71 protein-coding genes (1 of these 71 only partly in view) are annotated in these 84,884 nt (G+C 50.1%); 36 read left to right on the forward strand and 35 right to left on the reverse strand.

Going from position 1 to position 84,884, the window contains the following annotated elements; all coding sequences use genetic code 11:
* The 7 genes in view from RBT11_11375 to RBT11_11405 are tightly spaced (at most 40 nt apart) and all read right to left on the reverse strand, a layout consistent with a single transcriptional unit that may run on beyond the window.
* Window positions 1-272, reverse strand: the 5' end (the start) of a protein-coding gene (locus RBT11_11375) for an ABC transporter permease (GenBank protein ID MDX9787372.1). Its footprint begins 466 nt before the window's first position; only the first 272 of its 738 coding nucleotides appear in the window; the start codon lies at window positions 270-272; the stop codon falls past the left edge of the window.
* The gene (locus RBT11_11380; GenBank protein ID MDX9787373.1) at window positions 269-1,243 is read right to left on the reverse strand and encodes an ABC transporter ATP-binding protein; all 975 of its coding nucleotides are present in this window, start codon (window positions 1,241-1,243) and stop codon (window positions 269-271) included. Before RBT11_11380 ends, RBT11_11375 begins: the two co-directional genes overlap by 4 nt.
* A gap of 10 nt (window positions 1,244-1,253) precedes the next feature.
* The gene (locus tag RBT11_11385) at window positions 1,254-2,552 is read right to left on the reverse strand and encodes a hypothetical protein (protein MDX9787374.1); all 1,299 of its coding nucleotides are present in this window, start codon (window positions 2,550-2,552) and stop codon (window positions 1,254-1,256) included.
* Between the two features lie 3 nt (window positions 2,553-2,555).
* Window positions 2,556-3,305, reverse strand: a complete 750-nt coding sequence (locus tag RBT11_11390; GenBank protein ID MDX9787375.1) for an outer membrane lipoprotein-sorting protein — start codon at window positions 3,303-3,305, stop codon at window positions 2,556-2,558.
* 11 nt (window positions 3,306-3,316) lie between these two features.
* On the reverse strand, window positions 3,317-3,709 hold the full coding sequence (locus RBT11_11395; protein ID MDX9787376.1) for a NifB/NifX family molybdenum-iron cluster-binding protein: 393 nt from the start codon (window positions 3,707-3,709) through the stop codon (window positions 3,317-3,319).
* Between the two features lie 40 nt (window positions 3,710-3,749).
* The gene (locus tag RBT11_11400) at window positions 3,750-5,000 is read right to left on the reverse strand and encodes an ABC transporter permease (protein ID MDX9787377.1); all 1,251 of its coding nucleotides are present in this window, start codon (window positions 4,998-5,000) and stop codon (window positions 3,750-3,752) included.
* The gene (locus RBT11_11405) at window positions 4,993-5,700 is read right to left on the reverse strand and encodes an ABC transporter ATP-binding protein (protein ID MDX9787378.1); all 708 of its coding nucleotides are present in this window, start codon (window positions 5,698-5,700) and stop codon (window positions 4,993-4,995) included. Before RBT11_11405 ends, RBT11_11400 begins: the two co-directional genes overlap by 8 nt.
* Window positions 5,701-6,088: 388 nt before the next feature.
* Between RBT11_11405 and uvrA the strand changes: the two genes are divergently transcribed.
* Window positions 6,089-11,371 carry an excinuclease ABC subunit UvrA gene (gene uvrA / locus RBT11_11410; protein ID MDX9787379.1) on the forward strand — a complete coding sequence of 1,761 codons (5,283 nt, stop codon included), beginning with the start codon at window positions 6,089-6,091 and terminating at the stop codon, window positions 11,369-11,371.
* A gap of 136 nt (window positions 11,372-11,507) precedes the next feature.
* Here uvrA and RBT11_11415 read toward each other — a convergent pair whose 3' ends face one another.
* The 3 genes from RBT11_11415 to RBT11_11425 all read right to left on the reverse strand — a co-directional run bounded on the left by RBT11_11415 (window position 11,508) and on the right by RBT11_11425 (window position 17,852).
* Window positions 11,508-12,968, reverse strand: coding sequence for a LuxR C-terminal-related transcriptional regulator (locus tag RBT11_11415; GenBank protein MDX9787380.1), 1,461 nt, complete (start codon window positions 12,966-12,968; stop codon window positions 11,508-11,510).
* Between the two features lie 296 nt (window positions 12,969-13,264).
* Window positions 13,265-14,614, reverse strand: coding sequence for an NADP-specific glutamate dehydrogenase (gene gdhA / locus RBT11_11420; protein ID MDX9787381.1), 1,350 nt, complete (start codon window positions 14,612-14,614; stop codon window positions 13,265-13,267).
* A 175-nt stretch (window positions 14,615-14,789) separates the two neighbouring features.
* Window positions 14,790-17,852, reverse strand: a complete 3,063-nt coding sequence (locus RBT11_11425) for a PEP/pyruvate-binding domain-containing protein (GenBank protein ID MDX9787382.1) — start codon at window positions 17,850-17,852, stop codon at window positions 14,790-14,792.
* A gap of 640 nt (window positions 17,853-18,492) precedes the next feature.
* On the opposite strand from RBT11_11425, the gene RBT11_11430 reads away from it, so the two are divergent.
* The 5 genes from RBT11_11430 to RBT11_11450 all read left to right on the forward strand — a co-directional run bounded on the left by RBT11_11430 (window position 18,493) and on the right by RBT11_11450 (window position 22,550).
* Entirely contained in the window at window positions 18,493-20,388 is a 1,896-nt protein-coding gene (locus tag RBT11_11430) for a SurA N-terminal domain-containing protein (protein ID MDX9787383.1), read from the forward strand.
* A gap of 54 nt (window positions 20,389-20,442) precedes the next feature.
* Complete coding sequence (locus tag RBT11_11435; protein MDX9787384.1) at window positions 20,443-20,670, forward strand: hypothetical protein; 228 nt, start codon at window positions 20,443-20,445, stop codon at window positions 20,668-20,670.
* Window positions 20,671-20,702: 32 nt separating this feature from the next.
* Window positions 20,703-21,269, forward strand: a complete 567-nt coding sequence (amrA, locus tag RBT11_11440; protein MDX9787385.1) for an AmmeMemoRadiSam system protein A — start codon at window positions 20,703-20,705, stop codon at window positions 21,267-21,269.
* A 228-nt stretch (window positions 21,270-21,497) separates the two neighbouring features.
* Window positions 21,498-21,785, forward strand: coding sequence for a transcriptional regulator (locus RBT11_11445; protein ID MDX9787386.1), 288 nt, complete (start codon window positions 21,498-21,500; stop codon window positions 21,783-21,785).
* A gap of 540 nt (window positions 21,786-22,325) precedes the next feature.
* The gene (locus RBT11_11450) at window positions 22,326-22,550 is read left to right on the forward strand and encodes a hypothetical protein (protein ID MDX9787387.1); all 225 of its coding nucleotides are present in this window, start codon (window positions 22,326-22,328) and stop codon (window positions 22,548-22,550) included.
* A 215-nt stretch (window positions 22,551-22,765) separates the two neighbouring features.
* On the opposite strand, the gene RBT11_11455 is transcribed toward RBT11_11450, so the two are convergent.
* Window positions 22,766-23,368, reverse strand: a complete 603-nt coding sequence (locus RBT11_11455; GenBank protein MDX9787388.1) for an alpha/beta fold hydrolase — start codon at window positions 23,366-23,368, stop codon at window positions 22,766-22,768.
* Window positions 23,369-23,694: 326 nt separating this feature from the next.
* On the opposite strand from RBT11_11455, the gene RBT11_11460 reads away from it, so the two are divergent.
* The 4 genes from RBT11_11460 to RBT11_11475 all read left to right on the forward strand — a co-directional run bounded on the left by RBT11_11460 (window position 23,695) and on the right by RBT11_11475 (window position 26,975).
* Entirely contained in the window at window positions 23,695-24,117 is a 423-nt protein-coding gene (locus tag RBT11_11460) for a hypothetical protein (GenBank protein MDX9787389.1), read from the forward strand.
* 364 nt (window positions 24,118-24,481) lie between these two features.
* Window positions 24,482-24,964 (forward strand): large conductance mechanosensitive channel protein MscL, encoded by a 483-nt coding sequence (mscL, locus tag RBT11_11465; protein MDX9787390.1) that lies wholly within the window; start codon window positions 24,482-24,484, stop codon window positions 24,962-24,964.
* 96 nt (window positions 24,965-25,060) lie between these two features.
* Window positions 25,061-25,750 carry an aquaporin Z gene (gene aqpZ / locus RBT11_11470; protein ID MDX9787391.1) on the forward strand — a complete coding sequence of 230 codons (690 nt, stop codon included), beginning with the start codon at window positions 25,061-25,063 and terminating at the stop codon, window positions 25,748-25,750.
* A 190-nt stretch (window positions 25,751-25,940) separates the two neighbouring features.
* Window positions 25,941-26,975, forward strand: coding sequence for a DUF481 domain-containing protein (locus RBT11_11475; protein MDX9787392.1), 1,035 nt, complete (start codon window positions 25,941-25,943; stop codon window positions 26,973-26,975).
* Window positions 26,976-27,084: 109 nt separating this feature from the next.
* Here RBT11_11475 and RBT11_11480 read toward each other — a convergent pair whose 3' ends face one another.
* Entirely contained in the window at window positions 27,085-28,575 is a 1,491-nt protein-coding gene (locus RBT11_11480; protein MDX9787393.1) for a DUF853 family protein, read from the reverse strand.
* A gap of 66 nt (window positions 28,576-28,641) precedes the next feature.
* The gene (locus tag RBT11_11485; protein MDX9787394.1) at window positions 28,642-29,859 is read right to left on the reverse strand and encodes an HRDC domain-containing protein; all 1,218 of its coding nucleotides are present in this window, start codon (window positions 29,857-29,859) and stop codon (window positions 28,642-28,644) included.
* 118 nt (window positions 29,860-29,977) lie between these two features.
* Here RBT11_11485 and thrS point away from each other — a divergent pair, with 118 nt between their 5' ends.
* Window positions 29,978-31,921 (forward strand): threonine--tRNA ligase, encoded by a 1,944-nt coding sequence (gene thrS / locus RBT11_11490; protein MDX9787395.1) that lies wholly within the window; start codon window positions 29,978-29,980, stop codon window positions 31,919-31,921.
* 115 nt (window positions 31,922-32,036) lie between these two features.
* Here the strand turns inward: thrS and RBT11_11495 are convergent, their stop codons facing one another.
* On the reverse strand, window positions 32,037-32,240 hold the full coding sequence (locus RBT11_11495; GenBank protein ID MDX9787396.1) for a hypothetical protein: 204 nt from the start codon (window positions 32,238-32,240) through the stop codon (window positions 32,037-32,039).
* Between the two features lie 16 nt (window positions 32,241-32,256).
* Between RBT11_11495 and RBT11_11500 the strand changes: the two genes are divergently transcribed.
* The gene (locus tag RBT11_11500) at window positions 32,257-35,211 is read left to right on the forward strand and encodes a DEAD/DEAH box helicase (GenBank protein MDX9787397.1); all 2,955 of its coding nucleotides are present in this window, start codon (window positions 32,257-32,259) and stop codon (window positions 35,209-35,211) included.
* 131 nt (window positions 35,212-35,342) lie between these two features.
* Here the strand turns inward: RBT11_11500 and RBT11_11505 are convergent, their stop codons facing one another.
* The 3 genes from RBT11_11505 to RBT11_11515 form a co-directional block, all read right to left on the reverse strand.
* Window positions 35,343-36,332 carry a peptidylprolyl isomerase gene (locus RBT11_11505; GenBank protein MDX9787398.1) on the reverse strand — a complete coding sequence of 330 codons (990 nt, stop codon included), beginning with the start codon at window positions 36,330-36,332 and terminating at the stop codon, window positions 35,343-35,345.
* A 170-nt stretch (window positions 36,333-36,502) separates the two neighbouring features.
* Window positions 36,503-37,213 carry a DNA alkylation repair protein gene (locus RBT11_11510; GenBank protein MDX9787399.1) on the reverse strand — a complete coding sequence of 237 codons (711 nt, stop codon included), beginning with the start codon at window positions 37,211-37,213 and terminating at the stop codon, window positions 36,503-36,505.
* A gap of 384 nt (window positions 37,214-37,597) precedes the next feature.
* Window positions 37,598-37,951 carry a PilZ domain-containing protein gene (locus RBT11_11515; GenBank protein ID MDX9787400.1) on the reverse strand — a complete coding sequence of 118 codons (354 nt, stop codon included), beginning with the start codon at window positions 37,949-37,951 and terminating at the stop codon, window positions 37,598-37,600.
* A 360-nt stretch (window positions 37,952-38,311) separates the two neighbouring features.
* Between RBT11_11515 and RBT11_11520 the strand changes: the two genes are divergently transcribed.
* Entirely contained in the window at window positions 38,312-39,223 is a 912-nt protein-coding gene (locus RBT11_11520; protein ID MDX9787401.1) for an Mrp/NBP35 family ATP-binding protein, read from the forward strand.
* 113 nt (window positions 39,224-39,336) lie between these two features.
* Here RBT11_11520 and RBT11_11525 read toward each other — a convergent pair whose 3' ends face one another.
* The 15 genes from RBT11_11525 to RBT11_11595 form a co-directional block, all read right to left on the reverse strand.
* Window positions 39,337-39,537, reverse strand: a complete 201-nt coding sequence (locus RBT11_11525; GenBank protein ID MDX9787402.1) for a cold-shock protein — start codon at window positions 39,535-39,537, stop codon at window positions 39,337-39,339.
* 551 nt (window positions 39,538-40,088) lie between these two features.
* Window positions 40,089-40,772, reverse strand: a complete 684-nt coding sequence (locus RBT11_11530; GenBank protein MDX9787403.1) for a methylenetetrahydrofolate reductase C-terminal domain-containing protein — start codon at window positions 40,770-40,772, stop codon at window positions 40,089-40,091.
* Between the two features lie 81 nt (window positions 40,773-40,853).
* A complete protein-coding gene (locus RBT11_11535) occupies window positions 40,854-41,264 on the reverse strand; it encodes a cytochrome c3 family protein (protein ID MDX9787404.1) in 411 nt (136 codons plus the stop codon).
* Between the two features lie 62 nt (window positions 41,265-41,326).
* Window positions 41,327-41,725 (reverse strand): (Fe-S)-binding protein, encoded by a 399-nt coding sequence (locus RBT11_11540; GenBank protein MDX9787405.1) that lies wholly within the window; start codon window positions 41,723-41,725, stop codon window positions 41,327-41,329.
* Between the two features lie 33 nt (window positions 41,726-41,758).
* A complete protein-coding gene (locus RBT11_11545) occupies window positions 41,759-42,334 on the reverse strand; it encodes a hypothetical protein (GenBank protein MDX9787406.1) in 576 nt (191 codons plus the stop codon).
* 140 nt (window positions 42,335-42,474) lie between these two features.
* Window positions 42,475-43,398 carry a methylenetetrahydrofolate reductase gene (locus RBT11_11550; GenBank protein ID MDX9787407.1) on the reverse strand — a complete coding sequence of 308 codons (924 nt, stop codon included), beginning with the start codon at window positions 43,396-43,398 and terminating at the stop codon, window positions 42,475-42,477.
* Window positions 43,399-43,724: 326 nt separating this feature from the next.
* Entirely contained in the window at window positions 43,725-44,009 is a 285-nt protein-coding gene (locus RBT11_11555) for a YjbQ family protein (GenBank protein MDX9787408.1), read from the reverse strand.
* 88 nt (window positions 44,010-44,097) lie between these two features.
* Window positions 44,098-45,438, reverse strand: coding sequence for an FAD-dependent oxidoreductase (locus RBT11_11560; GenBank protein ID MDX9787409.1), 1,341 nt, complete (start codon window positions 45,436-45,438; stop codon window positions 44,098-44,100).
* A gap of 147 nt (window positions 45,439-45,585) precedes the next feature.
* Window positions 45,586-46,506, reverse strand: coding sequence for an EF-P lysine aminoacylase EpmA (epmA, locus tag RBT11_11565; GenBank protein MDX9787410.1), 921 nt, complete (start codon window positions 46,504-46,506; stop codon window positions 45,586-45,588).
* Between the two features lie 121 nt (window positions 46,507-46,627).
* Window positions 46,628-47,950 (reverse strand): histone deacetylase, encoded by a 1,323-nt coding sequence (locus tag RBT11_11570; protein MDX9787411.1) that lies wholly within the window; start codon window positions 47,948-47,950, stop codon window positions 46,628-46,630.
* 102 nt (window positions 47,951-48,052) lie between these two features.
* Window positions 48,053-49,747, reverse strand: coding sequence for a hydantoinase/oxoprolinase family protein (locus RBT11_11575; protein MDX9787412.1), 1,695 nt, complete (start codon window positions 49,745-49,747; stop codon window positions 48,053-48,055).
* Window positions 49,748-50,557: 810 nt separating this feature from the next.
* Window positions 50,558-50,707, reverse strand: coding sequence for a hypothetical protein (locus tag RBT11_11580; protein ID MDX9787413.1), 150 nt, complete (start codon window positions 50,705-50,707; stop codon window positions 50,558-50,560).
* Complete coding sequence (locus tag RBT11_11585; GenBank protein MDX9787414.1) at window positions 50,700-51,650, reverse strand: DUF523 and DUF1722 domain-containing protein; 951 nt, start codon at window positions 51,648-51,650, stop codon at window positions 50,700-50,702. The genes RBT11_11580 and RBT11_11585 overlap by 8 nt, the downstream gene beginning before the upstream one ends.
* Before the next feature lie 18 nt (window positions 51,651-51,668).
* Window positions 51,669-52,145, reverse strand: coding sequence for a pyrimidine dimer DNA glycosylase/endonuclease V (locus RBT11_11590; protein MDX9787415.1), 477 nt, complete (start codon window positions 52,143-52,145; stop codon window positions 51,669-51,671).
* 12 nt (window positions 52,146-52,157) lie between these two features.
* A complete protein-coding gene (locus RBT11_11595) occupies window positions 52,158-53,933 on the reverse strand; it encodes an SLC13 family permease (GenBank protein MDX9787416.1) in 1,776 nt (591 codons plus the stop codon).
* A gap of 239 nt (window positions 53,934-54,172) precedes the next feature.
* Between RBT11_11595 and RBT11_11600 the strand changes: the two genes are divergently transcribed.
* The 4 genes from RBT11_11600 to RBT11_11615 all read left to right on the forward strand — a co-directional run bounded on the left by RBT11_11600 (window position 54,173) and on the right by RBT11_11615 (window position 57,753).
* The gene (locus tag RBT11_11600) at window positions 54,173-55,735 is read left to right on the forward strand and encodes an SDR family oxidoreductase (protein MDX9787417.1); all 1,563 of its coding nucleotides are present in this window, start codon (window positions 54,173-54,175) and stop codon (window positions 55,733-55,735) included.
* A gap of 87 nt (window positions 55,736-55,822) precedes the next feature.
* Window positions 55,823-56,197 (forward strand): pyridoxamine 5'-phosphate oxidase family protein, encoded by a 375-nt coding sequence (locus RBT11_11605; protein MDX9787418.1) that lies wholly within the window; start codon window positions 55,823-55,825, stop codon window positions 56,195-56,197.
* 185 nt (window positions 56,198-56,382) lie between these two features.
* Window positions 56,383-56,835 (forward strand): pyridoxamine 5'-phosphate oxidase family protein, encoded by a 453-nt coding sequence (locus tag RBT11_11610; GenBank protein ID MDX9787419.1) that lies wholly within the window; start codon window positions 56,383-56,385, stop codon window positions 56,833-56,835.
* 39 nt (window positions 56,836-56,874) lie between these two features.
* Entirely contained in the window at window positions 56,875-57,753 is an 879-nt protein-coding gene (locus RBT11_11615) for a LuxR C-terminal-related transcriptional regulator (GenBank protein ID MDX9787420.1), read from the forward strand.
* Between the two features lie 205 nt (window positions 57,754-57,958).
* Here RBT11_11615 and RBT11_11620 read toward each other — a convergent pair whose 3' ends face one another.
* Entirely contained in the window at window positions 57,959-58,600 is a 642-nt protein-coding gene (locus RBT11_11620; GenBank protein MDX9787421.1) for an NlpC/P60 family protein, read from the reverse strand.
* A gap of 332 nt (window positions 58,601-58,932) precedes the next feature.
* The gene (locus RBT11_11625) at window positions 58,933-60,087 is read right to left on the reverse strand and encodes a TetR/AcrR family transcriptional regulator (protein MDX9787422.1); all 1,155 of its coding nucleotides are present in this window, start codon (window positions 60,085-60,087) and stop codon (window positions 58,933-58,935) included.
* A gap of 911 nt (window positions 60,088-60,998) precedes the next feature.
* Here RBT11_11625 and RBT11_11630 point away from each other — a divergent pair.
* From RBT11_11630 to RBT11_11705, 16 genes are all read left to right on the forward strand, one after another.
* Complete coding sequence (locus RBT11_11630; protein MDX9787423.1) at window positions 60,999-61,448, forward strand: SCP2 sterol-binding domain-containing protein; 450 nt, start codon at window positions 60,999-61,001, stop codon at window positions 61,446-61,448.
* Between the two features lie 111 nt (window positions 61,449-61,559).
* The gene (locus tag RBT11_11635; protein MDX9787424.1) at window positions 61,560-63,164 is read left to right on the forward strand and encodes an NAD(P)/FAD-dependent oxidoreductase; all 1,605 of its coding nucleotides are present in this window, start codon (window positions 61,560-61,562) and stop codon (window positions 63,162-63,164) included.
* 72 nt (window positions 63,165-63,236) lie between these two features.
* A complete protein-coding gene (locus RBT11_11640; GenBank protein ID MDX9787425.1) occupies window positions 63,237-64,868 on the forward strand; it encodes an NAD(P)/FAD-dependent oxidoreductase in 1,632 nt (543 codons plus the stop codon).
* 89 nt (window positions 64,869-64,957) lie between these two features.
* Window positions 64,958-66,127, forward strand: coding sequence for a 2-hydroxyacyl-CoA dehydratase family protein (locus RBT11_11645; GenBank protein ID MDX9787426.1), 1,170 nt, complete (start codon window positions 64,958-64,960; stop codon window positions 66,125-66,127).
* 70 nt (window positions 66,128-66,197) lie between these two features.
* Window positions 66,198-67,607, forward strand: a complete 1,410-nt coding sequence (locus tag RBT11_11650) for a 2-hydroxyacyl-CoA dehydratase family protein (GenBank protein ID MDX9787427.1) — start codon at window positions 66,198-66,200, stop codon at window positions 67,605-67,607.
* 87 nt (window positions 67,608-67,694) lie between these two features.
* Window positions 67,695-68,747 (forward strand): 4Fe-4S binding protein, encoded by a 1,053-nt coding sequence (locus RBT11_11655; GenBank protein MDX9787428.1) that lies wholly within the window; start codon window positions 67,695-67,697, stop codon window positions 68,745-68,747.
* Between the two features lie 229 nt (window positions 68,748-68,976).
* Complete coding sequence (locus RBT11_11660) at window positions 68,977-69,417, forward strand: SCP2 sterol-binding domain-containing protein (GenBank protein MDX9787429.1); 441 nt, start codon at window positions 68,977-68,979, stop codon at window positions 69,415-69,417.
* Window positions 69,418-69,518: 101 nt separating this feature from the next.
* Complete coding sequence (locus RBT11_11665; protein MDX9787430.1) at window positions 69,519-69,713, forward strand: hypothetical protein; 195 nt, start codon at window positions 69,519-69,521, stop codon at window positions 69,711-69,713.
* 258 nt (window positions 69,714-69,971) lie between these two features.
* Entirely contained in the window at window positions 69,972-71,381 is a 1,410-nt protein-coding gene (locus RBT11_11670) for a 2-hydroxyacyl-CoA dehydratase family protein (protein ID MDX9787431.1), read from the forward strand.
* A gap of 304 nt (window positions 71,382-71,685) precedes the next feature.
* Window positions 71,686-72,834: an acyl-CoA dehydrogenase family protein gene (locus RBT11_11675; protein MDX9787432.1), complete on the forward strand. Its 1,149-nt coding sequence runs from the start codon at window positions 71,686-71,688 to the stop codon at window positions 72,832-72,834.
* 31 nt (window positions 72,835-72,865) lie between these two features.
* Entirely contained in the window at window positions 72,866-74,008 is a 1,143-nt protein-coding gene (locus tag RBT11_11680; protein ID MDX9787433.1) for an acyl-CoA dehydrogenase family protein, read from the forward strand.
* Between the two features lie 54 nt (window positions 74,009-74,062).
* Window positions 74,063-74,833 carry a 3-hydroxyacyl-CoA dehydrogenase gene (locus tag RBT11_11685; protein MDX9787434.1) on the forward strand — a complete coding sequence of 257 codons (771 nt, stop codon included), beginning with the start codon at window positions 74,063-74,065 and terminating at the stop codon, window positions 74,831-74,833.
* A gap of 25 nt (window positions 74,834-74,858) precedes the next feature.
* Window positions 74,859-75,710, forward strand: a complete 852-nt coding sequence (locus RBT11_11690; protein MDX9787435.1) for an enoyl-CoA hydratase-related protein — start codon at window positions 74,859-74,861, stop codon at window positions 75,708-75,710.
* Between the two features lie 122 nt (window positions 75,711-75,832).
* Window positions 75,833-76,606: an acyl-CoA dehydratase activase gene (locus RBT11_11695; GenBank protein ID MDX9787436.1), complete on the forward strand. Its 774-nt coding sequence runs from the start codon at window positions 75,833-75,835 to the stop codon at window positions 76,604-76,606.
* Window positions 76,603-77,412, forward strand: a complete 810-nt coding sequence (locus RBT11_11700) for an acyl-CoA dehydratase activase (protein MDX9787437.1) — start codon at window positions 76,603-76,605, stop codon at window positions 77,410-77,412. The genes RBT11_11695 and RBT11_11700 overlap by 4 nt, the downstream gene beginning before the upstream one ends.
* Window positions 77,413-77,420: 8 nt before the next feature.
* The gene (locus tag RBT11_11705; protein MDX9787438.1) at window positions 77,421-78,206 is read left to right on the forward strand and encodes an AAA family ATPase; all 786 of its coding nucleotides are present in this window, start codon (window positions 77,421-77,423) and stop codon (window positions 78,204-78,206) included.
* 251 nt (window positions 78,207-78,457) lie between these two features.
* On the opposite strand, the gene RBT11_11710 is transcribed toward RBT11_11705, so the two are convergent.
* On the reverse strand, window positions 78,458-81,289 hold the full coding sequence (locus RBT11_11710; GenBank protein ID MDX9787439.1) for a sigma 54-interacting transcriptional regulator: 2,832 nt from the start codon (window positions 81,287-81,289) through the stop codon (window positions 78,458-78,460).
* A gap of 417 nt (window positions 81,290-81,706) precedes the next feature.
* Between RBT11_11710 and RBT11_11715 the strand changes: the two genes are divergently transcribed.
* From RBT11_11715 to RBT11_11725, 3 genes are all read left to right on the forward strand, one after another.
* Complete coding sequence (locus RBT11_11715) at window positions 81,707-82,933, forward strand: thiolase family protein (protein ID MDX9787440.1); 1,227 nt, start codon at window positions 81,707-81,709, stop codon at window positions 82,931-82,933.
* A 53-nt stretch (window positions 82,934-82,986) separates the two neighbouring features.
* A complete protein-coding gene (locus tag RBT11_11720) occupies window positions 82,987-84,369 on the forward strand; it encodes a phenylacetate--CoA ligase family protein (GenBank protein ID MDX9787441.1) in 1,383 nt (460 codons plus the stop codon).
* A 73-nt stretch (window positions 84,370-84,442) separates the two neighbouring features.
* Window positions 84,443-84,884 (forward strand): DUF1302 family protein (locus RBT11_11725; GenBank protein MDX9787442.1); only part of this gene is annotated, 442 nt, incomplete at its 3' end.

An 84,884-nucleotide genomic window follows, 5' to 3' on the forward strand; every position in this document is an offset into this window, starting at 1 on the left:
ATGGGCGCAAGTAACAGGCGTTCGAAGGAGCGGTTCTTTTTTTCGAAGGTTACCGTCACCGCCAGCATGGATGTGGTCCCGAACAGAATGGAAATGGCTACTACGCCGGGCAGCAATGCCATGATGCTGTCCAGCCCGCTGCCGGACTTGATGAAGAACATGCCCGTCCACGCCAAGGGAAAAACCAGCCCCCAACTAACGTTTGGCGGTTTCAGGTAATAGGTCCGCATGTCCTTGACCAGAATGTTCCAGAAGGCGATCCAGAGTTTCATTGGCCGCCCCCCTTTTTTTCCTTTTCTTTGCGCATGGCGTCCGCCTCGATACCGGTGATGGTTACGAAGATGTCTTCAAGGGACGGTCGCACGCGTCGCGCTTCGGTGACCTCGGCCCTATTGTCTTCAAGGAAGCGGACCAAGGGGCCGACGTGGACGGGCTCTCCGGATTCCACCCGAATGAAGCTGCCGGCCGATACTGTAAAGGTAAGTACCGGAAACGCTTCGGCGAGTTTGTTGTAAATGCCGTCAGGCATTTTGGCGCAGGCAATCTGCATCACATGTTTTTCCCTGATCGGTTGGACCAGTTGCGCCACTGTGTCGATGCGCACGATGCGCCCGGATACAATGAATGCGATGCGGTCGCAGAGTCGCTCGGCTTCTTCGATGTAATGGGTAGTCAGAAAGATGGTGGTCCCTTCCCGGTGCAGGTTTGCGATCAGCTGCCGCAATTGCCGGGCGCTGCCCACATCGATGCCCGTGGTGGGTTCGTCCAGAAACAGAATGGACGGCCTGTGGATGATGCCAGCGGCAATGGTGAGTTTGCGCTTCATCCCTTTTGAATAGCCGGCGAATTTGCGATCTGCCGCCGGCGTCAAATCGAAAGTATCCAGAAGCTCACGGGCCCTGGACTGTCTTTCGACCTTAGCCATCCCGTATAGTGATGCACAGAAACACAGGTTGTCGAAACCGGTGAGTTCCGGATACAGGTTGCTTTCGTCCGGGACTACGCCGACCAGATGCTGGGCCGCCCTTGGGTTGGCCGTACAGTTGATTCCGCCGATTCTGATCGTCCCCGAATCCGGGCGTGCCAAACCCGTCAGCATATTGATGGTGGTCGTTTTACCCGCGCCGTTGGGGCCTAAAAATCCGAACAGCTCGCCTTGACGGATGCTGAAGGAAATGTCGGCAACTGCTTCGACCTTTTCGAAATGCTTGGCTAAATTTTCGACATAAATGGACTCGGTCATGGCTATTCCGTTAAAAGTAATATCGCATCCAGATTTCGGGCCGCAGTGCGTCCGGCTTTTCACCGAACTCGGTTTTGGACGCGCCCAAGGGAATGCTTACCCGCAAATTGAGTTCCAGATTGGTCACGGCCGTCCAGGTCATGCCGGGTTGCAGGCTGAAGCTGAAATCCTGTAGGTTGACGACTGCCGCGGCCCAAGGATTGAAATACAGGATGTCGAAAGGCTCCTTCTGCGAGATCTTGAGATAAAAATAATCTTCACCGAAATTGCGCTGCTGATAATAAGGTCGCGTGATTTGCCCGGCACGCTGCATCCGCGAGGCATTGCCGGTGGTTTGCCATTGATTGAAGGCCGCTTTCTGATAGCTGAAAAAGTCTTCCTGCTCGTCTCGGTCATAGCCCCCGCCGTTGTGGTAATATTCGGCGATAAAGGTGGTGTCGAACTGATTCAAGCACCGCACGCCCAGAAGGTAGCTGAGCTGATCCTCCCGCGTTTGCCGGGTATTGCCGGACGCATCGATGACGAGGTGCGGCACATCTTCCCTGAAAGCCGACTCCCCGTGCACTTCGAAATTCTCAGCCAAGTTTTTGGCAAAATCGAACCCAAAGCTGCGAGGCTGCCGCGGGCCGTTGAAATAGATGAAATCGAGGTCCGTATCATGCCAGAGCAGATAAAGCTTAAGTGCGGCGTTTAAATCACCTTCCTCGCCCAGCTCTTTGTTGGCCCAGTCGTCGATGACCGGCAGCAGCAGGGCTGTTAAACCGATATTGCCCAGATGCCCTTCGGCAAAACTTTTGATCAAATCCAGCCCCAGCAAAGTTCGCCCTTCCAGGTTCAGGGCAGGATCATCCGGATCCTTGGGCCGGTTAAGAAATCCGGCAGGATTCCAGGCATACCCCTTGCCCCACAGAACACGCTTTTTGCCGGCATCAAAAGTCAGGTGGGTTGTAGGTGTCAAAGAGACATATCCCTCGTAAACATCATTGGCCCACTCATCATCTTCATAGGTGGTGGCACCCTTATGATGGGTGAGCAAATCGGCCTGCAGGAATCCGATTCGGTAACTGCCGGAAAGTTCTATCAGCCCCTGCCATTCATGCGTATCAGCGCCGGGATTGTTCTGATAATAATTGAGGCTGTAAAGGGTCGAATCTTCATCAAGCCGGTGATAGATATACCGGGTTTCGAGTCTGCCGCCGAACTCGTATGGCTTCTTTTCCGCCTCCGGGATGGTGAAACCATATTCTTTCGCATTAACCGTTGCGGCGAATAAAATCATCACCATCAAAAGACAGCGGTTAAGCCTCATGGCTCAACGTAAGTCCTTAACCCTGGATAGATAATTCAACGTGAAGACCTCGCCGGACAAACTACGTTTTTTAAGGTTCGCTGAAATCATGATGGATCGATAGTCCTTGTAAAGGGGGCTTTCGGTTTCCATCACCGCCGGGCGCACGATGCCATCGCCGATATCCTTGATCTCTTTGAAATGCAGTGTCTTGATGAGCATGCCCGTTGCAGCGTAACAATCGATCCGGGAGGGTACCAGTTCTTTTTTGAGCACCCACATCTTGAGCCGGTCATAGGCCACAGCACCGTTTTTGGCCTTGAGCTCCAGAAGATATCGGCCCTGATCTTCCAAAAGCCCGGCCACATCGTATTCAACACCGTAATCCAGGCGCATGATATCGGCGTTGTTAAAAACACCCCCTACCACCGACTGCATGCTGGTAATACGGATCGGCTTGCCCACGTTGGGTATGTAGAGCCACATGTTATCACCCAGGCGCAATGTGGCGCGACCCGATTCACTTTCCGGCGAGACAAACAACGTGACTACCTTGTCCCGATCCTTTTTCAAGAACCAGAGCACAAACTCCTTCTTTTTCCCATCTGGCTCAATGTTGATGATCTTGCGGTACATTTCCAAATCGCCCGGCTGTAGATTCCGATCCACCGCTTCCAGAATTTGAACACCGCTTAGGGGCTCTGAGAGAATTTGGAGCGGTGCAAAGGTTATTCCTATCAAAGACAACAGTATGAGTGAAGCAATACGTGGCATGGGGTTTTGTCCTATGGGGTTTGAAGACGCGCGACGGCATCCGCAGCCGAACCGGTTTCCGTATAAAAAACCATGTCTTTTTGTTTCATGGCGGTTATCATCCTGGCACCGAATTCTCCGGCAACTACGGTGTGAACACCTTTGCCTGAAAGGAATTCGACGACCTGTGGCCCGGCCCCCCGAGCTTCCCTGCTGAGGGGGTTGGCCACTGCTTCCACCAACTGCCCCTGATTATTGAAAAGCAAAAAGTAGGGGCAGCGGGCCGCCTGAATGCTTATCGGGGCATCCGCCGTGGTACCTTCGGAAGCCACTGCAATGCGCGCGTCGTTTGCTTTTATCGCGAGCGGATATATACTCATCAGGGCAAACAACATAATCGTAAAAACAAGAAATTTACGGGTCATAGTCAATCCCTCCCTATTGTTGTTTCGTTGTATATGGTCGTTATATATGGCGCAAGGCCTCAACCGGCTCCAGCCTGGCTGCTTTGGCCGCCGGCTGCAGACTGGCCAGGACTGAGACGCCCAGTACGATGAGCATGGCTGAAAGCACCTGGTGGGGTTCAATGCTCGGGGCCAAGGTGAAAATCTGATTGGCGTGCCCAAAGGCGACATCCACGCCGGTCAAGTTTAAAACCCAGAGCACGCCAAGGCCCATGACAGCGCCGGCCAGGGCGCTGACCAGTCCCAGGCAGAAGCCTTCGGCCATAAACAATGCCATAATCCGGCCCGGCCGGGTGCCCATGGCGGCCAGGGTGCCGATCTCGCGCACCCTTTCATAAACGCTCATCATCATGACATTGAGGACGCTGATCAAAACCACGGCAATCAGGATTACCTTGATGCCCAACGTCATGACATCGATCATGCGAACGACATTGTAAAACGGGGTGAGCTGATCCCAGGTGTGTAGCTCGAACATAGGCTTGTTCTGTTTGTTGGTGATAGGTCTCAGGATGCCCCGCAACCGCTCGGAAACAGCTGCCAGCTGGTCAAAGTTCTCCGTTCGCACCGCTACTTCACTGACTTCCAGGGTTTCCATACGCAGCAGAGCGGCGGCGTCCTCGATGTGAAGATAACCATCCCGGCCGCCTGGCCCCATCAGGCTTTCCACCAACCCGGCCACTGTGAACGTCATCCCGTTGACCGAGCCATCCTTGTTGTTGGCTACCAGGACAACGGTGTCGCCGGTTTTGACCGCCATGCCCCTGGCCAACACTTCCGGCAGCAGCACTTCCCGCTTTTTAAGAAGCGTGTTTTCATGGGCGGCGTCTCTGATCCGTGCCGCCAGCAACGGCACGACCGCCCGCTCCTTTTCCGGGTCGACGCCGTTCAGGCGGACATTGGTGGTCTGGGCGTAATTGCTCAGCATGGCCCCGAACTTGATGCGGGGGGAAAAGGCCGACACCCCGTCGGCCCGGGTCAGAATGCCGGAAAGCTTTTCAAACGCATTATGGGGCAGCATGCGGTCCAGGGGCAGGTTGTCGATGCTGGCCGTGTAGCCCTTGCAGTGCACCTGTAGGTGGCTGATCACCGAATCGGTGATCTGTCCCACAATGGCACGTTTGAAAGAGTCGCTCAAACCGACAAAAACGATCACCGCCACCACGCCCACGGCGATCAGCATGCCTGTCAGGAGGGTTCGACGCTTGTATCGCAGCAAATTTTTAAGTGCCAGCCGCATCACCTTAAACATGACGTTCCTCTTTTCCCATGGCTGATCCGTCGATCAATCGTCCGTCTTCAAGGTAAAAGGTCACTTCGGCCTGGTCCATGATGCGGGCGTCATGCGTCGAAAACACAAATGTGGTGCCGAATTCATCGCGCATGCGCTTCATCAACTCCACCACCCTCTGGGCGGTCGCGCCGTCCAGATTGGCTGTGGGCTCATCGGCCAACACCAGGGTCGGGCTGCCCACCAAGGCTCGCGCAATGGCGGCACGCTGTTTCTGCCCCCCGGACAACTGGGCCGGATATTTGCCGGCCTGATCCCCCATGCCCACGGCCGCCAGGACCCGTTCCACCGCCGGTCGACACCGGCCCTTGGCCATATTGCGGATCATTAAAAGGGGATACTCTACATTTTCATATACTGTCAGCACGGGCAGCAGGTTGAAATCCTGGAACACAAAGCCCAGATTCTCGCCCCTGAAATCTGCCCCCCGGCGGCGGTTAAAAAGGCTCACGGCCTGGTCGGCCACTGTCACCGTGCCTGAACTGGGGCTATCCAGGCAACCCATCAGGTTGAGAACGGTGGTTTTTCCGCTGCCGGAAGGTCCTACCAAGGCGGTAAATGCCCCCCGGGGAATGCTCAGGCTGACATGGTCAAGTGCGGCAACATCCATTTCGCCTATTCGGTAGGCTTTGGAAACACTTTCAAATGTCACAATGTTCATCGGGACAACAAATCCTTTCATCACTTGAATAAAAAATCTACAATCATAAAATAACGCCTAAACACGACTTACCCATGTCGCATGTGATGGTGGTAATTACAGCATAAACTTCTTCTACGATAGGTGAATTTGAAGGGAAATTCAAAACCTCTAAATAGAAAAATGGGTTATCGAAGTCAAACAAAAACCCAGGATGTTTAAAGAGGGCTGGTGCTCGGGGTTAATGATGTCGTCCGATCTCTCCTGCGATTTCAGAAATCATCCAAATAGAATTCATGCGTTGATACCGACGGAATACCGTTGCGAGCGGTGTAATGGTGACTATGTTATCCGTTACCGTGATCATCGGCGGATTATCAGGGAAAGCTTAAACTTTGGAATTTGGATCATGCCTCAATCCTATATAAACATAATCGGCGCCCGGCAGCATAATTTGAAGGGCTTTAATCTTGAAATCCCCCTCAACAAAATCACGGCCGTTACCGGTGTGAGCGGCTCCGGCAAGTCCTCCCTGGCCTTTGATACCCTGTATGCGGAAGGTCAGCGCCGGTATGTCGAAACCTTTTCTCCCTATGCTCGGCAATTCATGGAACGAATGGACGGCCCGCGAGTCGATAAAATTGAAGGCATTCCGCCGGCCATCGCCATTGACCGCAAAGATCCGGTGCGGACCTCCCGGTCCACCGTGGGCACCATGACGGAGGTGACCGATTATACGAAACTGCTCTTTGCCAGGCTGGGCCAACTGCATTGCGAAAAATGCGGACGGCCGATTATATCCGACACGCCGGCCACGGTCTGGCGGTTTTTAGCAGCCCGGAAAAAGGATACGGCCGTGCATATTTCATTTCCGGTGACGGCGGTGCCGGGGGGTGAAAAGGACGTGCGAAGGGAGCTTTCGCGACTCGGCTATGACCGCCTCCTGATTGACGGACGGGTGACCTATCTCGATGAGTGGAGGCCCGCCGTGGATCATGAGATCCTTCAGGTGCTTGTGGATCGATTTCGGCTGAATTCAGCGGAACGGGACCGTGTCATCGATTCCATTGAGCAGGCTTTCCGGTTGGGGCACGGAACCCTTTATCTTCTTGTAGACGGCGTCGCCTATCCGTTCAGTCAGGCCCTGGCATGCGCGGATTGTGGCATCACTTATTCTCCTCCCTTGTCAAATCTGTTTTCCTTTAACAGCCCGATCGGGGCCTGCGAAACCTGCCGGGGCTTTGGTCGGGTAATCGACATGGACCTGAATTTGATTATTCCGGATACGTCGCTTTCCCTTGCGAATGGCGCCATCAAGCCCTGGGGCGGAAAGGAGGGGCAGCGGTTCGAATACCGGGATTTGTCGGAATTTTGTCAAAACGCCCTAATTCCGCTGGATATTCCCTTTGCGCACCTCGACCCTTCTCAGCAACGGGCTATCATTCAGGGCACTCCCGAATATTACGGCATTAAAGGCTATTTTGATTGGCTGGAAAGCAGAACTTATAAAATGCACGTGCGGGTCTTTTTATCCCGGTATCGCAGCTATGAGCCCTGCAAGGCGTGCAACGGCACGCGGTTTAAGGATGAAACCTTGCGCTATACGCTTTCCGGAAAGACCATTGCCGACGTTTATGCACTAAATATTGATGCGGCCATGGCATTTTTTAACGGTCTTGCCGTGCCGGAAACCGACGGGGCGGCCCGGCTGGTATTGGGTGAAATCACCAATCGGTTAAAATATCTTCAGGATGTGGGCGTGGGATATCTCACCCTGGACCGCCAGTCCCGGACCCTTTCAGGCGGAGAGGTACAGCGCGTGGCGTTGGCGTCCTCCATCGGCGCATCGCTGGTCAATACCCTCTATATTCTGGATGAACCGAGTATCGGGCTTCATCCCAGGGATGCCAACCGGCTCATGCAAATTCTGAAGGGACTGCGGGATCAATCCAATACGGTCGTGGTGGTGGAACACGACCCGGAGATCATTCGCGGCAGTGATTACATGCTCGATATGGGGCCGGCCGCCGGCGAAAACGGCGGACAAATCATGTACTTTGGTCCTACGGCCCAGGCCGGCGGCTCGTTGACCGGTCAATACGTAAGTGGCGAACGCCGTATCGCGCTGCCTGAAAAAAGACGAAAACCAGACAAGCGGGCATGGATGATAATTCGCGGTGCAAGGGAAAATAATTTAAAAAATATCACCGTTCGCATTCCGCTCGGGCTCTTTGTCTGCCTGACCGGTGTGTCCGGTTCGGGCAAATCGACCTTTGCGGAAGACATTTTGTATAAGGCCGTCAAACTGGAAAAAAATGCGCCGGACGGGCACCCCGGGCAATATGCGGACGCCTCCGGAATGGAGTATATCGACGATGTGATTCTGGTGGACCAGCGGGCCATCGGCAGGACGCCGCGCGCCAATTTGCTGACCTACACCAAGGCCATTGATCCGGTGAGAAAACTGCTGGCGGGAACCGAGGTGGCAAAAGCAAAATCCCTGCCGCCCGGCTATTTTTCCTTCAATGTAACGGGGGGCCGGTGTGAAACCTGCCGGGGCGAGGGATACGAGAAGGTGGAGATGCAATTTTTGTCCGATGTCTTTATCCCCTGCCCGGACTGCGACGGCAACCGCTTCAAGGGAGACGTGCTTGAGGTTCGGTATGCGGAAAAAAACATTATGGATATGTTGGACATGACGGTGGATCAGGCCCTGTTGTTTTTTAAGCGATCAACGGCCGTCACCAAAGCCCTTCAGCCCGTGGCCGATGTGGGGTTGGGGTACATGCGGCTCGGTCAACCCCTAAATACCCTTTCCGGCGGCGAGGCCCAACGGCTGAAACTCTCCCGCTTTATCCGGACGGACGGAAAAACAAAACGGCTCTTTATTTTTGACGAACCGACGACCGGGCTGCATTTCGAGGATATCGATACCCTGCTGGCCGCTATTCAACGATTGGTGAATGCAGGCAACACCGTGCTCGTGGTTGAGCATCATATGGATGTGATTAAAACCGCTGACTGGGTGATCGATCTTGGACCCGAGGGCGGCGATCTTGGCGGGGAAGTGGTGGTGGCTGGTCCTCCCGAAACGGTTGCAGCGCATGAGGGCTCCCACACGGGCCGGTTTTTGAAACCCTGTTTAAAAAAGACACGGTCCTGGAAGATTCAACCCGAAAACTTGCCGGCTCTCGCCGAACCGCATCAGGAGATGCCGACGGCCATTTGCGTTCAAGGCGCAAGAGAACATAACCTGAAAAATATTCACCTGTCCATTCCGCATAACCAGTTGGTGGCGGTGACGGGCGTGTCGGGCTCCGGAAAATCGACCCTGGCCTTTGATATTCTGTTTGCGGAGGGTCAGCGGCGCTATTTGGAAAGTCTTGCGCCGTATGTGCGTCAATACATGAAAATTCTGGAGCGGCCTGAAGTGGATGTGGTCTCGGGTATTCCTCCCTCCGTGGCCATCGAGCAGCGTATCAGCCACACCAGTCGCCGCTCGACCGTGGCCACCTTAACGGAGGTATATCATTTTCTGCGCCTCTTGTTCGCCAAGGTCGGCACACCGCATTGCACGGGCTGCGGCCGGGCCTTGTCTTCGCAAACTCCAGCCGCCATATTGAAGGCTATTCGAAAGCGGTATTTCCGGAAAAAGGCTGTTTTATTGGCACCAAAGCTGTATGGACGAAAAGGCTTTCACAAAGACCTGCTGGCGCGATTGATAAAGGACGGTTTCTTGGAAGCCAGAATCGACGGCGCCATTGTCCCCCTCGTCGAAAAAATGTCACTGGACCGATACCGTGAGCACACCATTGAGGTCGTGGTGGACCGGTTGCCGATCAAGGATTTGGAAAAAGCCGTGAACCGGGCGTTGGATGAGGGCAACGGCAGCCTCGTTCTTGCCGATTTGCGCGGACGCGACGAGGTCTTTAACACCCGCGGCGTATGCCCGGCCTGCGGTATCGGCGTGGAGCCGCCGGACCCCAAGCTCTTTTCCTTTAACAGCCCCAGGGGCGCCTGCCCTCAATGTGATGGATTGGGCGTGATTGCCATATCAGAAGGGGCGCCTGCGGAAACATGCCCCTCCTGCAACGGCAGCCGACTGAAAAAAGAGGCGTTGGCCATCCGGATCGATGACCGAACCATTTGGGATCTGGTTCATCTGCCCGCAACCGATCTGCTTGAAACGCTCAAGCAGCTTTCCGTTCCCGAAGAGGCCCGGCCCATTGCCGATCCCATCCTATCGGAGATATTGACCCGAATATCCTTTTTAAACCGGTTGGGTCTCGGGTACTTGTCCCTCGATCGCTCCGGCGACACGCTCTCCGGCGGCGAGGCCCAGCGGGTTCGGCTGGCGGCTCAGCTTGGTTCGAACCTGACCGGCGTGCTCTATGTGCTGGATGAGCCCACCATCGGGTTGCATCCCCGGGACACCCATGTGTTGTTGACCGCATTGACGGAGTTGCGCGACAGGGGAAACACCATTCTCGTGGTGGAACACGATGAGGAAACCATTCGGTCCGCGGATACGGTGATCGATCTGGGACCCGGCGGCGGCAAAAACGGGGGCGAGGTGGTGGCCATGGGCAGCCCGGCGATCGTAAAATCCGCAACCCGGTCCGCCACCGGTGCGTCCATGCGAAAGCGGGCCCACACAAAGACGTCTCATTCCAGAGACTATCGAATTCAACCGGCGATTACGATTCAGGGGGCAACGGCCAATAACCTGAAACACATCGACGCGGCATTTCCCCTTCACACCTTGACGGTCGTCACGGGCGTATCCGGTTCGGGCAAATCGACACTGGTGAAGCACACGCTGTATCAAGGGCTTTATGATCGCTTGTCTAAAAAGGAAACGCCCTCCGCTGTCTGCAACCATATCTCCGGGTGGGAAAAGGTCACCCGGGTTCTGGAAGTCGATCACAGCCCCATCGGCCGAACCCCCAGATCCGTGCCAGCCTCCTATGTCGGGTTTCTGACGGATATTCGCAACCTGTTTTCCCAAACCCCGGATGCCCGGGCCAGGGGATTCGGATCGGGCCGCTTTTCCTTCAATGTGGCCGGCGGTCGCTGCGAAGACTGCAAAGGGCAGGGCACTCCCAGGGTGCAGATGAGTTTTCTGCCGGATGTCTATGTTCCCTGTGAGCGCTGCAACGGCAAGCGGTTTAACCGGGAAACCCTGGCCATTCGTTATAAGGAGCACAGTATCGCCGATGTGCTGGAGATGACCTTTGATGAAGCGGCCCAGTTTTTCAGCGCGGTTCCCGCGATTCGCCGCGCCGTGCAACTGGTCTGTGATGTCGGCTTGGGCTATCTTTGCCTGGGCCAACCCAGCCCGACCCTTTCCGGAGGCGAGGCCCAGCGCATCAAATTGGCCGAACAACTTGCGAAAGCCGGCAACGGCCATACCGTATACGTGCTGGATGAACCGACCACCGGGCTTCATTTCTCCGATGTGAAGCGGCTGCTCCATGTTCTGCAGGCCCTGGTGGACAAGGGAAACACCGTCATTGCCATTGAACATAACCTCGAATTCATTCACGCCGCTGATTATGTCATTGACCTGGGGCCGGAAGGCGGGGCAGGGGGCGGAAGGGTGGTGGCGACCGGATCACCCGAAGAATTGATCGTCAAGAAAAACGGTTCGCATACGGCGGAGTATCTGCGGCGGTACGTTTCTGAAAATTAAACCGAATTGACTTCGGTTCCGCTTCAACTTAACTTCAACCATCCTTAACTATTTTGAATATCATATCTTTTTCGGTTTAAGAAAAGCGGATGCGCGGGTGTTAGCGATATTATTGCGGGCGTAGCCCAATGGTTCCTTATTGGTCCGCGGTTGTTGTGCTTTCTTCCAATTGGGCCAAAAAGGAGGGCAGGTTTACTTTGGTGTGGGTAATGCCAAGTTTTTTTCGTATAAAATTCCGATAGGTTTCGACGCTGCGGTGTGAAATGTTCAGCAATAAGGCAATTTCCTTGGACGTCATGCCGCTACGGATCATGTTGCAGATTTCGTTTTCTCTGGGCGTTAGTCTCGGTACGATTCGAGAGATTTTGCTGCCGAATTGAGAGGTCAGCGTCGCCAGATTTTCTTCCAATAAATGGATGTATTGCTTTTCGATTCGCGTGTCCTTGTTTTTCAGTTTATTCAGCAGGGGCAGGATGAGCCTGTCGACGTTGGCCAGAACCCGTTTTTCCAAGTTCTTTTTTTCCGTCAGCACCTGCTCCATGATTTCCCTTAAGGCAATATTTTTTTCCTGAAGCAACAGATTTTGGTTTTCCAGCTGCATTCGGCTTTCATAAAGCGCTTTTTCCGCTTGCTTTTGCTCGGTAATCCGCCCCAATCTCTCGGCGACCGCATAAAGCAATGCGCATTCTTCCTTTAAAAACGGCCCTTCATGGCATGGCGGTTTTGCTTCATGGTAGCAGACCATCAGTACGCCGACTTTCCGGCCGTATACACTGAGCGGTGCGGATAGTTTCCATTGCGTCTCCTTGTGGTTTGCCGTTTCATATTTCCTGCCGTTGACAGTGAGCTGAGCACTGGTGATTTTTGGGTACTGCCATGAAAAAGGGATCAGCTCGACGACCCCCTGGCAGATTTCTTCCAGCGTGCTGTCCGGCTTTTCCACAAGTTTGGAAATGCCGTAAAGGCAATTGATTTCCTTAATTCTTTCTCGTAGGTCATGCGCCTGTTCGCGAAGGGTTTCTTCAATCTGCTTTTGTTCGGTAATTCGCCCAAGTCTCTCACCGACGGCATTGAGCAGGGATCGCTCCTCTTGCAGAAAGGGGCCTTCATGGCAAGCGGGTTTTTCCTCCCGGTAACAGACGGTTAATTTGCCGGATGGCTTGCCGTAAATGATAATGTCCACCGACTGCTGCCATGGGCTGACCGAATAATTATCGGTTTTGTATTCATGCCCGTTAATGGTGAGCTGCGCACTTGCGATTTCGGGATACTGCCATGAGTCCGGAATTAAATTGACGATTCCCTGATAGATTTCATTGAGGGACGTTTGGGATTTTTCGACAAGTCTGGAGATGCTGTAGAGGCAGTTTATCTCCTTTATTCTTTCCTGAAGCTTATGTGTTTGATCTCTAAGTTCCGCCTCCATAGCGCGGTGCTTGACTTCAAATGCTTCCAATTGCGCGTTCCTTTGGCGCAACGCCATAAGCTCTTGATGCAGTGTTTCGGTGGGGGCATCGTCCGCCTGAATTGCCGGTCGGCCCGCTACCTGTTGATGTGGGCGGGAGCTTGTCTTTTTTGGGGGGTCTGTTCGAATCATTCATTATCCCTAACGCCGTTTTTTCGGTAAAAACCTGTAACCGCCTTCAGCGGCCAATGTGTCGAAAAATGCATCTTGTAAATGCCCGTTAGTTACAATTTTCCGGAAATAATATCAAGTGAATGAAAGGGTGCTTCCCCTGATGGCGCCGGCCAGCCGAATGGTATCGGCGCAAAGAGGGAAGAATCGGCGCCCCCGAATGGAACCGCCGATTTTAGATTCAATATTTCGTTCTTTGAATCTTTACCGACAGGCGGATAAGATTCAAAGAACGGTGCCTTTATGCGGGGCTGCGGTTACACGACGCCCTGATCAATCATGGCATTGACGACCTTGACAAAACCGGCGATATTGGCGCCGGCGACATAGTTGCCGGGTGTGCCATAGGCCGCAGCGGCATCGGTACAGGACTTGTGGATGCTTTTCATTATTATTTTCAAACGATTATCCACCTCTTCTCTCGGCCAGTTCAAGCGCATGCCGTTCTGACTCATTTCCAGCCCGGAAACGGCTACCCCGCCCGCATTGGACGCTTTCCCCGGAGCAAACAGAATCTTGTGATCCTGAAAAATATCCACTGCATCCGGCATGGAAGGCATGTTGGCGCCCTCGGCGACCAGTTGAATCCCGTTGCTCATCAAATGCGAGGCATCTTTTGCATTGATTTCGTTTTGCGTCGCACTTGGAAAAGCACAATCCGCCCGATGATTCCACAAGGGGTTAAAATCCATGCCCGGGGATAGCTCCGTGTAAACGGCACTGGTATATTTTTCCGCGTATTCCTTGATTCTGCCGCGTCTAATATTTTTTAGCCGCTTAACAAACTCAAGTTTTTCTTGCGTGATCCCCTCCTCGTCGTAGATATATCCGGATGAATCGGAAAGGGTGACGGTCTTGGCGTCCAATTCGATAAGCTTTTCGACCGTGTATTGGGCAACGTTTCCCGAACCTGATACCAGGCAGACTTTCCCTGCCAATGTGTCCTGGCGGGTGGCCAGCATTTCCGAGGCAAAATAGACACAACCGTATCCGGTAGCTTCCGGGCGAATCAGACTTCCCCCCCAGGATATCCCCTTGCCGGTCAATACGCCCGTGAATTCATTTCGAAGTTTTTTATACATACCAAAAAGAAAACCAATTTCACGCGCCCCAACACCAATGTCACCGGCGGGCACATCCGTATTGGGTCCGATATGCCGGAAAAGCTCCGCCATGAAGCTCTGGCAGAATCGCATCACTTCATTATCGGACTTGCCTTTGGGATCGAAGTCGGCGCCGCCTTTTCCTCCCCCCATGGGAAGCGTGGTGAGGGAGTTTTTAAAAACCTGCTCAAAGGCGAGAAACTTCAATATGCTCAGATTCACGGACGGGTGGAATCGAAGACCGCCTTTGTACGGTCCGATCGCACTATTCATTTCAATGCGAAAGCCTCTGTTTACTTGAACCCCGCCTGCATCATCAACCCAAGGAACGCGAAACATAATGACACGTTCAGGCTCCGTAATTCTTTCCAGAATGCGTGCCTGGCGGTATTCCGGATTTTGATCCAAAACCGGCTTTACTGTTTCCACGATCTCTTGAACGGCCTGATGGAACTCTTTTTCACCAGGATCTTTTTCCTTAATCGCTGCCAAAATATCCGACATGCAACCCCCTTTTGATGCTATCATTCAGTTGATAAGGTTTTGGTATTAATTCGCCCCGAGCATGGCGTGCGTGACTATCGAAGGGGCTTATCCATCGGTAGACCCGCCGTAGCTGAAAAGAAAGGAGAATGTAACCCCTTAGTATTTTAAGTAATTGAATATAATATTTGCGTGATCAGCCTCTATTGATGACACATTGAGAATTTTTCCCGTCGATTTTCAGCTTCAGGGCTTGTTCAAAACGAACGTGACGAACATAGGCCGTCTCTGAAATTGTAGGCAGTTGATGAATCTGTGTCCAGTCAAAATAATCATCACGACCGTTTGGTGGCTTTTCAGAGACCTGATCAATGGTAATATAAGGTATGCCTTTGGAGGTGATATGATTGAAAAAATGAGATCCCCTGGAAGGATCGACCTTCAGTTGTTCGTTCCGAAGTTCGATAATCGCGCCGGCGCCTGATATATCTCGCCAAGAGACCGGTATGCCCAACCACCTATCCGAGGTTCCCCATCTTCCGGGGCCCATGAGCAGATAGGCGCAATGTGACTTAACAAGCCCGTCATTCAGCTTTTTTAAATCTTCCGCAATTGCGGGTGTTTGGTCCGGGCGAAAAGTTTCGGGCTTCACATAAACGACATCCTTTAATTGATGATGAACGCCGTTGCCGAGCGCTTGGTTGGAAAAGCACAGGGCTTCTTGGCGTTCCGACTCATTGATTCGGCAATTTCGCTGAACGGCATTCGACGACATGGGACGAATCTGAACGATGGAAAAATCGCAACAGCCCGGCTTTTGCGGATCTAATTGCAGGGAAAAATCAATTTCAACCGGACATCCCAATCCTTTTTGGCCGATTTCCAGAAGGTCGCACAAAAAACCGGATAGACCCATTCCGTCATATTTTAGAAGCGGAGCCAACGTCATGATACTTGTTCCGTTTGATTGAAACGTATCTCGAATACGGTTTTCTTCGATAAGGTACGTGCTGGCCAATGCCTGAACTGGAAACTCGTTTACGGATTCATCGACCTCGCGCTTCACCAGCTCATAAAAAGCACCTGAACAATCCGAATCATTGAGCCCATTTATTTTTAATGCATAAAAATAACGCTGCGAATGGTTGAGCGTTTCTTGAACGGATGAAAACTGGGGGAAAATGGTCGGATATTTGGGTGAAAACCGCAATGTCCTGCTATCGTTCAATACGGCACCGCCAAAGCCCAATGCCATTCGCACAATGCCGTCTTCGGGTTTCATGTGCGAAAAAGGATAGTAATTATAAGAGGCTGCTGAACCGGATACGGCCGGATAAAAGTAATCCCCGTAATGTCCGCCGGCCAATTGTTGAATCATGATGGCCATGGATTCATTGAAAGGCTGATTTCCCGAGTTCTTGCGCAATGTGCTGAATGTCGCGAAATAAGTGGTGGCGCATACCCGTTTTATCGCGCGCGCCAACGCAGCCAGTCTGGCCGATAACACGCTTTGATTATTGGGAATCATACATGTATGACCACACTGTCGGTCGGTATCGAAAAACGTGTCTTCCTGCTGTCTGGATGCGCGAATCGCCAGGGGGAAGGTGACCTGGCTCAGATAAACTTTTAGTTTTTTTAGCAATTCATCCGGCAAATCGGCCTTTTCGAACGCCGCCGCGATTTGGGCATCCGAAGCGCTAGAGTCTGCTATGTCCGCCAGATTGTTTTCGCGAACAAAAGCGTCTACCACATCGGTGCAGATAACAAGGGTTTTAAGCATGTTAATGTTAATTTTGGGATACTTTGAGGCAATCGCTGCATGTTGCCGCAACAACGCGCCCATAAACGCTATCCCTCGGGCTTTGCCGCCCAATGATCCGTGGCCGATCTTAGAAAATTCACTGATTGTGGCATCGAAATGGGTGTGATTGAATTTGGAAATAATACCTTGTTGGCAGCTGGTCCGAAAATGGTTAATACTCGAAATAAGGTATTGTCTGATTTCATCCGCGTTCTTGAAATCGGCAAGCTTAACGGATCGAAACTTAAGGGCCAGGTCACTTTCCGCGCGGGCCATCAGCCAAGCGGAAAAATGGTTGCCTGCGGCGTGATACAAAATCGATTCATCCGGTACGTTGGCAAGCATGGCTTCAAGTTTGCATAGATTCTCCGCTCGGCAGATCTCCCGGCCGTCAGGTGTTCGGAAAACAAAATCGCCGAATCCGAGGTATGGCAGGAAAAAATTATGAATCTCCCGGCTGAGATTGGAGGCGTTTTTATCCATAAAAACGGCGGGAATGTCCACAGCCGCCTTCTGATTGTCGGATTCGGCGCTCATGAGCAGCAGGGGTAATTCGGGGATATCTTTTCTAATTCGGGAAAGCAATGTGACGCCGGCCGCCGGGTCTGTTTTCCCTTCACGCGGCAGCCGCGTATCGGAGATAACCCCGAGCAAAAACGATCGGTACCGATGGTAAAAATGCACGGCCTCTTCAAAGTTTCTTGCAAGAAGTATTTTGGGCCGGGTTCTCATGGTAAGCAGTTTTATTTTTTCGTTCAGCCCGACATTCAGTAACGCCTGTGTCTGACTTACAATTTCTTTATAGATAACGGGCAGGAAATACGAATAATATTCCGGAGAATCCTCAACCAGAAGCAATACGCGAACGCCGGCTTTTTGGGTATCGTTGTCCACATTCAAGTGATCTTCCGTTATTTTTATCATCGACAACAGCAAATCCGGACTGCCCGACCAGATGAATTCATTGTCAAAAGCCGTAGTTTCGCTGCTTTCAGAATAGGTTAACAACCCCTTCGTACCGTGAGCCAACAGAATCACGGGAATGTCATGCCGGAATTTTTTGATCTCACGCCCCAAGGCGGCGGCGCCTGAATCATTGGCATGCGGCGCGAGAATCACCATATCGAACGACTTGTTTTTTAACAGCCAGAAAGCCTCTTCCGCCGAGGCGGCACCCGTGATTCTGGGTGGGTAACCGAGGTGCAATCCATTATATTCATTTATTAATTTATCCTCGAGATTGCCGTCCTCTTCAAAGTTGAAAATGCTGTAAGGGCTTGAAATCAGCAAAATATCACGAATTTGCCGGGTCATCAACTCGTGGACGATATGAGAAAAGCCGATAGAGGGTTTGGATGTGGCTGGACTTGAACTTAGACTTAAGCTGAGTGACGGGGAGGGAACGAAAATCGAATCTGAAAGGGGGGTCTCTTTTTCTCTATACGCAACACTCATTTTCAGGATCTCTTTCTGTATTGGCCCCGTACTATCGATCGAGTGCGATCCGCCATTAAAGGGTGAATGCCGTTACCGCTTTTCGCTATCATGGTACTACTACCCGGCAATACGCATTGGGCAACCAGGGTTATATTCGCCTTATTTTTCAGTAACTAGCTGTTTTTCAGCGCATTAGAACTAATTAATAAGATAAATGTCTCCATAATACAACGCGATAAAAACATAATAATACTACGTTAAAAATCTACGTAGTTCGTTCTGTGGTAATCATCGGGCTTTTCACGCTGTGAATTTCATCGACTTCGTAAAACAGGGTGGCATTTTTCAAGCGGGCAAAACTCATCGAATACAGGCGATGCGGGTGGGGCAACTGTTAACTGCCTGGCACAGTATTCAAAACGTTTTGCAATGATAATCAAGTAGATGGGGGGCAAGGGGGGATCTCATGCATCAGCGCGGATCGGACGTGGCATCTGTTGACAAAAGAGTCGATATAAAATAATAGCGCTATAAAAACCTAAGCGGTTAAACCCCGCTGATTTTCCTAAGTTTTTATTGATAGTCAACGCTAAAGGAAACGCGATGTTCAAATGCGGCGACAAACCGTTCCTAACCAATTAACGCAGAGGGGAATTAAATGCTTGGATTTATGCGGAAAAAGGCTGGTTCATGGCTGATTAAAGTCATTTTTATTGCCATTGTCATCGTGTTTGTTTTCTGGGGTGTCGGGAGCTTTCAGGAAGATAAAGCCAACCGGGTGGCTTCCGTTAATGGGGAGTCTATTGGCCGGGATGCCTATCGGCGGGCTTACAATAATCACCTCGATAATTTAAAACGGCGGTTTGGTGATCAATTGACCCCTGAAATGATCGAAAAGCTTCAGATCGGACAACAGGTCCTCCAGATGTTGATAAATCAGAAACTGATGTTACAAGAAGCCAAAAAATTAAACCTTCGGGTGTCCGATCAGGAGTTGGTGGAGACGATTCAAAGCATCGAGGCTTTTCGCTCGGCCGGCATTTTTGACAATAGGCGGTACTCGGCGATGATGCAGCAGATCAGAATGACTCCCGAGGCCTTTGAGGAAGAGCAACGAAAAGATATTTTGGTTGATAAACTAAGAGCGATGGTGCTGGGTGGAATTCAGGTTTCCGAGGGAGAGGCTAGAGCGTGGTATGATTTTAAAAACGTGATGGTTAACATGGATGTTGCGCCGTTCATTCCGGAAAATTACAAGGGGATAGAGCCGACGGAGGCGCAATTAAAAGCCTTTTATGATGAAAATAAGGCGGCCTATAAAACCGAAGCCGAAGTGAAAGTACGTTATTTCCATTTTAAGCCGGAGGAATACGAAACAAAAGGGTTGGTTCAGGACTCCGATATTTTGGCCTATTATGAGGAGTTTCAACATGAGTTCGCATCCGAAAAAACCGTCGAAGCCCGCCATATTTTAGTTAAGGTTGCAGAAGATGCTCCGGAGGAGAGGGTCGCCGAAGCTTTGAATAAAATATCGAATATTTTGGTGGAGGCCAGAAAAGGGGTCGACTTTGCCGAGCTGGCGAAAAAATATTCCGAGGGGCCCAGCAAGGAGCAAGGGGGATTTTTAGGTGCTTTTAAAAAAGATGCCATGGTTAAGCCATTTGCAGACAAGGCATTTTCAATGGCTGCAAATGAGATCAGCGACCCGGTGCGGACCCAATTCGGTTGGCATATTATTAAAGTGGAAAAAGTGAATGAAGCCTCTGTCCGCTCTTTAGCGGATGCAACTGCGGAGATCCGTGAGAAACTGACCCGAAAAGCCGCGCGGGAAATGGCTCTGGAGCAGGCCGAGTCGGCATACGATGCGGCATTTGTGGAGGGCGATCTGGGAAAAACAGCTGTTGCCTTAAAACTAACGGTCAAAGAAACGGATTTTTTTAACCGGAAAGGTGACGCGCTCTCTCTGGCTGAGGCCGGAAAATTTGCCGGCGCCGCTTTTGAATTGGAAGATGGTGATATCAGTAACGTTCTCGATTTCGATGCCGGCTTTTTTATTCTTCAGCGGCTGGAGACCAAACCCGAAGTGATTCAGGAACTTAATACGATAAAGGCCGATGTAAGGCTTGATGTGATTAAACAGCTTCAGGGAGAAAAGGCCAAAGCCGATGCCGAGGCGATGCTCACAGCGCTTAAGTCGGGGGCGGATATGGCCACGGAAGCTGAAAAGTACGGGATTAAAATGTTTGCAACCGGATTTTTCAAGCGAGACGAGATGATACCCCAGATCGGCTTCGAACGTGAAATCGCTAATGCGGCGTTTAAGCTTTCGGCAGAAAATAAGCTGGCCCAGTCTGTGCTGCAGGGAAACAAGGGGATGTATCTCATTCAATTAAAAGAGCGCAAGCATTCGGGTGCAGACGGCTTTGCCGTGGAAATGGAAAAAATTAAAGCGGCCTTGCAGGAACAAAAGGAACGAGAGTTTTTTAGCCGATGGATGGATCAAGTAAGAGCAAAAAGTGAAATCAGTATTGATGAAGCATTCCGAAATATTTAGGCACGGGGTCTTCCCACCGGTGATGATGCTTTGACGAAAAGGGGAATTAGCGCAATGCCTCTAAGAACTACCAACAAATTCGGGTTTAGCACTAAACGATGCCCCTTTTGTTCCGCAGATCTGCCGCTGAATGCCTACCGTTGTGGCGTTTGCGGCAAACGTGTGGGGGCTATTGACCGTCAGGGGAGGGCCAAAAGGCCGATTGACTGGTACGGCTATACAGCCTGTATTTTCTCCTTCTTGCTGTTGGGATGGTTCGTGTGGTGGGCGTTTTTTAAATAATATTAAAAAGAACGGCAAACAAGATGGTGGCTATGGACAAGTATTCGCACGAGGAAAAAACCTTCCTTTTACGGACCGCGCGCGCCATGATTGCCTCCTCGCTTTTAACGGATGTTTCATTGCCGGAAACTTCGGGGAAGGCCTTTCCTTTGCTGTTGGAAAAACGAGGTTGTTTTGTGACCCTTCATAAAAAGGGGGTGTTGCGAGGGTGCATCGGTACAATAGAAGCGGTAAAACCCCTTCTGAGCTGTGTTAAGGATAACGCATTGAATGCCGCATTTGGCGATCCGCGATTTCCTGCCTTGACTGCGGCTGAATTACCGGAAATAGAAGTTGAAATCAGTGTATTAACACCCCCTGAACCGCTACCTTTCTCCGATGAACAGGATCTTAAGAAAAAATTGATTCCCGGCGTTCATGGAGTGATTCTTACGCATGGCCGGCGCTCAGCCACATTCTTGCCCCAGGTATGGGAGCAACTCCCCGAAGTGGAGTCATTTTTAACGCATCTTTGTCTGAAAGCGGGCCTGCCCGGCAAGGCTTGGTTAGACAAGGAAACCCAAATAAAAATCTATCAAGTTGAATACTTTTCCGAATAACGCGCTTTAGACACATTGATGAACACATACCGCTTGCAGTTCCGTTTTTAGCCCGAATCTAAGTGGCGGCGTGGAAAAAAGGCAGAAAAGATTCCGCCCAACTTATTTGAATCGGACAAGAAAACAGCGGGTGACACAAGCGGTCAGCAGAAAACCGATTCATTGAAAGATACTTTAAAAAGCGTATTTAAAGGAATGTCCGGCGAGGGGAAATAGACGAGCCAAACCATGCTGACCATTCGACAGCAAATTATCGCGCAGTTGGAAGAAGGCGAGATGGATGTCAGGGCCGTATCCAAGTCCTTGGGCATACGGGAAAAAGATGTTTATGATCATTTGCTTCATATCTCCCGAAGCCTTGCCAATCAGGAAAGGAAAATTCGAATAACCCCGCACCGGTGCCTTTCCTGCGGATTTGAATTTAAGGAGCGAAAGCGTTTTCAGCGGCCCGGACGTTGTCCGAAGTGTAAAAAAGGGCATCTGGAACCGGCCTTGTATCGAATTGAAACACCCTGACAACTGCCGCATTTTGTCGATAACGCTGACAATTTTTGGTTGCACTTTAGCGGCGCCCGAGCCGGTTGTGTGCCAACCTCTTGAATATTTAATTATAGATGCAGGTTCTGGTGTTGGCATGCATTTTGTTATGGATATGATTACAGCAAAATAAGAGCAAATTCCGGAATCCCGCAGGGCAATTGTATGTAGAAATGAACAGCTGGGAGCGAAAGCCTTGAGGGGGGATCGGATGGAAGCTGCGGCACTGTTTGAACGCGTTCCGCGTGAGTTTGCCGCAGCTGGAATCCGATTGTCCTCAAGGCTGAAGCGGGCTATGGGTTTCATGCGATTGCTCTGCGGAACCCCGGCTTCGTCATTGATATTTATCAGCGGAAACGGTAACATTCGCCATAGGTCCAACACAAAAAAAGTATGAAAAAAATGGCTTCTCGGGTGTGCGTGCATCTTTTCGGCGGCCTCTATTATCCCAAACAATTTGAGTTCGTTGAAAATAACGGCACTTAGGGAAGCCAAATCAGAATATAGGGGAAACACAGCATGGTCGGGTCAATCAGCGCAAACGCGGTCGCCCTCGCAACGTACGGGAAGGAAATGGCAACGGTATCGGATCAGATTTCCAAGGCATTTCGAGAGAATTCCGATGTCAATGGGGGGTCGGCATTCGCCAAGACCAGCTTGATCGAAAACGGGCATCGCGCCAATCTCAAAACCATTCAAGCACAGGGAGAGATGTTGGCTTGCCTATTGAATATCATTGCCTAATCCGGCAAAGCCGGATGCTGGGATGCTGGGATGCTGGGATGCTGGGATGCTGGGATGCATAGAAGCTATCTTTCACCTTCGGCGAATATACACGCAAAGGTGTGCATCTTTCTGGTAAAGGGCCTCACCCGGCAAAGCCGGAAGTCGGCCTGCTTGGCGGCCAACAACCTCCTCCAATGATACACGCTTTTTTGTACGCGTCTCTGACAAAGGGTCTAAATGTTCATCAGAAGTGCTTTTCGAAGCGCATCCGTTGCATATCCATAAAAATGATCCGTGCTGTTTAAGATTTCCAGACGGGCGTCGGGGTGCCAATGGGGTAATCGTTGTTTGATCAGATTCGGAGGCGCGATATCATCTCTATTCCCGGTGACGACAAGGTGAAGGTTGGGAATCTTAAGGGAAACGGGCATGTCCATGAAGGCTACCGGCGGGGAGATGAATATCACCCGCCCTGTTCGAGAGGCATCGGGCGGCACTTTGGTAATCACCCAGGCGCCGAAGGAGTAACCGACCAGATCGACGTGCGATACCCCTTTTGAGCGGATAAAGGCGGCTGCGGATTCAATGTCGATTGCTTCTCCGACGCCGTCATCATAACAACCTTGGCTAGCGCCGACGCCCCTGAAATTGAATCGCAGGGTGCTGAACCCTTTCTCCTCATAAGCTTCTGAAATCGTCTGCACCACGGGGTTAAACATGTCGCCGCCATAGAGCGGGTGAGGATGGGCAATGACCGCGCCCTTAGCCGTTCGGTTGAGCGTTAAAAGCCCTTCCATCTCAAGTTCGCCGGAAAAAAACGAAACCTTTGTCGCCATGCATGCAAGTTCCCATAATATCTGTTTAATAATAACAATTACCTGATTATAACGCAAGCGGCAACCTAACAAAATTTGATCGTAACATAAATACAAAAATCCACGAACCGGTGATTTCCCGCCCGCCCTCAAGGTGCAGATAAATCCCGACAAATGATGTGCTACAAGTCTGGATAATTCATTTGGTTACAGCAACCTTAAAAAATTTTTCTTGTCTTAGCAGTCTTTTTAGCGATAGACTTTCAACAAGCGATTAAGCGAAATCCTGCAAGGGTTTTCTGTGCGGGGTTTAATTTTGAATGTTTAATTTCAAAGGAGGACTGCTGATGAAACGTGGTTTGATGATGTTGGGGGCGATTTGTTTTTTGTTATTTTCTATAACAGGTTGTGACAGCGGTAGTAAAGCACCTGATAACAAAGCCGCTGAAGATGCCGCAAAAACTTTGGATTCAGCGATCGAAAAAACCAAGGAAGCCGCAGAGGCAACGAAAGAAGCGGCTGTCGACGCCGTTGATGCGAGTAAGGAAATGACGTCGGAAGCTGCTCAAGCAGTTGAAGAAAAAACAGCGGACATGGTGGAGGCAACGAAAGAAGCGGCTGCCGACGCCGTTGATGCGAGTAAGGAAATGGCATCGGAAGCCGCTCAAGCAGTTGAGGAAAAAACAGCGGACGTCGTAGAGGCAACGAAAGAAGGGGCTTCTGATGCGATTGATGCGGCCAAAGAGGCGGGGCTTCCGAAAAATCCATAGAAAATTTGGCGTTCATTGAATCAGATTTATCCGGTTTATTGCGGCGGGTAATATTATAATCAAGAAGAGAAAGAGCCGTGAATTCGGAATTAACTACGATTTCTTGCTGTGGTGAAGTCCGAACTGATGAGGTTCTGAGAAGCCTGCGGCAAGATCCCCGGTAGTTATCGGTTTCGAGGTTTGTGGAAAACGGCCAGAGCACCCGGACAGGACTCCGCATGGGTTGTGCGGAGTCCTGTGTGTTTTCAAAAATGGGTCAGAGCCGCGGGGACTATTCGGCAGGAAGGGAATAATGGCGACAGTGAGCTTTTCGGCTCAACTTTTGGGTTCTTATGACTATATTGATTGATTCCAGCCTTCCGGGATGAATTTAAAACAAAGAAAGGAGAGTTGCGCAATGTTAAAAGAATTCAAAGAATTTGCAATGCGGGGAAATGTTGTGGACATGGCCGTGGGTATTATTATCGGCGCGGCTTTCGGAACCATTGTCAAATCCCTTGTGGATGAAGTGATCATGCCGCCTATCGGTCTGCTCCTGGGTAGTGTCGATTTCTCGGACCTTTTTATCACCCTCAAGGAAGGCGCGGCAGTCGCCGGTCCTTACCTCACCCTCGCAGCCGCCAAAGAGGCGGGTGCCGTCACATTGGGCTACGGCGCTTTTTTCAACACCATCATCAGCTTCTTGATTGTCGCCTTTTCCGTGTTTCTGCTGATCAAAGGCATGAACAAGCTGCAACGCCAGCAGGCGGAGGCGGTTCCGGAACCGACGACCAAAGAGTGTCCCCACTGCCTTTCCACCATCCCGATCAAGGCGACAAAATGTGCGCACTGCACTTCCAGCTTGTAAGTCCAATCTAAACAACGATTTGAATTAACGGCTTTTTCAGCTGGCGGTGATCATTATCGGCTTTGTTAATTACTATCTCTATAGAAGGAGAAAATAATGAAAAAGTATTGCGCAGAATTTATCGGGACGTTTTGGCTGGTGTTGGGTGGGTGTGGCAGCGCTGTATTGGCCGCTGCATTTCCCAACGTCGGCATCGGTCTTCTGGGTGTTTCACTCGCCTTTGGATTAACTGTTTTGACCATGGCCTTCGCTATCGGGCACATATCCGGTTGTCACCTGAATCCGGCAGTTTCAGTCGGCCTTTGGGTTGGCGGACGTTTCCCGGCCAAAGACTTGGTGCCCTATATCATTGCACAGGTTTTCGGCGCCGTTGTCGCGGGGGGTGTCTTGTATCTTATCGCCAGCGGCAAAGCGGGCTTTGATGTATCCGCAGGGTTTGCTTCAAACGGCTATGGCAGCCATTCCCCTGGCGAGTATAGTTTTTCGGCAGCCTTAATAACTGAAATCGTGATGACCATGATATTTATCATTGTCATTCTCGGAGCGACGGACAAGCGCGCACCACAAGGCTTCGCGCCGATTGCAATCGGTTTGTGCCTGACGCTCATCCATTTGATCAGCATTCCGGTCACAAACACCTCCGTGAATCCGGCACGCAGTACGGGGGTTGCCGTGTTTGTGGGGGGCTGGGCCGTTGCACAGCTTTGGCTTTTCTGGGTGGCCCCTATCATCGGCGGAACCTTGGGCGCTGCGATTTATCGCTTCATCGGTAGCGAAGAAAACTAGCTGAAAATCCCAAATCCCAGCGTTAGGTGACAATTTAAAAAGATCGAATAAACTTAACAGCTTACGCTTTTTTAATTCCGGGTGACGCGTGAGAACGGGGAAATCGATCGACGGTGAGGTTTGCCGTCAAAACTAGGAAGGTCGCGCCCAAAAAATAAAGCGGCCAAAACATTTTACAGGAGGGGAAGGTATGAGGGAATATATAAAAGGAAAAAGCGTCTCAGTTCTTTTATTGGCAGTGATTTTTGTTTTGTTGATCTGCGGAACGGTTTCTGCTGACGAGGTGTGGCTCAAAAACGGAGATCGTCTCACAGGCAAAGTGCTATCACTGGAGGCGGGAATTATTGTTATCAGCACGGCCTACGCCGGTGATGTTTCCATTAATTGGGCCGAGGTCTTGAATCTTAAGACGGAAGAACCTATCCGGGTTGTTTTAAGCGATGAAACAAATGTGCAGGGCCGCGTTCAGCCCGGTGAAGGGGGGAAGATCAGTGTAACGGCGGACAAGCTCGACGCGCCAGTATCCATGGATCTTGCAAATGTGACCGTCATTAACCCGAAACCGCTTTTAAGAACGACGTTGAGAAGTAATTTAGGCGCCAGCATTACGTCCGGAAACACGGACAGAGAAGACTTTTATGCCGATGTCGAGTTTGTTTCCCGCACAACCCAAAACCGTTATACGATCGGAGGGTTGTACCGGCGGGCTGAGAGCGAGAATGTTAAAACAGAGGACAAGACCATGGGGTATATGCAATATGATCACTTTTTCTGGGAAAAGTGGTATGCTTATGCCAATACGTCCGCTGAACAGGATGATTTCAAGGATCTTGACCTTAGATATAACTTGGGCGCCGGCCTCGGCTATCAGTTCATTGAGTCCGAACGCACCAATCTTTCTTTGGAAGGCGGCGTGAGCTACGTGAACGAAAATTATAATATCGGTGAGGATGATAGTTTCACGGCAGGAAGGTGGGGACTGCGGTTCGACCATTTCCTCTTGGCCGATTCTCTTCAATTTTTTCTGTACCACACGGGTCTTCAGAGCCTTGAAAGTGCGGACGACCTTGTTCTTTTAAATCAAACCGGCTTTCGTGTTCCATTTTATAAAAACCTGAACCTTACCGCCCAAATGAACTGGGACTATGACAAGAGCCCCTCTCCCGATAAAAAGGAGAGTGATTACGCCTATATTTTCTCTGTTGGTTATCTGTGGGGAAACTGATTTTGGATGCGTTCAGTGTCATGTTGTTTGTTTGGCACGAAACCCTGTGCTGAGGGGTGGCAAGCTGAGGGTGAAAACCCCTCAGCTTGCACCGGCTAATGCTCGCGGACTAACGACGGCGAGATCCGCCTAATATGCCGCCTAAAACGCCGCGTAGAATCTGCCGGCCGATTTGACTTCCCACAGTGCGGGCAGCCTGCTTGGCCAAGGTTTCCACCATGCCCTGCCGGCGGTTGGTGCCCCATAGCCAATCACCAAACTTCCCCTTGCCGTCATGCGGTTTTTCGGCTTCAACCTGATTGCCGCCCGATACGGCCAGTTCTTTTTCCAAAGTACGCCGACTCAGAATTTCATGGGCCGACTCGCGATTTACCGGCGAGTCGTACTTGCCGCTGACAGGGCTGCGCAACCGGACCACCGTGCGTTCTTCCGGCGTGATGGACCCTATTCGGCAGCGTGGCGGACAAATAAGCGTTCGCTCCACCGGCATCGGTACGCCCTTTTCTTGAAGCGTGGAGACCAGGGCTTCACCAACCCCGAGCTGTGATATGACTTCGGCGACATTTAGTTTTGGATTCTCAACAAAGGTTTCCGCAGCGGTTTTCACAGCCTTTTGGTCTCGCGGCGTATAAGCCCGCAGTGCATGCTGAATACGGTTTCCGAGTTGACCCAGAATCTCGTTCGGCACATCATCTGGAAATTGCGAGCAGAAATACACCCCAACGCCCTTGGAGCGGATGATTCGCACAACCTGATCCACCCGCTGGCGCAGTATTGGGGGGGCGTCGTTAAATAGCAGATGGGCCTCATCGAAAAAGAAAACCAGTTTAGGCTTTTCGAGGTCGCCCACTTCGGGCAGGTTCTCAAACAACTCCGAGAGCAACCATAGAAGAAAACTTGAGTACAGCCGTGGTTTCAAGACGAGTTGATCCGAGACAAGGATGTTAATAATGCCGCGACCGCTGAGGTCGGTGCGAAGCAAATCGTTAAGTTCCAACGCGGGCTCGCCGAATAAGGCGTCCCCGCCTTCCATTTGCAGCGACAAGAGAGCCCGTTGTATGGCCGCCACGGATTGAGTGCTTACCATACCATATTGTTTGGAAATCTCCTTTCGATTGTCCGCCACCAACCCGAGCAGCGCGCGCAGGTCGTCAAGGTCCAGCAATAGCAGCCCCTGGTCATCCGCCAATTTGAAGACGATATCGAGCACGCCGAGCTGGGTATCGTTTATCTCCAAAATCCGTCCCAGTAGCCTCGGGCCTATTTCGCTGATAGTGGTGCGCACTTGATGACCGTTCGTGCCGAACACATCCCAGAATATCACCGGATTTGCCTCATTGGCGTAGCCTGCCATACCGATTTGGGTCACCCGCTGCTGAATTTTCTCGTTGGGGATACCTGCCATCGCCAAACCGGCGACATCGCCTTTTACGTCCGCCATGAATACCGGCACGCCCATTCGTGAAAAGCCTTCCGCCAATACCATGAGAGAAATCGTTTTGCCGGTACCGGTGGCACCCGCGATCAGGCCATGGCGGTTTCCGTACTTGACGAGCAATTGAACCGGCTGTTCGCCCTTACCGATCAGGATCTGGTTCATGCACAACCTCCTCTTTGACGATACCATTACGGGTGTTCTGTTATCACAATGCGGAGTCAACGGGCCCTATGGTGCTTTCGGTAAAAGGCCCGGTTGCACCGAATTTTCATGACCGGTCGGCTGTTTTTTCTTTTTCCCCCGGAGTGTCTTCAAGCATTGGATTATATCCTTGCCGAATGCCTCTTTCTGCCATTCTTTGATTCCTTCAACGGTTGCCAAGGCGGACTCATCAATGGGATTTATGGTGGTGATGGCGTACATCAGCGCCTTGTTGCAAATAATCGACGGGTCAATGTTTAAGGCTTCCGCCTTTTTATCCCGCCATTCTTTCAGGGCTTTCAATCGGCGGGGAAGCGCCGCCGGCAAGCTCTCAATAGGTTGGCGGGGATAATGTGGCAAGTCGGTTTCCGGGAGTGCCAGTGCTTCGTGAATCAGTTCGATAATGGTCTTGCCGTACATCCCCAGTTGCGTGCCGCTTAGTCCATCCACTTTTTCTAATTGTTTTGGTGTGTTTGGTTTTGAAACGGCAATGGCTTGAAGTGTTTTGTTGCCGAGGACTTTGAACACGGGCCGGTCCTTTTTCTCGGCGATTTGTTTTCGAAATTGCAGAAGGTTCTCCAGGACTGCAAGGCTTCTTGAATCCATGCGGCCAGCACCCTTGAATTTCATAAACAGCGGCGCGCCGTCATTATTTGCGGGGCGCACACGGCTTAACAACTCGCACTCCTCCGCCACCCAGGACAGTCTGTTTTTTTGCGCCAACTCCTGCTCAAGCCGGTGCGCTAAGGGTACCAGGTACAGAACATCATGGGCTGCGTATTCGAGCATTTCGAGCGGCAAAGGCCTTTGGGACCAATCTTTTTTCTGATATTTTTTATCCAACCGAACGTGAAAGCGATTCATCAGTACGGCTTCGAGGCCCGTTTCCGTAATCCCCAGAAACCGGGACGCCAACTCCGTATCCAGCAGATTGTGAATCTCCATGCCGAAGTCTCTGTAAAGGCTTCGAATATCGTAATCCGCACCGTGAAAAACCTTTTGAATGTCCGGCCGGGCCAATAGCGGTTTGAGAGGGGAAAAGTCAGTGATTCTGAGCGGATCGATAACAAAACTTTCGGATGCGGAGGCCATCTGTATCAGGCATACCTTTTCCCTGAAATGATACATGGAGTCGGCTTCCAGGTCCACGGCAACGGTGGGTTCCGCGGTAAGGCGGTCCGCCATTGTTTCAAGTCCTTCATTCGAATCGATATATTGATAAGCTAGTGATAGGGTTGCTTCCATTTTTTTCCTTGACCGGCAAGGGGATTTCCCATAAGTTTCTGTTTCTTGGTTAAATGCTGAAACCTCGGCAAGCCTGCGCATGAGCGCATAATTTATAAAATAAGCGAGCGAGTATTAAATGATTTCTATAACACTTCCCGACGGCAACATAAAGGAGTTTGATCAGGCACCCAGCGGCATGGATGTCGCCATGTCCATTTCAGAAGGCTTGGCGCGTAATTGTGTGGCAATGCAGATAAATGGCGAGCTTGTTGATTTGAATTCAAAAATACCCGGCGATGCCTCGGTGCGCCTCATCACCACCAAGGACCCGGAAGCGCTCGCTATTCTCAGGCACAGTGCGGCTCATGTCATGGCGCAAGCCATTCTTCGGTTGTATAAGGATGCCAAGCTGACCATCGGCCCGGTCGTGGAAGACGGCTTTTATTATGACATTGATATGGCAACGGTTTCGGAGGAGGATTTCCCGAAGATCGAGGCCGAGATGAAAAAGATCATTCAGGCCAAGCTTCCAGTCACGCGGCGCGTGGTGCCAAAGGCCGAAGCGATCCAATTTTATCAGAATGAGCCCTACAAGCTTGAACTGATAAATGACCTAATAGACGGAAATATTTCATTCTATGAGCAGGGGGAATTTACGGATCTGTGCCGCGGGCCGCATGTACCGCACACCGGGTTTATCAAGGCCGTAAAGCTGATGAAGGTGTCCGGTGCCTATTGGCGGGCCGATGCATCCAAGGCCCAATTACAGCGAATTTACGGAACCGCCTTTTTTGATAAAAAGGAGCTTGCCGTCTATGTTCATCTGATTGAGGAAGCCAAAAAGCGCAACCACCGCAAGCTCGGACAAGCGCTGGACCTTTTCAGTTTTCATGACGAAGCGCCGGGCATGCCCTTTTTTCATCCCAAGGGAATGATCATATGGAATGCGCTGCTTGACTACTGGCGTGAAGAGCACCGCAAGGCCGGGTATGTGGAGACCAAAACCCCCATTATGCTTAACCGCGCCCTGTGGGAGCAAAGCGGGCATTGGGATAATTACCGGGAAAATATGTACCTGTCTCAAATCGATGAGGTGGACTACGCGATCAAGCCGATGAATTGTCCCGGCGGCATGCTGCTATACAGCACCAAACCCCATTCTTATAAAGACCTGCCGATTCGGGCTGCCGAGGTAGGGCTTGTGCATCGGCACGAACTCAGCGGTGTGCTCAGCGGGCTTTTCCGGGTTCGGGCCTTTCACCAGGATGATGCCCATATTTTTATGACACCGGAGCAGATCGAGGAAGAGATTCTCGGTGTGTTGCGTCTCGTGGACCGGGTGTACAGCACCTTCGGGCTCGGGTTTCATCTGGAATTATCCACGCGGCCCGAAAAATCCATCGGAACGGACGAAGCGTGGCAGATGGCGACTGAAGGGCTTAAATCCGCTTTGAACCGATATGGCAAAGAGTATAAGATCAATCCGGGAGACGGTGCTTTCTATGGCCCCAAAATCGATATTCATATCAAAGATGCGCTGGGGCGAACCTGGCAATGCGGAACGGTGCAATTGGATATGTCGCTTCCCGAGCGCTTCGATCTTTACTATATCGGGAAAGATAATGAAAAACACCGGCCCATCATGATTCATCGTGTGATTTACGGCTCCATCGAACGGTTTTTCGGCATTCTCGTGGAGCATTTTGCCGGCCAGTTTCCCTTGTGGATGGCGCCGGTGCAGGTCATTGTCCTGCCCATTAACGATGATCTGGCGCCCTATGCCAAAAGCATTTGCGAGGCGATGGAAACCGAAGGCCTTCGAGTGACGGTGGATGATCGGACCGAAAGCCTGAATAAAAAGATTCGGGAAGCTCAACTTGAAAAGATTCCACTGATTTTAACCATCGGTGGAAAGGAGAAAGATACCGGCACGTTGGCCGTTCGGACCTTGGACGGCAAGGTGCGCTACGGCATGGATAGGGAAACATTTATAACAAATGTTTTGGCGCATATTCGACAACGCAGCTTCGGCGATGACATATTCCCTGAAGAATCCGCAACGGCATCGGCAGTGTCATAGATGAGAATTTTGATCGGACAACACAGGGGAACGGGATGACTTCCGGCACCAAACAGAGAATGAATGCCTGGATACCGGTCATTGTTTACTGTGCCTTGTCATTTATTCAGTCATCCTACCCGTCCCCGTCCGGGATTTCGCTGTACCCGGAGCGGATAGGCTCTTGAACTTCGGCGTCTGCCTGTATTTTTCGTTTTACCGTGAGCGTGTTGCCGGCATCGGCAAGCCCCGGTAAAGGAGAAAAACGATCTTTGGAGCCGGCTGTTAACCCCTCATAAATGTTGATAATGAAAAAAGAGTCCTTGACCAGTAACCACAACAGGAAACCGGATCGATTGCCTGAAAGCGTTCGGGATCGGATCGAATTTCATCGGCATGGCGTCGCCTTGCTTCCCGCAGCTGATGACACGGACCCGGGGGTAGCGTTTTTGATTGCGCCGCAGGGGACGGCGCATTCGGTTCGACACTGCACCTGCGCGCTGTCAAGGAAGAAAACGTGCTCGCATATGCTGGTGCTCTCCAAGCAGGAAAAGGTGTTATGCGGCGGTGATACCTCGATAGTTGAGGACTTTCAGGCTGGTTTGTGGCACGGGCTTGCCGCACTGCTTTTGGAGGGCGATCGTGCCACGCTGGAAGGCGTTATGCTAAAACGGGTGACGCAGCAAACGGATGAGCGCATTGTGGTGCGAAATTCCTCCGGTGATCCGCTTTTTTCCTATAGCGCACAGGGCGCTGTTCTTGAACGGTTTTTATCTCGTTTCGGTAAGCAGGCCGGTGTGGGGCCGGACCGGCAGCGTGCCGCCGTACTTAAACGGTTGGCCCGCTATACCCTATCGGATAATGAGCGCATCATGCTGGAACGGGGTTTTCGCACGCGGCGGCAGAGCCTTGAGGAAAGCGCCTGGTTCAGGATGGCCTATCATGCTTATCTCGAATACGGAAATAATGGTTGCCGATTCAAAAGCCTTGTAAAACCAAGTTCCGGAGAGTTTGTGCTATCGGTTGCGGATGCCGGCGGCAACCGATTGATCGAATTCAACATACCGCGCAACAGAGTACGGGCGCTGCTGGAGTGGCTTCCCAAGCACCTGCCGGGTCAATCCGCGGTAGCCCTTCATTCGACACCATTGGAAATCATTTATCGTATTCGGCTCAATGAGGAAAAGGATTTGGAGTTGACCACCCATTACCGTTTTTCGCCGGAAAAAGGAAAGCCGATTTACTACCGAAAGGATCATTTGGAAGCGTTTCGGTATGGCGACCTGATTTATCTGAAAGATCAACGCCTTTTTGTCATGGTGGCTTCGCCGGATTCGCGTGCGCCGAGAATTACCGGCGAGGATAAACTGGTGGTGAAACGCGCCAGGGTGCCGGCGTTTTTAGATCAATTTAGACCCATGTTGACCCAGGCGCCTTATGAGTTGGATCATAAAGTCCAGCGTCTTCGAATATTTAAATCCTTTGAAAGCGTTACGATTAATCCCGAGGTTCTGCGGCGGGACTGGTGCTGGCTGTCCGTCACCTACCGGTTTGGAAAATCGAGTCTCGGGTTGCGCGATATTTTACGCGCCAAACAGGAAGGGAAACGGTTTCTGGAAACCCCTGAGGGGTGGGTGGATACGAAGGCCAAATCCCTGGAAGGCCTTGAGGGGGTTAGGGAACTGCCGTTGGATGAGCGCCTGTCGGATTCGGAGGCCATTCGCTTGCGGCGCATGGACCTTTTCCGTGTGCAAGCGGCCACCGAAGCACCGTTACAAATAACCGGCCATAAAGATCGGGCGACCCTGTTAAAACAGATATTCAGCATGAAACCCGCCGGCAAAATGCCCCCCATGCGGGGATTGAAATCCAAGTTGCGAAAATACCAGAAAATCGGCGTCAAATGGCTATGGTATTTATACGATAATGGGTTTGGCGGATTGCTGTGCGACGATATGGGGCTTGGGAAAACCCATCAGGCCATGGCCCTGATGACTTGTTTGAAAGCAGGCCTTTCCGGCAAGAGCCGGTTCCTAGTGGTTTGCCCCACGACGGTACTGAGCCACTGGGAGCAGAAAATCGGTTTGCATGCCCCCTGCTTATCCGCTGGCATTTACCATGGCGGGAAAAGGAATTTGACGGCTGCTTTAGAAGAAAATGACGTTCTTTTAACATCCTACGGCATATTGCGTCGTGATATTGACGCCCTTTCAAATACGGTCTTTACGTTGGTCGTTTTTGATGAAATTCAAAATGTCAAAAATTCAGCGACACTTTCCTATGCGGCTGCCGAAAAGATTCAGGCGCAGATGCGGCTCGGTATGACCGGAACCCCCATTGAAAACACCTTGATTGATCTGAAGGCCGTGATGGATTTGACGTTGCCGGGGTATTTGGCCCGGGACCAGGCCTTCCGGGAGCGCTATATCAACGCGCTCAAGGATGAGGAGCTGGAGAAGCGCCGAAAGAAGGAACTCAGCCGTCTGATTTCGCCGTTTACGCTGCGGCGGAAAAAGGAGACCGTGCTGGACGATCTACCTGAGAAAATAGAGGATGTTCGAACCTGCCGACTGAGCGAGATTCAGGCCAGGCTCTATCAGGAGGCCATCGAGTTGCGTGCCGAAGGAATCATATCTGCACTTAAGGATCCCGGCGCCGCTGTTCCGTATATTCACATATTCGCCCTGCTGACCTTGCTAAAACAGATCTGTGATCATCCCGCGCTGGTTCAGGGGGTGGAGAATGATTTTCACACACAATCCTCCGGCAAGTGGGAGCTGTTTAAAGAGCTTCTTTCGGAGAGTCTGGACAGCGGCCAGAAGGTGGTTGTTTACACCCAGTTTCTGGGCATGGTTCGAATCATGGAAAAATATCTGGCCGCGCAGAAGGTGGGGTTTGTCACCCTGACCGGCGCCAGTAGAAAACGCGGTGAGATTATTCGGCGGTTTAACGAGGATTCGGCATGCCGAGTTTATGTGGGTAGCCTGAAAGCGGGCGGCACCGGGGTCGACTTGATCGGCGGCTCCGTGGTGATTCATTATGATCGGTGGTGGAATGCCGCCAAGGAGGATCAGGCTACGGACCGGGTGCATCGTATCGGTCAAACCCGGGGGGTTCAGGTGTTTAAACTGGTCACCGAAGGAACCCTGGAAGAAAAAATCTCCGCTATCATCATGGCCAAACGCAATCTGATGGACAGCATTGTCAAGGAAGATGATCCGGGCCTTTTAAAAAGCTTTTCCCGGGAGGATTTGATGGAAATGCTCGCTTTGCCGAAAGGCGAGTTGATGATGGCTGAAAATGGGGAATAGCCCGCGCAAGGCTTCGATGGTATTCAGCCGGGCGGCTTTTCCGGAGCGCCCAAGACAAATTGGTCTTGGGCGCCATGGTTGTTCTTTTCGCATCAAATGGGCAAAAACCGGATTGCCGTGTTGTGAGTCGGTTACATGAATTTTTCTATCTTGGCTTTCCCCATCAGCATATTGATGTGTTGGTCCACTTTTTCACGGGTCTTGTTCGTTGTCAAATGTTCTTTAATTCGCTCCTTGGCTGTTTCAAAAGGTACTTTCTCGGCCTTCTTTTTTTCCGTTACCTTAATCAGATGATATCCGAATTGGGTTTCGACGATATCACTGACCTGACCCGGCGCCAATGCAAAGGCTGTATCTTCAAAGGGTTTCACCATCTGCCCTTTGCCGAAAAAATCAAGATTGCCGCCGTTTTGGGCGCTGGGGCATTCTGAATTTTTCTTGGCAAGTTCGGCAAAATCTTCGCCCTTTTTAACTTTTTTCTGAATTTCTTTAATTTTTTTCAGCGCTGCGTCCTTTTCGGGCTGAGCTGCATCCGGTGCCGACTTGATTAGAATGTGGCTTGCTTTAACGGTTTCCGGCGATTGGAACAACTCGGCTCGCTCATTATAAAACTTCTTGGCCTCATCGTCGGTTGTGACCAAGTCCTTTGAGATATATTGCGTGATAAGTTCTTGCAGCGCCATTGATTTTTTAATTTTGACCTTCATTTCAGTCTCGGTCATTCCCATATCGGCGATACCTTTATTAAATTCCGCCTCCGAAGGAAATTTCTTTTTTATGTCGGCCAGATGCTGGGTTAATTTTTCTTCGGAGATGTTGATTCCCTTTTCTTTGCTCTCCTGGTACAGTAATTCGGTACCGATAATCTGGTCCAAAACCTTGCCTTTGAACGATTCAAGCTGGTTGTCCTCGATCTTTTGCCCACGTTGCGTCATTTGTGTCATGATCATCTGGCACTCCTGATCATAAGCTTTTTTGGTAATGGGTGCTCCGTTTACCATTGCAACATTTTCCGGGGCCTTGGCTGACGGCGGTTGTTGCCCTATGGCCGGCATGGTGAAAAAGACAATGAACATAAAGGCGAATAAAACGATTAGGGTACGACTGATGGTTTTTGACATCCCGGATCTCCTGATTTTAAGTTGGCCGTTTTGTTGATGGTCGAGTGTTTTCATATTTAATTCCTTATTCAGTGCGCTGGCTGACAGGGTGGAACTGAGGAGCCCTATCATAATACTTTTTGTTCGTCAAAGGTTAGCTAAAACCTTATCGTTAAGCTATCAGCCAATAGCTAACGGCTAATAGCTCCTTTAAGATAGGCTTGCCGCAACGGTTCCGGGAACTTTTCAATCGCGTATCTGAGCATGGTGCGCGGCATGTCGGCATAATGAGCCGCTAAAAATGCCTCTTCAGCCCCCTGATTCCGTTTGCCGATTTCTCGAAGCATCCAGCCCACGGCTTTGTGAATCAATTCATGGGGATCATGAAGCAAGCGCTTTGATATGCGAAGGGTATCATCAAACAGGTTTTGTTTGATAAGACAAAAGGTCGAGATGATCGAGATGCGCCTTTCCCACAGGTTTTCGGAGGCGCAGAGCTGATAGAGGGGGCCCTTGTCCTTGTCCAGAAGATAGTGGCCCACAATGTGTTCTGCTGTCACGTCTACCAAATCCCAGCTGTTAATGAACTCGGTACGATTCAGGTATAAGTTGTAAATTCGTTTCTTAATGACGTCATCGCCTGTTTTATATTGTTGAATCAGGATCAGAAGCGCCAGCAATCGCTCCTCGTGAATCGGTGAGGCTAACAGGATATCGATTTCATTATGATACAAGTTGACGTATTGCTTAGATAGAATGCGAAGAAGGGACACCCTGACGCCGATGAATTGATCGCCTTCCCCGTATTCACCCGGTCCGGTTTTAAAAAAGCGTTTGGAGATGCCGGCCCGTTCCGGGTTCGAAATGGATGTTAACCGATTTCTAATTTTTATTAAGTTCAATAGCGGTGTCCTCGATAAACGGAATTGGGCGCAATATCCCTCTTTAACTGTCAAAAATCAAGGTTGATTATTAAAAACAAAGGTAACTACTTAGGAACACAGAATCTAGAAGCCAGAATTCAGAATGAAGCACTACGCACCGATATCTTCATGCAATGGGATTAATCCGGCTGCCTTCAGTTGTTTTTATTCTGAATTCTGAATGCTGTCTCCTGGATACTGAGCAGTTACATGAACTCTATGAATCCTTGAGCCGCGGGGAAGACCGGGAATCTCTGGGATCGATTTTGGAGGAATTGATCAATTATACGAAATGCATTTTCTTGAAACAGATAAAAAATACGGGCCCTTTCTGAACAGGAAAGGCGTCCAATAGATAGGCCACTATGCCAACCTTGATAAAATCTCTTTTACTAACGCCGCTTTTTTTGGAAAACCGATGGCTTCCATTTCCTCGAGAATGATGGCGTGAATTTCGATCCCAATCTCATAATAAGGCTTACCCCTTCGTGTTTTTTCTATGGCCCAAAGCACGTTTCCCGAAAGCAGCGTTTCCTCATTGAGCGCAAGCGCAACCGCAACGACCGTTTCAGGGAGAATGGGATCGGAAGATTCCACACGAAGCCCATTGACGCTGATATCAACGGCATAAACCGGAATGGTGGCATCGGTTGTGATAATGGTGGCATGAACGCCTATTTTATGGCGGTCTTGACGCCGGTTTTCTTTAATTCCCATAGGTTGCTTTTAGTCTGTAGCGGAAGGTTATTTGTTCTTCGCCTTGTCTGCTATCAAAGTTATCCTGATAATTCAAGGGGGATTCTCGTCCGAGCGGTTGAATTCAACAGTCATGCTGCAATCAGTGGGGATTATGATCTTCATGGACTGGAAATAAGTTAACGTCACGGCTGATGTAACGATCGACAAATAGCTTGAAATATTCTATTGAGCGCTTATATTTGGCGCTGATAATAAAAAAAGGCCGCTTAACGGGCGGGTTTGTATTGTAAGTAATTCAGCACCGCGGCAAGGAAAAAGGTGATGTCATAAAAAACGGGACGGGTCTTATGTGCCCATTATCAAGAAAAGGGTCTTATTATGGAAAAATGTTCATCGGATTGCAATTGTTCCTCGGATAGCAAATCGGCCTGTGATTGTGGCGGCGATGCTCATTCAGCCTCGGCTTGTAATTGTGGAAGTGAAAAGAAAGTATCACCGGAGGATGAATTAAAGTCCGCCATTGCGAACTCGCTAAATAACATAAAAAATAAAATTATTATCATGAGCGGTAAGGGGGGGGTCGGTAAAACCAGTGTTTCAGTCAACCTGGCCTTAGCGCTTGCCAAAAAGGGGTATCAGGTTGGCATCATGGATGTGGACCTGCATGGCCCCGATGTGCCTAGAATGCTGGGCCTTACGGGAATGCTCGAACTTGATAGCAATCGTAAACTTGAACCCATGAAATATTCCGATAATTTGAAAGTTGTTTCCATTGAATCCCTGATGCAGGGAAGAGATGACGCGGTGATCTGGCGGGGTCCGATGAAATATTCCGCGATTCAGCAGTTTATCGGCGAGGTCGCTTGGGGGCCGCTTGACTTTTTGGTGATTGATTGCCCCCCCGGCACTGGCGATGAGCCATTGACCATCGCGCAGACCGTTTCGGATGCCAAGGCGGTTATCGTAACCACGCCGCAGGAGGTTTCCCTGGCGGATGTGCGCAAATCCATAAATTTTTGCAAAACCGTCAACATGAAAATATTCGGACTTATCGAAAATATGAGCGGATTTGCGTGTCCCCATTGCAGCGAGGTGATCGATATGTTCGGCTCCGGTGGCGGAGAGCGCACCGCAGCAGCCATGGGAATCCCTTTTCTGGGCAAAATCCCGTTTGACAACAACATGGTTCGTTGCGGCGATGCGGGTTGCGCATTTCATGAACAATTCGAAAACGCACCGGCAACGCGGGTCTTTGCCGACATCGCCGACAAGCTGGGGGCCGCTTTATAGCCACGTATCCCTGGGTGAAATTTTTTTCCGCTCTTGAGAATCGCTCGCTTTCCGTCGTCACTGGTGGACGGAATGTCATTCATATTTCGTATTTGCGGAAAGCGAGCATGACATTATAGCTTCAATACATTTTTGGCTGCCGGGCCCTTGCCTCCGTCTTCAATTTCGAAACTTACGCGGTCCCCTTCGGCCAAGGATTTATATCCTTTGCCTTGGATTCCAGAATAATGGACAAACACATCATTGCCGTCTTCTTTTTTGATAAACCCGAAGCCTTTTTGATCATTGAACCATTTTACGGTACCGCTTTCCATTGTCACTTCTCTCCTCTTTGTTGCGGTTAATAAAAGCGACTGATGCCCCGGGCGGGCAAACCGAAAACTCTTATGGTGTTAGCACAGCCGCGAAAAAACGATAAGCGGATTACTTGCAACAACAACTCGTATTGTTCTTCCTCCTTTTGGATTGAATGGTTGAACTTTGCGAATGTAATGGTAAATAAGGCAACAACCGTGTCCATGAGTAATGATTGCAGAAAGATGATGGTGCCCCGGTTTTCACTTCTGCCGCGCGGAGACGCCGATATTCAAAACGTTGTGTGTCGCTGAGAAATAAGATTGATTCGATGCTTGGGAATAGCAGACACTGCGGGTTTCGGCAATTGGCACTCATGCCTATTTTGTTATAGGTATAAGTGCCTAGTATGAAAGGCCGCCAGCCGTATTGAATGCAAACACGGCGCTTGATTATACTGAACGGGAGAGAACAAAAGGCTTGTAGGCAGCAGAATAAAACGCGAACAAAAAGCAACACCCGGGCTCATTGAACCCGGGTGTTCAAAAAAGGGCAGGAGGGCACTTTGAAATTAGGCTTGCTCCGCCTTGGTGTAGCGATTTTCGTATAGCGGCTGAACAATGGTTCTCTGAGTCTGGTTTTGCCACAGCATTGCCGGACGGATTTTTTTGATGTGATGCAGTCGGTTTTGCGCCTTGAGTCGCTCATAAATTTCCACCCATGCGCAAGGAATCTCACTGCTTACTTCGCACTTACCCTTGTTGGTTCCGCCGCACGGCCCGTTGAACAGCCCCTTGGCGCATCGTGTGACCGGACAAACCCCCCCGGTGTAACCGAGAACACATTCACCACAGGCGCGGCATCTTTCTTCATACATGCCGATCTCTCTGTCGATTCCGATGGAAACCGTATTGACCGCCGGAAAAACCGGAACATTGGGAAACCGTTCTGCCATCAATTGAACGCCTGCACCACAAGCCATTGAAATAATAGCTTGATATTTCGGTGCAATTTTATCAAGTTCGGTATAATAGGTCAGATTGCATTGCCTTTCAATGGTATAGGAATCCACCCGGTTGGGTGCGTTTTCCAATTTAAATTGCATATTCAGATCGGCGTTTAAGGCAAGCACCTCCCTTTGGCCGCCGGCAAGGCAGACCGATACGCAACCACCGCAACCGACATTGAGAATGCGATTGTATTCCCTGATCGAATCGACGATTTCTTCAATCGGTTTTCTTTTCGCTTTAATCACAGTTCAAACCTCCATGAATGATAAACGGCCGATCGCTCGTTTGCATCTTATGGGCAAAGAGCCGTCAGCCTTAATCGGCTTTTATTTTTTCGGATGACACTCGCCGCATAGCTCGGGGCCGGTGCTATGGCTTTGCTTGCGCAGCTTCATGTGGCATCCCATGCACTGACGATGAAACGCTTTTCTGAGGTCAATATCCGATTCCGCGTTATGGCAGGAAACGCAGGTAACATTTTCAGCGCCTTCCTCCAATTCCGCCTCGTCCAATACATTCTCGCCATTTTCGTACCGGTGGTGGCAGCTCAGGCACTCGAGCCCTTCCATATGCTTTTCGTGCTGGAACAACACGGCGCTTCGTTGTTTCTGTTGAAACGAATCGGCGTTGTCCAGCACAATTTCTTCAGGTTGACCGAAACCGATCGAAGCCCAACCCATCAGTGCGGCCAGCACCGGAAGGGCGATTTTCCAAAACCAATTTCTCTTGTAACCCATCTGCTTTTATACCTTTCAAACCGTTGCCCGGCGCATTTATGCCGCCGGCAGCCTCAAACGGCTTATTCCACGTCGTATTGCCGAAAAATGCCCTGTGACCGGCAGATCTGCCTGCCCAGTGCGATCATGTTGGGGATATCGATACCAAAGGGGCAGTAGCACCGGGTGCAAAGGACGCATCGGTTAAAAACGATATCCCCGATTTCTTCCAAGCCGGCCCGGTCAATATTTCCCTTTTTTTTATACAACTTGCCGATAGAGTTAATGAATTTATGACTCGGCATGTATTTGGGATCGTTGGTGTTGGTGTATAAAAAACAACTTTCCGCGCACAGGCTGCAGTGAGCGCAGACTTTTAGGGAAAGCTTCATTTTAGCCCGGTGGGCGTCCAGGACCGCTTTTATTTCGTTAACGTCAACGTCTTGTTCGCTATTCAATGTTGCAATATTCGGCTCCGCCATTTGTGTCTCCGGAACTTGCTTTTTTAAATTTAGTTACGCGTACACTCTGCTGCCTTTGCCCAGGGTATGCTCATTCACGATAACAAACCGGTTGAGAAAGAAAAATATCATATGAACCAGCTTTGTGAATGGAATGGCCATCAACATCAATTCGCCGAACAGCATGTGAAGAATCATGACGGTCCGGTAGTCGAACAGGTGATGATAGGCCAGAAAACCCGTGAGAAACGGCATTATCGCCAGAAAAAGGACCACATAATCATAAAATGAGGAAATTGCCCGTAGCCGCGCCAGAAAGATACGCCGCAACAGGAAAAACGCGGCACAGACCAGAAAAATAAGGGTCATCGTATCCGTAATGGCTTCTGAAAATGAGAAAAGACTGAACCCCCACGATAAATCGAGCAGTTCATTGTGGCCCAGCACAAAAATCGGCGTGATCAAGAGGCAAACATGAAAAATCGTGCTTACGGTGATGGTGCCCGGACTGATGCCGAGAATGCTCAGCTTAATCCGCTTGGACCAGTTTTGGGCAGTAATCTTGTCCGCACCCGCCTCCTTTTTAACCGGCGGCAAACTGAATCCGGGCTTGTCAAGTTCTTTAGTCATTTTATAGAACCGTATGACCTGGTAAACGGTTCCTATTATAAAAACGATAAATGAAACCCAAACCAGGGGGCCTCTGACAAGGTCGTACATTCAATGCTCCTGAGTTTAAGGTTGAAGTCTGCTAAATTGAAACGTTCCCATCAAACCGTCGGTCTTGGAAGCATGCCGGCGCGCTCGGCTATTTCCGGCACCTTATGTTCCCATTCGATGGCCATGAGATGAACGCCCGCAATGCCCTTCATTTCCTTGAATTCTGCGATTTGTTCACAGGCTATTTTGATGCCTTCGTCGGCCTGCTTCTTTTTGTCAACGCCTTTGATGCGGTCAATAACCTCTTCAGGTACATCCATGCCGGGTACCGATTTTTGCATGTATCGCGCCATACCAAGACTTTTCATGGGCGTGACGCCGGCCAGCAGGTAGACATTCTCGAGAATGCCCATGTCATTGGCCTGTTTGACGAATTCACGGAAGCGTTTCATGTTGTAAATGCACTGGGTTTGAATGAAATCGGCCCCGGCCTCCACCTTCTTGGCCAGCCGGTGAACGCGCCATTCATAGGGCTCGCCGAACGGGTTGGACGCTGCTCCGATGAACATCTGGGGTGGCCCGTCGATATCGGCGCCGCTTAAAAACTTTCCTTCATCGCGCATTCGTTTAATCATGCTGATCAGCTGCATGGAGTCGATATCGAACACGCCCTTGGCGTTTGGATGGTCGCCGAACATTTGATGGTCACCGGAAAGGCAAAGAATATTTCGAAGGCCGAGTGCGTAGGCGCCGAGAATGTCGGCTTGCATGGCCAACCGGTTCCGGTCGCGGCAGACCATTTGATAGTTTGGCTCCAGACCGATTTCTTTGGCGATCAGAGCGGCGGCCCAACTGGACATGCGGACCATGGCGGTCTGATTATCCGTAATGTTGACCATGTCCACATGGCCGACAAGGGGTTGGCCTTTCTTTTTAATCGCTTCTACGTTCGAGCCGCGGGGAGGGCCTAGTTCCCCCGTAAAGGCAAAATGTCCGGCTTTTAAGATTTTTTCAAGTTTACTGCCAGTTTCCATACAATTTTCCTCTTTTACCATGCAATTGAAGGGGTGCTTTGCAAAAGTCCGGTTAGCTGTATGCTCTGCCCGGCTTTCGGTCAGTTACTTCCCTCAAATTTGTTGGACGTTCAGAGGGTTAGCGGACAGCGTCCCAATGGATTTTTTTGGCCGCCAAACCTGCGGAAAACATTTATATTAACAATGAAAAAAGCTAAAGAGAAGTCTTAAATCACAGTATGGGGGTGGAGTCAAGAAAAATAAAAAATGACGCCAAAATCATGCTGAATCTGCTTTGCTTTCCGATGGTTTTTGCCAGCACGCGCTTTTTCCGCTGCCCATCGAATTCACCGTAAAAAATCTGCTCCCACATTATGCCGATACCGAGTGATCAGTTCATGGGGAGCCGGTTTTTCAAGCCATTTCTCATAATGGAGATGAAGCCCTGACTCATCGTCATCATTGATGAAAACCGATGCCATAATGCGAATGGCGTTGCAGAGCAAAAGTCCTTCGTTAATCCCGCTTTCCAGAAGGCATTCCTGTACATAAGGCGTGATGTTGATAAAGGCCCGGCGAGTGGGAACCTCAAACCAAAGTTCTTTGCGATAGCTTTTTAGGATGTTGTTCATCCATTGGGCTTGTTGGTCCGTTAGTCGGGGCGACCGGCCGGTCGCCCGTCCTTACCGGGTTGCGGCAAGGCAGCACGATTTTTGTTGGTTAGATTTGTTTCATCAATTGAACAGCCGCGGTCAGCATCGGATCCCACACCGGCCCGAACGGCGGGGCATAGGCCAGATCTGTTTGACTAAACTGGGCGACCGTCATTTTATTGTGAAGGGCGACGGCGATGGCATTTATCCGGTGGGCAGTGCCTTCATGCCCCACCATCTGAGTTCCCAGAAGGCGGCCGGAACCCTTGTCGCCGACCATATGAACCCATATGGGGGTGGCCCCGGGATGCCCATGCGCTCGGGATCGGGATTGGATGGTCACGGATTCGGGTGTAAATCCGGCGGCCAGCGCTTCTTTCTCCGTGAGACCGCTACGGGCCACCTCAAGATCAAATACCCTGAAAACGGCTGTACCGGCGATGCCTTCAAGCGCTGTGGCCTTGCCGGCAATACTATCCGCCACTGCCCATCCGGACCGGTTCGCCCTGAGCGCCAGGGGTATCCAGGCGCTTTTTCCCGTAACCACATGCAGGGCATCGGCACAGTCGCCGGCAGCATAAATATCCTCTACACTGGTTCTCATGAATGAATCCACGGCAATGGCACTGCCGGCGCCGAGGGAAATGCCGGCGGCTGCAGCGATGGCGCTGTTGGGCTGAACGCCGGTAGCCACCAATACCATGTCGGCGGAAAGGGTTAACTCTTTGCAGACAACCCGAAGGGAAGAGGCTTCTTTTTCAATTTTTTTGATGTGATGACCATCATGAACGCCCACATGATGCGCGGATAGCGTGTCGATTACAACAGTTGACAGTTCCGGCGCCATCCATGGCAACAGGCCGGGCCGGGGTTTGACCATGTCGACCTGAATGCCTCTGGCGCTCAGCGCCTCGCACATTTCAAGTGCGATATATCCCATGCCGATGATGACTGTTTTTTGGACCGGTTGATCCGCGAGAAAAGATTTTATTTTTCTGCCGTCTTCGAGGTTTTTAAGGGGCAATACACCGGGCAAGTCGACACCGGGTATAGGGGGAATGGTCGGAGAGGCCCCGGTGGCGATCAGCAATTTGTCATACCCATGCGAAAAGGAGGCGCCGTCCAATGTGATGCCGGAGACTTGTTTTCTGTGAATATCAATTTTTGTTACTTCATGGCCCGTGAGCAGGTGAATATCTTGTTTGTCGCGGAACACCTGCGCGTGCCGAACCACCAACGCTTCGATATCGCTGCTCGCATCGGCGATGTTGTAAGGCATGCCGCAAGCACTGTAGGAAACATCCTGTGTCTTTTCAAACACGGTTATGGTTAGGCCGGGGAGGTGGCGCCTGGCCCGGCTGGCCGCGCTCATCCCGGCGGCATCCCCGCCAATAATGACAAAATCCATATATGACCTCCTTTGTTAGTGCTCACCCATTATGAAAAAAAATATGGATGAAAGCCGGTAGGCTATCAGCTATCAGCTATCAGCTATGAGCTATCAGCTATGAGCTATCAGCTATGAGCTATCAGCTATGAGCTATCAGCTATTAGTTTAACTTTCTTCCGGTGTGAAAGCCACCACATCGTCGATACAGCGAGTGTCAGCGAAGATCATCACGAGCCGATCGATGCCCATCGCATTACCGGCGGCCTCCGGCATGTCCCCGAGCGCGGAAAGAAAGGCTTCCGGCAAGGCGTGACATGTTTTTCCGGCGCGGGCCATAGCGCTGCGTTCGTCTTCAAAACGGACGCGTTGTTCCACCGGGTCAGTCAATTCCACAAACGCATTGCACAATTCAAGCCCGCAGATGTAAAGTTCGAAGCGTTGGGCAACATCGGAACGCAAAGGGTCCAGCCTGGCTAGCGACCCGCAGGCGGCCGGGTAATCATATAAAAAAGTCGGTTTATCGAATCCCAGCATCGGCTCGATGTCGTTGACCATGATTTCCTCGAATCGATCTTGCGCCAGGGCCGCCTCGGGTGTCAGCTTTGCCCAGCGGGAAAAGGCATCCGCCACTGACATGCGCGACCACGGGGCGCTGATATCGACGGTATGGTTCTGATAATGAAGGGTATCCGGCGTACCGAGGCCGTGAGCAACGGTCCGAACCAACCCTTCACACTGGTCCATGAAATCAAAATAGTCAATCCCGGCGCAATACCATTCCAGCATCGTAAATTCGCTCAGATGGTTGCGCCCTCGTTCCCGGTGTCGAAAACATTTGCAGATTTGAAAAATACGCGCATATCCGGCGGAAAGCAGGCGCTTCATAAAAAGCTCGGGGGACGGCTGCAACCACCATGATCCGCAAGGGATGGGTTCGATGTGCCGTTCGGGCGCCGGGGTAGATAAACGGATTGGGGTTTCGACTTCGAGAAAGTGGTTGTTGTTAAAAAACCGCCGAACCAGTTGTAATATTCCAGCGCGAAGCCGAAGATTTTCCCGAATATGGGTTTGCCTGTATGGGGTCACGAGCGTAACGAGTTATTCCCTTAGCCGGCAGATGGGCGGCTGGGCTGCTTGGCGGCCAACGGCCTACCTTAATTGAGTGCGCAGGCCCACCCGGCTTTGACATGGCGTTGGTGCCGTATCATTATTTGCCCAGGGCGCGGACGAGATAGATATCTTTTTTCCGGTCCTGCAGGTAAATGTGGCTATAATCGGCTCCATTAGCGGATTCATACCACTGATACCCGAGATGGGTGCATTCCCCGCAAGCATCAATGGGAATATGAACCGCGAGAATCTGAACACCACGATCACTGGACGAAGCGATTTTCAAGGCGCCAGGGCAATCCGGGCAGGCGCGAATGGTTTCTATCTGCCGTTCACCAATATTGTCCGTGTCATAATAGATATTGCGCGTTCGTTCGTCGAGCTTCTTTTTTGACAGTAAATCGGCTTTCGTTTTTTCACGTTGCGCCCAATTGCCCAAAACGGTTTCACCGGTTCGTTTGATCCAGTCCATGATGCCGGGCGTTTGTCTTGTTTTTTCTGCATCGTAATCCGGCTCCACGACCTTGCTGTAATCGAGGCCGGCCATGGCCAGAATGATGCCGACATTGACATAGGGCAAGGCGCCCTCGATGGCATAGCCGCCTTCTAAAACCGCGATGTCCGGTTTTAACAGGCGGGTCAGGTCCGCATAGCCTTGCGCGGAAAAATTCATATTGGTGATGGGATCGGTAAAATGATTGTCCTGGCCGGCTGAATTGACGATAAGATCCGGCTTGAAATCCTTTAGGATGGGTAACACGATATCGGTGAGGGCATAAAGAAACCCTTCTTCCGAGGTGTGCGGCGGCAGCGGAATATTGACGGTCGTTCCCACGGCTGTAGGCCCTCCCATCTCATTGGCAAACCCAGAGCCGGGATAGAGGGTTCGGCCGTCCTGGTGCATCGAAACAAAGAGGGTGTTCGGATCATGCCAGTAAATGTCTTGGGTGCCGTCACCATGATGGCAATCCGTATCCACGATGGCCACTTTTTTAACATTGTAGGCGGTGCGCAGGTATTCGATCATGACTGCTTCGATATTAATGTTGCAAAATCCCCTGGCGCCGTGAACAACCCGCATGGCGTGGTGTCCCGGGGGGCGGACCAGCGCAAAACCGTGCTCGATTTTTTTGTCGAGAACCGCTTTTCCAATGGTTTTCGCGCCGCCCGCGCTGATGAAATGGGATTCGGTCGTCACTGCGGAAACATCGGGAACACAAAAATGGACACGTTGAATGTCTTCGACGGTGCACAGGCCCGGCTTGAATTCATGAATTCCTTCGATATCGAAAATGCCCTCTTCAATCACCTGATCCTGAGTGTAAAGAAGCCGCTCTTCCCGTTCCGGATGGGTGGGGCTGATAGCCCAGTCAAAAGCAGGGAAAAACACAAGGCCGGTTTTATGTTTAGCGTGCAACATAGTTACTCCGATTGTTAATATCGATGTCCATCCATGATGGTATTTGTCCTCAAAGCCTTCCGGCTTCCCGGCTTCAAGCGTTTAGCTTCCGGCGCCGCCGCCTTAAGAGGGGGATGCCGGTGTTTCCAGGCCCGCAAATAATTCGTAGCCGTGAATAAGCCCCGGCTTGATTTGAACTTTTGTGCGGATATTTCGACCCGTGGTATAAAATCCACGGACCATGTTGAACTGAATGTTTTCGACCACTTCCATTTCAAGGTGATCCGGGTCGGCGCCCATTTGCAGCCCCTTGTGCCTGAGCAGCTCAAAGGCTTCCCGAACGGCATCTTGGTTGCTGAATTCTTTTCCTATTTTTTTCAGATAGTTTTCTTCCGGTGCCGTGCAGATTCCCTGCTCGGTATCGGCAAAAAAGGTCAGCTCACAGGTGGTTCTAGCCAGCGCAGCACCGATGGCATTGGCTACCTTGCTGTTAGGTAAGGCCCGGACTGTTAGCGCGCTTATTTCCTCAAGCTTTTTGGACAAAATGGCCGCAGGTCCGCCAAGCACTAATATTTCAGTTGGGTTAACCTTGTAATTTTCGAGGAGTTCGTGAACCGTATAAACCGGTTTGGAATTAATGCGAACGATCATCTGCGTCGCCGCATCCAATATATCCTGGCAGGTTTTCTCATGGATCAGGGCCGCTGCATTTTCGACCGTTGTTCCCAAGGCTTCGGCAACCGGCGTAAGGCCGTCAATGGATTTTTGGCGATTTCCATCAGAGATGAGTCCCAAGACGAAAAGCGCATCCGTGGGGGTGGGCGACAAACCGCCAAAGGCCATGGCAGGGCCCTTGCGGTCCGGCCCGATCTCCAGGCGACCATCTATCACGCGGACAAAGCTGTCTCCGCCGACACCGATCGAGTGAGTGTTCATGGCATGGATCAGTGTTTTATACCCGCCCAATTCAGCGCCCAACGGGTCCAGCAGGGGAACGCCGTCAACCAAAACCGCCATATCGGTTGTAGTGCCGCCGATATCGAGTACCAGACTTCCCACATTTTTGGATGCGTACGGTAGGGCGCCCATCACGCTGGCCGCCGGTCCGGAAAGGATCGTGTGGCCCGGATAATCGATGGAAGAATCAAATCTCATGGTACCGCCGTCAGGCTTCAGAATCTTGATCGATCTAAGGATCCCTTTTTCCACCAGGGATTTTTGGACGGCCTCGAAAAATGTTTTATGAATCGGGTAAACGGCGGCATTGAGATAAACCGTAGCGATTCTTCTGGGGAAATTCAGATTGCCGGACATTTGATGCCCTAAAAAAACTTTTTCAAATTGCCCCTCCAGGAGGGAGGCTATTTTAAGTTCGTGAGAAGGATTGCGCGTGGAGAATTTTCCGACCACTCCGACATAATGCACACCAGCGGTTACGAGTTTTCGGGAGATCGCGATAATTTCATCCGTGTTGACCGGTTGAATTTCGCGCCCACGATGGTCAATCGCCCCGGTTACCGAATGATAATGATCGGAAACTTGAAGCAAAGCAGCATCAATCCCCGGTCCGGCTGTGACGATTATTCCGACAGGCGGTGTTTCTTTCTGGACGATTGCATTGGTGGTTAGCGTGGTGCTGAAAACCACCCGCCCGATAGTGTTCGGATCAATCCCGTCGGTAACTTGATGCAAGCCGGTCAATACCGTCTCAAACAGGTCGGATTGATTGGTGGGAATCTTAAATTCACGAATCAGTCCGTTCTTTCCCAAAAGCACGACATCCGTATGCGTACCGCCGACATCCAGGCCGATTATCATAGTAATTCCCTGATTCCATGGTTAATGAAAAACACGTCCCGCATTCAGAAATTTTATTCGGCACTTCAGAATGCTCGGGGCTGTTATTCATGTCGGGAAAAATATTGCTTTGTTGTTTTTCATATCGTTTTGTTAGGAAACATTATTGAATTAAATTTTCTATCTAATATCAATAAGGTTGTCAATACGACACGTGGGCGCCGACAGGGCAATCGCATGTACCCCATAGCCCGCTTCAGCCTTGAGAAAAATCGGATTCCAGCTGCGGCAAACTCACGCGGAACGCGTTCAAACAGTGCCGCAGCTTCCATTCGATTCCCCGCAAGGCTTTTGTTCCCAGCTGTTCATTTCTACATGCGATTGCCATGCGGGTGCCGAGATGTTCTTTTTCATTGCATGGTTGTTTCCCTCCATTGCCTGCCTCCTTTTCGGATAGAGCCGAAGCATTGCCACATCGTGCCCGCTGAATTCTTACAAAATATGACATGGGGTTTAAGCCGAGTCAATTTATATCGTCAACCCCTGTATTAATTCATTTTATACGTCATAATCAAGGCGGATGCCCGCAATTCTTTCATTGTGATGCGTCGAGTTTTATGGTTTACATTATAAAAAAGGGCATAAAGACAGGCTCAAAGGCCCCGGATCGGGCGACGCGAAAGCGGGAACGCCGACGCGCAAAAAGGGAGGATCTTTTGCCGAATAATTCCCGATTAAGGAGGTATAACCATGTATAATCTGATTGTGATACTGATTGTCATTGGTGTATGGCTGCTGTTTCAATTGGTCATTTTGCCTAAAATGGGCATTTCATCCTGACTGAAAGGTGCTTGTCAGTTGCCAAGCAAAGAAAAACAGCCCGAAAAACCAACCCACAAGGAAAAATAAATCGGGAAACAACGCCTGCATATTCCCTTTATAAATGCCGATGGCTGAAGCAGCGACCATCTTTTTACGCATGATTTCTAAGGTTTAGCTCAATAGGGTGGGGGGATAAAAAAAATTGCGACTTCAAATAGGGTTGATTGTATTTTTGCACATAATGATTGATTAAGGTCACCGGCACAATGAGCGGGACATGGCGTTTTTGGTAAAGACTGATGATATCGAGAAGCTCTTGTTTTTCATCCCCGGTGAGTTGCTTTTTAAAATATCCTAGGACGTGTTGAAGGACATTGGTGTTTTTGGCGGGCGTGGCTTTTAATTGCAGGGCCGCCATCAACAGGGATTGATAGGTATCATAAAGTGTTTCGGCAGGTATGACCTTGATTTTGGCGATGAGTTTTCCCATTTCCTTGTAATGCGCGGGGCTGTGGGCGAGTATCATTAGCTTGTGATGGGTATGAAAGGCGACCAGCTCGCCTCTTTTTTTCTGCCCGGATAAAAGTTCCCGCCATCGCTTGAACACGAACACCCTTTCAATAAAATTTTCTCGAAGCGCGGGATCATGAAGGCGCCCTTCTTCTTCCGCCGGCAAAAACGGAAAATGCGCCATAAAAATTCGAGCAAACACGCCCACGCCCTTTTTGACTGGCATGCCGCTTTTTCCATATACCTTGACCCGCTCCATGCCGCTGCTGGGAGAATCGCTTTTAAAAATAAATCCGCACAGGTTTTCTGATTCAAGCGCTTGCGCGCGTTGCCTCGCCCATGTGACCATTTGCGCCGTATGGTCGATACCGCTTTGGGTGGTTACCAGCCGCGGCGCTTCGATGTCGCCGACGAGCCGCATGGTTTCCCGAGGCACACCGAGCCCGCATTCGACTTCCGGGCAGACGGGAACATAGGTTACATATTGCCCCAAGGTATCGGTGAGAAACCGGTCTTTCTTGTGGCCGCCGTCATATCGAACCTTTTCGCCCAGAAGGCAAGCGCTGATGCCTATTCGAATTGCCTGATCCATTGTTTTTTCCTCTCGACCTTAAAAGGGTAACGCCCGTGTCCAAGGAGGACGCCTGCGTCTTCGCCATTTTGCGAATTTGAGTTTTTCGCCGATATAATACGCTCGGTACGCGCGCACCGCATCGCCGGGCACCTGATATTTTTCCGGCATGGCTTGAACAAATGGGGTAAGCCCCCTGGCCTCATAGGCCATCCCGTTAATTTTTCCGAGAATGTCGATGGATCGGTGATCCATGCTTTTTCTGAAACGATATCGATATTCTTTGTTAAGGTAAACCATCAATTTTTTCAGCCAATTGAAATTATCATAAGAGGCGGCTGCCCACAGCACGCAGGGATGCTTTAAATGGGTTGGTTTATAGGGGGTGTTAAACCCATGAATGTGAAGTGCCGAACAAAGAATTTGCGCGCTTTCAAGTATCATTTTGACGACATGCTGATCGCAATGGTACCGGGCGCAGCGCTCAAAATCGGTATCCAGCACGAAAATATTCATTTCTCTCCGACGTTAAAACGGCCACAGGCGCGGAATAAAAAGGGCGCCGGCGATCAATACCATCAGATTCAATGGCATGCCCAGTTTCAGGTAATCGCTGAACCGGTATCCGCCCGGGCCGTAAACCAGCAGGTTCGTCTGGTAACCGATGGGCGTGGCAAAGCACGCGCTGGCGCCGAAGCAAACTCCGACAATAAACGGTTTCGGATCCACCCCCAGTGAAGTTGCCGCTGAGATGGCGATGGGCAAGATGAGAACGGCCGTGGCGTTGTTACTTAATATTTGCGTACTGATGCTGGTCATCAAGATGATGCCGCCCAAAATGACAGGGGGGGAATAGCCCGAGAGTAGCCGTAAAAAAGCATGCGCATAGAGCTGGCTGGTACCGGTTTGCGCCATGGCCGTGCCTAGAGCGATGGTTCCGGCAATGAGCAACAACACTTCTCCCTGAAGCGCCCTGTACGCATCGCGCATCTGCAAGCAGCCCGTTAGAATCATCAAAAATGCCGCCAGAAGCGCGCACACCATAATATCGGCCAATCCGGAAGTGGCTGCCGTGATCATGCCGGCAAATATGATCGAAGATATCCATGTTTTTCGTTTATGAATAATCTCCTCATACACATCTTCTATCATGATATAGTCTTTGCCCGCCCGAATGGCGCCAAGTTTATTGGCGAAGCACCATACCAGCATGATATCGCCGATCTTAAGGCGCACATCATGAAGTTGCCTTTCCGTGAAATGCAAATTGCTTCTCTTGATGGCGATGATGTTGATATCCGGGTTTCGCATCAACTCCGTTTCAATAAGCCGCTGGCCCAACATTTGGGATTGGGGCGAAATGATCAATTCCACGACAATCGGCTCGTCTTTGCCGGCATTAAAGGATAGACCTTCCTCGGACCGGGGTAGTGTCACATCTTCCTGATGCAGAATGGCAACCAGATCATTCAAGGAGCCTTTCACCAGAAGCAGATCGTCCGGCGCAATTTCGACGGTGTCTCGTGTGGGGTGGTATATATGCGAATACCTGATCAGTTCAAGAACTTCCAAATCTGGATAGTTTTTGGAAAATGCCTGTGCGGGCGCTTGGCCGATCAGGGCGCTTTTTCGTGGAATTTTAAGCTCTGCCAGGTACCGGCGATGGGTGTTGTCCTGAATTCGGCAGATCGGATTTGATAGCGAGGGCAATAAACGCGGCGCCCCAAAAGACAAGAAGATCAGGCCGAAAATCGCGATAGGAACGCCAAGACGAGAGAGTTCAAACATGCCCAGTGGGCCATAACCGTATTGGGCGCTTAAATCACTGATAATGATATTGGTTGATGTGCCGATGAGCGTGCAGGTGCCGGCAAGAATGGACGCATAGGAAATGGGTATCAGGAATTTGGAAGGGCTCAGGCCGAATTCGCAGCACATGGTCATGACCACGGGAATAAAGAGAATCACCACCGGGGTGTTGTTGATAAAGGCGGAGGCAAGGGCGATTGTGAGCAAAATCACGACCAGGGCGAGGGTCGAATTGCCCTTGGCCAGCTTTATCACGCGTCGACCGATAAATTCAACGGCTCCGGTTCGCATCATTCCCTTGCTGATAATGAACATGGCGCCAACCGTGATCACCGCGGGATTGGCAATGCCCGCTACCGCCTCCTTGGGGGTAAGGATTTTAAAGAGAACCAGCAGGGACATGATGCCGAGGCCGGTCAGTCCGGCTGATATCTGTTCGGAAATGAGCAGATAAAGGGTCAGCAGCAATATCGCGGATACGACCCAGACGCTCATGGGAGGGCCTCATCAGGAGGGTGCGGTTAATGAATGCATTATAAACAAAGAACGCCGAGATGTCTAATTTATCGAATTATCCGCTATATGGAAAGAGGAAAATTTTGTCGTCCGTTGGCGAATGTGCGGAGGAGCCTGCTTGACATTTCACTGAAATCCCCTACCATAATTAAAAATTGTGATAGTTGAAAGTTGAGATGATTCACAACCGCTGACGGAAAAATAAGTCGCACAAAAGTATGGTTCTGACAAAGGTGGATAATGGAGAAATCGTCATGAACACGCTGCCGGTTTTGGTAACGGGCGCCACCGGGTATATCGGCGGTCGCCTGGTGCCGCTGCTGCTCGAAAAAGGCGTTCATGTGCGGGCGTTTGGCCGTTCCATGGCGAAGTTGGCGTGCAGACCCTGGGCGCGGCATCCGAATGTGAGTCTGGTGGCCGGGGATGTGTTGGACGCCGACTCATTGGTCGGCGCGGCCAAAGGGTGCCGGGCGGTTTATTATCTGGTGCACTCCATGATTGCCGGAAAGGCCGGATATGTCGAGGCTGACCGAAAAGCTGCTGAGAACATGGCTTGGGCGGCGGAACGGGCCGGCGTTCAGCGGATCATTTATCTGGGCGGATTGGGCGAAACCACGCATCAAAACCTCAGTAAACACCTGCGCTCCCGGCATGAGGTGGCGACCATATTGCGATCCGGGCCGGTGCCGGTCACGGTGCTTCGGGCTGCCATGATTCTTGGGTCCGGCAGTGCTTCTTTTGAAATTTTGCGGTATTTGGTGGAGCGGCTTCCCGTTATGATTACGCCCAAATGGGTTACCATGCCCACACAGCCCATTGCCGTGACGAATGTGCTTGCGTATTTGGCGGGGTGTCTTGAAAAGGATGCGGTGCTGGGGAAAACCTTTGATATCGGCGGACCGGATGTCGTATCATACACAGATCTGATACAGATTTTTTCACAAGAAGCGGGGCTGCCGCCGCGAAAAATCTTTCCGGTGCCGGTGCTTACCCCCGGGTTGAGCGCAAGATGGATTCATTTAATCACCCCGGTACCGGCGGCCATCGCCCGGCCGCTGACGGAAGGGCTGAGTTTGCCGACGGTGTGCACCGAAAACCGAATTAAGGAAATTATTCCCCAGACGCTATTGTCTTGCCGGGAAGCGATTCGCCTTGCGCTGGAGCGCCTTGCTCAGTCCCAAATAGATACCTGTTGGAGTGACGCCGGCCGAATGATTCCGCCGGAATGGGCCTATTGCGGGGATGCCCGATGGGCCGGCGGCGCCATCATGGAATGCGGGTACCGGAGTCAAATGAAAGCGTCGCCTGAGGCGGTATGGGAACCTATCCGCCGCATTGGCGGCGAAACCGGATGGTATGCTCAGAACTTTCTCTGGCGGCTTCGCGGATGGGTGGATCGGCTGGCCGGCGGGTTTGGCCTTCGCCGGGGGCGTCGTCACCCGTCAGAACTGAATGTGGGTGACGCGCTTGATTTCTGGCGAATTTTGGAAGTTGACCCGCCGAGCCGGTTGCGCCTATTGGCGGAGATGAAACTGCCGGGAGAAGCGTTGCTTGATATTCAGGTGATTCCCAAAGCCGATGGGCGAACCGAATTGCAACTTTTGTCCCGGTTTTTGCCGAGGGGCGTGGCGGGGCTGCTTTACTGGTATGCGTTGTATCCCTTTCATCAGTGGGTATTTACCGGTATGTTGAAAGGGATCGCCGAAGCCGCGGGAAAGCCTTTAATTACCCGGCCTGAGCGTTTTACCCCCAAAATACCGGATAGTTGTAAATTGTTCTAGCGCAAAACGGCCTATGGGGTCATGGCTATTCTCAACTTCAATCGACTTTTTCAACTGCGTGGTAAATGGTGATGATATGGAGGCTATATGGATTTAAAATCTTATTTCGAGAGTACAAAAGGCATTGGGGTTCTTTCCACCGCCGATGCTCAGGGACAGGTCGATTCAGCGATCTATGCGCGACCGCATGTGATGGAAGAGGGCACCTTTGCCTTTATCATGCTTGATCGGCTGACGCATGCCAATCTTCAAACCAATCCCCGGGCGGCTTACCTTTTTATCGAGGAAGGCGTCGGCTATAGGGGGAAACGATTTTTCCTGACAAAAATTCGAGAGGAAGAAAACAGCGAATTAATGGAACGTCTGCGTAGAAGAAGTACGCCCGGCAGAAGCGAAGAAACCAAATTTGTGGGCGTGTTTCGCATCGACAAGGAGCTTCCCTTAATCGGAGCGGGTGAATAACATAAACCGGCTATGATCATGATTTCGGCCACGCCAGGGTATTTTTTCCAGACCGGCAGGAACTCGCTGTCGCTCAAACAGCCTGCCGCTCTTCCAAAAACACCCTGGCGCCGCCTCCCTGCCGTGGGAAAGTGGCCGAAACGATGATCAAGGCCCATAAACAGATGACCGGAGGTTGATGCATAGTGACGGATACAGAATTCATTCGGCAGCAGGTTCTCGAATTGATAACTCGCCAGAAATTGGGCGTGCTTTCGACCTATGGCGATGGGCAGCCGTTTGCGAGTTTGGTAGCGATTGCAGGAACTGAGGATCTAAAGCACCTTATATTTGCAACGCCCAAAAGCACCAGAAAGTTCAATAATATTCTGATGCATCCAAAGGTGGCCGTGCTCGTCAACAGCAGCACGAATCGGGTGGCTGATATTCAGGAGGCTGCAGCCGTCACGGTAACGGGAAAGGCCGTCGAGGTTATGGATAGCAGCAGCCGTAAGGCATTTGCGGACATCTTTGTTGACAAGCACCCCCATCTAAAAGCGTTTATCGCTGAGCCCGCCACTGCCCTGGTCTGTGTTATCGCGGATACCTATTATCTTGTAAAACAGTTTCAGAATGTGATGACATTGCAGATAACTTAACATCAAAACCCCCTTCCGTTTTTTTGACGAAAGGACGACATGGGAAAGAATACCAGTGACAGCGGCTCGAATGAGTCAGCGGTTTGCAAACTCGACGCCCGCTCGGTGTTTGATTCATTGTCCGCCCACATTGCTATTTTGGATGAAAATGGCGTCATTGTGGATACCAATCAGGCGTGGCGGGATTTTGCCGTGCAAAACGGAAAGTCCAGCGGATATGATTCAATCGGTGAGAATTACCTGAGAATCTGCGAGCTCGCCGAGGGAGAAGATGCGGCTGTAGCGAAAAAAATTGCAGCGGGTATCGGTCAAGTTACCAAGGGCCTGCGTAAAGAGTTTGTGCATGATTATCCCTGTCATTCGCCTAGTGCCAGGTACTGGTATTATATCCGCGTGATTCGAATGTCCGGCCGGCGGCCGGTGTATGTGGTGGTCAGTCACGAGGACATCACGAATTTGAAACTTACGGAAGAGGCGTTGCGAAACAGCCGTGAAGCGCTGGAGGAGACGAATATTGCGTTGAAAGTGCTGCTAAAACAGCGTGAGGCGGATAAACTGGAGCTGGAAAAGAAAGTGCTGGCGAATGTGAAGGAGTTGGTTTTCCCCTACCTTAACAAATTAAAAACCGCGCCGCTTAAAGCCAGGGAAAAAACGATCGTGGATATCATCGTTGACCATTTGAATGATATCATTTCCCCGTTGATGCAAAGCCTGTCCCACCTTAATATTTTCCTGACCCCCCAGGAAATGCAGATTGCAACGCTGGTGAAAGACGGAAAAAGCACCCAGGAAATATCCGATCTGCTCCATATCTCAGAGGCAACTGTTAGTTTTCATAGAAAAAACATTCGAAAAAAGCTTGGCATCAGTAATCAGAACCGCAACCTGAGGTCTTATCTGATGACCCTTGAAAAATAGCTGGGTTTCTTATCAAGTTCCTTTGCTTTGGTGGCCGAAAGCGTTTTCCCGCCGGCCTCAAAAAACTACCAGCGGATTTTTGACGGATTCCCCATAAAGACGGTCTGTTTGATTGGCCGGTCTGCATGGTTTTGGGTGGAATACCTGGTAATTTCCATTTGCGTTTTCAGAGGCGGCTGGTGGCCGTTATAACCGGTGCGGAGATTCATCTCAGATAGGTTCGTGCGCCGGCATATCGCGTCGCGAAGCATGGATCGGAAATGGCGTCTTTACGAATGGTTTTTCCCTTTCCCGGCGCATGGATAAAGCCATCATTGCCGGTATAGACCCCGACATGAGAGATTTGGTCGGGGTGGATAAAAGAGAAGAAGACGAGATCTCCCTTTTTCAAGTCGTGCCGATCTATCGGTTCGCCGGATGCATACTGGTCTTGAGAGCAGCGCGGAAGGTTGAAGCCGTTAACCTGGTAGACGGCCATGACAAGCCCGCTGCAGTCAAATCCTTCATCCGGTGAAGTTCCGCCCCATTGATAGGGGAGTCCGATGAAGTTTTCGGCCGTTTCCACAAGACTTTCCCGCAGGGCAGGGGCGTTATATGCTAACGATTTTGCTGCCGGATACCCCGCAAGGGATACGATGTAATGTTCCCGGATAATGCCCGCGTTCACAAGAGATTTGGCTTTCACCATGGCCTCTTCTTGAGATGCGAAATCGCCGAAACGTACTTTGAAAAGCCCGGACTTGTCATGATAGTAGTAGGCGCTGAGGCGTTTAAGCTCCAGGGCTTGGGTCAGGCGTATTGCATTTTCAACGGTGGAAAAAGCGCCGGCCTGAATGGTAAATCGCACGGGAATGATTTCCGTCATTGATTGTGATGATGGCGGAAGCGTTTTCCAGGCGCAACCCGACACCGCCAGCAGGGCACATACGAAAGCGCAAATCCCGGCAAGCGAGCGCGAACGATATCTGAAAGTTTCAGTTAAGGGAATGAAGTTGAATATGATCCTAATATTTTAGGCCCTTTCGATCACCATATACCCTTTACCAGAAACATGCACGCTTTTGCATGTATATTCGCCGAAGGTGAAAGAAGGCTTTTATGCATCCCAGCATTCCAGCATTCCAGCATCCCAGCATCCGGCTTTGCCGGATTAGGTTAATCCGGAGCCGAGGCGCCAAGTTAAGTGCTAATCGAGGAGATGAGTAACTCGGTCATCATATTCACTTGCTTTATCTTGTCGGCCGGTTGTTCCAGAATAAACCATGAGATGGCAAAGCGCGTGCATATTCCCATGAACATGTTCCGGAAAAGCCGCGCATTGGCATTCGGGCGAAAATCACCGGTCTTTACTCCCTCGGTCACAATATCTTCGATAACCCCGAAGTGGTGCTGAAAAGATTTATAACCATCCGAGGCATAAAATTGCTGGCTCAGCAGAATTTGATAAAATACCTTTGATATTTCATAGTCCTTTAAAAAGAATGAAAAAATAAACTGAATGTATCTTTCTAATTTGGTTGCAGGGCGAGTAGCGTGAAACAGCTCTTCAACTTTGGTATAATACCGTTCTATTCGTTTTTTGGGAATGGATATCATCAGTTGGTCTTTGTTTGCGAAATAATCATAAACCGTTCCTTCGGCGACGCCGGCGGCGGAGGCAATTTCAGACATGGTTGCCTTTAGAAATCCTTTTGCGTCGAATACTTTTTCAGCGGCAATCAAAATCTTGTCTTCAGTGGAAATTTGTTGCACGCTAACAGTTGATTTTGAAATCATGGCATGGATCATCGCGATCATGTCATCTATATTTGCCATGGGGTCTGCCGTTTCACCGGTTACCGCTATTCCCAATGTTTCAAAATCAAGCATGCCGATGATGGCATCCTGTACAAAGGACATCGGTATATCCTCACGAAAAATCCCTTCACGAACCCCATTTTGCAAGATACCCGCTATAATCGATTCATATTTTTGCAATACCTCGTAAGCCGGGGTTGTGTAGAAATGATCGCTCGGTCGGCATTGCAAAATAAGAATTTTCGCGAGTTCTTTATGTTGTGCGAAAAAGCTGAGATGGCACCAGAAAAGTTTTCTAAGGCAGCTTTCGATGTGATTTATTCCCTGGAGTGCTTCCTCAGCCCGGTTGATAAGTTCTTGCAGTCGTTCATAAGGAATGGAGTGCAGTAAATCTTCCTTTCCTTTAAAGTGCTGGTAAATGATGGCGTCGGATACGCCGGCTTTTTTAGCGATTTCTGAAATGGTTGCAGCAGTTGCCCCCTTTTTTGAGAACACCTTCTCGGCGGATTGTATAATTTTTATTCGTTTGGGACTCATTTATTTTAAAGTGCTTTCTTTAAGATGCGGTTTTTTGTAAAAAGTTGAGAAAAGCTCGGAATGACTTTTATCTCCCGGTGTAAATTATCGAATTGTTTCCTTTCCCCCTTGTTCGTGTCGATTAAGTATAGCGATGCGCATTCACAGTTGTCAATCCTAATTCGGTTTCACCTGAAGTTAACAGCTTGTATCTTGCCGCTAAAACCTGAGAGGATAAAAAAATTTTTATAAAAATTAAGATATTAAAATATGAATGAGGATTATTCATAACGTTTAACCAATTCGGCTTCATGCCTAATGACTCCGTATTTCAGCGGTAAAATATAATAACACCTTAAAAATAAAGTTAAATAAAACCTTGAAGCGTACTCGGTGTCATTCATGGATTGCAGTTTCAATTCCCTGTTCCAAGAAAATGAAATGAACGAGACAGAATAGCATGTGAAAAAGGCGAAATAAGGGGCGATCCCATCACGCAGTTTGTTAAAAATAATAAATATCAAATAAATACAAGCTAAATAGAAAATAGATGGCTTGCAATGATGGTATGCGGTTTCTATTGCAATGTTTACATTAAAATTTTACGTCAATACGAAAAAAATATAAAACCTCGGCATGACAACTAATTGTTAAACTTGTAAATTAAAAATATTTTATATAAATTAAAAATAAATATTGACAGATCCTCAGTTTAATCGTATTCAATGATTAAATTCAGACAAGGCGCCTAAGCCACTTACTCTTCTCTTCCATTACGTCAGGCGCCATAAAGATTCGGCGGTTCTGTAAAAAGCCCGCCAAAACCAAGCAATTCAAAATCGATGTAATACTAAAGTTAGCACCTTAACATACGAGTAACCATTTTTTGCACGCATCAATATGACTGCCACATCATCACATTAGGGGGGAGTATGCCTGAAATTTTTACTAAGGATTGGTACGACGCGATCATGGAACAAGCCAACAGCACTGGAGCGCTTAAAAAGACGGCACCGCCGGGCGAGTGGCGAATGGCCATGGAAGTCGTGGGGGATGGCAAATCACCGTATGTTCCCGAAGGCGTCACCAAAAATTTGTTTATTTGTCTACAGGATGGCGCACTGGTGGACTACAAAGAGTTTCCTGAAAAAATTCCCGGAAAAAACCTTCAATATCGATTTACCGGCCCTGCCAGCGTTTTTGAAGGTATTGCCGCTGGTGTTCTGGACCCTGTGGAAGCCGGACTCACCGGCGCCATCAGCATTCGCGGCGATATGCGGCTGTTGATGCAGCATACCAAACTCATGGATGCCATTTACAGCGTATATGTCCAAAACAACCCGACGGACTGGGCCAAGGGAAAGCCTCCGTATCAGTCGTAAGGGGGATTGGCGGCGCGATGGGCTTTCAGCCGCCGGAGCCTCTGCGGTATGCGTTTGACAATCTGAAGGTAAAGAATATCGATTCATTTCAACTTTAGCGGGGGAGGTAGAATGAAAAGCACGGATTATGACGCCATTATTATTGGCGCGGGGCATAATGGCATGGCGTTATCGACCTATCTCGGAAAAAGCGGATGGCGTGTTTTGGTACTGGAAAGAAGGCAGGAAGAAGGCGGCGGGTTGTCCACGGAGTGCTATACCCTGCCGGGACACCTTCATAACCTTCACAGCAATTATCACACCTTCGTGGGGCTGTGTCCGGTGTATGACGATTTGGGATTGATCGGCGATGATGGTGTGACCTATGCGCATCCTGCGGTTCAGATGGGCTCTATTTTTGAAGATGGCACCGCGATCACGATCCATACAGATATGGCAAAAACCCACGCGTCGATGAGCCGTTTCTCCACCAAGGATGCGGATACCTTCATGCGTCTTTATAAAGAGGTAAAGGGGTTTCAGGATCTGATGATTCAGGCGCTCATGTATGCCCCGCCGATTCATGTCAATGATATCACCCGTGCCCTGACCAGTTTCGGTGTGGAAGAAAAGACTGAGTTTTTCAGGGCCAAACTCAGGTCCATGACGGTTCACGATTTTCTAAATAAGCATTTTGAAAACGAGAAGATCAAAGTAATGCTGGCATTCCATGCCGCGGTGTGCGGGTATTGTACGGATACGGTGGGGCTGGCAGTTTCTTTTCCCTTTATGCTCGGGAAAATCGATAATTGGCGACTCGCTCTGGGCGGATCGCATCGCTTGGCCCATGCCCTGTGGCGCCAGATGCGGCGTGCCGGTGTGACGCTTCTGCCCGCGGCACCGGTTCAACAAATACTGCTTGAAGATGGCCGGGCCGTAGGCGTTCGCCTTGAAGACGGCACCGAGTTTCATGCGAGCAAGCTCGTTGCCAGCAGCATTGATCTGGATCAAACGTTCAATAAAATGCTTCCGGCGGGTGCCGTGCCGGATGATATCCATAAGGTGGTGGATGGTTACAAATACCAGGACGCCTCTACCTACACGGTTCATCTAGCGATGCGCAAGATCCCCACCTATAAGGCAGCGCAATTTGATCCGGATATCAATAAGGCCTGGGTGTTGAATATTGGCTATAATACCCTGGAAGATTATAGCCGCGATTGGGCGGATATCCGCAATAAGCGCGTACCGGAGCCAAAATTGAATGTGGCGGTCAATTCCCTCTATGACCCCTATGATGCACCGGAGGGGGCGGCTACCGGCATGCTTCGATTGTTTGCACCTTACGAAATCGGGGATAAGGGGTCCGGCGGTTGGGATGCCAACAATTTCAAAAAGGTCTATATGCAGCGCTGCATTTCAAAATGGCAGCAATATTGCGAGGACTTCACGGATGCCGATATTCTGATGGCAAAGCCCTATACGCCTTATGACATCAGCGCCAAGTTAATCAACATGGTCAACGGCGACTGGATGGTGGGAAAGATAGCGGACGATAACCTCCTGGCCCAACGCCCCGCAAGCATGCTGTCTCAATACAGAACACCTGTCAAGGGGCTGTATCTTTGCGGTTCATGTACGCATCCCCACGGGTTTATCACCTTCGGTCCCGGCTATAATGCCTTGAGCGTCATTGCGGATGATTTTGGTTTGGAAAAATGGTGGGCGGAAGTTTGATCGGTGCTTTAAACCGCTAAACGTGCCGGGCCATTCTATTTGCCCGGATACAAAAATCAGAAGGAGTGTGCCATGCCACATAACGAATATGATGCGATTATTATCGGCGGCGGAAGTCAGGGCCTTACTCTTGGGGCTTATCTTGCCCGATCCGGGGTAAAAGTAGCGATTCTTGAACGCAAACATGAAGAGGGCGGATGCTTTTGTACGCGGGAAACCACGGCGCCGGGGTTCTTGCACAACCATGCGCAGTGCATGGAATTTATGGACTGGATGCCCTTTTACTACGATTTTAATCTGGAAAGTTTAGGCGCCAGAACGGTTTATCCGGATGCGCAATTCGGCATCGCTTTTTCAGACGGGCGCCCGCCCATTGTGCTTCATAGTGTGGCCAAGGAAGAAAATTTTGCTCTTTCGCACAAATCCATCTCGGTCTATTCAAAGCAGGATGCGGATAATTGGGTGGCGTGCCGAAAAAGAGCGGTCGCCTTGGAACCCCTGTTCTGCCAGTTTTTCTATAACCCGCCGACCATGCCGAGTAAAGAGAATCCCGATCCCTTGCATACCGTCGGAATGGTCATGATGGAGCAGATGGGACTGCCCGCGCATCTCAACTATGGGTCCGGAAGAACGTTGGTCGACTATCTTTTTGAAACGCCGGAACTAAGAACGCTATTCTACAAAGGGCTGGAAGACTGGGGAACCTCCCTGGAAATGATGGGAATGGGGCCGATTGCCTTGATCAGCCTGTTTTTCATTGAGCAAAACTCTCGCCTGGGCATCGGTGGAACCCATACCCTGGCGCATGCCATGGTAATGGCGGCGGTCAACGCAGGTGCGGATTTCTATGAAAATGCCGGCGTATCGAAAATTATCGTGGAAGGCGGCAAAGCCGTCGGTGTGCGGCTGACGGACGGGACTGAAATGCGTGCCGGAAAACTGGTCGCCTCCAATGCGGATCTCAAGCAGACACTGCTTGGCATGGTGGGCGAGGAAAATCTGAGCCCTCTTTGGGTCAAACGGACCAAAGCATTTCGATACGGCCGCTCCTGCGTGCTCGGCTCCACGCATATGGCGCTTCATGAGGCGCCGAATTATAAGAGCGCCAAGCATGATCCTGCGATTAACAAGTGCTTGATCGTGGTCACCGGATTTGATGAGCCCCAGCAGTTGATCGATCATGTCCGGGAAGTCGAGGCCGGCAAGATTCCAACAATTCCGGGTCTTTTTTGTGCGGTCAATTCCCTGTTTGATCCGACTTATGCTCCTCCGGGCAAGCATGCCATGTCGGCATGGATTTTCTTTCCCAAAGCAAGCAAACTTACCCGAGCAGAGTGGGCGGAAGTCAGAGCGACCTACAACGATCGAATCATCGAGCACTTCACCCGGTGGGCGCCGAATATGACCCGCGATAACGTGATTGCCGACTTTTTTGAAACCCCGCTGGACCTTCAGGATGATAAACTGATACCGGAAGGCGACTTTTGCCTGGGCGCCATGAATCCGGATCAGATGGCGCATAACCGGCCGTTTTTGGAGGCGGCCATGTATCGCGCCGAAATTAAAAATCTCTATCTTTGCAGCTCCGGGCAGCATCCGTTGGGAGGGATTTCCTGCGGGGTCGGTTACAATGCTTATAAGGTGATTGCCGAAGATTTGGGGCTGACTTATAAGCCGTGGGAAACCAGCGGACGGGGATATTAACAGCAGCTTTCGGCTATCAGCTATCAGCTATGAGCTATCAGCTATCAGCTATCAGCTATCAGCTATCAGCTAAAAAAGGAGAACGCATAATGGCTATGGAGGCAATGCAACCCCCGGAAAAGACCAGCTCCCTTGAGACCCTTTTAAACTTGCCGTTACGCGGTGAGAACCCGTACATCACGCAATGGAAGAATGCCGGTGGAAGAATTTTCGGGTATATCTGCAGTTATGTCCCTGAAGAGGTGCTTTACGCGCACGAGGGGCCCGGAAAGATTCTTCCCATACGAATGGGCGCACAGGGGTGTCAGACCACGGAAGACGCCGATATTCACATGAACAAGATCATGTGCAGTTTTGCCAGGTGTCTGTTGCAGTTGGGGTTGACCGGAGAATACGATTTTCTGGATGGCCTTGTGGTGACCAATTGCTGCGAGCATATGAGAAGAATTTATGAGCAATGGCGGGATCACACAAAAACCCCCGTGCTCAGTATGATTTCCGTTCCGCATGAGGTCGGCGGTGCCAATCGGCTATCATGGTATTCAGAAGAGATTCAGAATATGACCTCTGATATCGGAAAGAAATTCGGATACCGCGCGACGGAGGCTTCCCTTCGAAGCGCAGCCCAAATTTACGATCGGTACAGGGCACTGATGCTGGCGCTTTACGCCCTGCGCGCGGCTGAATTTCCGCTGTTGACCGGCTCGGAAGCCATGAAAATTGCCCAGGCCGGTTTTTCGATGCCCAAAGAGGTGTTTAACGACATGCTCGAAGAGGCCCTTGAGGAACTTCGCGCACGACCGGGAATTCACGATGCCAGGGCAAGGCTGATGGTCTGTGGCAGCTATTTGGATGACACATTTCTGATGGATGTGATCGAGAGCACCGGCGCGATCGTTGTGACCGACTCGCTGTGTTCCATGCGTAAATACATTGAGGGAAGCATTGGAGAGGCGGCTGATCCCATGGCGGCGATTATCAAACGATACTTCAGCAAGATTTCCTGCCCGCGGATGGTAAACAGTTATTCAAATCGCCTCGATTTTACCCGAAAGCTGGTCCGTGATGCAAAGGTGGATGGCGTTATATTTGAAAGAATGTCGTTTTGCGATAACCATGCCGTCGAAAATTTAATGGAGAGCAAGGTGCTTGAGAAAGAGGGAATTCCCACCTTGCATCTTGAAAGAGAGTATATGGCTGGCGATACAGGGCGTTATAAAACCCGGGTTCAAGCATTTCTGGAGAAAATCGGGAAATAAAAACGGGGGCCGTTCGTACCGCAGTCACCCGATATATGGACCACAACTCAACCAAAAGGAATGAAAAACCATGGAACCGTCCGCTCTGGAAAAATTTGATTATATTCGCCGGCTGCATGCCGGGTGTGATCTGATAATCGGCGGAATCGATACCGGCTCGAAAACCCCGATGGAACTGGCCGGCTATTTGCCGGCAATGGTGGAACAACTACCGCCATACCACGCTCAAGTGTTATCGCAAATACAGCCGGATTTGATTGAAGCGGCACTGAAAGAGAAAAACAGAAATGCCATCCGGGCGCATGTTCTTGCCGTAAAACAGTATTTGGTGAACCTGACGGATGCCATCGACCAGGAAAAACCCATTATCAGCCACTTTCCATCCATGACACCGGAAATCTTTCTCAGTATGGATCTGGCGCCGCTTTCTTCAGAATTGTTTTCGCTTTTTCTGTCAGCCCTTTTTACAGATGGGGTCGAAGCGGAGATTGATGAAAAAGAGGCGGAGGGATTTCCCGGACATGTGTGCGCATTTCAGAAGTCCTGTTTTGGCGCCATCGAGAAAGGGCTGTTGCCGGTTCCGAATATTTTCGTTAAGACGACCGCTCCCTGCGATTCGAGCAACATGCTCTACCAGTATCTTCAGGATCGCTACAAAATGCCGGTTTTGAGCGTGGATTCGCCCTATTATTACAACCCGAGAGCGTTCAAGTATTTTGTGGACGAGTACAAGCGAATGATCGAGGAAGTTGAAAAAATCACGGGACACACCATTGATGAGGATCGTCTCAGAAGCACGGTGACCCTGGGAAATCAGCAGCTTGAATATCTGTATGGGCTTCAGGCGCTCAGGCGGCAGATTCCCAATCCGGACCCCGGCATGCACCGGGCGCTGGATACCGCATCGTTGTTTCTGGCCGGCACCAGTGAAAAGGTCGTAGACTACATGAAGATCTGTTACGATGAAGCAAAAGCCCGGCACGACCAAAAGCTCAGTTTTCTGCCTGAAGGGAAAAAAGAGATTCGCACGATCTGGACCTATGGGTTTACGGGGCACGCGATCTATCTGGCCGATTGGCTGGAAGAAACCTTCGGCAGCTCTTATCTGGAGTGCGGGCTTTCCATTTACCCCGCTGAAATCGTGGGACTCGTGAATACTTCCTCGGTAGAGTCCATGATCGAAGGGTTGGCATGGCGATCTTTTAACAGTCCGATGCACCGAACCGTCATGACGTATACCGATCTGCATGTCAACGATATCGTGACGACCGCCAAGGCCTACCGCGCCGATGCCGCGATTTTCGGGGGAAACCATTCCTGCAAATACGCCTGGACACTACCGAAGCTTCTCAGCGATGCCTTGCTTGAAGAGCTTGGCATTCCCAGCTTTTCCTGGGAAACCGATCTGATCGACAAACGCTTTGCGCCACCTTCAGCGGTTAAGATTCAACTGACGGAGTTTTTTCAGACCGTCATGTAACTCAATCGGATAAGGTTTTCGGGCAGGCCCGATATCATCGGTTTGATATTTTACTAACCATTAGGGGTGAAACAAGGGAGGAAGATTATGGGTGAAGAGGGTTACATTCGCTTAAGAGAATTTTTAGACAGTCTGCCGGGGGGATATCCGGCGACCCCGAGTGGCGTGGAGATCAAAATCCTGAAAAAGCTTTTTACCCCGGATCAGGCCGAACTTGCCGTCAAATTAAAAGTGGAAGCCGAAAGTGTGCCGCACATTGCTGCAAGAACGGGGATGGACGAGAAGGCACTATCAGAGAAATTGGAAACCATGGTGAAAAATGGACTGATTTTCCGCCAGTTCGACGGAGAAACACCGAAATACCGGGCTGTTCACTTTATTGTCGGCATTCTGGAGTTTCAGGTGAACCGAATGGATAAGGAATTTGCGGAATTGTTTGAGCAATTTCTGCCGTTTCTTGTGATGAATAAACCGACGATGCTGAGTGATCAACTGCGGGTTGTTCCGGTGAACAACGCCTTCAATGCCAATTCGAAAATCGCCACTTACAACCGAATCAGGGAACTGATCCGTGACGATGATTTGATCGGGGTTGCCCAATGCGTTTGCCGGCAAGAGCAGAAACTTCTGGGGAATGAATGCCGTCACCCGTCGGAGACTTGTTTGACCTTCGGTACCTTTGCGCGATTTTACCTGGATAATGGAAACGCACGGAAAATCACCAAGAATGAGGCGCTGCAAATTCTAGACCGGGCGGAGGAAAACGGCTTGGTGCTGGAAGCGAGCAATACGCAGAAACTGGAATATATCTGTTGCTGCTGTTCCTGCCATTGCGGCGTGCTGAAAAATATTGCGCAATTACCGAATCCCGCAGATTTTGTAACATCCTATTATCAGGCAGTTATTGATTCGGATGTGTGTATCGGATGTGGCGAATGCCTGGAAATATGTCCCATGAAAGCCCCTTACCAGGATGAAGCGGATCAATACCGGGTCAGTAAGGAACGGTGCATCGGGTGCGGGCTCTGCGTTCCGAAATGCGCCGTTGAAGCCATCAGCATGAAGCTGAAAAAAAGCGAAAAAGAGGAGCCGCCGCAGACGCTTGAACAGGTTTTTAACCAAATGCTTGCAAGACAATAAACCCTAATCCGGCAAAGCCGGATGCTGGAATGCTGGGAGGCTGGGATGTTGGGATGCATAAAAACCATCTCTCACCTTTGGCGAATATACACGCAAAAGCGCGTGCATGTTTCTGGTATAGGGGCTAAATTCGTAAAAATTATAGGTCTTCAGCAAAAAACAGCATGTTGATTCGTTTTTGTTATATTGGTTATGCAACTATAAGAGTAAATACTTCTGGAAGGAAAATATGGGGATATTGTCGGAAATAGAAGTCGGATATACGGATGGGGCGCCGATCAACGGTATGGGGATGATGATCGGCCAGTATCTGGAACAAAACCTAAAAGAATTCGCCTATAAAGCAAAACAGGCCCAAAAACTGAATGTGTGCACGTCCGTGGAAGTCGAGAAGGGAATCTGTACCACCGTACGGTTCAATAAAACATCTATTTCCATTGAGAACGGCGTGGCACAGGATACGCACCTGCACTTGAAAAGCTCCTATATGGCATTTGCCGATGTATTGACGGGTAAGCTCAGCCCGATAAAAGGCGTCATGACCGGAGAAATTAAGATCAAAAAATTTTCGATGAAAAAACCGTTCCAGGCCTTGAAGGTGTTAAGGTTTTTAAAAATACCCAATGAGCTGATCAGTAGACAACCCACCGATACGGGCGAAGAGATTTAAGTCTTGATCATGTTATTTATTGTTTAATTAACAAAGGGTTGTGCCCATGCGCACGGGGATGGCACGAGGGCCATGGAATCGGTATGCGTAAAGGCGTTTTTATGGAATTTGAATTGTCACGATCCCAGAAAGAGATTCAAAAAGCTGTCACGGATTTTGCCCGAGGGGAGTTTGTCAAGGAATTTAATGAAAACGGAGTGTTTCCATTCGGCCTATTTCAACAGGCTGCTGGCTTGGGCTTTATCGGCATTTACCTGGATGCGGTCTATCGGTTGGGCTGCGAAATGATCATCTGATCATCCGTGTGTAGTTTTAGACCCTTTACCAGAAACATGCACGCTTTTGCGTGTATATTCGCCGAAGGTGAAAGATGGCTTTTATGCATCCCAACATCCCAGCCTCCCAGCATTCCAGCATCCGGCTTTTCCGGATTAGGAAGATTGAATGCATTTAACGGGCTGTATTGATCTAAACGAAACGATCGATCATCCAGGTAGCTGTATTGTGATAAGGGTGGGGGGCACCGAATGCCCTGCCGGGAAAGGAAAATGAACATGGAACCACAAGCCATTGAGAGGTATGAGTATTTCAAGCGATTAGACGCGGTTCTGGGTTTGTTGGTCGCAGCGATGGACACGGGTGCGTCCACCCCTGAAGAGTTATCAGTCCACATGCCGGTACTTTTAGCGCCTGCCGATCCGTATCACGCATCCCTGGTGGGTCAGGTGCAGCCGGAAGCCATTGAAGCGATGCTGAAGCCGAAGAACAAGGCGGGAATTAGAGCCTTTGCCGTTGCTTTTAAGGACTATATCGCAAAAATAAGTCGCCTGATCGATGAGGGAAAGCCGATTATCGGCATTTTCCCGACCATACCCAGTGAAATTTTATTGAGCATGGATACGGCCGCCTATGGTATGGAAATATTTACCCTGCTGATGGCGCCCATATTCATAAATGGGGCGGAAAAAGAACTGGATGATACGGAAACGGACGGTATTCCGAGTCACGTATGTGCTTTTCAGAAGGGGGTATACAAGGCCATCGAATGGGGAGGCCTGCCGAAACCGATCCTTTTTATCAAAGGGTCGGCACCTTGTGACTCAAGCAATATGACCATGCAGTACGCTTCCGACAAGATGGGGGTGCCATTGCACGTTGTTGACTCACCGTATTATACAGACCAGCGCGCTTTCAGCTATTATGTGGATGAAATGAAGCGCATGGTCGAAGCAGTGGAAAGGCTGACGAGGCACAGCATTGATGAGGATGCGCTTAGACAGCATGTCGAGTATTCCAATAGGCAGTTGAAGTATTATTATCAATTGCAGGAAATCCGAAAGAATAAGCCGAATCCGGATCCGGGCATGCACCGGCCGCTGGATACAGCTTCCTTATATCTCGCCGGAAGTACGGATAAGTTTGGAGATTATGTCAAAGTCCTCTACGAAGAGGCGCTGGCGCGCCATGAAAAAAAAGAAACCTTTTTACCTGAAGGAAAACAGGAGATACGGACACTTTGGACCGGATCTTTTGTGCCTTATATGCTGTATTTGGCAGATTGGCTGGAGGATCAGTTTGGAAGCACTTTTTTGACCTGTAGCTTAACGAATCTTCCCGGCGAGGTGGTCGGCCTGGTAGACACGAAGAGCACCGAAACAATGATTGAAGGCTTGGCTTGGCGGTCCTTTAACCTTCCAATGCATCGAAATGTAATGAGTTTTACGGATTTGCATGTCAACGACATGTTGACGGCCGCCCGTGTGTATGCTGCCGATGCGGCCATTTTCAGCGGCAACAGTAGCTGCAAACACGCATGGACACTTCCCAAGATCATGGGGGATGTGTTGCTCGAAAAATACGGCGTTCCAAGCCTTCAAATGGAAGTGGACTGGCTTGACAAACGATTTACACCGCCTCAGACAGTCAAAAATGCGATTTCCGAGTTTTTAAGGCTCCTTGTGTAATCTGTTGGATCAAAATGCGGCTGCAAGTTTTAAGTGAATGTTTAGGATGCGGCATTTGTGAGACCCGGTGCCCTGAAAAGGCGATTTGTATGGTTCAACCCTCTCCGGCCAAAGAAGATATCAAAGAATATTTTTCAGGATTTACACCCGAGTTGTAGTGAGTGTATGGCTGCCGTCGACGATATAAGCCATGGTGGAAAGCGTTTTGAGCATGCGCTTCAGGCCGAAATCGTTTAACACGGGCTAACTTTTACCAGTACCCGGCTTCTGAATTGATGAGCCGATAGACGATAGAAGGTATTTTATGGAATTTGCGTTGACAAGGTCTCAGTTGGAGATAAAAAAGGCGGTCGCGGAATTTGCCAAAGGCGAGTTTTCCAATGACATCGCCAGGGAGTTGAGTCACAAAAGAATATTCCCCAAGCAGATTTATCAGAAAGCAGCCGAGTTGGGATTTGTTGGTATTCACTTTGATGAAGCCTATGATGGCGGCGGCATGGGCATGTTAGAAAATGCCTTGATTGCCGAAGAATTATGCCGAAAAGATGCTACCCTCGGCAGCGCCTTGATGCTGGCCGCGTGCGGGTCAGAGTGTCTGTTACATTTTGGATCTCGTGAACTGAAAGACGATTTTTTACCTATGCTGACAGCGGGAACAATGTGCTCCGGTATCGCACTCTCCGAGGGGTTGGATCTTTCCAGAGCCAATTCCGTGGAGACAACGGCAGCCAAAGAAAATGACATGTGGGTGATAAACGGAGAGAAGAAAAATGTAATCAACGGCGGCTACGCTGGATTTTATGCTGTTTTATGCAGAACCGACCCCGATGCGCCGGATGCCAAAGCGCTCAGCATGATCCTGGTGGAAGGGGACCGGCATGGACTGGTTGTATGTGATACCGGGGAAAAAATCGGGCTGCGGGCAACGGCCATCAACGATATCGGTTTTGAGCAGGTCCGTGTGCCACTTTTAAATGTCATTGGAAGAGAAGGGGACGGCATGCGTCAGGCGATGGCTTTCTTGAATCAAAGCAGAGTGTTAATGGCATCCATAGCCTTGGGAATCATGCAAGGTGCGCTCGATCGGGCGGTATCATACGTCAAGCAAAGAGAGCAGTTCGGAAGGAAGATTGCTCAGTTTCAAATTACGCAGCATAAGATAGCCGAGATGGCGGTTAAAATGGCAACGGCAAGGGTATTGACCTATCAGGCCGCTTGGCAGTGTGATCAGAAAAAGCAGGATGCGGGTATCATGGCGATGGCCAGACTTGTGGCCACCCGGGCGGCGTTGGATGTTTCCCACGAAGCAATTCAGTTGCTGGGCGGGTATGGTTATACGGCCGAATACGAGGTGGAACGGTTTTGCCGGGATGCCAAATGTCTTGAAATGATCTGCGATGGGCCTGGTATATTGAAAGATTTTATTGGCCTTGGCGTGATTGGAAAAATATAGTCCTGCAAATCGGCCATGGGAGAAATGAGTGATGGAAGTTTTGGGTTTTACCGAGCAGCACAAACAATATCGGCAGCAGTTGAAGGAATATTTAAAAAGGGAAATAATTGATCATATCAATACCTGGGAGGCAGATCATCTTACGCCCAAAAGCGCCTGGCAGAAAATCGGTGCTGCCGGGTATTTATGTCCCTGGGTCAAGCCCGAATATGGTGGAATGGGAGGGGATTTTTTACATTCGCTCATTGTCATTGAAGAGTTTACCCGTACCAATCATACCGGCCTTCTGGTCAATCTTCATAATGATATTGTGGTCCCTTACATTGACAGCTTTGGGACGGAGGCACAGAAACATCAGTATCTGCCGGGTTGTGTTTCCGGCGATATCATCTCCGCCGTTGCCATGACGGAGCCGGATGCCGGCAGCGATCTGGCGTCAATGGGGACCACTGCTGTTGAAGACGGGGATGAAATCATAATCGAGGGGTCGAAGACATTTATTTCAAATGGAATCAATTGTGATCTGGTGATCGTTGCGGCCAAAGACCCGTCCGAACCAAAAGCCCACAAGGCCATTTCCCTCTATCTTGTGGAAGATGGGACGCAGGGGTTCAAGAAAGGCAGCAAATTCGAAAAAATGGGGATGCATAGTCAGGACACGGCAGAATTGTTTTTTACAAATTGCCGAATCCCGAAGGACAATATGCTGGGGAAAAAAGGGCACGGGTTTGTGATGCTCATGCAGAAGTTGCAGCAGGAACGGTTGGTATGTGCGATTCAGGCCCTTGCATGTGCGGAGTTTGTTCTGGATTGGCTGGTGGATTTTTGCCGCAACCCACCCTCGAAACTTCCCGCTTTATCGGCATCCCAAGCGGTTCAGTTTGCCATTGCCGAAATGGCAACCGATGTGGAAATCGGAAGAACATTTTTATATAAATTGGTGGCGGATCATATCGAGAAGCAAAATGTGGTGCTTCAGACTTCCATGGCCAAATTCTGGATGACGGACATGACCAAACGAATCTCGAGCCGGGCGTTGAGTCTTATCGGTGAATTCGGCGCTCACGAAAAATGTCCCATTGTCCGGTCCTGGCGGGATGCGCAGGTCTGGTCAATTCTGGCGGGAACCAATGAAATTATGAAGGCGATTATTTTTAATGAACTGAATAAATAATCAACAGCGATGGACCATGGTGTCGTCGTGAAAACACATCAGGAGGAAAAAAACATGCGGTTAAAAGATTGCGTTGCGGTTGTAACCGGGGGCGCTTCCGGTCTGGGGGAAGCCACCATTCGTATGGTCGTGGAATTTGGCGGCAAGGCTGCGATCCTTGATTTTGATCAGGATAGGGGTGCCAAACTGGCTGCTGAATTAGGGAATAATGTGATTTTCTGCAAAACGGATGTTACCGATGAAGCAACCGTTCAGGCCGCGATGAATGATACCATGAAAGCCTTTGGCGCCCTCCATATCGCGGTTAATTGCGCCGGCGTGGGTAACCCCAAAAAGGTGCTGGATAAGGAGGGCAAGGCCATGCCTATCGACTTTTTTAACAAGGTCGTACAGGTTAACCTGATTGGTACCATGAACTTGCTGCGGCTGGCCGCCGAGAAAATTGTTTTGAATACGCCCAACGAAGACGGTGAAAAAGGCGTGGTAATCAACACGGCGTCTGTTGCCGCCTTTGAGGGGCAGGTGGGGCAGGTGGCCTATGCTTCATCAAAAGCAGGGGTTGTCGGAATGACGTTGCCGGTTGCGCGGGAATTTTCCGATTACGGAATTCGGGTAAACACGATTGCGCCGGGACTTTTTTTGACCCCGATGCTCGCGGTGCTTCCGGAAGCCGCGCAACAGGCGCTTGCGAAAATGATGCCTTTTCCGAAAAGACTGGGGAAACCGTCGGAATTTGCAATGCTTGTTCAACATATTATTGAAAACCCGATGTTAAATGGTGAGTGCATTCGGCTGGATGCCGCATTGAGAATGGCGGCAAAATAGCGGCGCCAAAAAAATAGGAAATAGAATGAATTTCAAGCAAATAAGGTACGATGTGGCAGACAATATCGCAACGATTGTCTTGCACAGACCGGAGCATCTCAACGCCTGGACTGCTACCATGATGGCGGAAATACTGTTGGCTTTGGACTTGGCGGATGCGGATGATGGGGTCCGTGCCGTTATCGTAACCGGATCCGGTAGAGCCTTTTGTGCCGGATCGGACTTGAGCGCCGGCGATTTTTTGCCTTCCGATGACAGTGGCCAAAGGCACCGGGATACAGCCGGTCAAGCGGCTTTAAGGCTATTCAATTTAAAAAAACCGGTTATCGGGGCAATCAATGGCGCGGCTGTGGGCGTGGGAATAACGTTGACGCTGGCCATGGATATTCGCATCGCTTCTCAGGCAGCGACTAAAATTGGGTTTATTTTCAATCGGCGGGGCATCGTCCCCGAGGGGTGCAGTACTTATTTTTTGCCCCGAATCGTTGGAATTAGCCGCGCTTTGGAGTTGATTCTCTCTGCCAAATTCTTTACTGCGGAAGAAGGGTTGGCAATGGGATTGTTCAGCCGTGTTGTCGCACCGGAAGCACTATTACCCACCGCAAGAGAAATTGCCACGGAAATTGCGAGCAACACCTCAGCCGTATCCACAGCATTGGCAAGACAGATGCTCTGGAAAAACCTCGGAGAAAACCACCCCATGGCAGCCCATATTCTTGAATCCCGCTGTCTGGATTATATGTTTCGATCCGTGGATGGCAAGGACGGCGCCGCGTCATTTGCCGAAAGGCGGGCGCCGGTTTTTAAAATGACACCCAGCCGGCACATGCCTGATTTTTTCCCGTGGTGGAAGGAACCGCCCTATATTGACGATTGAAAAAAATACCAGTGTACGGCTCATTTCGATGGCCCGGGTTGCATGTTCTTTGATTGCGCGATATCGTGTTGAGCCAACTGTCGGAGTTTTTTGGAACCCTTGCATAACCAAGGAGGATTGGCATGATTTTAGGATGTGATATCGGTACCGGGTATACCAAAGCCGTACTTATGGAAGACGGAACAGTGCGGTTTATGGCCAAAACGCTGACCCAGGCACATCCGGACGGTGCTTTAGCGCGTGTTTTGTCCGAGTTGCAAAAACAGGCCGGCGACAAGGTCGGTCAAACAGACGAATTGGTGATTACTGGGTGGGGGGAGAGCAAGGTGACCCGGCCCCATCGGGACGAACCCATGATAAAATGCATGGGCAGAGCGGGCGTGTGGGCGGAACCGGCCTGCAAGACCATGCTGTGCTTGGGTTCTCAGCAAAGTTATGCGTTAACCGTCAATAATGCCGGAAAGGTGCTGCAATACCGGGTGAATGATAAATGTGCTTCCGGAGCCGGCAAGTTTTTGGAAGTTATTTGTGAAGCGTTGGAATGTACGGTTCAGGAGGCGGGCAATATTGCCAAAACTGCCGACCGGCAGGTGAAAATGAGCAGCCAATGTGCCGTGTTCGCGGAAAGCGAGGTGGTGAGCCTGGTCAATGACGGCGAATCGGTGGCCAATATTCTGGACTCCATTCTTCGCGCTTTGACACAGAATATTACCACGCTATGCAAACGGATTAAAGTAGAAGAGACGGTGGTGGTTGCAGGTGGTTTGGCGAACAATGGCAGAATCGTTGCGTTGTTGCGGGAGGCGCTTCCAGTGCGAATGAAGGTATTTGGGCCCGAGGCGGATTACGTCGGTGCGATTGGCGCGGCTCTCAGTGTAAATGGAGGTGGGTTATGATATTTGCCGGTGTCGATGTAGGCTCCATGAGCGCCGAGGCGGTGCTTCTGGAAAATAACAAAATTTTGGCGCATTCAATTCTCGTGGTGAAGCCCAACCCGGTGGAGTCGGCACGACTCGCCATGGAGATGGTGCTGACAGATACGGGTCTTAGTTTGGAAGATATCACCTTTTGCGTCAGCACGGGCTACGGGCGGGAGAAGATTCCTTTTGCCGATCATAATTTATCCGAGATTTCCTGCCATGGGAAGGGCGCGTGGTGGGTAAATCCCGAGATCAGAACGATCATTGACATAGGCGGCCAGGACAGCAAGGTCATTCGCATCGATGCGTCGGGGGATCTGGTTGATTTTATTATGAACGATAAATGCGCTGCCGGAACGGGCCGGTTTTTGGAAGGAATTGCCAAAACATTGGGAATGCATGTGTCCGAAATAGGCCCACTTGCTTTGGAAGGCGTTGATCCTGTGCCCATCAGCAGTATTTGCACCGTTTTTACGCAATTTGATGTGATGGGATTTTTGGCAAGCGGGCGAAGCCGGGAGGACGTATCGCTGGGGGTTGCCGGTGCGCTGGCCAGGCGCGCTCACCGCTTGGTTGGAAAAGTTGGTATTTTAAAAGAAGTTTGTTTGACCGGCGGGGTGGCCAAAAATCCGGCCGTTGTCCAGGAGCTTGAGAAAGTGATCGGCGTACCGATTGTCGAGTTGTCCGTTGACCCTCAAATCATCGGAGCGCTCGGCGCCGCCATATTTGCCGAGGACCGATACGCCAAAATGAACCAGGCCCGTTCCGCCGCGAAGGGATAAGCAAAAAAATGATTAATAGAGGCGAAATCCAGGTGATAGCCGGAAAAGGGGGTGTCGGAAAGACATCCGTATCTGCTATTTTTACCAAACTGCTGTTGAGGGAAAAGGAAAAACTTCTGATCATCGATGCCGATCCAATGGTTAATCTGGGATATGCTTTGGGCGAAATACCGGAGCGAACCATTGGCGATTATCGTGAGAAGATCATTTCGAGCAATGCTGAGAGAAAGGATCTCATCAGCCGACCGATAAAGGCTGTGATTCGAGATATCATCAAAAGCAGTGATAGAGGCTACGATCTATTGGCGATGGGGCGGGCGGAGGGCAAAGGGTGCTTCTGCGGGGTCAACGATATGCTGCGGTATGGGATTCAGGCGCTGTCCAAAGAGTACGATCTGACGTTGATTGATTGCGAAGCGGGCGTGGAGCAGGTGAATCGCCGAGCCGTGCATCGGATTGATAAACTGGTTCTTGTCACCGACACCTCCCGCAGGGGCTTTGCGACGCTGGCGCAGGTCAGGGATATTGCAACGAAGTACAATGAGGATGCGCCACTGATAGACTATGTGCTGGTTAATCGCATTCGAAGCGAAAAAGAGCGGGAGATAACGAGGGGATACGCAGAGGAACTGGGGTTCGTCAACATTGGATTCGTGCCGGAAGATGACAATATTTTGGTGTGTAATACCAAGGGGCAACCCCTGATCGATCTTCCCGATGACTCTCCCAGCGTTCTGGCAGTGCAGAATATTCTTCAAGATATGGCGCATCTTTTTTACGCTCAATCAGCATAGTCCCTTCCTGCATATGGGCACTACGAGCGAGGTAAATTCAAACGTGGTACGATTGTAATCCCCAATATTGCATAATCGTGTGGGCTATGCAGACGAGGCATTGAGGGGGAAGATGTAATCATCTCCTCTGGGCCCAAAGTTTAATGACGATGATAAGCGGTTACACCTCCTGAGACCGTAAAAAGCGTTATTTCGGAGTTTTTGCAGTTGCTGGCATAACTCGGGATAAAGCGCGCAAAGAGATTTGCTTTTCAGCGAGGCGGCGGCGATTTATCGGTTGCGCTTTTTTTTGAGCGAAGCCCGAGCCTGATCAGGCAATTGTACAGCGTTGAATATTTCATTTCCAAAATTTCAGCAGCACCACCGGGGCCGCTGATTTTCCCATCTGTTTTTTCTAAAACATATTCGAGATATCGCCGTTGCATTTCTTCAAAGTTTGGCATATCGGCAAAGGGGTCAAATGATGATAAGGCGGGTTGGCTCGAGGGCAAATCCAAGGACAAATGCTCCCCCTTTGACAGTAATACACCGCGCTCGATAATATTCTGCAATTCTCGAACATTACCCGGCCATTGGTACCGCATTAACTTAGCCTTGTTTTGGCCGGACAGCTCAAAGCGCGGCCGATTATATTTTACGGTGTAGCGATTTAGAAAATGTTGCGCCAAGAGGGGTACGTCATCGATTCGATTTCGAAGGGGTGGTAATATCAGCGGGACGATATTGAGCCGGTAATAAAGATCCTCTCTAAAGCGGCCATCGGCCACCTCCCTTGCCAGATCCCTGTTGGTGGCAACGATCAGCCGAAAATCGGTAGATATGCTTTTAGTCCCGCCGACGCGAACAATGGTTTTCTCTTGTATGGCCCTTAAAAATTTGACTTGAGCGGATTTGGGTATTTCTCCTATTTCATCGATGAACAGCGTCCCCTGGTCAGCCAGTTCAAGCCGGCCTTTTTTTTGACGATCCGCCCCGGTAAACGCCCCTTTTTCATGCCCGAAAAGTTCGCTTTCGAGCAGGTTCTCGGAAATGGTTGTCGGGTCCAGAATAACAAACGGCTTGTCCTTTCGGGCGCTCATTGTATAAATTCGTTTGGCCATAAGCTCTTTGCCGACGCCAGTTTCTCCCAATATCAGGATGGTACTGTCCGTCTCCGCAATTTGAGTGGTCTGGTCCAGGATGGTTTGCATTGTTGGGCTGCATGTGATGATTTGCGTGGTGTCCGAGAGGCCCAGCTCGGTCATTGCGATGATGGCGTTTGCATCCATCGTTTTTTTCAGATTTTCAATGCCCATTAAATAATCATTTAAAGAATTGGCAATCAAGACCAACTCGGATTTGCCGTAATCGTCAAAGCAGTCTTCCATATAAGAGTTGTCATGATACAAAACCCCCTGCACCTGCTCTTCCACTTTAATCGGTACACAAAGGATGGCCTTTGTGGCGACGCCTCCGTCAAAAGAGGGAGCATTTTTTCGCACGATTCGCGGTTTCTTTTCATGATATACTTTAAACACAAGTGTCAGACTGGATCGAAACTTCTCGGACTGAACGTCTGAATGCGAGATGTTGTGAGAGCCGCGCAACTCAGGGGCTTTATTGGGCTGCTGGTCGTTAAACCAGAACAGTGCCCCCCGCTCGGCCTTGAAAAACCGGTTGGTTGCCGCTACGGTTTGGTTTAACAGGGTGGTGACATCCGTTGTCGGCACCAGCTCTTTTATCATCTCCATAAATGAGGCAAGCAATGCCTTGTCTTTTTTATTACCGGACGAAACAACGGTTTCCCCTGATAGCAGGGGGCGCAAATCATCAGGGTAAAAAACATCCGCGTATCCGGATAAGGATTTCCAGGCTTTTCTGGCCAGCTCACGGGCTTTTTCGAGGTCCTTCATCTTTAAGTAGAGGCGAACCATTTCAAGATATGTTTTGGCTAACTGAATAGGGTCTCCGCTGCGTTTTAGGTTTTCTTCGCTCAATAATAGGGCCGGCTCGACGGTTGATTTTAAATCTCCGTTATTGGCGACGGTTTCAATGGCTTTTAGCCGCAACGCCACCCCACGGAGATGAAAATTAGGATACGACAATGCGCGCTGGTACTCTCTTTGAAAATCAAACTGCTGAACCGCGGGGATCTTTTGAAAGTGAATCTGGAATAAGAGTTCGAGGGTTAAGGGGGTTGAGTAGAGACGGTTCAGTCCAAATTCAATGCCGGTTTTGATGGCGTCTTCAATTAAATCACGGGCGTGGGTTAGGTTTCCAGCTTGAAACTCATTGAAAGCGCGGCCGCCTTTTGCGAAATAAAGTGCGAGCATGTTATGGGTGGATTCCGCATTTTTATGTGCCGCCGTGAGATGATAGGACGCCTCTTCGCTTCTTCTGATCATTGAAAGTATGACGCCCAGAGTTGCCTGAAGGGTTGTCGCCAGATCCGTATCGGCGCGATCCAGTGCCAGCCGGCGATAGTAATCAGCGGTTCCGATAGCCCTGTGGAATTCACCCAGATAGGCATAACAATAGCTAAGCCAGAATGTTCCGGAGGGGTTGATCACACGATGTGAGCTTTCCGTTTCATAGCTATGCGCGGCACGTTCGAAATAGGGCTGGGCCTCCCGAAATGAGCCCTGAAAGAAAAAGTAAAACCCGATAAACTCGGATGCCAAATCAATGATGTCCTCATCGTTCAGTTCCTCTACCGCCACTTTACCCAGTGCAAAAAGCTCCAACGCTTTTAGGCGATTTCCACCAAAATGGTGAAGTCTGCCGAGGTGGAAATTGATCATCGCGTGGGATCGGCGGTCACCGATTCGCTGTGCTGCCTGCTGGGCGGTCTGAAGCAGTTGGATTAAATCACCAAATCCCTTCCCCAGAACAATGCTGATATTGGATATTTCCAATACGGCGTTGATCAGCGCCGTGTCGTATTCAGGGGTATTCAACCTGGGCAGAAGACGAAGTACGGCCTGGTATAATCGGTCCCATGCGGCCTGACGGTTCCCGCTTTTAAATTCCTTATCAACCAGCTCGCGCTCAAGGCGGGATACTTCCAATATATTGTCATTAAACTGATTCACAATTGAAGCCATTGATTGGGTCCTCCGAGCCTGGCGACTAAGGATAAGTCTTGTAACATCATTTTGTCGCCCTTTTATAGGCATAAAACAGGAGGAGGTCAACATGAATATCCATATTGGGATAATTAAAATTCCAAATAAGGATTTTATTGGGGGTATCAATATTAAACTAACGGAAATATAAGATAAAAAAAACACTATAAAATTGGCGTAAACCTTGCATTGACATGATACGGTATCCCAATAAGAATGTTTAGCCTGCAAATAAAGCGACTTTCGGAACGCAGCAAAGCGTTCGCAGAGAGAAAGTGTGAGCGTATTTCCTGAAGAGTAATGACAGGTTTCGATGGTAGCATGGTGCGCTTGGTCGTCTTTGCAGCACCCAAATTGAAAAGTATGCCGGATTATCAATATGAAAGGGAGATTAAAATGAGAGAAGTGGCTGTAATCGGCACTGATATGACTCGATTCGGAAAGTATATAGATAAGGGAATAAAGTCCCTGGTTTACGCATCGGTGAAGGGCGCCATGGCAGATGCCGGTGTTGAAAAGAAAAATATTCAAGCGGCATTTATGGCAAATGCGGTAGGGGGGTTAATGACCGGCCAGGAGATGATTCGCGGTCAGGTGACACTAAGCGCGATGGGTATAGATTCCATCCCCATCTACAATGTGGAAAGCGCATGTGCCAGCTCTTCTTCAGCGTTCAACCTGGCCTATATGGCGGTGGCAGGCGGTATGTATGACTGTGTGTTGGTGACCGGCTACGAGAAGCTCTATGATGTGGACAAGCAGAAATCTTTCAATGCATTGGGGACAGCGTTTGATATTGAAAATGGCATTGAATTTTTTAAGGAAGCGGAAAAGCATTTTAAGACCGGAGAGAAAATTTTCAAGGAAGGGGCTGGAGAAAAAAGAAGCATTTTCATGGATATGTATGCTTTTTTAATTAAGGGATATATGGATCGATATGGGTTGACGCAGCAACATTTTGCCAAACTGGCGGTAAAATCACATAAAAACGGAGCCCTGAACCCGCATGCGCAGTATCAGAAAGAAGTGTCCACTGAAGAGGTGTTAAACTCGGGCGACGTTGTGTTTCCCTTAACGCGAATGATGTGCTCGCCGGTGTGTGATGGATCCGCCGCCGCAATTCTTTGCGCCAAATCCGAAGTGGCCAAATATACGACGCATCCTGTATGGGTCGCGGCATCCGTGGCAGGCAGCGGGAAGCTGACATATGACAAAGAGGATTCTATCACCAAGCGCCTGGCGCCCCAGGTATATAAAATGGCCGGTGTGGGTCCTAAAGATATTGATATGGTCGAGATTCATGATGCCACCTCCCCCTGTGAGATTATGTTCCTAATCGAATTGGGACTCTGCCCGGGCGAAGAGGCCGGACATTGGATTGACAATGGGGCTTTTGATCTTGACGGACGGATGCCTTCAAATTCATCGGGAGGATTGGCCACCAAAGGCCATCCCATTGCAGCGACCGGCTGTGGGCAGATTTATGAAATTGTAACCCAATTAAGGCAGCGGGCCGGAAAACGTCAAGTCCCTAATCATCCAAAAATCGGGATGACTCATAATGGCGGGGGGATTCTTGGGATCGACGCGGCCTCCATGACATTACATATTTTCAAACGATAATAGACAGAATATCCGGAGAAAAAATTATTCTTACCGAAGCTGGAGGGTAAATAATGAGTGAAGGGAATCGAAAATACTATAATATGGAAGTTGAACCGTTACTGAATTCACCGCAAATTAAGGAGATTCAGTGGAAGCGGTTAAAAAATACCGTTCGATTTTTTTATGATCATGTTCCTTTTGACAGAAATCGGATGGACCTCGCCGGGATAACACCGGAAGACATTAATTCTTTTGATGATTTTTCCGCTAAAATTCCATTTGTCGGTCAACCCGAGTATCGGGAGGTCTATGAAAAGTCGATTCTTAAAGGAAACGATATTCCGGATATGGATTTGGTCAATGAGAATTTGCTCGGGAAAAAGAGAATCGAAAAGCTTCACTTTATGACAACCACCTCCGGTACTACCGGAATTCCGACCCCCTATCCGGTTTTTCATGAGACGACGGATCTGATGTCCGAGTTATTTGGCAGAATCGGCTGGCGGGTCGGCATGCGGCCGGGAACAAAGCTTGCGGTTTGCTTCGGGTTGAGTATGCATGCCGCCGGTATTCCACATGTCTTTTTTTATCGAAAATTGCCGGGCGTGACCATTTATCCCATCGGTGCTGAAGCCGGGACGGAGCGGATTTTAACCCTTATGCGGTTGTTCAAAATTAATGCATTTGCAGGGACACCGTCCCTGGCCATTCATCTGATCGAACGGGCGCCGAAGGTGTTGGGCGCGCCGGTGAGCAGTCTTGGGATTAAGATATTGGCCTTGGGGGCGGAGCCGGGCGCCGGAATTCCGGAGGTCAGGGTCCAGCTTGAACGGGAATACGGAGCCAAAGTCTTTGATATCGGTGCCGGGTACGGGTGCTCCTGCGATTACCCGGAGTACCAGGGAATGCACTGGATTGCCGACGATTATTGCTATTATGAGCTGGTAGATCCGGAAACCCACGAATCTATCCCCTTAGCGCATGGTGCAAAGGGGATCGCCGTATTCACGCCTCTGGATCCCATGTCAACGATCTTTTTTACGAATCTCAGATTTACCTTGAATGATATCCACCAGGTTTTCACAGATCCTTGCCCGTGCGGAAGAAGCGGATTTCGGTACAAGATCGTCGGGCGAGCGGATGACATGTTGAAAGTAAAGGGTGTGCCGGTTTATCCGGCGGGAATACAGGGGGTAATCAACAGCTTTGTGCCGCGTGTCAGCGGTGCGTTTCGTATTGTATTGAGTGAAAAACCCCCACGGGTCGTGCCACCACTGAAGCTTAAAATAGAATATGGCGCGGATATAGACAAAGCTGATCTATCGGCGCTGGAATCCGAAGTTGTGGAAAAAATGCACACCGTTTTAAAATTTAGACCGGCGATTACATGGCTCAAGCCCAATACCCTTGAAAGATCCACCAAAAAAACAAAATTCATCGAAAAGAATTACTAGAAATACGGCTTCGATCATTATCAAGGATGATTGACGTTAACGAAGGTACAGAGACAAAGAAAAGGAAAACAGTATGAATTTTATTATCTTTGGGGAAAGTTGTAAAAAACGGTTGCGCTTGATTGTTGTTGTCGCCGGTATGCTTTGCTGTTGTTTCCAACCCGCGCAGGTCAGTGCGCTGCAGTTGTATCAGAGTGAAGATTTTACCGCCAGCTTTGACACCACCTTATCCTATAGCCTGCAGTATCGTGTTCAGGATCAGGATGAATCCATCATCGATATTTCGGCCGGCGGCACCAATGTCAACCCCAACGCTGATGACGGCAATCTGAACTATGACAAGGGCATTTTCAATAACATGTTCAAGATTATTTCCGACCTTGAGCTGAAGAGTAAACATTTCGGCGCGTTTGCGAGAGGTACGGCGTTTTATGATTTTGAAAACGAGGACGGCAGCCGGGAACGATATGAGTTGAGCGACGATGCCAAGGAACTGGTCGGCTCCGATGTAAAGC

The organism is Desulfobacterales bacterium, assembly GCA_034003325.1.
Classification (GTDB): domain Bacteria; phylum Desulfobacterota; class Desulfobacteria; order Desulfobacterales; family JAFDDL01; genus JAVEYW01.

Bases quoted from the DNA above. Each gene is read 5' to 3' on its own strand.
- RBT11_11595 (MDX9787416.1), bottom strand. From the start codon at position 53,933: ATGAGCGTCTGGGTCGTATCCGCGATATTGCTGCTGACCCTTTATCTG.
- RBT11_11670 (MDX9787431.1), top strand. From the start codon at position 69,972: ATGGAACCACAAGCCATTGAGAGGTATGAGTATTTCAAGCGATTAGAC.
- RBT11_11485 (MDX9787394.1), bottom strand. From the start codon at position 29,859: ATGGAAGCAACCCTATCACTAGCTTATCAATATATCGATTCGAATGAA.
- RBT11_11585 (MDX9787414.1), bottom strand. From the start codon at position 51,650: ATGGATCAGGCAATTCGAATAGGCATCAGCGCTTGCCTTCTGGGCGAA.
- RBT11_11505 (MDX9787398.1), bottom strand. From the start codon at position 36,332: ATGTCAAAAACCATCAGTCGTACCCTAATCGTTTTATTCGCCTTTATG.
- RBT11_11400 (MDX9787377.1), bottom strand. From the start codon at position 5,000: ATGTTTAAGGTGATGCGGCTGGCACTTAAAAATTTGCTGCGATACAAG.
- RBT11_11445 (MDX9787386.1), top strand. From the start codon at position 21,498: ATGCTGACCATTCGACAGCAAATTATCGCGCAGTTGGAAGAAGGCGAG.
- RBT11_11660 (MDX9787429.1), top strand. From the start codon at position 68,977: ATGGGGATATTGTCGGAAATAGAAGTCGGATATACGGATGGGGCGCCG.
- RBT11_11450 (MDX9787387.1), top strand. From the start codon at position 22,326: ATGGTCGGGTCAATCAGCGCAAACGCGGTCGCCCTCGCAACGTACGGG.
- RBT11_11630 (MDX9787423.1), top strand. From the start codon at position 60,999: ATGCCTGAAATTTTTACTAAGGATTGGTACGACGCGATCATGGAACAA.
- RBT11_11395 (MDX9787376.1), bottom strand. From the start codon at position 3,709: ATGACCCGTAAATTTCTTGTTTTTACGATTATGTTGTTTGCCCTGATG.
- thrS (MDX9787395.1), top strand. From the start codon at position 29,978: ATGATTTCTATAACACTTCCCGACGGCAACATAAAGGAGTTTGATCAG.
- RBT11_11560 (MDX9787409.1), bottom strand. From the start codon at position 45,438: ATGGATTTTGTCATTATTGGCGGGGATGCCGCCGGGATGAGCGCGGCC.
- RBT11_11380 (MDX9787373.1), bottom strand. From the start codon at position 1,243: ATGACCGAGTCCATTTATGTCGAAAATTTAGCCAAGCATTTCGAAAAG.
- RBT11_11480 (MDX9787393.1), bottom strand. From the start codon at position 28,575: ATGAACCAGATCCTGATCGGTAAGGGCGAACAGCCGGTTCAATTGCTC.
- RBT11_11460 (MDX9787389.1), top strand. From the start codon at position 23,695: ATGAAACGTGGTTTGATGATGTTGGGGGCGATTTGTTTTTTGTTATTT.
- RBT11_11650 (MDX9787427.1), top strand. From the start codon at position 66,198: ATGGAACCGTCCGCTCTGGAAAAATTTGATTATATTCGCCGGCTGCAT.
- RBT11_11645 (MDX9787426.1), top strand. From the start codon at position 64,958: ATGGCTATGGAGGCAATGCAACCCCCGGAAAAGACCAGCTCCCTTGAG.
- RBT11_11425 (MDX9787382.1), bottom strand. From the start codon at position 17,852: ATGAGTGTTGCGTATAGAGAAAAAGAGACCCCCCTTTCAGATTCGATT.
- RBT11_11570 (MDX9787411.1), bottom strand. From the start codon at position 47,950: ATGTTGCACGCTAAACATAAAACCGGCCTTGTGTTTTTCCCTGCTTTT.
- RBT11_11405 (MDX9787378.1), bottom strand. From the start codon at position 5,700: ATGAACATTGTGACATTTGAAAGTGTTTCCAAAGCCTACCGAATAGGC.
- RBT11_11720 (MDX9787441.1), top strand. From the start codon at position 82,987: ATGAGTGAAGGGAATCGAAAATACTATAATATGGAAGTTGAACCGTTA.
- RBT11_11710 (MDX9787439.1), bottom strand. From the start codon at position 81,289: ATGGCTTCAATTGTGAATCAGTTTAATGACAATATATTGGAAGTATCC.
- RBT11_11385 (MDX9787374.1), bottom strand. From the start codon at position 2,552: ATGAGGCTTAACCGCTGTCTTTTGATGGTGATGATTTTATTCGCCGCA.
- RBT11_11390 (MDX9787375.1), bottom strand. From the start codon at position 3,305: ATGCCACGTATTGCTTCACTCATACTGTTGTCTTTGATAGGAATAACC.
- RBT11_11675 (MDX9787432.1), top strand. From the start codon at position 71,686: ATGGAATTTGCGTTGACAAGGTCTCAGTTGGAGATAAAAAAGGCGGTC.
- RBT11_11715 (MDX9787440.1), top strand. From the start codon at position 81,707: ATGAGAGAAGTGGCTGTAATCGGCACTGATATGACTCGATTCGGAAAG.
- RBT11_11535 (MDX9787404.1), bottom strand. From the start codon at position 41,264: ATGGGTTACAAGAGAAATTGGTTTTGGAAAATCGCCCTTCCGGTGCTG.
- uvrA (MDX9787379.1), top strand. From the start codon at position 6,089: ATGCCTCAATCCTATATAAACATAATCGGCGCCCGGCAGCATAATTTG.
- RBT11_11605 (MDX9787418.1), top strand. From the start codon at position 55,823: ATGGATTTAAAATCTTATTTCGAGAGTACAAAAGGCATTGGGGTTCTT.
- RBT11_11415 (MDX9787380.1), bottom strand. From the start codon at position 12,968: ATGATTCGAACAGACCCCCCAAAAAAGACAAGCTCCCGCCCACATCAA.
- RBT11_11680 (MDX9787433.1), top strand. From the start codon at position 72,866: ATGGAAGTTTTGGGTTTTACCGAGCAGCACAAACAATATCGGCAGCAG.
- RBT11_11700 (MDX9787437.1), top strand. From the start codon at position 76,603: ATGATATTTGCCGGTGTCGATGTAGGCTCCATGAGCGCCGAGGCGGTG.
- RBT11_11705 (MDX9787438.1), top strand. From the start codon at position 77,421: ATGATTAATAGAGGCGAAATCCAGGTGATAGCCGGAAAAGGGGGTGTC.
- RBT11_11525 (MDX9787402.1), bottom strand. From the start codon at position 39,537: ATGGAAAGCGGTACCGTAAAATGGTTCAATGATCAAAAAGGCTTCGGG.
- RBT11_11640 (MDX9787425.1), top strand. From the start codon at position 63,237: ATGCCACATAACGAATATGATGCGATTATTATCGGCGGCGGAAGTCAG.
- RBT11_11545 (MDX9787406.1), bottom strand. From the start codon at position 42,334: ATGACTAAAGAACTTGACAAGCCCGGATTCAGTTTGCCGCCGGTTAAA.
- RBT11_11455 (MDX9787388.1), bottom strand. From the start codon at position 23,368: ATGGCGACAAAGGTTTCGTTTTTTTCCGGCGAACTTGAGATGGAAGGG.
- RBT11_11475 (MDX9787392.1), top strand. From the start codon at position 25,941: ATGAGGGAATATATAAAAGGAAAAAGCGTCTCAGTTCTTTTATTGGCA.
- RBT11_11635 (MDX9787424.1), top strand. From the start codon at position 61,560: ATGAAAAGCACGGATTATGACGCCATTATTATTGGCGCGGGGCATAAT.
- RBT11_11575 (MDX9787412.1), bottom strand. From the start codon at position 49,747: ATGATAATCGGCCTGGATGTCGGCGGTACGCATACGGATGTCGTGCTT.
- RBT11_11600 (MDX9787417.1), top strand. From the start codon at position 54,173: ATGGTTCTGACAAAGGTGGATAATGGAGAAATCGTCATGAACACGCTG.
- RBT11_11690 (MDX9787435.1), top strand. From the start codon at position 74,859: ATGAATTTCAAGCAAATAAGGTACGATGTGGCAGACAATATCGCAACG.
- RBT11_11435 (MDX9787384.1), top strand. From the start codon at position 20,443: ATGCCTCTAAGAACTACCAACAAATTCGGGTTTAGCACTAAACGATGC.
- RBT11_11685 (MDX9787434.1), top strand. From the start codon at position 74,063: ATGCGGTTAAAAGATTGCGTTGCGGTTGTAACCGGGGGCGCTTCCGGT.
- mscL (MDX9787390.1), top strand. From the start codon at position 24,482: ATGAATTTAAAACAAAGAAAGGAGAGTTGCGCAATGTTAAAAGAATTC.
- RBT11_11520 (MDX9787401.1), top strand. From the start codon at position 38,312: ATGGAAAAATGTTCATCGGATTGCAATTGTTCCTCGGATAGCAAATCG.
- RBT11_11615 (MDX9787420.1), top strand. From the start codon at position 56,875: ATGGGAAAGAATACCAGTGACAGCGGCTCGAATGAGTCAGCGGTTTGC.
- gdhA (MDX9787381.1), bottom strand. From the start codon at position 14,614: ATGTCGGATATTTTGGCAGCGATTAAGGAAAAAGATCCTGGTGAAAAA.
- RBT11_11625 (MDX9787422.1), bottom strand. From the start codon at position 60,087: ATGAGTCCCAAACGAATAAAAATTATACAATCCGCCGAGAAGGTGTTC.
- RBT11_11590 (MDX9787415.1), bottom strand. From the start codon at position 52,145: ATGAATATTTTCGTGCTGGATACCGATTTTGAGCGCTGCGCCCGGTAC.
- RBT11_11540 (MDX9787405.1), bottom strand. From the start codon at position 41,725: ATGGCGGAGCCGAATATTGCAACATTGAATAGCGAACAAGACGTTGAC.
- RBT11_11550 (MDX9787407.1), bottom strand. From the start codon at position 43,398: ATGGAAACTGGCAGTAAACTTGAAAAAATCTTAAAAGCCGGACATTTT.
- RBT11_11655 (MDX9787428.1), top strand. From the start codon at position 67,695: ATGGGTGAAGAGGGTTACATTCGCTTAAGAGAATTTTTAGACAGTCTG.
- RBT11_11580 (MDX9787413.1), bottom strand. From the start codon at position 50,707: ATGCGTAAAAAGATGGTCGCTGCTTCAGCCATCGGCATTTATAAAGGG.
- RBT11_11665 (MDX9787430.1), top strand. From the start codon at position 69,519: ATGGAATTTGAATTGTCACGATCCCAGAAAGAGATTCAAAAAGCTGTC.
- amrA (MDX9787385.1), top strand. From the start codon at position 20,703: ATGGACAAGTATTCGCACGAGGAAAAAACCTTCCTTTTACGGACCGCG.
- RBT11_11555 (MDX9787408.1), bottom strand. From the start codon at position 44,009: ATGAACAACATCCTAAAAAGCTATCGCAAAGAACTTTGGTTTGAGGTT.
- RBT11_11695 (MDX9787436.1), top strand. From the start codon at position 75,833: ATGATTTTAGGATGTGATATCGGTACCGGGTATACCAAAGCCGTACTT.
- RBT11_11430 (MDX9787383.1), top strand. From the start codon at position 18,493: ATGCTTGGATTTATGCGGAAAAAGGCTGGTTCATGGCTGATTAAAGTC.
- aqpZ (MDX9787391.1), top strand. From the start codon at position 25,061: ATGAAAAAGTATTGCGCAGAATTTATCGGGACGTTTTGGCTGGTGTTG.
- RBT11_11515 (MDX9787400.1), bottom strand. From the start codon at position 37,951: ATGGGAATTAAAGAAAACCGGCGTCAAGACCGCCATAAAATAGGCGTT.